Raw genomic sequence first — 115343 nt, 5'->3', positions numbered from 1 at the left:
ATCTTGAGCTGCTCCAGGTCGGGCAGCGCGATCTCCGGTCGCACGTCGACCTCGGCTGTGAAGGTGATCTGGTCACCGTCCTCGAGCTTGGTGACCTCGATGTCGGGCTGACCGAGGGGCTTGAGCTCCGAGCTGGTGACCGCCTCGCTGTAACGACTGGGCAGCGCCTCGTTGACCACCTGCTGCAGCACCGCGGCGCGGCCGAAGCGGGCCTCGATGAGCTTGGCCGGCGCCTTGCCCGGCCGGAAGCCGGGCATCCGCACCTGCTGGGCGAGCTGCTTGTAGGTCCGGTCGAAATCCGGCTGTAACTCGGTGAACGGCACCTCCACGTTGATGCGAACCCGGGTGGGGGTCAGCTGCTCGACGGTGCTCTTCACGGGCGTACTCCTCGATAATCGTTGACGGTCGGTCGTGCCGGTGCGGCGCGCGCTGCTGGTCGGGGTGACAGGATTTGAACCTGCGGCCTTCCGCTCCCAAAGCGGATGCGCTACCAAGCTGCGCTACACCCCGCACTGACCAGGCGATCCTACGGCCCGGCGACTGCGGCAACACAGCCGCCCGTGCCACGTGGCCGCGAGATCAGTGCCAGTTGGATTTGAGGTCGGCCACGCCGGTACAGTCTGCCCTGGATATTGCGGGCGTAGCTCAATGGTAGAGCCCTAGTCTTCCAAACTAGCTACGCGGGTTCGATTCCCGTCGCCCGCTCGAAACGGGGATTTTCCCTGGCAGGAAGGCACGCCAATGGGCGGCACAAAGCACGTCCAGATTCATGGGTCGTGCTCGCCGCGCTTCGAGCGGGTGCGGTACGAGTTCGAGCGCAACTTCACGCTGCGCGAGGAGCTCGGCGCTGCCGTCGCGGCATATGTCGACGGGGAACTCGTCGTCAACCTGTGGGCCGGCTCCGCGGACGTCGAGGGCCTGCGCCCCTGGCAGGAAGACACGCTGAGCACCGTGTTGTCCGGCACCAAGGGTTTGACCAGCACCTGTGTCCACCGACTCGCCGAGGCCGGCGCACTGGATCTGCGCGCCCCGGTGGCCCACTACTGGCCGGAATTCGGCCGGGCCGGTAAGCAGGACATCTCGCTGGCCATGGTGCTCGCGCATCGCTCCGGGGCGATCGGGCCGCGCGAACCGATGCATTGGCGCGATGTCACCGACTGGGATCTGGTCTGCGAGCGGTTGGCCGCCGCCGAACCGTGGTGGCGGCCGGGCGCCGCCCAGGGCTACCACATGACGACCTACGGCTTCATCATCGGCGAGGTCGTTCGGCGGGTGACCGGTGTGACGGTGGGCCAGTATCTGCGCAGTGAGATCGCCGGTCCGCTCGGCGCCGAGGTGCACATCGGCGTACCGGCCGACCAGCAGGCCTACCGCTGCGCCGATCCGGTGGGCAAGCCCACGATCCGGGAGATGCTGGCCTCGGCCGGCGCGCCGAAGCGCCCGACCTCGTTGGACGACCATTCCAAGGCGGGGCTTGCGGTGGCGATGGGCTTCGCCCCCGACGACGAGATCGCCACCAACGACCTGACCCTGTGGCGCCAACTGGAGTTCCCCGGCACCAACGCCCAGGTCTCGGCGCTGGGCATGGCCACCTTCTACAACGGACTGGTGCAGGAGAAGCTGCTCAGCCGTCCCACCATGGATCGGCTCCGGGTTTTGCAGGGCGGCACCGAAACCGATCTGGTGCTCGGGTCCCGGGTCGCCGAGCACGGCTGGGGCCTGGGCTACATGCTCAACGCCCAGGGGGTCAACGGACCCAACCGGCGGATCTTCGGTCACGGCGGCTTGGGCGGCTCGTTCGCGTTCGTCGATCTGGAGCACCGGATCGGCTACGGCTACGTGATGAACCGGTTCGACCACACCCAGGCCAACGCCGATCCGCGCAGTGTGGTGTTGTCCAACGAGATCTACCGGGCCCTGGGGGTACCGATCCGTCCCAGACCGGCCGTCGAGGACTGACAGCCCGGGCACCAGAACACGTTGCGGCCCTCCAGTTCCGCGGTGCGCACCGTTGTCTTGCACAGCCGGCAGGGGTCGCCGGCGCGGCGATAGACGTAGGTGCGTGGTTTGCCGGGTGCGTACGCAGGTGCGCCGTGATCGTCCTCGGGCCGGACCACGACGATGTTGCCGCGCCGCAGCCCGACCTTCATCAGCGCCACCAGATCGGCCCAGATCGCGTCAAATTCCGCTTCGCCGAGCGCGGTGCCGGGCCGGTACGGATCGATCTGGTGCCGGAACAGCACCTCGCTGCGGTAGACGTTGCCGACGCCGGCGAGCACCGACTGGTCCATCAACAACGCGGCGATCGGTCTGCGGGACTTGCTGATTCGCTTGAAGGCCAGCGCCGGATCGGCGTCCCCGCGCAGCGGATCGGGCCCGAGCCGCGCGATCACGTCGGCAACCTGCGCCTCGTCGACCACTTCACAGGCCGCCGGGCCGCGCAGGTCGGTGCCGTACTCGGCGCCGATCATGCGCATCCGGACCTGGCCGACCGGTTCGGGCACCCCGTCTTCGGTTAGGTGGAACTCGGTGAAGTGGCCGTAGATGCCGAGGTGGACACGTACGATCGCGCCGCCGGCGTAATGATGGAACAGATGCTTTCCCCAGGCCTCGGCGCGGGTCAGCTGCCTTCCGTCGACGGCTGCGGCCCCGGACTCGAACCGGCCCTGGGGGCTGGACACCGCCACCGGGGCGCCGGCGAAGCGGCGCTGATGCAACCGTGCCAGCCGGTGCAGGATGTGCCCCTCCGGCATGTCAGGCCAGTCTGTTCGGGGTCAGGCCGGGGCGCCGGGTACCGGCGGTGCCTCGTGGGTGCGTTCGTAAGCCGCCAGGATGTCGATGCGCCGCTGGTGGCGTTCGGCTTTCGACCACGGTGTGCTCAGGAATGCGTCGACGATCGCGATCGCCTCGGCGACGGAGTGCATCCGGCCGCCGACGCCGATCAGCTGGGCGTTGTTGTGTTCGCGGGCCAACTGCGCGGTTTCGGTGCTCCACGCCAGCGCGCATCGTGCCCCGGGCACCTTGTTGGCCGCGATCTGTTCCCCGTTGCCGGATCCGCCGATCACGATTCCCAGGCTGTCCGGGTCGGCCACGGTCCGCGATGCCGCGGCGATGCAGAACGCCGGGTAGTCGTCCTCGGCGTCGTAGGCGTAGGCCCCGCAGTCGACCGGCTCGTGACCGGCCTGCCGCAGGTGCTCGATGATCTGCTCTTTGAGCTCGTAGCCGGCGTGGTCGGAGCCGAGGTAGACGCGCATGGCAGTCATTGTCTCAGACCCCGCCGGCTCCTCCCCCGCGAGCGTGCGGGTTTGCCCACGACACGCCGCGGGACGAGGTACGACTACGAACGTTCGCGGGAACCGTGACCGGCTAGTCGAATTCGGGCGCCTCGGCCCGACTGCGCTTGAGCTCCCAGAAGTGCGGGTAGGACGCGAATGTCACCGACGCGTCCCACAGCTCACCGGCCTGCTCGCCGCGCGGGATGCGGGAAAGCACCGGGCCGAAGAACGCCACCCCGTTGACGTGGATGGTCGGGGTGCCGACATCCTTGCCGACGGCGTCCATCCCGGCGTGGTGGCTCTTGCGCAGTGCCTCGTCATAAGTGTCGGTGGTGGCCGCGTCGGCCAACTCGGCCGGCAGGCCCACCTCAGCCAGCGCACCGGCGATGACGTCGCCGAAGTCCTTGTTGTTCTGATTGTGGATCCGGGTCCCCATCGCGGTGTAGAGCGGGCGCAGGATCTCGTTGCCGCGCTGCTGTTCGGCGGCGATAGCCACCCGCACCGGACCCATCGCATTCTTCAGGCCCTCGCGGTACTCCTCGGAGAGGTCGTCGCGGCCCTCGTTGAGCACGGCAAGACTCATCACATGGAAGGTGACTTCGATATCGCGGACCTTCTCGACCTCCAGAATCCACCGCGAGGTGATCCAGCACCACGGACACAGCGGGTCGAACCAGAACTCGGCGCGTGATTTCACGGGCATGGGGTGTTCCTCTCAGCCGATGGTGGAGACTTCGTTGAGCACAACTCCGGCAGACCGGTCGGTGTTCCCGACCACTACAGGCTCAGCGCCAGCAGCGCGATGGCGAGCGCCGGAAAAATACCCTGGACGACGGCGGCACGGGCCTTGTCGGGTGACGACGCCACCAGCACCACTGCCGCTGCCAACATCGATCCCACCCCGGCGAAGATCAGAGCAAGTCCAACGGCGTTGTTCCCCAAGGAAACTGCGGCGACACCGACCGCCGTGACGATGGCCAGGAACAAGTTGTAGAAACCCTGGTTGAATGCCAGCGCCTTGGTGGTCTCAGCCTCCTCGGCGGTAGTGCCGAACACGGCTCGGGTGCGCGATGACGTCCAACTCATCGACTCCAACAGAAAGATGTACACGTGCAATATCGCAGCGAGCACGGTGAATGTCAGGCCGGCGATGAGCATGGTCCTCATTAAACTCGGTCTGGAGTCCGCCCGCACCGTCCGGCGGCTACTGTAGGCGGGCGTGGCACTTCCTAACCTCACCCGCGACCAGGCCGCCGAACGGGCCGCTCTGGTCACCGTCGACAACTACCGGATCGCGCTGGACCTGACCGACGGCAACGGCAAACCGGGCGAACGCACCTTCCGCTCCATCACAACCGTCACCTTCGACGCCCTGCCCGGCGCCGACACCGCCATCGATATCGCCGCCGCGACTGTCCGCAGCGCCACCCTCAATGGCCGCTCGCTCGATGTCTCGGGCTACGACGAGTCGATCGGCGTCGCACTGGATGGCCTGGCCGAACACAACGTCGTCGAAATCGACGCCGACTGTTACTACTCCAACACCGGCGAGGGCCTGCACCGTTTTGTCGACCCGGTCGATGACGAGGTGTACCTGTACTCCCAGTTCGAAACCGCCGACGCCAAACGGATGTTCGCGTGTTTCGACCAACCCGATCTCAAGGCCACCTTCGACATCACGGTCACCGCGCCGGAGCACTGGCAGGTCGTCTCCAACGGCGCCACGAGCGCAGTGCGCGACGGCCTGCACACCTTTGCCACCACACCGAAGATGAGCACCTATCTGGTGGCGCTGATCGCCGGCCCGTACGCGAAATGGACCGAGGTCTACCGCGACGAGCACGGCGAGATCCCGCTTGGTCTGTTCTGCCGGGCCTCGCTGGCTGAGCACATGGACGCCGAGCGGCTGTTCAACGAGACCAAGCAGGGATTCGGCTTCTACCACCGCAACTTCGGCACGCCGTACGCGTTCGGCAAGTACGACCAGCTGTTCGTGCCGGAGTTCAACGCCGGGGCGATGGAGAACGCCGGAGCCGTGACGTTCTTGGAGGACTATGTCTTTCGCAGCAAGGTGACGCGGGCGTCCTACGAGCGACGCGCCGAGACCGTGCTGCATGAGATGGCGCACATGTGGTTCGGCGACCTGGTCACCATGCGTTGGTGGGACGACCTGTGGCTCAACGAGTCGTTCGCGACGTTCGCCTCCGTGCTGTGCCAAAGCGAGGCGACCGAATACACCAGCGCCTGGACGACATTCGCCAACGCCGAGAAGTCGTGGGCCTATCGGCAGGACCAACTGCCGTCGACGCATCCGATCGCCGCCGACATCCCCGACCTGGCCGCCGTCGAAGTCAACTTCGACGGGATCACCTACGCCAAGGGCGCATCCGTGCTCAAGCAGCTGGTGGCCTACGTCGGACTGGAACACTTCCTGGCCGGCCTGCGTGACTACTTCGCCGCGCACGCCTTCGACAACGCGACCTTCGATGACCTGTTGTCCGCCCTAGAGAAGGCATCCGGCCGCGATCTGTCCGACTGGGGCCGCCAGTGGCTCAAGACCACCGGCCTGAACACCTTGCGCGCGGACTTCGATGTCGACGGTAACGGGCAGTTCACCCGGTTCGCTGTGGCCCAGAATGGTGCCGCCCCGGGCGCCGGGGAGACCCGGGTGCACCGCTTGGCGGTCGGCATCTACGGCGACGACCCGGCCGGCTCCGGCCGGTTGGTGCGGGTGCACCGCGAGGAGCTGGACATCGATGGGCCGAGTACGGAAGTGCCTGGGCTGGTTGGAGTTTCGCGAGGCAAGCTGATTCTGGTCAATGACGACGACCTCACCTACTGTGCCCTACGCCTGGATCCGGAGTCACTGGCGACCGCGCTGGAACGCATCGCCGATATCGCCGAGCCGTTGCCGCGGACCTTGGTGTGGTCGGCGGCCTGGGAGATGACCCGCGAGGCCGAGTTGCGTGCCCGCGATTTCCTCGCGCTGGTACAACGCGGCATCGGTGCCGAGACGGAAGTCGGGGTCGCCCAGCGGCTGCTGCTGCAGGCGCAGACCGCACTGGGGTACTACGCCGAACCGCGCTGGGCGGCCGAGCACGGCTGGCCGGCGTTCGCCGACCGGCTGCTGGAGCTGGCCCGCGGCGCCGAGGGCGGCTCGGATCACCAGCTGGCCTACGTCAACGCGCTGTGCACGTCGGTGCTGGCCGAACAGCACACCGCGGTGCTGGCCGCGCTGCTGGAGGCCGATCCGGCGGATCAGGGTCTGGCGGGGCTGGCGGTCGACACCGATCTGCGCTGGCGGATCGTGGTGGCCCTGGCCCGCGGCGGCGTACTCGACTCCGAGGCGATCGATGCCGAGGTTCGACGCGACCCCACCGCGGCCGGCAAACGCCACGGCGCCCAGGCCTCGGCGGCACGGCCGCAGTCGGCGGTCAAAGAGACGGCCTGGCAGACCGTGATCGAGGACGACACGCTGGCCAACATCACCGGCCGGTCGATCATCGCCGGGATCGTGCAGCCCGGGCAGGGCGACCTGCTGGCACCCTTCACCGCACGCTACTTCGCGGCGATCCCCGGCGTGTGGGAGCGGCGGTCCAGCGAGGTGGCGCAGACCGTGGTGGTGGGCCTCTACCCCGGATGGGACGTCAGCCAGGCCGGTTTGGACGCCGCCGACGCGTTCCTGGCCGATCCCGCCGTAACGCCGGCGCTTCGGCGGTTGGTGCTGGAGGGCCGGGCCGGGGTGGAGCGGTCGCTGCGGGCACGGGCCTTCGACGCCAGTTGAAGAGACGCCGCTTGGACACACACAGCCTGACCCGCGCAGGACTGGGGCCGGCTCACCGGTAACCGCCGTCGGACAACCCGGCGTTCCTCTCAAAGCTGTTGGTGCCGCCGAGGATCCGCACCCTGGCCTCCTCGGCGAGATAGCGCGCCGGCATCTGTATCGGCCCCAGGGCGGCCCACTGCTGGGCGTGGATCTCCTCGTGATGCAGCAGCCTGTCCAGATCGGGGCCGGCGCGTGAGGTCCGTCCGGATTCAACGATGTCTCGCAGCCTGCGCGCCGGATCGGAGCCACGGCTGACGTTGACCATGAACAGGTCACCCCACATTGTGCCGGCTCGGCGGCTGAGCTGGGCGTGGATTCGGTTGCCGCCCAATCCCATCAGCACTCCATTGGGGGTGGTGACCAGGCAACCGCCGGTGCTGCAAATGGACCGGACGGCGTCGTAGCTCCAGCGATTCGCGTTCTGCCGCTCGATGATCCGTCCCATCTCAGCGACGCCGTACGGTGTCTCGGGAAAGTCGTTGCGACTACCGGTCCCGCCGTAGCCGGTGCCGGCGTTGAGAAGGTAGGTCAGCAGAGCGGCGTGACGGGCTTCGTTGCCGCCGGTACCGCGGGGAATCACGAAGAACGTCTTACCGTGCGGGTCGGTGATCTGCTCCATCGCGTCGAGAGCACGGAAGCTGTCGCGGGTCAGGAGCTGCTGTCGGACGATGTCGGCCACCACCTGCGGTGCGACCGCTCGCCGGTCGAGGTTTGCCAGCCAGCTGCGGTGCGCCGGCGAAGCCGATAGGGCGGCAACGCGAGTGCGTCGACCGGGACTCCCCGACCGGCGGGAGCCACCCCCAGCCACGCTCGTGACCGAAAAGGCAGGGGCTAGGCCGGAGTGATGCCGGCGCTGAGCACCCGCACCGCGCTGACCAGGCCGTCGATCAGGTCGCCGTCACGCAGCGCGGCGGCTGCGGCCGCCACACCCTGCGATGCCGCCACCGGGGCTATGCGAGCACCCACGCCGGCGCCGTAGACCACCTCGATGGCCCGCTGGTCCAGTGAGACCGCGACGAGCACCGCTTCGTTGGGGGTGGGCACCTTCGCCAGGATCTCGTGAGCACGCGCGGCGGTGTCGGAGCCCAGATCACCGATGTAGGCGGCGAAACGGGCCTTACACGCCCGTGACTCATAGGTCAGCGCGTCATCGAGGGCCACCAGCTTCTTGACCGGGAACGGATAGTGCAGCGATGCCTCGCCGGGCTCGGTGACCCCGGATACCCGACCGCTGTAAGTGATCGCCGACCCGTACGGCAAGTCCGCCGGATCGATCGTCGAGACCTCACCAGTTGCCACTGGCTCCACCCCCCACACTGAACTCGGACTTACCGTGACCGTGTCCGCCACCGACGACCTCATCGGTCGCCGCCCACAGGATCGGCGGATGCGTCCAGCTGTCGGCCATCTGATAGACGGCCGCGCGCGGCCCCTTTTGTTGCGACCAGATCCGCGCTGCCAGCAGCGAGACCAGCAATGCCGGAATACCGACGAAGTAGCCGAGGAATGACAACACACTCACGCCGTAGACCGTATCCCACCGCTGATCTGAGGGTGCGGGAACCCGGGCCGACGTGAGGAGGCGGTGATCACGGCCGACTATGTTTGACGCATGGTCCTGGCAGCGGCAGTCCAGTTAGAGGCGGTACTCGGCGACATTCCCACCAACCTGGCCGCCTGCGAACGTCTCGCCGACGAAGCGGGACGCGCCGGCGCCGAAATCATCGCCCTGCCGGAATTCTTCACCACCGGGATTGGTTTCGCGCCATCGCTGGCCACCGCGGCGCTGCCTCCCGACGGTGCGGCGACCGAGCTTCTCACCACACTGGCCCGCCGGCATCGGGCGTTGGTCGGCGGGTCATTCCTGTGCCGTGATTCCGACGGCCACGTCCGCAACGCCTACGTGCTGGCCGGCCCCAACGGTGTGGTGGGGCGGCACGACAAGGATCTGCCCACCATGTGGGAGAACTCGTTCTATACCGCTGGCGACGACGACGGTGTGCTCGACGCGGGCGAATATCCGGTCGGGGCGGCGGTGTGCTGGGAGCTGATGCGCACCCAGACCGTGCGGCGGCTGCGCGGCCGGGTGGACCTGGTCATGACGGGATCGGGCTGGTGGTCGATTCCACGGTGGATGCCGCACGCGCTGTTCGACCGCCTCGAACGCAACAACGCAGCCACCTCACGACGGTCGGCGGCGTTGTTCGCCCAGTATGTGGGCGCGCCAGTGGTACACGCCGCTCATGCCGGCACCCTGGACTGCGCCATGCCATGGCTGCCCATGCGGTACCGCGGCCACTTCGAAGGGGCCACCTTGATCGCCAACGCCGACGGCACCATCGTCGCCGAACGGCGCGCGGAGGAAGGCGAAGGTGTCGTACTGGGCGAGATCACCCTGCAACGGCAACCGGCCCGGCTCGATCCGCCCGCCGGCTTCTGGCTGCACCGTCGAGGGATGCTGCCGACCGCAGTGTGGCACTACCAACGCTGGCATGGCCGTCGCTGGTACCGGCGCCACGTGGCCCAGAACGCCTAACCCACCAGCTCAGGCGGCACCTTCGCCGAGGTAGCGCATCCACACCGGATCGAGGTCGTGGATCACCGCCAACAGCCGCCAATGCTGGCCCTTCGGTGACGTCGGCACCAACCTCAGCTTCCAACCGAGTTCGGCCAGCAACCGGTCCGCCTTGCGATGATTGCAGGTCGAGCAGGCTGCCACGCAGTTCTCCCAGGAGTGGTCGCCGCCCCGGCTGCGCGGCACCACGTGATCGACGGTGTCGGCCTTGCCACCGCAGTAGGCGCAGCTGTGCCGGTCACGGTGCATCAGCGCGGCGCGGGTCAAGGGGATCCGAGCCCGGTAAGGCACCCGAACATAGGACCGCAGCCGGATCACCGACGGTACCGCCACCGACCGGGTCGCCGAGTGGATGACCGGGCCGGCCGGGTCGTCGTGCACCACGTCGGCCTTGCCGCAGATCAGCATGACGACGGCGCGCCGCAGCGAAAGTGCCGTCAACGGCTCGAAGGTGGAATTGAGCAGCAACACCCGCCGACGAGTCCAGATCGATGCGGCGTCGGCGGCCGGCGCAGAACCAGACGTGGCGACCGAGTGCAGGCATGGGGCAACGGCAAGCCCAGTCAGGCTCGCCGCGGGGGCACCGGGGTTGCGGTGGCCCCGACGCTTCATATCCGGCTTCGGGGACGGTTCTTGCGCTGCACCATAGATCCTCCGCGGAACAGTTCACCATGATTCGACGCTGGTCGCACGCCTATTTCCTGTGTGTTCATTGGCAGGAATCGGCGATGCCCCACAATGGTGGGCGATGCAGCCGTTAGAAGAGCCCTCGTTTTATGACGCCGTCGGCGGTGCGGAAACCTTCCACGCCATCGTGTCGCGTTTTTATCAACTGGTCGCCCAGGACGCGATCCTGCGTCCGATGTACCCCGCCGACGACATGGACGGCGCCGAGGAGCGGTTGCGGATGTTCCTCGAGCAGTACTGGGGCGGGCCGCGCACCTACACCGAACGCCGCGGCCACCCGCGCCTGCGTATGCGGCACATCCCCTACCGCATCGGCCCACTGCAGCGTGACGCCTGGCTGCGGTGCATGGTGACCGCGGTCGATGAGATCGACACCGAAACCCTCGGCGACGCTCATCGCAGTGAACTGTTGGACTACCTGCATTCAGTAGCCGACTTTCTAGTCAACGCACCCATCTGATGGGCCACGGCAGCAGTCCCGACAAGAACCCATGGTGGGCCGCCGCCGTCTTCTACCAGGCCTATCCCCGCTCGTTCGCCGACAGCAACGGTGACGGGGTCGGCGACCTCGACGGGGTGACCGCGCACCTGGATTACCTGAACGGGCTGGGGATCGACGCGATCTGGCTCAACCCGGTGACGGTGTCGCCGATGGCCGATCACGGCTACGACGTGGCGGATCCCCGCGACATCGATCCGCTCTTCGGGAACCTGGCGGCGCTGGACCGGCTGGTGGCGGCCGCGCATGAACGTGGAATCAAACTGACCATGGATCTGGTGCCCAACCACACCAGTTCGGCGCATCCGTGGTTCGTCGAGGCCCTGGCCTCCGGGCCCGGCGGTTCAGCGAGCCTCGACGAAGGAGAGGCGAAGCTGGGACCGCCGCATAAGCCGGGCAGCCGCGCACGGGCTCGCTACATCTTCCGTGACGGCCGCGGGCCGGACGGGCAGCTACCGCCGAACAACTGGGTGTCGGTGTTCGGCGGTCCGGCCTGGACCCGCGTCACCGAACCCGACGGCCCCGGCCAGTGGTATCTACACCTGTTCGACGTGACTCAGCCCGATCTGAACTGGGACAACCCGGAGGTCATGGCCGATTTCGACCAGACCCTGCGGTTCTGGCTGGACCGCGGCGTAGACGGATTCCGGATCGACGTCTCACACGGCATGGCCAAACCCCCGGGACTGCCCGACATGCCCGTCACCGACGTGGAACTGCTGGCCCACCGCGACGACGACCCGCGGTTCAACCAGCCCGGCGTACATCGGATCCACCGGGCGATTCGCGCGGTCTTCGACGACTATCCGGGCGCGGTGTCCGTCGGCGAAGTCTGGGTGCACGACAACGCACTGTTCGCCGAATACATCCGGCCCGACGAACTGCACCTGGCCTTCAACTTCCGGTTGCTCCAAGCCGACTTCGACGCTGCCGGCATCCGCGACGCGATCGACAACTCGCTGGCCGCGGTCGCCTCGGTGGACGGCACCCCGACCTGGGCGCTGGAGAACCACGACGTCGAGCGATCGGTCACCCGCTACGGTGGCGGCGCTGTCGGGCTGGCCCGGGCGCGGGCGATGGCGCTGATCCTGCTCGCGCTACCGGGGGCGGTGTTCATCTACAACGGTCAGGAATTGGGGCTGCCCGGCGTCGAGCTGCCGGATTCGGCATTGCAGGATCCGGTGTGGGAGCGCTCCGGACACACCAATCGTGGCCGCGACGGCTGCCGGGTGCCGATGCCGTGGTCGGGCACTGCGCCGGCGTTCGGCTTCTCCGACAATCCCGACACCTGGCTGCCGATGCCGCCGGACTGGGCGCAGTTGACCGTCGACAAGCAGCTCGCGGACGACGACTCGACCCTGCACCTGTACCGGCGGGCAAGCGAATTGCGCAGGAGCCGAACCGAATTCACCGGACAGCAGGTCGTTTGGCTGGATTCGCCCGCGGAAACGCTGGTTTTCCGGCGCGGTGGGCTGGTGTGTGTGCTCAACGCCGGTGAGCGCCCGGTGGTTCTGCCCGAAGGCCAGCTGATCCTGTCCAGCGCACCGGCCGTCGACGATGCATTGCCGCCCAACGCCGCGGCCTGGCTGGTTTGACGACCGGACGCCTTAGCGGAGACCCCGGACTCCCGGTCCGCTTGCGGTGCTGGCGAATTCGGCCACCAGATCTGCCAGTCGATCCGGCTGATCGATCATCGAATAGGTACGGGCACCTTCGATGAGTTCGAATCGGGCATCGGGCAGCGTCTCGGCAAGTCGCCTGCCGTCGTCGACGGGAAAGAAGAGGTCATCGGCGGACCAGGCGATGAGCGCGGGCTTGCTGAACTCACGAAGACGCGCTCCGGCGTCCAGGGTGGTCTGCTGGTGCAACGACCTGGTGACGTGGCGAAGGTCCTCAGCGACCGCCTTGTCCCGCAGCGGTGGCTTTACCCACTCGCGCACCAGGTGGTCGATGTCGGCGTGTGACAGCGCTCCGTAGCCGTGGTTGCGGACGGCGCGCATCCGCATCGGCTGTAGCGCGGCGCGGAAGGTGAAGGACGTCCTGGCGGCCAGCATGAACGGTTTGAGGATGGGCGGCGGGAAGTGTTCGAAGGCGTCGCAGCTGGTGAGAACCAGCGCCCCGAGCCGGTCCGGGTGGTTGATCGCGACCAGTTGGCTGATCACACCCCCGGTGTCGTTGCCGACCAACACCACGTCCTCGAGCCCGAGTGCACCCATGAACGCGTCCACCATCGCGGCGATGCCCGGCAGCGTCCGGTCGGCTCCGGGCCGCAGCGCGGACGGGTGCCCGCCCAGCGGCCAGTTCGGGGCGATGCAGCGGAGATTTCGCGCTGCCAGCCGTGCGCTCAGCGGTTCCCACAACGAGGAGCCCATGGCGTAGCCGTGGATGAACAGCACCGGACGGGCGTCCGGTGGCCCGGTGATGTCGTAGTGGATCGTTCCGGCGTCAATGTCAACGGTGGGCATGGGAACCTCCTAATATAGTTACGTGCAACCTGCCGATAACTTACCGACACCCTGTACGGAAATCAAGCGTCGAACGCAGGCGGAACGTTCCGCCGCGACCCGCGCCGCCTTGACCACTGCAGCCCGCAGGCTGTGGGGCGCACGCGGCTTCGCCGCCGTGGGCACCCCCGAGATCGCCGAGGCCGCCGGCGTGACCCGCGGCGCGATGTATCACCAATTCCCGGACAAGGCGGCGCTGTTCCTGGCAGTCGCGGAGGCCGTGGAAGCCGACGTCATGGCTAAACTCGCCGAAGCCGTCGCGGCCTCCGGGGCAACCACCCCCGCCGCCGCATTGCGGTCGGCCGCGGAAAGCTGGCTGATGGTGGCCGACGATCCCGAGGTGCGTCAACTCATCCTGCTCGATGCGCCGAATGTCCTCGGCTGGGACGGCTTTCGCGACGTGGCGCAGCGCTACAGCCTGGGCATGACCGAGCAACTGCTGAGCGAAGCGATAAAGGCGGGGCAGCTACCCGATCAACCGGTCCGAGCCCTCGCCCACGTTCTGATCGGCGCGCTCGACGAGGCCGCGATGCTGATCGCAACAGCAGACGACCCCGCCCAGACGCGCACCGAGGTGAGCAAGGTGGTGCGCCGACTGCTCGACGCCATGCTGACCGGGGGCTGACCCGCCGGCTCAGCGCGTCCAGCGCTGCAGGTACTCCCGGTGCTGCGGCGAAAGCCGCACCAGCTTCTGCTCGTCGATGCTGAACGCGGCCAATTGGGTTTCAGCGATCACCGCCGGCTTCGAATCGGGCGCGGCGCTCACCGAACGCACCTCATAGCCGATGGTGAAGTCCACCGCCCGCAGCCGCGGCACCCACATCGTCACCTGCAGCGGCGAGTCCGTCAGCCGCAGCTGCCCCTTGTAGGCGATCCGGACCTCGGCGATCAGCAGGCCGACGGCGGTGATGTCGACCGCGAAGGCCGGCGACAGAAACGGCACCCGTGCCTCCTCGAGGAGGGTGACCATGGTCGCGTGGTTGACGTGTTGGTACATGTCGATGTCAGACCAGCGGACCGGAACCGATGCGACGAAGCCGGGGCTCATGACGCCGAGCCCCGGCCGCTGGCGCGGGTCATACTGCGGATCTGCCGCGCCGCGACCGACAACGTGGCCAGATCCCGCTGGTCGGATTCGTAGATCTGGGTCAAGGTGCGCCGCGCACGTTCCACTCGCGACCCGTTGGTCGATTCCCACTCGGTGATTTTCTGCATCCCATCTTCGTCCGGTTCGCCGACCGCCAGCACGTCCAGACACAGCGACCGCACCGAATTGTAGATGTCGTCGCGGATCGCCAACCGCGCCAAGGCATGCCAGCGGTCATCACGGGGCAATCGGGCGACCGAGGTCAGCAGTCCGTCGGTGCCGAGCCGGTCCATCAGCGCGAAGTAGGTGTCGGCCACTTCGGCGGGGTCGCGGTCGGTGATGTCGGCGACGTCGATGACGTCGAGCAGGCTGTAGCGGTACAGGCCCCTGGCGATATCGGTGGCGAGGTCCTCAGGCACGTCCTGAGCACGGAACTCACCGATGTGCTTGGCGACGATGTCGGCGTCGTCGCCGCGCAGCCAATCCGACATCCGCGGCGTCAACTGCCTGACCTGCTCGGCGAACCGGTTGATTTCGGCGCCCACCGCCAGCGGTTGCGGACGATAGTTGAGCAGCCAGCGCCCGGCTCGGTCGATGAGCCGGCGCAGGTCCAGCGTCATCCGGTCGCACACCGCCACCGACAGCCCGTCGTGCTCACCGGCCGCGCGGATCCGGCGCCACAGCTCACCCACCCCGAAGATGGCGTCGGTCGCCGCGTAGGCCCGCACCGCGTCGGTCAGGTCGACGCCCGCGTCCTCGGTGATCCGGAAGGCATAGGTGATGCCGGCGGTGTCCACCACGTCGTTGATCAGCATCGTGGTCACGATCTCGCGGCGCAGCTGATGCGCGCGGATCTCAGGTGTGAACCGCTGCTGCAGCGCGAGCGGGAAGTACTGCGGCAACCGGGCTGCGAACACATCCTGATCCGGCAGGTCGGTGGCCAGCACCGCCGCCTTGAGGGTCAGTTTGACGTGCGCCATCAGCGTCGCCAGCTCCGGTGAAGCCAGCCCCAGCCCGGCCTCGGCGCGCCGGGCGATCTCCTTCTCCGACGGCAGTGCCTCCAGCTCGCGGTTCAGGCCGCGGTCGGCGACCAGGTGCCGGATCTGGTCGGCGTGCACCGGCAGCAGGCTGGCGGCGTTGGCCCGGCTGGTGCCCATCAGGTCGTTCTGGGCGGTGTTGTCGGCCAGCACCAGCGCACTGACCTCGTCTGTCATCGACGCCAGCAGCTGCGGCCGGTCGGCGACGTCGAGCTTGCCGAGCGTGACCAGGGCGTCGATCAGGATCTTGATGTTGACCTCGTGGTCGGAGCAGTCGACGCCGGCCGAGTTGTCCAGGGCGTCGGTGTTGATCCGCCCGCCGGCCAGGTCGAACTCGACACGGCCCAGCGGCGTGACGCCGAGGTTTCCGCCTTCGCCGATCACCTTGGCACACACTTGGTTTCCGTTGACTCGCACCTGGTCATTGGCACGGTCGCCGACGTCGCCGTCGGATTCGGACTCGGCTTTGACATAGGTTCCGATACCGCCGTTGAACAGCAGGTCCACCGGCGCGCGCAGAATCGCTCGGATCAGTGCGGGCGGGGTCAGCTCATCGGTGTCCGCGTCGAGACCCAGCACCGCCCGGACTTGCGGGCTGACCGCTATCGACTTCAGCTCGCGGGGGTAGACGCCGCCGCCCGCACTGATCAGCGACTTGTCGTAGTCGTCCCAACTGGACCGCGGCAGGTCGAACATCCGCCGGCGTTCGGCGAAGGACCGGGCCGGATCCGGGTCGGGGTCCAAGAAGATGTGCCGGTGGTCGAAAGCGGCCAGCAGGCGGATGTGTTCGCTGCGCAGCATTCCGTTGCCGAACACGTCGCCGCTCATGTCTCCGACGCCGACGACGGTGAAGTCCTGGGTCTGGGTGTCGAGCCCCATTTCCCGGAAGTGCCGCTTGACCGACTCCCAGGCACCCTTGGCGGTGATGCCCATCTCCTTGTGGTCGTAGCCGACCGATCCCCCGGAGGCGAACGCGTCTCCCAGCCAGTAGCCGTAGGACTTCGCGACGTCGTTGGCGATGTCGGAGAAGCTGGCGGTGCCCTTGTCGGCGGCCACCACCAGGTAAGCGTCGTCGCCATCGCGACGCACCACCTGCGGCGGCGCGCTGACCGCACGGGTGGCGTGGTCGACGTTGTCGGTGACGTCGAGCATGCCCGAGATCAGCAGCTTGTAGCAGGCGATCCCTTCCTCGCGGGTGGCTTCGCGATCGGTGGCGGGGTCACCGGTGGGCGTCGGCGGGCGCTTGACCACGAACCCGCCCTTGGCGCCGACCGGGACGATGACGGCGTTCTTGACCTCTTGGGCCTTGACCAGGCCGAGGATCTCGGTGCGGTAGTCCTCGCGGCGGTCAGACCAGCGCAGCCCGCCGCGCGAGACGAACCCGAACCGCAGGTGCACCCCTTCGACGCGGGGCGAGTAGACGAAGATCTCGAACTTGGGACGCGGCAACGGCAACTCGTCGATCAACCGGGCATCCAGCTTGAACGCCAAGACATTCTGCGCACGAGCCGAATCAGCGCGGGTGACAAAGTAATTGGTGCGCAACGTGGCCTGAATCAGGGAAGCGAACGCACGCAGCGCCCGGTCGGTGTCCAGGCTCACCACCGCGTCGATGCCGGCCGCGACATCAGCGGCCGCCGCCTGCGCATCGCGGCTGCGGGATCGCCGGGACGGGTCGAACAGCGCCTCGAACAATGCCACCAAGGCCCGCGCGGTGTCCGGATACTCGTTGAGCACCGACGCGATGTGGCTCTCGCTGTAGGGAAAACGTGCCTGGCGCAGATATTTGGCGTAGCCGCGCAGCACCACCACCTGCTGCCAGGTCAGTCCGGCCCGCAGCACCAGCTCATTGAACCGGTCGGTCTCGACACGGCCCTCCCAGATCGCGGTGACCCCGTCGGCGAACCGTTGTTGGGCCGTGTCGCGTTCGGCGCCGGTTGCCGGAATCTCGATGCTGGGGTGCGGCGACACCTTGAACTTGTAAATCCACACGGTCAGACCGTCGGGGCGGTCCACGGTGAACGGCCGCTCCTCGAGCACCACCACCCCCATGGACTGCAGCATCGGCAGCAGCTGACTCAGTGAGGCACCGTGTCCGCCGAGGAACCACGTCAGTGGGACCGCCTCGTCCTTGCCGTAGCCCGAGACCACCAGCCGGACCGAGTCGTCGCCCAACTCCTCGATGACCGCAATGTCATCGACGGCCTCATCCGGCGGGACCGCCTGCTTGTAGGTTTCGGCGAACGCCGCCGAGTAGTGCTGCGACTGGCCCTCGGCCGGGGTTCCGCCTGCCGCCTCGACCATCCGGTCCGCCCAGGTGCGGCTGGCCTCGGTCAATCGCGTCTGAATCCGCGCCCGGTTGTCCTCGGAGGTGTCGACGGTGCGCGCCTTCGGATCATCGGGCAGCCGGACCATGAAATGGATCAACGCCCAAGGGGCTTCGCTGACCCGGGCGCTGTACTCCACACCGACACCGCCGAATTCGGCGGCCAGGATGTCCTCCATCTGCAGCCGGACCGGTGTGGTGTAGCGATCCCGCGGTAGGTAGACCAGGCACGACACGAAGCGCCCCGTCCGGTCGCCGCGCAGGAACAGCAGCGCTCCGCGCCGCGAACCCAGATCGGCGACGGCCATTGCCATGTTCAGCAGTTGCTCGGAGCTGATCGCGAAAAGCTCTGAGCGCGGCACGGTTTGAATGATGTCGAGCAGTAGCTGGCCGGGGTGGCCGGGCTCGGTCTCCGACAGCGCCAGTGCGTGACGCACCGTACGGGAGACGACCGGTATCTCGAAGACGTCGGCGTTCATGGCCCCGGGGGTGAACAGTCCGACGAAGCGGTGCGCGACGATGTCCTCGCCGGTGTTCTCCCGGATCACCACGACATAGGTGTGTGAGCCGAACCGCATGTAGCTGGGCACCGTGGCCTGCGCCAAGGTCAGCAGGTTGTCGCCGGTGAGCATGGGCCGCACCGATTTACGCGTCTGAAGTACGCCCAGCCGGTCGGCGTCGTCGACCAGCACCTGCCCGTCGCGCACCGCCCCACGCTGGTAGCCGAGCAGTACGAAGTGCCCATCGGCCAGCCAGCGCAGCAGCGCGGCGACATCGTGGCGGTCCGGCGCGGCGTAGTGCCCTTGCGCGTCGGATTCGACGTCACCGGCCAGCGAGTTGAGCGCATCGTGCATCGCCGCCGAGTCGGTGGCGACCTGACGGACGTCGGCCATCACGTGTGGCAGCAGACGCTCCGCCTCGGCCAGCGCCTCGCGGCTGACCGAGGGCGAGAGCTGGACGTGAATCCAGGTCTCCGCGCCGGCCGAGCCGTCCACCGGTTCCTGATCGCCTTCGGAGTATTTCGGTTCGATGCTCTGCAATTCGCCGCCCGCATCCCGGTGCACGGTGAACACCGGCGTCATGATGCCGATGTAGGCCACCCCCAGGCGGTGCAGCAGGACCGCGACGGAATCCACCAACATGCCGGCGTGCCCGGTGACCGCTTGCAGTGCGGGACCGAACCCGGCAGCGTCGTCGGCGGCGTAGATGCCGACCCGGGTTTCGCCGGCCGGCCGGTAGTGCGCCAGCCGGGCGTGGGCCGCCAACAACGCCGGGGTCACTGCAGCCGTGGCCGCAGTCCGGCCGGCTGAATCAGCGCCGGCTCGACCGTCGCCGCCCAGTGCATCGCTGTGTGGGCCACGGTAGGTGGCGATATAGGCACCCGCGACCCAGTCGGGGATGTCCTGGGGCTGAGCGGGATCGGGAAACGTCGTCCATGCGGCTACTCGCCGCTCGGTGGAACCCGTCATCCCCACCCCTCCTGACCACACGTCAGTTCCGGCAGCGCCGCTACCGGCCTCACATTAGTCGCGGGTGAGTCTGCGGTGGGTCACTCGATGCGGACGCGCCGCATCGGCCCCCAGCCGTTCCACCTTGTTCTCCTCGTAGGCGCCGAAGTTGCCCTCGAACCAGAACCACTTGGCCTCTTCGTCGGCGTCACCCTCCCAGGCCAGGATGTGGGTGCAGGTGCGGTCGAGGAACCAGCGGTCGTGGGAGATCACCACCGCGCAGCCCGGGAAATTCACCAACGCGTTCTCCAGCGAACCGAGGGTTTCGACGTCCAGGTCGTTGGTCGGCTCGTCGAGCAGGATCAGGTTCCCACCCTCTTTGAGGGTCAGCGCCAGGTTCAGCCGGTTGCGTTCCCCGCCGGAGAGCACCCCGGCCGGCTTCTGCTGGTCGGGGCCCTTGAAGCCGAACGCCGACACGTAGGCGCGCGACGGCACCTCGGTCTGGCCGACCTGGATGTAGTCCAGCCCGTCGGAGACCACCTGCCACACATTTTTCTTGGGGTCGATACCCGCGCGGGACTGGTCGACGTAGCTGAGCTTGACCGTCTCGCCGACCTTGACCGTGCCGCTGTCGGGTTCCTCCAGGCCCACGATGGTCTTGAACAACGTGGTCTTGCCGACGCCGTTGGGGCCGATCACGCCGACGATGCCGTTGCGGGGCAACGTGAACGACAGATCCTTGATCAGCATCCGCCCACCGAAACCCTTGTCGAGGTGCTCGACCTCGACGACCAGGTTGCCCAGCCGTGGTCCGACCGGGATCTGAATCTCCTCGAAGTCCAGTTTGCGGGTCTTCTCGGCCTCGGTGGCCATCTCCTCGTAGCGCTGCAGCCGGGCCTTGTTCTTGGCCTGCCGGGCTTTGGCGCCCGAACGCACCCAGGCCAGCTCCTCTTGGAGCCGCTTCTGCAGCTTGGCGTCTTTACGGCCCTGCACCGACAGCCGCTCGGCCTTCTTCTCCAGATAGGTCGAGTAGTTGCCTTCGTAGGGGTAGGCCCGGCCACGGTCGAGCTCGAGAATCCACTGCGCCACGTTGTCGAGGAAGTAGCGGTCGTGGGTGACCGCCAGGATCGCACCCGGGTAGCTGGCCAGATGCGCTTCCAGCCACTGCACACTCTCGGCGTCGAGATGGTTGGTGGGCTCGTCGAGCAGCAGCAGGTCGGGCTTGGACAGCAGCAGTTTGCACAGCGCGACGCGGCGCCGTTCGCCACCGGAGAGGTTGGTGACCGGCTCGTCGGGCGGCGGGCAGCGCAGCGCATCCATGGCCTGCTCCAGCTGGGAGTCGACGTCCCACGCGTTGGCGTGGTCGAGTTCCTCCTGCAGCCGGCCCATCTCCTCCATCAGCTCGTCGGTGTAGTCGGTGGCCATCAGTTCGGCAACTTCGTTGAACCGGTCCAGCTTCACCTTGATGTCGCCGAGGCCCTCCTCGACGTTGCCGCGGACGGTCTTCTCCTCGTTCAGCTCCGGCTCCTGCTGCAGGATGCCGACGCTGGCCCCGGGGGCCAGGAACGCGTCACCGTTGTTGGCGTTGTCCAGCCCCGCCATGATCCGCAAGACGCTCGACTTGCCGGCCCCGTTAGGGCCGACCACACCGATCTTGGCTCCCGGCAGGAAACTCAACGTGACGTCGTCGAGAATGACCTTGTCGCCGTGCGCCTTGCGGACCTTCCTCATCGTGTAGATGAACTCAGCCATACCGCGGTGTCGCCTCCTGGTCTCGCGAATTTGCTCGTCGCCCATCCTAGGGGGTGCGTTCACCGGGCCGTCGGCTGCTGTCAGGCCGTCAGTGCCAACCCGTCGTCGGAATCGGCGTCATCCCCAGCGGAGTCCGAGCTGCCGGCCTCCTCGGTGGGGGCCGCAACAGGCGGATAGTCCGGTCCGGCGGCAATGATCTTCTCCACCCGGGCCGCGCACCGCGCCAGATCAGGACCCACCGCCGTCGCACGCAGTTCCACCGATGACCGGCGAACGCCGTCCTTGTCCTCGTACTCGCTGGTGAAGACATGCCCGACCACGATCACCGGCAACCCCTTGCCCAACGACGCACCTACCCCGGTGACCAGCTTGTCCCAGCAATTGACCGTGATGAACAGCGAGTTACCCGTCTCCCAGTTGCCGTCGGCGGTGCGCCGGCGCGAGTTGCTCGCGACCCGGAACTTGATCAGCTCGTGCTCCCCCACCCGGCGACGGATCGGGTCGGTGACGATGTTGCCGACCACGGTCAGCGTTGTTTCGAACATTGCACACTTCCTTCCTGGTTGCGGCGGACCTGACGAGCCCGCCGGTGCTGCACCCATTGGGCCCGGCGCACCCGACAACCAGGCCGGGCCGACCGGCCCGCGCACAGGCAGCTGTGGAAGAAGTACGAACTGGGGACAACCGGTTAGTCACGCGCCGTTAGTTGCGCGGCGTGCGCGGCTTTCCGACGCTCACCGGCGCGTTCCAATTCGAGAAGGTGATCACGACGGTCTCGTCGGCACCGGACGCCAGCTTGAGCGCAACCAGGTGATGATCACCGGTCTCCTGGATCCAGACCGTGCACGACGTCCGTTTGGTGGCCTGCAACTGCGGCATGATCTTCTTCGCCGCGCGGGCCGACACCTGGCCGCTGATCCGGACGGTGTGCACTTCGTCAGTGCCGAGATCGATCGTCTCGCGGCCCTCGACCTCCGGGTCGATGAACTCGGTCAACATGCCGGCGAGTCCGGTATCCGGGCTCAGGATCGACGCCACGTCGTAGAAGTCCGCGGCGGGCCCGTAGTCGACCCACGAACGGCCACCATCTTGCGACACGTAGAGGTCGCCACCGAACACGATGAACTTGACGAACTCCCGCGCCCCCCGATACGCGATCTTGGCGTAGCCCTTCGCCGCCTCGGCAGGCTGCCGGGTCACGTCGCCGTCGAGCGCGGTGATCGCCATGTTCTCGATGCTGCTGCTCGCTGACAGACTCAGGTGCGCGCTGTCGAGTGCTGCGGTGGTGGCGCTGGACTCTTTGAGAATCGCCGAACCATCCGGCAGCGGTTCGCTGGCCTTCTTCGACGACGTAGGCGACGGTGAGGACGCCGACTCTGTGGGCGACGACGCTGTGGGCGACGACGAATCGGTGACCGACGGGTTGGCCGACGTCGGCGACGTAATCGGCGCGGTGGTCGACCCGATTGTCGAAGTCGCCGAGGCCGACGTCGTCGACGAAGAGGGGGTGGATGAGCAACCGGCGACCAGGGCAGCGACGGCGCTCACAACGGTCAGGACGGTTGGGAGCCTGCGCATGCCCGCCATCGTAGTGGGCACCTCCGGCGCCGGGCAGGCCCGCCTGTGTCACCGAGAACTGGGCGCGCAGTTGGTATACGTTGCTTGCGGTGGGTATCAAGGGCCAGTCCAGCAGCGGTCAAAACGTAGGCCGCACAACATGGACACGCGACGACATCCGGGTTTCGGATCCGAAGGCGATGCATCGATCGATCGCGGGTACCGCTGTCGGCAACTTCATGGAGTGGTACGACTTCGGCATCTACGGCTTCCTGGCCACCACGATCGCGCAGGTGTTCTACCCCAGTGACAGTTCCAGTGCGGTGGGCCTGATCGCCACGTTCGGCACTCTGGCGGCGGCCTTCGCCGTACGGCCGTTCGGCGGGATCGTCTTCGGCGCGCTCGGTGACCGCATCGGCCGCAAGCGCGTCTTGGTCATGACCGTCACGCTGATGGCGATCGGCACCACAGTGACCGGCCTACTGCCGTCGTACGAGAAAATCGGGGTCTGGGCTCCGATCCTGCTGATCCTCACCAAGATCATGCAGGGCTTCTCCACCGGCGGCGAGTACGTCGGCGCGATGACCTACGTCAGCGAACACGCTCCAGACCGCAGCCGCGGCGCGCTGACCGGATTTCTGCCGCTCGGCACATTGGGCGGCTACATCACCGGTGCCGCGGTAGTGACCTTGATCAAATCTCAACTGCCGGTCTCCGACATGTTGAGTTGGGGTTGGCGAGTCCCCTTCCTGCTGGGCATTCCGCTGGCCGGGATCACGCTGTACATGCGGTTGCGCATCGACGAATCACCGGCGTTTGAAGAGCTAGGACAGGCCAGTGAGAACTCGGGGGCTGGCGAGACCGGGTGGCAGCAATTCCAGCAGGTCGTCGTGGGACAGCGCAACGGACTGTTGATCTGTATGGGCCTGGTGTTGGCGGAGAACGTCACCAACTACATGCTCACCGGATACATGCCGACGTACTTCAAGCAGGTCGGTGGCATCAGCGGCAGCCGCGGGCTGACGATGATCGTGGTGGCGCTGCTACTGATGCTGGTAGCGGTGATGCCGTTGGCCAGGTTGTCAGACCGCATCGGCCGCAAACCGCTGTTGTGGACCGGCAGCCTGCTGCTGATCTTCGGGTCGTTTCCGGCCTTCCTGCTGATCCGACACGGCGGAAGCTATCCGATGCGACTGCTCGGTGTGCTGCTCGTCGGGGCGGCGCTGCTGTGCTTCAACAGCACCACACCGTCAACGCTGCCCGCCCTGTTCCCCACCAAGGTGCGCTTTTTCGCGGTGGCGATCGGATTCAACATTTCGGTCTCGGTATTCGGCGGCACCACTCCGCTGGTCGCCGAGACACTGGTGTCGGGAACCGGCAACGTGATGTTGCCGGCCTATATCTTGATGTGCGCGGGCGTCGTGGGCGCGATCACGCTGTGGTTCACCCCGGAGACCGCCGGGAAGAGACTGCCGGGCTCGGGGCCTTCGGTGGCAACCGAACAGGAGGCGGACGCGATCGTCGAAACGGGGCTACGCGAATAACAGCGTCAGTGCCGGCCGAGTGCGTCGCGGCGGGCCACCTCGGCCAGCATCGCGTTGTAGGCGGTCAGCTCGGCGTCGTCGTCCCGGTCGGCAAACCGGTCCAACCGCTTCGCGGCCCGGAGATCACTGCGATGCCACTGCACCAAGAGCGCGACCATCACCACCAGGAGCGGCAATTCACCTGCCGCCCAAGTGATGCCACCACCCAGATGCTGGTCTCCGGCCAGGTCGGTGTGCCAAGGTAACCGCAGAGCGCCGTAGAACCACTCGCCCAGCACCTCGTGCATACCCATCAGCAACACCCCGAAGAAGCCGTGCAGCGGCAATGAGGCGAACACCACCGCCAGTTTGGCCAGCGGGGAAACCGGACGCGGGGTGGGATCCACGCCGATCACCACCCAGTAGAAGAGGTACCCACTGAGCAGGAAGTGCACGTTCATCGCGACGTGTCCCGCGTGGCTGCCGACGATCGAGTCGAAGATGCTGCTGAAGTACAGCCCGTAGAAGCCGACGACGAAGATCACCGCCGCGATGATCGGGTTGGTGAGGAACCGCGAGACCCGGCTGTGCAACGCCGCCAACAACCATTCCCGCATCCCGGGCGCCTCGCCGCGGCCGGCGGTCGGCAGCGCCCGCAGCGCCAGCGTGGTCGGCCCGCCCAGCACCAGCAGGATCGGCACCAGCATCGACAGCAGCATGTGCACGATCATGTGCATGCTGAACATCGCCGGCATGTAGCGTCCGGTTCCCGACGAGGTGGCGACCAGCAGCGTCGCACAGCCCAACAGCCACGCCGTCGTGCGGCCCGCCGGCCAGGCGTCGCCGCGGCGACGCAGTCGCAACACTCCGGCCAGGTAGACCGCGGCCAGCACCACCGCGGCGGTGCCGAAGATCACGTCGAACCGCCAGTCGAACAGGATCCGCGCCGCGGTGGGCGGGCCGGCGAAGTCGTAGCCGATCTTCACCATCGGGACCGACGGGTTCAGTACCGGCGGCGGGGGCGGCGGGGTGCGACCCAATCCGACCGCGATGCCGAACGTGACCGCGAAAATGCCGGCCTCGATCAGTGCGAGCCGGATCAGCACGGCGCTGCGGTTCGGGTCCGCGGCCAGCGCCGCCACCCCGCGCCGGCGCTGGCCCCAGCCGAGGGCACCGAGCAGGCACAGTGCGATGAACTTGGCCAGCACCAGTCGGCCGTACTCGCTGGTCAGCAGTTCGGAAGGGGCGAGGCGCACCAGTGCGTTGAGCACCCCGGACAAGCCCATGGCCACAAAGCACCACAGTGCGATGGTGGAGAACCGCCGCGCCGCCAGATCGGCGTGTTCACCGCCGCGCAGCGCGTGCACCAGCAGGACGAGCAGGCCGCCGGCCCACAGACCCGCGGCGATCAGGTGGATCAGCAGGCTGTTGGTGGCCAGGTCGTGTGACCCGCCGGTGGCCGAATGCCCGGTCAACCCCAGCGGGATGAGGGTCAGCAGCGAACCCGCCAACAGCACCGGCGTCCAGGTCCAGCGCAGCACGGGCATGCTCACCAGGGTCACTACCGCGGCCAGCAGTGCGGTCCACCGCCAGGCCGACGCGGTGTCGATCAACCCGACCAGTGACCAGGTGGTCGCCGGGTTCAGGAACTCCGACAGCCGGTGGCCGGAGACATCGGAAATCGTCAGCGGAACCAGCAGCGCCGCGCATACCGCCCAGGCTCCCGACGCCGCGGTGCCCAACCGCAGCGCCCGGTAGCCGGCGACGTCGAGTACTCCGCTCTGCTGTGGCGGCACCAGGAACGCGGCGAGCAGAAACGAACCCACGGCCAGCACCGCGGCGATCTCGCCGGCCGCCCGCACGAACGGCAGTCCCAGTGTGGTCACCGGCCCCGGATCGGGCAGACCGGTCGCAGTCAGCGCCTCGGCCAACGACAGCGCCGCGATCCCGGCGGCGGTACCCCCGGCCAGGATCGCCACCCCGGCCAGCACCGGCACGAACCATGCCGAGCGGGCCCGGGTCGCCGGATCAGATGTCATGGCCCCCAGCGTATGGTGCGCGCGTAAAACGCCGCGTATCGAGGCGCCGCGCGAAACCGCTCGTCCTACTACCCCCCCGGGGCCCGCCGAACTCGCCGCGCCGCGGCATCCCGGGCGAAGAACTCCTTACGGGCGAGCCGGCCGATGTGCTCGGAGTCCTTCAGGATGCGTCGCAGTTCGCCGCGGAAGGCGACTCGGCGTCCCGCCAGATCCGGTGTGTTCTCCAGCAATCCCTGATCGGCAACCACCTGGCGTGCTGTGGCGAACAGCAGGGTGGACACCGACTCACTGCTGCGGATGCGCCCCTGCGCCACGTATTGGCGGCCGACCCCCAACGCCAACTGGGTCAGCTCCTGCTCCCCGATGTCGGCCGGCGCATCACAGAGCACGTCGGCGACGATCTCGTAGGACTCGAAGAACACCCGCAACATGACATCCGACATCACCGGCGTCTTCTCCGACAACATCCCGTCGATCTCAGCACCGCCGGCGGCGACGCGGGACTCCCAATCGGTGAACCACGACATCTCCTCGGCGATGTTCTCGCGGAACGTAGCCGAGTCGGCGAAATAGAAGTCGAACTTCAGCAGGTCCCGCAGCCGCAACGCCTGGGTCCAGAACGCGTCGAGCCGGTCGCCTTCGCCGCGGCCGGCGTGGGCCAAGGCCAGCTCGACGATCGAGGTCTCCAGGAAGGCGTGGATCACCGAGTTGCGGTAGAACGACGCGGCGTGCTCGTCCTCGGGGGCGATCCGCCACACCGATTCCCGCCCGCCGTCGACGCGGGTGACTGGATGGCCGTTGGACAACGTGTCCACCGCCGCGCGCACCCCGTCCCGGCTGCGCAGCCGCAGCGCACTGGTGGATACCGGGGTTTGCTTGCGCTCCAGGTAGTCCAGCCCGTCCTGCAGCGAATGGTGGATCTGATCGAGCGTCAACGCCAGGCCGTGCGTGGTCAGCAGGAGTGCTGACACCAGCCCGGTCGCGCTGATCGGGGTTACGCGCTGAATCCGCCAGGCCACCTCGATGGCCATCTTCTGCATGGCCAGGCGCTTGGCATCGGGGTCGGCTGCCGCGGGACCGTCGGGAGAGCCGAGGTACTGGCGCATCGACACCGCCTCGGGGAAACGCACATAGATCTTGCCGTAGTTACGTTCACCCTGGGCCTTGATGAACCGGTACAGCCAGCCGAGTCCCTCCGGCGTCTTCTCCCCGCCGCGGGCGTAGGCGGCGTATTCTGCCGTCTCGTGCAGTTGGTCAAAGCTGATCGAAACACCCTGCAGGAGAACATCTTCAGTGCGATCGTCCAGGTAGGCGTCGGCGACATAGGTCATCAGACCGAGCTTGGGAGGCAGCATCTTTCCGGTGCGCGACCGGGTTCCCTCGATGGACCAGCTCAGGTTGAACCGCTTCTCCATCACATAGCCGACATACTCCTTGAGCACGTACTTGTAGAGCGGGTTGTTGCCGATGCTGCGCCGGATGAAGATGACGCCGGAGCGGCGCAACAACGGTCCCATCAAGCCGAAGGACAGGTTGATTCCCGCGAACACGTGCACCGGCGGCAGCCGGTTCTCCTGCATGGCCACCGGCATGACCGCGCCGTCGATGTAGGACCGGTGGGAGAACAGCAGCACTGCGGGATGGCTTTCCAGCGCAGTGCGCAGCGCGGCGACCTGATACTCGTCGTAGTCGATCTCGGGGTCGAACCCGCGGCTGAGCATTCTGGTCAGTACGCCGACCAGGTCCACCGAGACCCGACTCCAGCCGGTGGACAGCTCGTCGAGCATCTCGCCGGCCTCGTCGAGGGTGGCTCCCGGAATGGCCTTCAGTCCGTCGCGAAACCGGGTAGACGCCAAGATCTCCGGCTTCACCAGCCGCGGCGACTTGTACTGCGGACCCAGAATCCGATACTCGGCGCGCTCCAGCGCCAGCACCGCCCGGCGGGTGACGAAGTGAGCGAAGTCCCGCGGATTCTCGCCGACGGTGTTCTGACTCCACTGCTCGCGCAGCTCGGCGACGCTGGCCGGCTCACCGGCCACCACGCGGGCCAGTGCCGGCTCGGTGCGCACGATATTCCGCTGCTGACGCTCATTGGGCCGGTAGGGATTCCGGCCCGGCAGCAAGGCGCCCACCCGGGACAGCGCCGAGGCTCCGGCACGCGGCATCCAGAACACCCGCACCGGCAGGATCGACCGCTGTTCGTCGCGTTCGAGCTGTCCCACCAGCCGAGCCATTACCGCCGGCGTCCGGTTCGCCCGGTCGAGTTGCAACAGTTCGGTGCGGACGTCCGGTCGCGCGTCGCGGTACCGGTCGAGCCACTCCTGGATGAGATCGGCCTCCACCGGTGACGACACGAAAGTCAGCACCAGCGTGCCGCCGGTGCCGGCGGACCCGGCGGGATCAGAGGGGTCGGTTGCCGGTGACGTCGTCACTGTCCCCCTTTCGGGCGGGAGGGCCGCCGCGCGGCAGGCGCCGCCTTGGGTGCGGCCTTCTTCGCGGTCTGAGCCGGCGGCTTCTCGGCCGTGTTCTTGGCCGTCTTCTTGGCGGGAACCTTCTTGGCGGGAGCCTTCTTGGCCGGCTGAGGCGACCACTCCGGCAACTCGTCGACCGGCCAGTCGGCCAGGGTGTCCAGGTAGAGCTGACGAATCTCCGCGATCCGGTCAGCCAGGTTGTCGACCGTCCAGTCGTCGACCGAGATCGCCGGGAACACCGCGACATCGACGGTGCCGGGGTTGGCGCTCATCGAGTCCCGGGCGGCGACCACCTCGGCGTTGCGAATCACGATCGGCACGATCGGGATACCGGCCGCCATCGCGATCCGGAAGGGCCCCTTTTTGAAGGGACCCACCCCGGTGGTGTCCACCCGGGTGCCTTCCGGGGCGATCACCACCGACAGTCCCCGCTTCGCGCGTTCTTCGACCTGGTGCAGTGATTCCACCGCGGACGCCGCGTCGTCGCGGTCGATGAACACCATCTCGGTCAGCTTTCCCAGCGGGCCGGCGATCGGGTCGCGCTCCAGCTCCCGTTTGCCGACGCTGACCCAGTTGTCGCGCACCAGCGACGCGGTGATGACCGGGTCGACCTGGTTGCGGTGATTGAAGATGAACACCGCGGGACGGGTGGCGGTGAGGTTCTCCCTGCCGATCACATTGAGACGCACGCCGTTGAGACTCAACAGCAGATGCGGGAAGAACGCCGTGAAGAAGTTGACGCCGCGGCGCCGGCTGCCGCTCAACAGGCCGAGCCCGATCGCCCCCGCCCCGACCGGGACCATCGACCCCAGACCGGCCAGGTTCCGCAGCTGACCGACGAGACCACTGCCGCGGCTGCTGAATTGCAGGATCGGCCAGCCCCGCTTGCGAGCGACCGAGGCCATCTTGCCCTCGGGGTTGGTCGGTCGCGGGTTGCCGACCAGATGCATCAACGCGACGTCCTCGTCGCCGTCGGCGTAGAAGTAGCTGTCCTGCAGGTCGATACCGTGTTCGGCGGCGAACTTCTGCACCGCGGCGGCCTTGCCCGGCCCCCACAGGATCGGTTGCACCACCTCCCCGGTGAGCACACCGTCCTGGTCGGTGACGAAGGCGTTGGTGAGGGTGTTGGCGATGCCCAGGAAACGGGCCACCGGCTCGACCTGAATGGTCAGCGCCGAAGAACTCAGCACCACGGTGTGGCCGCGCGCCTGGTGGGCCCGCACCACTTCACGCATCTCCGGGTAGATACGCCCGGCGATCTTCTGGACGAACAGCCGCTCACCGATCTCGTCGAGGTCACTGATCGAGCGGCCCCGCAACGCCGACGACGCCTTGGTGATGAGCTGTTCGAACTCGATGCGGCCGAGTTGGTGGTTGAGCCCGGCCTGAATCATCCCGAACAGCTCCCCCAGCCCCATGTCGCGGCTGCGGACTCGCTCCCGGGTGAGGATGACGGCGGTGAAGCCCGCCACCAGGGTGCCGTCCAGGTCGAAGAACGCGCCGACTTTGGCACCGGGCGGGCTGGCGGCGATCTCGGCCACCGACCCGGGCAAGCGCATGTCACGCGGCGGCGGCGATTTCCGGTCGTCGGTCATGATCCGGCACCCGGATCGAAGGAGGCCGCCACGCAGCGCGGCGCCGGGTCACCCGCGAGCGCCAGCACCTCGTCGAATCCCTGAACCAGGCATGCCCCGAACAGTTTCTCGTCGCGGACCGCGGCCCGATCATAGCGGACCGTGATGGTGCACTCACCGCCCCTCGAGATCAGCACCACCATCATCGCCACACCGGGAAGCGGCCCGATTCCGTAGTGCCGCAGCACTTTCGCCCCGGCGATGTAGGTGTCGCCGGGGTAGAACGCCACATTGCTGGCCTGCACATCGGCGGCGACCACCGACTCGGTCATCTTCTCCAGTACCGGGGCCGGAAAGACGCTCAGCAGCGGCGCCATGGAGCCGATCACGTCCATCGCGGGCTCGTCACGGCGCTGGGTCATCTGGGCCCGGATCCGCTTGATCCGCTCGATCGGGTCGGCGACCCCGACCGGGGCGGCCAGGTTCACCCCGGTGAACCGGTTGCCCCCCGCGGGATCGGAATCGGCACGCAGGTTCACCGGGATCGCCATCGGCAAGGTGGCGATCGGTACACCCAACGCCCGGTGGTAGCGCCCCAGCGCCCCGGACAGCGCAGAAAGGTAGGCGTCGTTGATCGATCCGCCACCGGCCTTGGCGGCCCGGTGCAGATCCGACAATCTGACGTCGAGCGCCTGGGTGCGACTGGACAGGCTGCGTCGCCGCAGCAGCGGCGACGGTTCTGCCGCCTGGCTCATCACCCGCGCCCCCGAACGGGCGTAGCCGAGGGCACCTGCGACTGCCGACAACGGGTCGCGCACCGTGCGGGTCGCCATCGACAGCACCCCCAACAACGCGTCGCGGGTGCCACCGAGCACCGCGGCCGGCAGGTGGTTGATGCCGTCGCGCATCAGGTCGTTGGAAGACAGGTCCTGCGGCACCGGTTGCGGGGGCATCGTTCGGGCCGGCGGATCACGTTCCAGGTCGTAGATCCGGCCGAACATGGCGGCACCCCCGACACCGTCGGTGACCGCGTGACTCAGGTGCATCAAGGTGGCGGCCCGACCCCCGGCCAGCCCTTCCACGAGCGTCGCCGACCACAGCGGGCGCTGAATGTCCATCGGTGACTGCAGGGCCACCTCGGCCAGGTCGAGCACTTCGCGCAAGCCCCCCGGCTCGGGCACCCGGAGCCGCCGGACGTGAAAATCGAGGTTGAAGTCCGGGTCCACCACCCAGCGCGGCGCGGCCGTCGGCAGCGTGGGCACCACCACCTTCTGGCGCAGCCGCAGCACTTTCCGGGATACGTTCTCGAACAGGCTCCGGAAGCGATGCCAGTCCGGAGTGGTGTCGAGCAACTCCAAGCCCATGATCCCCGAACGGGTGCGCGGATTGGCCTCGCCACGGTGCAGCAGATAGTCGACGGCGCCGAGTTCGGTGGGCAGGCCAGCGGCATCGACCAGGTCACCCACGCGCAACTCCCGACAGCGGTTTGCAGCCAGGGCCTGCCCGATGCGCCGATGCTGCGTCCACCGCGCGCCCCTCCTGATTCACACGATTCACGAGCACCATTCAACGCTAGTTCCTGGCCTCGGGCGACGGGTGTCGATTGTCCAGATCGGGCCCGCGGCCGGCAAAACGAAATACTCTGCTGGCCGGTTGAATTGGAAACCGCAGATCGACGGATCGAACCGGCATGGCTCGGTCGCCGCCGATCCGCCGTCATCAGCCGATAAACTGGATCGCATTGCCCCCGTAGCTCAGGTGGATAGAGCACATGACTTCTAATCTTGTGGTCGCAGGTTCGAGTCCTGCCGGGGGCACAGCAACCGAGGCGAAACGCGCGGACGCTTTGTCGGGTGACGTCACGTGACTTTGCGACGAAGAACGGCAAAGATACCGGTTAAACCGGGAAAGGCGGGCCAATGAGCCACGAACGCACGATCATCATTTACACCATCGGCATGGTTGTCCTGGTGGCGCTGTCCGCACTGATCGTCGCGTGGGTCGCCTGACCGGTTCGAGATACCGTCATCGTCGATGACACATTCCAGCCTTGTCTTGTACAGCGTCACCGACCGTGTGGCGTTGATAACCGTCAATGATCCCGACCGCCGCAACGCGGTCACCGCGGCGATGTCGGCACAGCTGCGGGCCGCCGTACAGCGAGCCGAGGCCGACGCCGGCGTGCACGCGGTGATCGTCACCGGCGCGGGCCGAGCGTTCTGCGCCGGCGCCGACCTGTCCGCGCTGGGAGCGGCCACCGAGGACGGGCTGTTGGCGCTCTACGACGGCTTCATGGCGGTCGCGCAGTGCACGCTGCCCACCATCGCCGCCGTCAACGGTGCCGCCGTGGGCGCCGGGCTGAACCTGGCGTTGGCCGCCGACGTGCGGATTGCGGGGCCGGCAGCGCTGTTCGACGCCCGGTTCCAGCAGTTGGGTCTGCACCCCGGAGGCGGTGCCACCTGGATGCTGCATCGAGCGTTGGGACCCCAGGTCGCCCGGGCGGCGCTGTTGTTCGGGATGCGTTTCGACGCCGAGGCCGCCCTGCACCACGGGCTGGCGCTGCAGGTCGCCGAAGACCCGGTCGCTGCGGCGACCACCCTGGCCGCCGGGCCGGCGTCGGCACCACGGGACGTCGTGTTGGCGACCAAGGCGACGATGCGGACCACCGCGAGTCCGGGCGCGGTCGAGGACGAGCAGCACGAGTTCGCCAAGCGCACCGAACTGGGCCCGCAGGCCGCGACCGTGGAGTCACCGGAGTTCGCGTCCCGGTTGGCCGCAGCACAGCGCCGCTAGCCCGCCGGGCTACAGGTCCAACAGTGCGATATCAGGATGTTCGATCAGATCGCGTAGCGTGCAAAGGAATTCGGCGACCTGTGCACCGTCGGCGACCCGGTGGTCGAACGCACACGTCAGTGTCATCTGCGGCCGGATGACGACGGCGTCGTCGACGGCCACCGGCCGCGGTTTGAGCGAACCCATTCCCAAGATCGCCGCCTCCGGGTAGTTGATCACCGGCACCCCGTCGTCGATGCCCAGGGCGCCGAAGTTGGAGACGGTGAACGTCGAACCCGCCAGTTCGACGGGTTTGAGACTGCCGGCCCGGGCGTCGGCGATGAGCCGCGCCACGCAGTCGGCGAGCTCGCGGGTGGTCTTGCGGTGCACATCGAACACCACCGGCACCAACAGGCCACGAGGTGCGGCCACCCCGAAACCGAGGTGTACGGCGTGATGGGTGCGGACCTGGGGGCCCTCCGGTGCATCGACCCAGGTCGCGTTGAGCACCGGATGTCGGGTCAAGGCGATGATCAGCAGCCGCAGGGTCAGCGTGAACGTCGTGATCGCCGCACCGCGGGCGTCGGCGGCAAGCCGATCCCGCAGCTGCAACAGGCTGGCGCAGTCCACCTGCACAGTGGCGTGTGCGTCCGGAATCCGGCTGCGGGACATGGTCATCCGTTGCGCCATCGCAGCTTGGACCGGAGTCAGCGGATGCAACTCATCCTCGGACCGGTCACCGGCCGCTGCGGCCAGCACACCGTCGGTGGTGATCACACCGCTCGGGCCCGGCGGTACTCCTCCCAGGTCGACGCCCAGCTCGGCGGCGAGCTTGCGGGCGCCCGGCTTGGCTTTGGGCCGCCCGGTGGTGGCGCAGGTGCGGCGGCTGGTGTCGAAGGTGTCGTCGGCGCCGTAGCCGACCAGCACCGGCGTGCGTACCGGCGGGGTCGCTTCAAACGGCCCGGTCGTGGGCTCGGCTGCCGAATCGGTATCGATTCGCACCAGCGGCGCCCCGACCGCAAGGACGTCGCCCACGGCGCCACCGAGCTCGACGACCCGTCCGGCGTATGGGCTCGGAATCTCCACTTCGGCTTTGGCCGTCTCCACCGTGCACAGCGTCTGGTTGAGTTCCACCTGATCGCCGACCGCGACATTCCAGCTGGTCACTGTCACTTCTTCGAGCCCCTCACCGAGATCGGGGACCGCGAACGTCTTTGTCTCGGCGCTCATGGCAACTCCAGGACGCGCTGGACGCAGTCCAGCAGCCGGTCGGGGCCGGGAAGCCAGAGCCGCTCGAGCCGGGCCGGCGGATACGGGGTGTCGAATCCGGTGGCGCGCAACACCGGTGCCTCCAGCTCGTAGAACAGTTCCTCGGAGACGCGCGCGGCCAGCTCAGCGCCGTAGCCGAGGTTGCGCGGACCCTCGTGCAGAACCACGCACCGCCCGGTGCGCCGGACCGAGGCCGCGACGGTGTCGAAGTCCAGTGGGACCAGGGAGCGCAAGTCGACCACTTCCAGGCTCCACCGGTGCTGTTCGGCACCGATTTCAGCCGCGGACAAGGCGGTCGCCACCCCTCCGCCGTAGGTCAGCACCGTGACGTCGGTACCGGACCGGCGCACCGCGGCATGGCCGATGCCCGGCTGCGGACGGGTGGTATCGACAGCTCCGCGGGCCCAGTACCGCCGTTTCGGCTCCAGGAATATCACCGGGTCGGGCGCGGCGATCGCGTGCCGCAGCAGCCAGTAGGCGTCCGACGGGTTGGCGGGAACCACCACCTTCAGCCCGGCGGTGTGTGCCCAGTACGTCTCGGTGGACTCCGAATGATGTTCGGCTGCACCGATTCCACCGAACGACGGGATCCGTACGGTGACCGGCATCGGAATCTCCCCGCGGGTCCGGGTCCGGTACTTTGCCAAATGACTGACCATCTGGTCCAGTGCCGGGTAGCTGAAGCCGTCGAACTGGATCTCCGGGACAGGAACAAAGCCGCGCACTGCCAGTCCGATGGCGATGCCGATCACCGCCGACTCGGCCAGCGGTGTGTCGAAACAGCGTTGCTCACCGAAGGTTTCGGCCAGTCCTTCGGTCACCCGGAACACCCCGCCCTGCACACCGACGTCGGTGCCGAACACCAGCACCTTCTCGTCGGCGCCCATCGCGTCGCGCAGTGCATAGTTGAGTGCCTGCACCATGGTCAGCTGTTCTGTGCTACTGCCCGGCCCGGTAGCCGGGGTCGGCGTCGCCGAGCGAATGGGTGGTTCGAGGATCTGAGTCATCAGCGCTCCCTGGCCAACTCGGCGCGCAACATACGGCGCTGCCGCTGCAGTTCCGGGGTGATATCGGCGTATACGGAGGTGAACACCTCGTCGACGTCGAAATCGGCCGCACCGACCGTCGCGTTCCGCAACTCGGTGCGCAACCGCTGGGCCCGGGCCGCGACGCGGTCCTCGAGACGCTGCGACCACACGCCCGCGTTGCGCAGGTAGGTGCGGTAACGCGGGATCGGGTCAAGCGCACTCCAATGCTCGAGTTCGGCGCTGCTGCGGTAGCGCGTCGGATCGTCGGAGGTGGTGTGCGGGCCGAGCCGATAGGTGACGGCTTCGATCAGGCTCGGACCGCCGCCGGCCCGGGCCCGCCCGGCCGCCTCGGCCATCACCGCGTAGCAGGCCAACGGATCGTTGCCGTCCACCCGGATCCCGGGCATGCCGTAACCGATCGCCTTGTGCGCCAGCGAGGGTGCGGCGGTCTGCCGGTGCAGCGGCACCGAGATAGCCCATTGGTTGTTCTGCACATAGAACACACACGGTGCGGCGAACACCGCGGCGAAGTTCAGCGCTTCGTGGACGTCGCCCTCGCTGGTGGCGCCGTCACCGACGAACGCGACGGTGACGGAGTCCTCGCCCAGGCGTTGCGCGCCCATCGCCGCGCCCACCGCGTGCAGGGCCTGCGTCCCGATCGGAACCGAGATCGGCGCACAGCATTTCGCGGTGAACTCCAGCCCGCCGTTCCACGTTCCACGCCAGGCGGCCGCGAGGTTCCACGCCGGGATTCCCCGGGCGATGAACACCCCCAGCTCGCGGTACTGCGGGAACAGCCAGTCGGTTTTGCGCAGGCACGCCGCGGCGCCGATCTGGGCCGCCTCCTGGCCGCGGCAGGAGGCGTACAGCGCCAGCTCCCCCTGGCGCTGCAGATTGACCAGTTCGGTGTCCAGCCCGCGGGTGAGCACCATCAACTCGTAGAGCCAGCACAGGGTTTCTTCGGGCAGGTCCCGGCTGTAGCGATCCTCGGCGGTCGGTGCGCCATCGGGCCCGATCAGCTGTACAGGTTCGAGGGCGACCTGGGGACCGGTAATGCCTGGCAGCTGGCCCATGCGAGCCTCCTTGTGACGCTGATCTCATTATGCCAGCGAACACCGAATGCCCTGGTTCATCGCACGTCCCGGCGAGGACGTGTCGGCTCGTCACACGCTCCCGTATCCGGCTCCGCCCACCGAATCGGCGATGACATCGGCCAGCGGCTCGATCTCGGCGGCGGTCAGGTCAGAGATGGTGACGCGGATTCCCGGCGCGCTACCAACACGGAACCGGCTGCCCGGGGCCGCGGCCCAGCCCGCGGCGAACAACCGCGTGATCGCCGCCGACTCGTCGGGTACCGGGATCCAGACGTTGAGCCCCGAGCGGCCGTGGGAAACCAGGCCGCGATCCGCCAGCGCCGCGCACAGCCGGGTGCGCCGGTCGGTGTAGACGGCTTCGGCGTCGGCCACCAGCCGTGTCGCTGCTTTGTTGCGCCACATGCCGAGAGCGGCGTCCTGCAGCAGGTGGCTGACCCAACCCGGCCCGAGCTGCTGCCGGCCGTGCACCCGCTCGATCGTGCGACGGTCCCCGGCCAGGAGTGCCAGCCGCAGGTCCGGGCCATAGGCCTTGGCCGCAGACCGCACGAACGCCCAGTCCCGCACGACCCCGGCCAGCGGGTGCAGCGTCACCCCCGCCATGCCCGCGCAGTGATCATCTTCGATGAGCAGGACATCGTTGCCGATTTCAGCCAGCACCGTGCGTAACGCATCGGCCCGCACCGCCGACACCGCACCGCCGGTCGGGTTTTGGGCGCGGCTGGTCACCACCACCGCCCGTACTCGGCGGCGCAACGCCCGCGCAAAGTCCGTGACCAGTGGTCCGTCGTCGTCGACACCCATCGGCTCCGGTGTCAGCCCCAGCGCCCCGAGCAGGTCCAGCAGGTTGGCCCAACCGGGGTCTTCGACGGCCACCCGATCGCCGGGACGCAGATGAGCGGCCAGTACCCGCTCGATCGCGTCCAGGGCTCCAGACGTCACCGCGAGGTGTTCGGCTGTCACCCCGTCGGCGACCAGGGTGGTCCGGGCGTAGTCGGCCAACTCCGGTGAGATGGGTGGCTGCCCGTACAACACCGGTGTCGCGGGTGCCGACAGCCGTGCAGTGGCGATCGGGAGCAGCGCGGGGTTCGGATTGCCGGTTGAGAGGTCACGGACGCCGGCGGGGATTGTGAGCCCGCGCAGCGACCGTGGTGTCGTCGCCGGCCGATCTCGTACCCGCGTCCCGCGCCGTCCAGCGGTCTCGACGGCCCCGCGGTCGCGCAACAGTCGGTAGGCGGCGGCGACGGTGTTCGGGTTCACTGCGAGCTGGGCGGCCAGTTCGCGGATCGGCGGGAGTCCGGACCCCGGTGCGAAGACGCCGTCGGAGATGCCCGCTTCGATGCTCGCTGCTATCGACTCGGCGCCCCCACCGGCAATAAGATATTGTACCGACACAACTTTTAGTATGTACTATTACATTATTGAAAGGCAACCGTGATGGCTCGGTCTTATGCACCCACGGCCCGCACCACGCCAACCAGATACCGGGAACGGGCGCGCTATGACAGCGAAACCGTCCATCGCATCCTCGATGAGGCACTGATCTGTCACCTCGGTTACCTCAACGAGGGCTCCCCCGTGGTGCTGCCCACCACCCACGCTCGGCACGGCGAGGTCCTCTACCTGCACGGATCCACCGGAAGCGGCCCGATGCTGGCAGCCGCGAAAGCGCCGGGCGGCCTGCCGGTCTGCGTCACCGTGACCCTGATCGACGGCTTGGTGCTGGCCCGCTCGGCACTGCACCACTCACTGGCCTATCGCTCGGTAGTCATCCGGGGCACCGCGCGGCTGGTCGCTGACAGCGGCGAGAAGCGCGAAGCGCTGGCCGCCCTGGTCGACCATGCCGCGTCTGGCCGCGCCTCCGACAGCAGACCCCCGAACGACCGCGAGCTGGCCATGACCGCCGTGCTGGCACTCGACATGGTCGAAGTCTCCGCGAAGGTGCGCACCGGCGGTCCGGTCGACGACCCCGAAGACCTCACCCTGCCGTACTGGGCGGGAGTCGTGCCGTTGGCCATGACCGCCGGACATCCCGAACCGGCCGACGACCTCGACCCGGCCATCGCACTGCCTGCCTACCTGAGGCAATACCGCAGACCGTGCTGACCAGATCGCTAGCCGGAGACGTCGAAGATGCCGTGCGCGCCGTTCTCGGCGTGCCGCATGTCGTGATCCATGAACGGGTAGTGGCCCGGTTCGGGGAAGGTCAGCTCGACGAAACCGCCCTGGGCGGGCGCCAGGTCGAGGGCCTGAGAGCCGCCGGAACCGCCGGGCTCGTGCAGCAGCCAGGCACCCTCTTTGTAGACGGTGTCGAACTGCGTCCCGACCACGTGGAAGGCGATCGAGTCACCAGGTCCGGCGTTGACCACCCACACCCGCACCCGCTCGCCGGTGTGCGCCGGCAGTGGGGCGTGCATGTACTGGGCCGCGGTGCCGTTGAACATCCAGCCGTCGGGCTGCCCGGCGCGGATCGCGGTGGTCTTGGCGTCGGCATCCGGTGGGCCCGCGTAGAGCTGCGCGCCGACCAGGGCGTACTCCCGGTCCACGGCCGGCAAACCGGGCGGATCGATGATCACCGCGCCATACATGCCGTTGGCGATGTGCAGCGTCATCGGCGGCGTGCTGCAGTGATACAGCCAGGCACCGGCCCGTCGCGCGGTGAACCGGTAGACCAGGCTCTCCCCCGGCTCCAGCGTGCGCATCGGTTGGTCCGGTGCGAGCGCTCCGGCGTGAAAGTCGATGCCGTGGCCCATGGTCGCGTCGTTGATCAGGGTGATCTCGAAGGTGTCCCCGACCCGGCCGTGCAACGTGGGGGCCGGCTCGACACCGCCGAAGGTCCAGCGGATCTCGCGGCGTCCGGGTGCGATCTCCAGTTCCCGGTCCACGGCGCGCAGTTCCACCCGATGCAGGCCCGGCGTGGCCGGGGCCAGCACCGCGTCGTGCGGCGTCCAGCCCGGCGACGGGTCGGCGGCCAGGTTCAGGGTGGCCGGTGCGGGCAGGCCCCCGCCGTGGTCGCCCCCGGTGTGCTGATGGCGCGGGACACCGCCGACGGCGTGGATCGTCATCGTCATTCCCGCCGCCCGGTGGCCGGGTACGTCGCACCACACTTCCCGGTCCTGCCGGACCACCCCGAGATCCAGCACCGCGGTCTGGCCGCGGCTCAGCCGCGGGGTGTGCTCGCCGGTGTCGACGTGCAGGTCGTGTGGCAGTCCGTCGATGTTGGTGACCCGCAGCACCAGTCGCGTTCCGGCCGGCACGTCGAGCACGTCCGGCGAGAACCGCATGTTGTTCGTGGTGACGTCGACGATGTGTGCTTCGCCGGCGATTCCGGCAGCTTGCGAGGGCGCCGGGGCGCCCATCCCCAGCGCCAGAGCCGACGCGACCCCAACCGCCGTGGCCAAGGCAACCGCCCCGGTCACCGCACCCGAATGCGGCTTGATCGCATCGATGTCGATCGGGCCGCGCAGCGCCACCGGTAACGCGAGCCGCAGCGCCATCACCAGGAAACTGCCGACCGCGACAGCAGCCAACACCCAGCCGATCACCGGCAGCGGTCCACGCCACGGCCCGGCCACCAGTGGCACGGCGACGTTGATCGCACCCACCCGCGCCTGCCAGCCCTGGTCCAGATACGCGATGACGGCTTTGCGGACCGGGGGGCCATTGGCCACCAGGATCGGCAGCAGTTGGCTCAGCGCACCGAGCAGGATCTGAGCCACGAAGCCCACCGCCAGCAGCGGCAGCAGGGTGTGCTCCACGAACGCCGGCAACACATCGACGGAGCGGCCCGCAATCAGGGCGACCACCTCGATCACGACGGCCACCCCGAGCCAGCCGGTCGCACCGACCAGCATCCAGGCCGCGGGCCCGGTGAAGCTTCGTCCCGGCCACAGTCCGACGATCGCCAGAGCGACTCCAACCGCGTAGCCGGCCAGGCCTGCCGCGGCCAGCCACCAGCTGCCGGCGAGCAGACCCACGGTGGCGACGGCCAAACCGACGGTCAGGGTCGGCAGCGCACGACGGGCCATCGCGAAGCTGCGCGGGGTGATCTTCTCCCGGATCGTGGTGGGCCACAAGGTGAAAAGAGTGCCGACCACGGTCAGCCCGATCCAGCCGTAGAACATCACATGCACGTGGGTCGTCCACAACCGCGCATACCAGCGCGCCACGCCGAAGGCCATGGTGGCACCGGTCGCCGATCCGGCCAGCAGAGCGACGATCGCGGCCAGGTAAAAACCGACGAGGTAGTCGAAGCGCGCCGAGAGCGCGGACTTCTTCATCGCGATCAACTCGGCGCCGTGAGCAACACCGACCACGGCCACGACGGCGCCGCCGATACCGGTCAGCACCTCGACGTTCCAGGCGACACCGGCCAGGGCCGCGATCACACCGACATTGAGTACGGCGAGCTTGGCCACCAGATGCCAGTGCGGCGGGTCGGGAACCCGGCACAGCGTCGTGGTGAAGTGTCCCGACCAGATCACGATCGCGTTGGTGGCCGCACCGAGCAGCAATGCGTGCACCGGCAGCCAGATCGGATGCGAAATGGCGTTGTGGCCGAGCAGCAACGCCACCGAGACGGTCAGCCAGCACAGTACGACGATGTTGGCGCCCAGGAACACCGGCCCGCGCGGGCCACCCCGGCGGCGGGGCTTGACGACCGGGGCCGGGGGTGGCGGCGACCCCAACTGAATCATGATCGCCAGGCTACGGTGGCCGCGTCACCAGTCGAAAGTGACCTTAGGCATCGATCGCCGTCGGTGTGGCGCCGATCAGTCGGCGACGAACCGGTTCCGGTAATCGCGTAGGCGTTCGGCAACCTGGTCGGGGTCCAGCCCCAAGTCGGCCGGCCGGTAGTCCACCGCGCCGTAGCGCCCGCGTGGGTGGTCGACGCAGAACTGGGTCATCGCCTGCCGCGCCCGGGTATCGAGCGGTTGGCCGGCGAGTTCGTAGATGCCGGCGACGGTGCCGTCCTCATCGGCCATGAAGTCCTCGAAGCGCACGTCGACGGACTGCGCGGCCGGTAGCACGTCGCGGTCGGCCAGGCACCCGCTGAGCAGGTCGTCGGCCCGATCGAGCCAGTACGCCGAGATCTTGACCGGATCGGGATGGTCGCAGGCCATCCGGGCCGCGTAGCTGATCATGGTCGCCATCGACTGCGTCACCTCGATCGGATCCCGATGGGTGACAACGAAGGTGGCGTCGGGGAAGGTGGCATACAGCGCCGGGAACTGTTCCAGATGCTGTGGCGATTTGAGCACCCAGCGCGTCCCGCCCCGCAACCATTGCAGCGCCTGCAGGGTGCGTTTCATATAGGCGTATGACGCCGTCTGGTCGTGTGTTTTGTAGTGCTCGGCGAAAGTCGGTAGGTAGTAGCTGCATTCGAAGAGCATCCCCGAGATGTCGTTGGCCAGCAGCTGGATCTCCTCGTGCGCGTGATCGACGGTCATGTCGTGCATGCGCTTGAACTCGGGCATCGAGGTGTTGATCAGATCCAGGCCGACGGCGCAGCGGTCGCGCCTGGCCTGCGGATCGGGTTCGCCCGGAGTGGCGATCGGCTCCATGCTCTCCCAGTACGGCAGGTAGCGCAGCGCCGGGTCGGCGGCGATCAGGTTGTGCAGATGCGTGGTCCCGGTGCGCGGCAGCCCGCAGATGATGATCGGACGCTCGATCTCGACATCCTCGATGTCGGGATTCGTCGCGATCAGGTCTTCCAGCCGCAGCCGGTTGACCAGGTGGCCGGCCACCTGCTCGAACGCCATCATCCGTCCGACGCCCGACAGGTCGGCTTCGTTCACCAGCGACTCGCACAGCACCTCGAGGCGCTCACGGAATGCGTTGTCCCCCCAGTTGTTCAAGCCGGTTCGTTCGGTTGCAGTCTCAAGCAACGTCTGCGGGGTCAGTTGCAGCGAGGCGCCGTAGCCGGCCATACCCTCGCGCATCGGGATGGTGGCTGGCGGAAAGATCGGATTGGCGAGATCGTCGAGACGGACCCGCGCCGGGACGCTCACGATGCCAGCTCTGCGACGTCGACGACCCGGCAATGCAGCGGGTCCGGAGTGGCTTCCGGCAGGAACCAGCGCAGCCAGATCAGGCCCTTCGACCGGCCCGCGGTGGACACCCAGTTCGGATGCCCGGGATCGGTTTCGCTGATCACGATCTGCCAGGACCCGTCGGGGGCGTAACTGACGTGCGCGCCGTTGATCGTGACGCGTTCGCGGGTGTAGTCGTAGGTGTGCAGGAACGGATTCCACAGGCACAGATTCCAGAACACACACTGCGGTGAGGTTCCCTCGACGACCAGGGCCTGGCCGGGTTGCAGCTCGTAGGCGCCCATGGCGTAGGCGGCATCACCGGCGGCCCAGCCGACAGTGCGACTCGGCACCGGATACGGGTCCTGCATCACGTTGGCCGGTAGCCGTACGGGTGCCATGGCGGCCTGCTCTCGGATCCAGGTCCGTGCCGCGCGCATCCGCCGGCTCAGCTCAGCCCGGCTGTCAGGGCGCCGCGGGGTGTCGTCGAGCGCCTCGATCTGCCACTGCACCCGCCGATGGGTGCCGGGTTCGGTGAGGTAGTCGCGGGTCAGGATGAAGACGGCGTCCGGTTCCAGCTTGAGCCAATTGCCCTGTTGCTCTTGGGCACTGATGACGAACTCGAAGTTGCCGTCGGCGTCGCAGCCCAGGTCGCGGTCGTTGATCGTGTCGATGATGCGGTCGCTGTACCGGCCGTCGTCGGGGCCACCGTAGACGGTCATGGACAGATAGACCGAGTCGCCGCGGTTGCCGGTGACCCGGTAGCTGCGACTCGGGTCGATCGGCGCCAGCTGGTAGAAGGCGTCCGAATTGTCACCGCCCCACTTCAGGTACGGGCCGATCACGTCGACCAGGATGGGCTTGTCGGAATCGCCCCAGATATAGGCCTCGGCGGCGACCCGCAGCAGGCTCAGCGCCCACCGGTAGCCGTCGAGCACATCGGCTTCGTCCAGCGGCGGATCGGCGCCCAGCAGGCGCTGCTCGACGGCACGGACCTCGTCGAGCAGGTCCCCGAAAGCTGCAGATAGCTCGTCGGTCATTGTTGTCCCTTCCGTTGGGTTCCCCGTAACAACAGGGAGCACAGCCTGTCGGCGACACCGTCGACGGCGTCGGGTACCAAAACCTGGGCGATGTAGAAGCTGGCCCCCAGCACTGCGTCATAGGCGATCTCGACGTCGACGTCGGCGTCGAGTACGCCTTGGTCGATGCCGGCGCGGACCAACTCCCCGAACGCGGTGCGGGTCTTCTCGTCGAGCAGCGCTTGGGTGCGAATGAACAACTCGGGGTCGCGGTGGCGATCGGCGAGGATGCCCAGTGCCGCGGCGGCCACCTCCGGTGAGCGCCAGAAGTCGAACACCCCGGCGACGAATCGGCGCAGGTCGGCTTCGAAGTCGCCCGAACTGGTCAGCACATCGCCGACTTCGGCGGCACCGAAGACCGCGTCGAACACCAGGTGGGTCTTCGATGGCCAGCGCCGGTACACGGTGGGGCGGCTGACGTCGGCTTCGCGTGCGATCGCCTCGATGGAGACCTGGTCGTAGCCGTCGCGGGCGAGAAGTCGACGGGCGGCATCGGTGATGGCCTGCTCGGTGCGTGGATCGCGCGGACGGCCACGACCGGCCGAGGCGGGGTCTGCCATCACCGGCCCAGGATTCGCTGTCGACTCACAATCTAAATATTTACATTACGTAACGTAATTAGTCAATGGAATGCGTACCGGTGATACTGCGACATGTTCGCCAACGCCGGCACAGTCGACATGACCTTGCCCAACAGCTGGTAACGGCGGGGAAGCCGTCCGAAAGTCGCCGACTCGAACCAGCGCACCCATTGCAGTAGCCGGGTGCCCGGCACCGCCGCCAGGATGTCGTCGGGCTTGTTGATCCCCCAGTGCAGCTTCGCGCCGGAGCGGCGCACCACCGCGTTGGACCACTGCGACTTGATGCCCAGCCAGTTGAAGGCGTCGAACTGCAACTCGCCGCGTCCGCAATGCTCGACGACCCGGCGCAGCAAGGCGATGCCGTCCGCTTCGGTCAGGTACATGGTCAGGCCCTCGCCGAGCATCAATGTCGGCCGTCCGGTGGGGATCTCGGCGAACCATCCCGGGTCGGTGACCGACGCCGCCACCACATGGTTGTGGTCGGCCTGCGGCAACAGTTGCCGACGCAGGTCGGCGACATCCGGATAGTCGATGTCGTACCAGTCGACTCCGGGGCCCGGCTCCAGCCGGAAGTACCGCGCGTCAAGCCCACAGCCCAAATGCAGCACCACAGCGTCGGGGTTGGCTGCCAGGAACTGGTCGGCCCAGATGTCGAAGTGCGCCGAGCGGGTGGTCACCGACGGCGAGCGCGCCGCGGGATGGAGGTTGCGCTCCAGTCGTAGTCGATGCGTTCGACCACCTCTTTGGCGACGCGATCCCCCAGAATCGGTTCGGGCAGATCGGCATCCAGCGCCTTGGCGTACAACGTTGCGAGCATGGTCTGCGGGGCCCCGTGCAGATCCACCCGCGCCCTGTCGTTGGTCATGACATCTGAGGCTAGTGCCGCCGCAGACCAGGCGCGTGAAACTGAACACACCCGGCGTGGTGTTCAGCGTTGCACTGTCATCCACTGCCGTTCAACGGCTTTGACCAGCGCTGTCAGCGTCGCATTGACCGGGGCCTGCTCCCCGGCCTGCGCGGCCCGGCGCACCACCGCGCCATTGATCACGTCGATCTCGCTGACCCGGCGGGCCAGGTGATCCAGCAACGCAGACGGTTTGGCATCCGGCATCTGCGCACCGAAGGCCCGGATGTGCGCGACCGGGTCCGGCACGGCGATGTCGATCCCGGCGGCGCGGGCAACCGTCCAGGCTTCGGTTGCGGCGGCGCGGCTGACCGGTCCCATGGCTGTGTCGTCGTCCATGACCTGTCCCACCGTCATGCCGGTCAGCGCGCACGGCGCGCTGTAGGCGACGTTGCAGATCAGCTTCTCCCACTGCATCGCGGCGATATCGGCGACCGCGGCCGCGTCGAATCCGGCGTCCGACCACGCCTGCGCGATCTCCTCGACGTCCGAAAATGACAGCGCCGCATAGGCTCCCAGCCGCACTGCCCGCATCGCGTTGTGGTGGACGTGCCCGGGCGCAGGCCGAGACGCGCCGAAACCACTGGCGATGCCCACCGCCACCCGCTGCGCTCCGACGACGCCCGCGACGATCTCGGCCGATCCCAACCCGTTCTGGATGGTCAGCACCGGTGTGCGCTCGCCGAGCAGCGGCAGTGCCTGGGCGGCCCCGGCGGCGACGTCGGCGGCTTTGACCGCCAGCACCACCAGGTCCATCAGCTCGGCCGGTGCCACAGTGGCCGCCCGCATGGCCACCACCTGGTCGCTCTGCGGGCCGGTGATCCGCAGACCGTGCCCGTTGATCGCTTCGACGTGCTCCGCTGAGCGGTCCAGGGCCAGGACATCGTTGCCGGCCGCTGCCAGCCTGCCGGCGTAAATCGATCCCATGGCACCGCATCCGATGACCGCGATCTTCATCTGCTCATCCCACCAAATCGGCGATCACCGTGGCCAGCTCGGGCTTTTCCTCCAGCCCGAATCCCGGCGCGTCGGTGGGTGCGATGGTGCCGCCGGCCAGCACGCACCCGGGTGCGTAGCCGCCGAAGGGTGCGAACACCCCGGGATAGGACTCACAACCGCCCAAGCCCAGTCCCACCGCGATGTGCAGGTTGATCAGGTGGCCACCGTGCGGGAAGGCGCAGCCGCGGTCGAAGCCGCCGGTCTCGAGCACCTCGAGCATGCGGACGTATTCGGTCAGCCCGTAACTCAAGCCGGCGTCCATCTGGAAGATGTCGCGGCCCGGGCGCATGCCGCCGTAGCGCACCAGGTTGGTCACGTCGCGCACCGAGAAGAGGTTCTCGCCGGTGGCGACCGCGCCGGGATAGCCGGCGATCACCTCGGCGTTCAACGCGAAGTCCAGCGGATCTCCGGGTTCCTCGTACCAGCGCAGGCCGTAGCGGCCCAGCGCCTGCGCCCAGTCGCGGGCCGCCGCGCTGTCGAACCGGCCGTTGGCGTCGACGGCCACCCGCGCTCCAGCGCCCACCACCTCGATGACCGCCTCGATGCGGTCCAGATCCTCGCGCATCGACGCCCCGCCGATCTTCATCTTGACCGCGTCGTAGCCCAGGTCGAGATAGCCGCGCATCTCGGTCCGGAGCCGATCCAGTCCGTCTCCGGGGTAGTAGTACCCGCCTGCGGCGTACACCGGAACCGCTGCGACCGCCGTGTCCCGACCGAAGTGTCGCGCGATGGTGCGGTAGGCGGGTTCGTCGGCGAGTTTGGCGGCCAGATCCCAGCACGCAAGTTCCAGCGCCGCCGCCGCACCGGCCCGATCGCCGTGGCCACCGGGCTTCTCGTCGGCGAGCGCCCGGCCCAGCACCCGCGCGGGATCGATGTGCCCGGTGTCGTCGAGCAGCGACTGCGGGTCGGCGCCCATAACGCGCGGAATCATCCGGTCGGCCAGTATGCCGCCTTGGGCGAATCGGCCGATCGAGTTGAAGGCGATGCCGGTCACCGGCTTACCGTGCCGCATCCGGTCGGTGACGACGGCGACCAACGACACCGTATGCCAGGAGAAATCCACCAGAGCGTTGGCGATCTCACCGTGCAGCGGTACCGATGTCTCGACGATCCGCGTGATGCGCATGCGCCGTCACTCCTGTCGGTTGGCGTTAGTGCGCTCGCCGCAGGATAGCCTCAGCGTGCCGCAGCACCGGGGAGTCGACCATTTGTCCTTCGAATGCGAACACGCCGCGCTCGCTCTGTGCTGCGGCGAGCACCCTTCGCGCCCAGTCGATCTTGTCCTCGGCCGGACGGTAGGAGTCGCGCACCACCGGAACCTGGGTGGGGTGGATACACACGGTGGCGGCAAATCCGACGGCTGCACCGTCGAGCGCTTCGGCTCTCAACCCCTCGAGGTCGCCGATATTGAGATAGACGGAGTCCAACGCCGCCCGCCCGAAGGTCGATGCCGCCAGCAGCACCGTTGAGCGCACGTGGCGGGCCACATCCCGATACCGGCCGTCCGCGTGACGGCTGGAGCCACCGCCCATGGCGGCGACCAGATCTTCGGCACCCCACATCATCGCGACGCATGCCTGCGCCGCGGCGATCTCGGTGGCGAACACCGCGCCCCGCGGGGTCTCGATCAGGGCGATCACCTGGCGGGGCGCCAGCGCGTCGACCTGGGCGGCCGACTCGGTCTTGGCCAGCATCACCGTCGTGTAGGCGGTGCCTGCCAGCGCTTCCAAGTCGCGGGCCTGGTCCTCGGTGCCGGCCGGGTTCACCCGCACCACGGTCCGCTCCGGGTCGAGTGGGTTGCCGCGCAACGCCTCCCGGGCGGCGGGCCGGTCGGCTGCGGCCACCCCGTCCTCCAGGTCGAGGATCACCACGTCGGCCGCGGCGGCGGCTTTGCCGAACCGTTCCGGACGATCCGCCGGACAGAACAGCCAGGCCGGACCTGTGCTCATTGGCGCCGCTCCTCTACATCGCTCATGCTTGGCTCTGCATCGTCGCCGGCGCAGTTCATCGTGGGTCCTGGGGCTGTTTACGCACCAGCGTGGTGCGTATCGCGCGGGCCACCACGTCGCCATGCTGGTTGCGCCCGATGTGCTCCAGGGTCACGATCCCTTCGCCGGGGCGGCTCTTGGATTCGCGCTTGTCGGTGCAGACCGTCTCGGCATAGAGGGTGTCACCGTGAAACACCGGCTTGGGAAACGACACCTCCGAAAATCCCAGGTTGGCCACGATCGTTCCCAGCGTCAGTTGCGCCACCGACAAGCCGACGAGCGTGGACAGGGTGAACATCGAGTTCACCAGGCGCTCACCGCGAAAGCCGGGTTGCTCTGCGGCCCAGGCCGCGTCCAGGTGCAGCGATTGGGTGTTCATGGTCAACGTAGTGAATAGGACGTTGTCGGCCTCGGTGACGGTGCGCCCGGGCCGATGGGCGTAGGTGGTGCCGATCTCGTACTCCTCGAACCACAGCCCGCGCTGCTCGATCGTCTTCGACTCGTTCTCGTCAGCCATGGTCATAACCCCAACGATCGTGCGATGAGCATCAGCTGCACCTCGGTGGTCCCCTCACCGATCTCCAGGATCTTGCTGTCGCGGTAGTGCCGGGCCACCGGGTATTCGTTGATGAAGCCGTAGCCGCCGTGAATCTGGGTGGCGTCGCGGGCGTTGTCCATCGCCGCCTCCGAGGAGATCATCTTGGCGATCGCCGCCTCTTTCTTGAACGACTTGCCCACCAACATCTTCGCGGCAGCGTCGTAGTAGGCGGTGCGTGCGACGTGAGCGCGAGCCTCCATCCGGGCGATCTTGAAGCTGATCGCCTGATGGGAGCCGATCGTCTGCCCGAAAGCCTCCCGCTCGCCGGCGTACTTGACGCTTTCGTCCACGCAGCCCTGGGCCACCCCGGTGGCCACCGCGGCGATCGCGATGCGGCCCTCGTCGAGGATCGACAGGAAGTTCGCGTAGCCCCGCCCTTCTTCGCCGAGCAGGTTGCCCTGGGGAACGCGGGCGTCGGCGAAGGTGAGCGGGTGGGTGTCCGAGGCGTTCCAGCCGACCTTGTTGTACGCCGGCTCGACGGTGAAACCCGCTGTGCCGGAAGGCACGATGATCGTGGAGATGTCCTTCTTGCCGTCGGGCCGGGTCCCGGTGACGGCAGTGACGGTGACCATCGAGGTGATATCGGTGCCCGAGTTGGTGATGAACTGCTTGGTGCCGTTGATGACCCACTCGTCGCCGTCCAGCCGGGCGGTGGTCCGGGTGCCGCCGGCATCCGAGCCCGCACCCGGTTCGGTGAGGCCGAAGCCGGCGAGTGTGCGGCCGGTGACCAGATCCGGCAGCCAGGTCCGCTTCTGTTCTTCGTTGCCGAATCGGTAGATCGGCATCGCCCCCAGGCCCACTCCGGCTTCCAGGGTCATCGCGACGGACTGATCGACCTTGCCGAGTTCCTCCAGTGCCAGCGCCAACGCGAAGTAGTCGCCGCCCATGCCGCCGTACTCCTCGGGGAACGGCAGGCCGAACAGCCCCATCTCCCCCATCTTGGCGACAACTTCGTAGGGGAAACTGTGCTCTTCGTCGTGTTTGGCGGACACCGGGGCGACGACGGTGCGAGCGAACTCGGCGACCGTGTCCCGCAGGTCCTGGTATTCCTTCGGCAGCGATCCTGCCGTGATCGTCGTCATTGTTCTTGGTCCTCACTTAACTCGGGAATGAGCCGGGCCAGCACCTGGTCCACCGTGACCTGATCGCCCACCGACACCAATATCTCCACTCGTCCGCTGATCGGTGCGGTCAGCGTGTGTTCCATCTTCATCGCCTCGACCACCACGACCGGATCGCCTTCCTCGACAGCCGAATCGGATGCGACGTTGACGGCGATCACGCTGCCCGGCATCGGGCTAATGATCTCGGCGCTGCGCGGGCCGCCGCCGCGATGCACCCGCACCACCTCGGCTTCGCGTAGGTGCCAGGTGCCGCGCTCATCGGAGATCCACAGCTGACCGCCGTCCTCGGCGAAGGCGTAACACCGTCGCCGTCCGGCCAAGGTCACCGTCAGCCGATCATCGTCGACTTCAACACTGCCGCCATGGATCTCGCCGTCGCCGATCTGCACCCGCGCGTCGGCCGGGAGCCCCCACACCGATACCGTCTCCGACCGCAGCGGGGTGCGCATCTCGGTGCGCACCGGCGCCGGCGCGCCGATACGCCATCCGCTCGGGTTGCCCCACAGCGATTTCCGTCCGGACAGCGCCCACTGCCGGTAGAGGCCGCCCGCGGCCAGCACGTCGTCGGGAGCTGGCGCCGGAGCGAAATCGGCCGACCGGGCGTCCAGCAGTTCGGTGTCCAGGTCGCCGGCGACCACCCGCGCGTCGGCCAGCAGGAATCGCAGGAATTCGACGTTGGTCTGCACCCCCAACACCGCCGTGCCGGCCAGTGCCGCATCGAGTCGTGCCAGTGCCTGCGCCCGGTCCACGCCGTGCGCGATCACCTTGGAGAGCATCGGGTCGTAGTCGCTGCCGACCACGGTTCCGTCCTGCAGCGACGAGTCCACCCGCACCCCGGGACCGGGTCCATACGGCGGTCCCAGCTTCGTCTCTCCTCCGTCGAGCCTCGCTGAACCGCCGCCTGCCTCGTGCACCGCCAACACTCGTCCGCCGGTCGGCAGGAAACCGCGGGCCGGGTCTTCGGCATACACCCGCGCTTCGATCGCGTGCCCGGTCAAGGTGATCTCGTCCTGCGCGAACGGCAACTTCTCTCCGGCCGCGACCCGCAGCTGCCACTCGACGAGGTCGAGCCCGGTGACTGCTTCGGTGACCGGATGTTCGACCTGCAGCCGGGTGTTCATCTCCATGAAGAAGAATTCATCCGGGCTGTCGGCGGAGACGATGAACTCCACAGTGCCGGCGCCGACGTAATCGACGCTGCGGGCGGTGTTGCAGGCGGCCGCCCCGATCCGGGCCCGGGTCGCGGCGTCCAGCAGCGGCGAGGGAGCCTCCTCGATCACCTTCTGATGACGTCGCTGCAGGCTGCATTCCCGTTCGCCGAGGTGCACCACATTGCCCTGGCTGTCGGCGAGCACCTGAACCTCGATATGGCGGGGCCGCAACACGAACCGCTCCAAGAACAGGGTGTCGTCACCGAAAGACGACGCCGCTTCACGCCGCGCGGTGACCAGCGCCGCCCGCAGCTGCCCGGCTGCCTCGACCAGGTGCATCCCTTTGCCGCCGCCGCCCGCCGACGGCTTGATCAGTACCGGGTAGCCGATCTCGCCTGCGGCGGCCACAAGTTCGTCATCGGACAGACCCGGCTTCGCCAGCCCCGGAACCACCGGCACCTCGAAGGCCGTGACGGTGTTCTTCGCCGAGATCTTGTCGCCCATCACCTCGATAGCCCGCGCCGGCGGCCCGATGAAAACCACCCCGGCCTGCTCACAGGACGCAGCGAAGCCGGCGTTCTCGGAGAGGAATCCGTAACCGGGATGAATCGCCTGCGCGCCGGTGGCCGCGGCAGCCTCGAGCACCTTGGGGACCGACAAATAGCTCTCCAGCACCGGAGCAGGCCCGAGCCGCACCGCGGTGTCGGCTTCGCGCACATGCCGTGCCCCGGCATCGGCGTCGCTGTAGACGGCTACCGAACGAATGCCCATCCGGCGCAGGGTGCGAATCACCCGGACCGCGATCTCACCGCGATTGGCTACCAAAACCGTATTGAACATGGCTGAACTCATCTGGGTCACATCCGGAAAACGCCATAGGAGACCGGGTCCAGCGGCGCGTTCGCGCACACCGAAAGCGCCAGTCCCAGCACTGTTCTGGTGTCGGCGGGGTCGATGATCCCGTCGTCCCACAACCGCGCGGTCGAATAGTACGGGTTGCCCTGCGCCTCGTATTGGTCCCGGATCGGAGCCTTGAACGCCTCCTCGTCGTCTGGAGACCAGGGCTTGCCGGCGGCGTCGAGCTGTTCACCGCGCACGGTGGCCAGCACCGATGCAGCCTGCTCGCCGCCCATCACCGAGATCCTGGCATTGGGCCACATCCACAGGAATCGCGGCGAATACGCCCGGCCGCACATGGAGTAGTTACCCGCCCCGTAGGACCCGCCGATCACCACCGTCAGTTTGGGCACCCGAGCACAGGCCACCGCGGTGACCATCTTGGCGCCGTGCTTGGCGATGCCACCGGCCTCGTAGTCGCGACCGACCATGAAGCCGGCGATGTTCTGCAGGAACACCAACGGTATCGAGCGCTTGTCGCACAGTTCGATGAAATGCGCACCCTTGAGCGCCGACTCGCCGAACAGCACCCCGTTATTGGCGATGATTCCCACCGGGTGGCCGTGGATGCGCGCGAACGCGGTCACCAGTGTCTTGCCGTACTCGGCCTTGAACTCACTGAACTCACTGCCGTCGACCAGCCGGGCGATCACCTGCCGCACGTCGTAGGGCACCCGGGGGTCCGGTGGGACCACGTCGTAGAGTTCCGCGGCGTCATGTCGAGGCTCGACGGAATGCGCTATTTTCCAGGGGCTTTCGGATCGCGGCCCGAAGGTCTCGGCGATCTGCCGAACAATGCGGAGCGCATGTTCGTCGTCGTCGGCCAGGTAGTCGGTGACTCCGGAGACCTTGGAGTGCAGATCCCCGCCACCGAGCTCTTCGGCCGTGACCACCTCGCCGGTGGCGGCCTTGACCAGGGGCGGGCCCCCCAAGAAGATCGTGCCCTGCTCACGCACGATGACGGCCTCGTCGCTCATCGCGGGCACGTAGGCGCCACCGGCGGTGCACGAGCCGAGCACCGCGGCGATCTGCGGGATACCCGCCGCACTCATGGTCGCCTGGTTGTAGAAGATGCGGCCGAAGTGCTCGCGATCGGGGAACACCTCGTCCTGGCGGGGCAGGAACGCGCCACCGGAGTCCACCAGATAAATGCAGGGCAGCTTGTTGCCCAGCGCCACTTCCTGGGCGCGCAGGTGCTTTTTGACGGTGACCGGGTAGTAGGTGCCGCCCTTGACGGTGGCGTCGTTGGCGACGATCACGCATTCGCGCCCGGAAACCCGCCCGATCCCGGTGATGATCCCGGCCCCGGGGCACTCGTCGTCGTACATGCCGTCGGCGGCCAGCGGAGCCAGTTCCAGAAACGGGCTGCCCGGGTCCAGCAGCCGGTCGACCCGGTCACGCGGCAACAGTTTGCCACGTGCCACGTGCCGCTGCCGGGAGCGCTCGCTGCCGCCGAGGGCCGCGGCCGCCAGTTTGGTGTTGAGTTCGGCGACCAGGCGCCGGTGCTCATCGGCGAATGTCGGCGCTGTCATGACACCTTCGAAAGATTCATCGGCGCACCGGTTTTTGCAATGACTTCATCGACGGAGACGCCCGGCGCAGTCTCGACCAACTGCAGGCCCGCCTCGGTGACATCGATGACGGCCATGTCGGTGATGATGCGGTCGACGCAGCGGGCACCGGTGAGCGGCAGCGTGCAGTGTTCGACGATCTTGGCGCTGCCGTCTTTGGCGGCGTGTTCCATCATCACGATGACCCGGCGCGCGCCGTGCACCAGGTCCATCGCCCCGCCCATACCCTTGATCATCTTGCCGGGGATCATCCAGTTGGCCAGGTCACCGGCGGCCGAAACCTGCATGGCGCCAAGGACCGCCACATCGAGGTGGCCGCCGCGGATCACCCCGAATGACGCCGACGACGAGAAGAACGACGCCCCGGGCAGGACCGTCACCGTTTCTTTGCCCGCATTGATCAAGTCGGCGTCGAGGTCCTCGCGGCGCGGGTACGGGCCGACACCGAGGATCCCGTTCTCCGAATGCAGCACGACGCTGACACCGTCGGGGATGTGGTTGGGAATCAGGGTGGGCAATCCGATACCGAGATTGACGTACTGGCCGTCACGCAACTCGGCGGCCACCCGCGCGGCCAGTTCATCTCTGCTGAGGGTCATGCCTGGCGCACCGTCTCTCGCTCGATCCGTTTCTCCGGATTCGGTACGTGCACCACCCGGTGCACATGGATCCCCAGGGTGTGCACGGTGGCCGGATCGATCTCTCCGGGTTCGACCAGTTGCTCGACTTGGGCGATCGTGATCCGGCCCGCCGCAGCGCAGTCCGGGTTGAAGTTGGCGGCGGCCTGCCGGTAGACGAGGTTTCCGTGCCGATCGCCCTTCCACGCGTGCACCAGCGCGAAATCGGTGCGGATCGCCCGCTCGAGCACATAGGTGCGTCCGTCGAAGTCCCGGGTCTCCTTCGGTGGTGAGGCCACCGCCACCCCGCCGGCCCCGTCGTAGCGCCATGGCAGGCCGCCGTCGGCCACCTGGGTGCCCACGCCCGTCGGTGTGTAGAACGCTGGAATCCCGGCGCCGCCCGCGCGCAGCCGCTCGGCGAGGGTGCCCTGCGGAGTCAGCTCCACCTCGAGCTCGCCGGATAAGAACTGCCGCGCGAACTCCTTGTTCTCCCCCACGTAGGAGCTCACCGTGCGCCGGATCCGCTTGTGCTCCAACAGCACTCCCAACCCGATCCCGTCGACGCCGCAGTTGTTCGAAACAGTCTCCAGATCGGTGACACCGAGCTCCAGCACGGCGTTGATCAATGCCTCCGGTATGCCACAGAGGCCGAACCCGCCCACCGCCAGCGACGCGCCGTCGGTCACGTCGGCCACGGCTTCTGCCGCTGTCGCCACGACCTTGTCCATCGCCACCAGCGCCTCCTTATTTTCAGTTAATATTGATTAACTGATGTCAGAGAATACCATTCTCGCGCGGCCCTGTCAGCCGCCGCCCAAATGCTCGATCGCCTGCCGGCGCATCTCATCCTTGCGGACCTTGCCGGTGACCGTCATCGGAAACTCGTCGACGATCCGCAGATACCGCGGCACTTTGAAGTGCGCCAAGCGGCCGGTGCAGAACTCCCGCAGTCGCTCGACGGTCAGCGCCGGCGTCCCGGCTCGCAGCATCACCACCGCCATCAGCTCCTCACCGTAGGTTTCGTCGGGGACACCGATGACCTGAGCGTCGAGGACGTCGGGATGGGTGTGCAGAAATTCCTCGATCTCACGCGGGTAGATGTTCTCCCCGCCACGGATCACCATGTCCTTGATCCGCCCGGTGATCCGAACGTATCCACCGTCGTCCATAACGGCCAGATCGCCGCTGTGCATCCAGCCGTCGGCGTCGATGGCGGTCTCGGTCTTGGCCGCGTCGTTCCAGTAACCGGTCATGACCGAATAACCGCGCGTGCAGAATTCGCCGACCCGCCCTCGCGGCACCGTCGCACCGGTGGCCGGGTCGGTCATCTTGATCTCCAGGTGCGGGCACACCCGCCCGACCGTCTCGACCCGCTGCGCCAGCGAGTCCTCGGCGCGGGTCTGCGTCGACACCGGGGAGGTCTCGGTCATGCCGTAGCAGATCGCGACCTCGGCCATGTGCATGTCGTCGATCACCCGTCGCATCACCTCGGCCGGGCACGGTGAGCCCGACATGATTCCGGTGCGCAGGCTGGTGAGGTCGTACTCGTCGAAATCGGACAGCCCGAGTTCGGCGATGAACATGGTGGGCACCCCGTAGAGACTGGTGCACTGCTCGTCCTGCACGGCGCGCAGCGTGGCCGCCGGATCGAAGCCGGGAGCCGGAATGACGACAGCTGCGCCGTGGCTGGTGGCCGCCAGGTTCCCCAGCACCATCCCGAAGCAGTGATAAAACGGGACCGGCAAGCAGACCCGGTCTTTCTCCGTGTAGCCCAGCAGCTCACCCACCAGGTAGCCGTTGTTGAGGATGTTGTGGTGGCTCAGGGTCGCGCCCTTCGGGTAACCCGTTGTGCCCGACGTGTATTGGATATTGATCGGGTCCTGTGGGCGCAATGTTGCGGCCGCCCGCGCCAGCGCCGCCAAGTCGACCGGCGTGCCGGCCAGGTCGTGCCACCGCGCGCTGTCGATGAACACCACATCGCGCAGTTCCGGGCAGCCGGGGGCCACCTCCCGCAGCAGGGCGACGTAGTCGGAGGTCTTGAAACTCGGTGCCGAGATGACCATCGCGACACCGGACTGCTTGAGCGCGTAAGCCAGTTCGTGGGAGCGGTAGGCGGGGTTGATGTTGACCAGCACCGCACCGATCTCGGCGGTGGCGTACTGAGTCAGCACCCACTCAGCGCAGTTGGGCGCCCAGATACCCACCCGATCCCCGGCCCTGACGCCCGCTTGCAGCAGTCCGGTCGCCAGCCGGCGCACATCGTGCCACAGCTCGGCATAGTTCCATCGCCGCCGGGCCGGAAGGTCAACCAGCGCATCGCGATCGGGGTGGGCGCGCACCGTGGCGGCGAGGTCGGCGCCGATCGTCGTCTCCAGCAGGGCGGGCTGGGTCTCGCCGCGGGCGTAGGACAAATCACCACGTTCCGTGGGTGCCGCAGTTGCCATCAGGCCTCCACCGGTGCCGCCCGAAGCCGGGTCAGCCCCGAGGCGATGGGTGCTACGTTAGTGACCATTAACTCAGCTGTCCATGATGAGCGGAGGCGTGATGGCGGCATCCGCCCCGGCCGGCTCGGCGGGAAGCGACGGACCGGCCAACCGGCGCAGCCGGCTGAAGTCCGACCGGCGCACCCAGTTGCTCGCCGCCGCCGAACGCCTCTTCGCCCAGCGCGGCTTTCTGGCGGTGCGACTGGAGGACATCGGTGCCGCCGCAGGCGTCAGCGGTCCGGCGATCTATCGGCACTTCGCAGGCAAGGAAGCGTTGCTGGTCGAGTTGCTGGTCGGTATCAGCACCCGACTGCTCGCCGGAGCGCACGCCGTCGAATCGGACGGGCGGAGCCCAGAAGAGATACTGGACGGCCTGGTCGAGTTTCATCTGGATTTCGCGCTCGGCGAACCGGACCTGATCCGGATCCAGGACCGCGATCTGGCCCATCTGCCGGCCGGGGCGCAGCGTCAGGTGCGCAGCGCCCAGCGGCAGTATGTCGAGGTCTGGGTCGGTGTGCTGTGCGCGCGGTATGCCGCGTTGGCCGAGGCTGACGCCCGCTTGATGGCCCACGCGGTGTTCGGTCTGTTGAACTCGACCCCCTACAGCGTGAAGTCCACGGGCGCCAAGTCGGCCACCGCGGAGGGCTCCCGAGCGGTGTTGCGGGCGATGACGATCAGCGCGCTAGGCGCCGCCGGCGCGGAAAGCGACTGATCGACGTCGCGGTCGGATACGGTCGCCGCAGGTACCCTGCAATCCATGAGGTGGGTATGACCGATCCGTATCGACCGGAGGGTTCCGATAAGCCCTGGCAGCGCAGCGGTGCGTCCGAGCCGTCGACCTTCGGCTCTCCGCCACACGTCGATCCGGCCTACGCCGGGCAGCTTCCGTCGTACCCGGCCGGTTATCCACCGCAGGATCCCAATCCGACTACCCAACTGCCGCGGCAACACTGGGACGCGTCTCAGCCCCCGCCCGGTGGGCCGTCGGGCGGCGGCGGCGAGGGTGGTCCGCCGGAACCGCCGCGATTCCCGAATTGGCTGTGGCTGGTGGCCGGTGCCGCGGTACTGCTGGTGGTCGGCATGGTGATCGCACTGGTCATCGCCAACGGCTCGGACCGGAATTCGGCTACCGTCACGCCGGTTTCGCCGCTGCCGACGGCCCCGAGCACACCGATTCCCAAGCGCACCCCGACCACCACGCCGCCGCGGTCATCGACCCCCAGCACCACACCGACCACGCCGCCACCGACGACGTCGACCACCTCCGGGGCTGCCGAGACCATCGTCTACAGCGTCAGCGGCACCGGCCGGGCGCTCAGCATCGCCTATATCGACACCGGCGGGGTGCTGCAGACCGAGTTCAACGTGGTGCTGCCGTGGACCAAGCAGGTCACGCTGACGCCGCCGGCAACGACCGCGGCAGCGGTCACAGTGGTCAACTTCGGCGAACAGATCACCTGCTCGGTGTCGGTGGACGGCGCCCAGGTACGCCAGCGCACCGGGTCGATCCTCACGGTGTGCGCGGCAGCGGGCTAAGCGCAGCGAAGCCACGGGAGTCCGCTCCTACACCGCCCGCCGCGGCACGCGCACGCCCAGCATCGCCAGCAAACCGAGCACCAGCACCGTGCACAGCCCGCCCATGCCGGCTCGATCGGAGTGGAAGACATCGACGAAGACCGAGAACAGCCACGGCGCCAGGAATGACACGGCGCGACCGGTCATCGTGTAGAGGCCGAAGGCCACCCCCTCCATCCCTTCGGCGGCCATCCGCAGCAACAGGGTGCGCGCCGAGGACTGGGTGGGCCCGATGAACAAACAGAGCAGCAGCCCGCAGGCCCAGAACGCGATCGGACCGGACAACGCCATCAGCGTGGTGCCGGCGGCGACCATCGCGATCAGCGAGCCGACGATCACCGTCTTGGATCCGATCCGGTCGTCGAGCAGGCCACCGGCGATCGCGCCGAGCGCAGCCACCACGCTGGCGGCCACCCCGAAGATCAACACGTCGCCGGTCGAGATGCCGTAGACGTTGACGCCGAGCACCGCTCCGAACGCGAACACCCCGGCCAGCCCGTCCCGGAAGATTGCGCTGGCGATCAGATAGAACACCAGGTTGCGGTCGCGGTGCCATTCCGCGGTGACGTCGCGCCACAACTGGCGGTAGCCGCCGAACAGGCCCGGCCGCGGTGCCGGTGGTTCGTCGGGTTCGGCCAGCCGGTGCGCGGTGAACAGCAGCGGCAACGCGAACACCGCCAGCCACGCCGCCGTGAGCCACATCGCCGCCCGGATGTTCTGCCCTCCTTCGACGGGCAGGCCCAGCAGTCCGCGGGTCGGGCCGGTGCCGGAGATGAACCCCAGGTAGACCACCAGCAGCAGCACCACGCTGCCGACATAACCTGCCGCCCAGCCGAATCCGGAGATCCGACCGGAGTTCTGCGGCGTCGACAGCTGCCGCAGCATGGCGTTGTAGGGGACGCTGGCCAGGTCGCCGCAGGCGGCGGTCAGCGCCAGCAGCAGCAGCCCCGGAGCCAGGTAGGCGGGCGCGTCGCGGATCGTGCTCATCGATGCGATCAGCACCGCCGCGGCGCCGGTCAGGACCGCCAATGTCACCCGGCGCCGGTGCGGGGTGGCCACCCACACCCCGATCAGCGGCGCTATCGCGGCCACGGTCAGACCGGAGAGGGCCAGCGTGCGGCCCAGCCAGCTGGCCGGCGACACCGCGCCGGGCAGCTCCCGGCCGACACTGCTGGTCAGATAAACCGAGAACACGAACGTCACCACGATCGCGCTCACGGCCGCAGCACCGGTGTCCCACAATGCCCAGGCCACGATTCGGGATCGTCCGGATTTGACCACCCCCGGGACACCCATGTCTGGCACTCTACGATTGCCCCATGCCAGTGCCTGCTCCCAGCCCGGATGCCCGCGCCGTCGTCACCGGAGCGTCCCAGGGCATCGGCGAGGCACTGGCCACCGAGTTGGCCGCCCGCGGCCACGGGCTGATCATCACCGCGCGCCGAGAAGACGTGCTCAACGACGTGGCGGCGCGACTGCGCGACAAGTACCGGGTCGTCGTGGAAGTGCGAGCGGTCGATCTGGCTGATCCGCCGGCTCGCGACCAGTTCTGCGCCGAACTGGCCGAGCGGGAGATCTCGGTGCTGTGCGCCAACGCCGGTACCGCGACGTTCGGGCCGATCTCGGGTCTGGATCCAGCAGCCGAGAAGGCCCAGGTGCAGCTGAACGCGATTGCGGTGCACGACCTGGCGTTGGCGGTGCTGCCGGGAATGCTGGAGCGTCACGCCGGCGGAATCCTGATCTCGGGTTCGGCGGCCGGCAACTCACCGATCCCCAACAACGCCACCTACGCCGCGACCAAGGCCTTCGCCAACACCTTCAGCGAGTCGCTGCGCGGTGAACTGCTGAAGTCCGGGGTGCACGTGACCCTGCTGGCGCCGGGGCCGGTGCGCGCCGAGATGCCCGACGCAGGCGAGGCATCATTGGTCGACAAGCTGATTCCGGACTTCCTGTGGATCTCCACCCAGCACACCGCCAAGCTGTCTCTGGATGCGTTGGCGCGCAACAAGATGCGTGTTGTGCCGGGCGTCACGTCCAAGGCCATGTCGATGGCCAGCGGGTATGCCCCGCGCGCGATCGTCACGCCGATCGTGGGCTTCGTCTACAAAAAGCTCGGCGGCGGCTAGCCGTCCGATTAACGCCTACGGCGTCCGGTGCCCATCGCACCGCGGGAGATTTGGCCGACTACAACGGTGGTAACCGCAGTCACCACTCTCTTACCCTCCCGGGTGGTGAGGAAGTGGGTGAGCCAACGTCCGAAACGCTGCCACCAGTGCAGCCGCTCCGGTGCCGGCGGCACGCCGCCTTCGCCCTCCGGGGGCCGGCTACCCTGCCCGGCTGCCAGTTTCGCGGACAGCGTTTCGTAGGCCGATTCCCGATCGATGGTCTGCCCGTATTCGCCATGCAGCGAACTGGCTTTGGCGGCCGTAGCGATGGCGTCAGCACCGATGGCTCCCATCAGCGACCGCGGCGCTCGCAACCGGGTCCACGCGACCGGGGTCGGGGCGCCTCGTTCGGACAGAACCGTGACGACGGCCTCGCCGATGCCCAGCGAAGTCAACGCCGATTCCAGGTCGTAGACATCAGTTTTCGGGTAAGTGCGCACCGTCTTGGTGAGCGCCTTCTGGTCGTCGGGGGTGAAGGCCCGTAATGCATGTTGGATGCGCGCGCCCAATTGCGACAACACCGCGTTGGGCACGTCGGTGGGTAGCTGCGTGCAGAAGAACACCCCGACGCCCTTGGAGCGGATCAGTTTGACGGTCTGCTCGACCTGGTCGAGGAACGCCTTGGAGGCGTCGGAGAACAGCAGGTGCGCCTCGTCGAAGAAGAACACCAGCTTGGGTTTGTCGATGTCGCCGACCTCGGGCAGGAAGGTGAACAGGTCGGCCAGTACCCACATCAGGAAGGTGGAGAACAGCACCGGGCGCGTCGCCTGGTCGCCGAGTTCCAGCAGCGAGATGACGCCACGGCCCTGGTCATCGAGGCGGATCAGGTCCTTGGGGTCCAGTTCAGGCTCCCCGAAGAAGGTGTCAGCGCCTTCGGCTTCCAGGTTGACCAGCGCCCGCAGGATCACCCCGGCGGTGGCCCGGGATACCCCACCCAGCGTCTTGAGCTCCGGCTTACCCTCGTCGCTGGTGAGGTAGGTGATCACCGAGCGCAGATCCTTCAAGTCCAGCAGCAGGTAGCCGTTCTGGTCGGCCCAGTGGAAGATCAGGCCGAGCGTCGATTCCTGGGTATTGTTGAGCCCCAGCACTTTCGACAGCAACACGGGGCCGAAGCTGGAGATGGTAGCCCGGACCGGGACGCCGATACCGCCGGTGCCCAGTGACAGGAATTCGGTCGGAAAAGCGGTCGCCGTCCAGTCGTCGCCGGTCTCGGTGGCGCGCTGGGTGATCTTGTCGCCTGACTCCCCGGGCCGCGACAGCCCGGACAGGTCGCCCTTGACGTCGGCCATCAGCACCGGGACGCCGGCCGCGGACAGCTGCTCGGCGATGACCTGCAAGGTCTTGGTCTTGCCGGTGCCGGTGGCTCCGGCCACCAGCCCATGGCGGTTGATCGTGGCCAGAGGGATGCGGACCTGCGCCAATGGGTCGGCGCTGCCGTCGACGACCACCGTGCCCAGTTCCAGAGCCTGGCCCTCAGCGGCGTAGCCGGCGGCGATCTGCTGTGCGGCGTTCGCCGCCGAATCGGGACTCACAGGCCACGACATTACTTGGCCGGTCGGTACCGCTATGCGACTACGGGGGAGGCGAACGGCTAACGTGGTCTGACTGTGGGCGCTGCACGAGACGAACTGGTCTGGATCGACTGCGAGATGACCGGCCTGGATCTGGGCTCGGACAAGCTGATCGAGATCGCCGCGTTGGTCACCGACGGTGAGCTGAACATCCTCGGCGACGGTATTGACGTGGTGATCCACACCGACGACGCCGACCTGGACGCGATGAGCGACGTGGTGACCGCGATGCACACCCGGTCCGGGCTGATCGACGAGGTCAGAGCCTCCACCATCGACCTCGCCACCGCCGAGAAGATGGTCCTCGACTACATCCGCACTCACGTCAAGCAGGCCAAAACGGCACCGTTGGCGGGCAACTCGATCGGCACCGACCGCGGCTTTTTGGCCCGCGACATGACCTCGCTCGACGGCTATCTGCACTACCGGATGATCGACGTCAGCTCGATCAAGGAATTGTGCCGGCGCTGGTACCCGCGGATCTACTTCGGCCAGCCGGAGAAGGGGCTGGCGCACCGTGCGCTCGCCGACATCCACGAGTCCATCCGGGAGCTGAAGTTCTACCGCCGCACCGCGTTCGTCGCCCCGCCCGGACCGTCTACCAGCGACATCGCCACGGTGGCTGGGGAACTGGGGCCGCCGTCGGACACAGCCGAGGTAATCGATTCGGCCGCTGAGCGCCCGAGCGGCTAGTATCGACGGCGCTGCTTGCTTGGCTTGCCGGGCCGGTAGCGATGGTGGCTGTAGTTCAGTTGGTAGAGCACCAGGTTGTGATCCTGGATGTCGCGGGTTCGAGCCCCGTCAGCCACCCCGCGGGTCGGAGGGTGTTTACACCCTCCGACCTTTTACTTGGCCGGACACCGAGATCCATCGGGTTTGCGTGTGCGAGGCAACCCGACGTCGTCGTGGTCGACCCGCTTCGGGATGAGTCGCCTTTGCTGACCGCAGCCCCGCCGGGTGGTCGCCCCCCAATTCGGCCCGGTCGGCCGCAGGACGATGGACACCCACCGTCGAATCCACTCTGGATTCAAGGTCGGGGATGCACCCCGTTGGCTTCTGATTCCGATCTGATTCCGAGCACGGCGGCATAACTGGCCGGCAGCCACCGACTACCCCAATCGATGCTGGTCAGACCCACCCAAGTGCGGTCGTCGACACGCGTTGGAGCCCGGTGAGGCCCACCCGAACACGTGCCACTTCAGTGGCTCTTTGTAACGGTGCCCGGCGCGCCGGGTTTGGTGTCGAAGTTACATTTTGGTTACGGTTCCCTGCGTGCTCACGCAAGGACTCATTGATCTGCGCATGAAATCGTCGGTTCTGGCGGCGACGGCTATGTTGCCGGCCGCCGTTTTCTTGGCCGGCGGCGTCGGTGCCGAGCCGGGAAACAACGACGAACCTCCGCCTGCGGCCGCTGCCGACGCGCCGCCGCCCCCGCCGGAGGACGCGCCGCCGCCCCCGCCGGAGGACCCGCCGCTTCCGCCCCCTGAGGATGGGCCTGCCCCGCCGCCGGAAGACGCGCCACCTCCACCCCCCGAAGACGCACCACCGCCCCCGGAGATGGCGCCTCCCCCGCCACCCGAAGACGTTCCACCCCCTCCGCCGGAGGACTTCCCGCCGCCGCCTGAGGACCTACCGCCGCCGCCTGACGTCTTTGCGGTAGGCGCCTGGTCCATGCCGGCGCCGCACGCGCTACCGCCCGGCATCGCCAGCGAGCGCGGCATGCAGGTCAAGACGATCCTCGTCTCGCGCAGCATCAGCGAGGCGTTCCCACAGGTGCACGACATGATCGGGGTGCGTCCGGACGGGCAGCGCTGGCATCCGTCCGGTCTCGCGATCGACATCATGATCCCCAATTCCGGCAGCCCGGAGGGCGTTGCGCTCGGGGACCAGATCGTGGCGTACGCCCTGCAGAACGCCGGTCGGTTCGCCCTGCAGGATGCGATCTGGCGTGGCACCTACTTCACGCCGGCCGGGCCAAGCGGCCGCGGCAACGGTCACTACGACCACGTGCACATCACGACGTTCGGCGGGGGCTACCCCAACGGCGGCGAGGAGTACCTGCGCGAGGACGGCGAGCCGCCCCCCGCTTGACGTCCCTCTGACGACGTCAGCGCACCGGATCCTGGGCGTTGCCCGCGTCCCATTGCGACCAGGGGACGTTCCAGTCGCCGAGGCCCTCGGTGCCGGGCAGCAGCGACCCGGTCGTGTTGTTGATCTGCACCACGTCGCCGCGCTTGACGTGGTCGTAGAACCACAGCGCGTTGTTGGGGCTGACGTTGATGCAACCGTGGCTGGTGTTGGCGTAACCCTGGGCACCCACCGACCACGGCGCGGAGTGCACGAAGATCCCGCTGTAGGAGATCTGAGTGGCCCAGTCCACGTCGGTGCGATATCCGTTGGGTGAGTTGACCGGCACCCCGTAGGTCGACGAATCCATCACGATGTGCGGGAAACGTTCGCCGACGATGTAGGTGCCGTTGTTGGTCGGGGTGCTGTCCTTGCCCATCGACACCGGCATGGTCTTGACCACTTCGCCGTTGACCCGCACGACCATCGACTTGGTGTCATCGTCGACGGTCGCGATGACCTCGTCGCCGATGACGAAGTGGCTGGTCGCGTCGTCCTGGCCGTAGACGCCGTTGCCCAGGTCCACGCCGTAGGTGTCGACCGCCACCTCGATACCGGTCCCGGGTTTCCAGAAAGATTGTGGGCGCCAACGCACTTCGCGGCTGTTCAGCCAGTAGAACGCACCCGTCACCGGCGGGTCGGTGGTGATCTTGATCGCCTTTTCGGCCGCCGCGCGGTCGGCGATGTTCTCGTCGAACCGGATCGCCACCGGTTGGCCGACACCGACCACCTCGCCGTCGCGGGGCATGACGTAGGGCATGGTCAGGTTCTGCGGCGAATGGGTCTGGAACGTCATCTGCCGGCTGGTCACACCGCCCAATCCAAGCGACTTCGCGTTCATCGTGTAGCGCTTGTTGTAGCCGAGCGGCTCGGTCGTCGACCAGGTCAGCCCGTCGGAGCTGAGCTTGCCGTCGACCACCGCACCGTATTCGTTGACCATGGTGACCGAGTCGAGTACGCCGTCCTCGGCGCTCACCGTCACCGGAGCGTCCACCGCCACACCGACCGCCTTGTCGGTGACCGACGCGGTGACCTTGGGCACCAGCAGGTCGGCGAACGGGGTGCCCTTGTCGGTGATGATCTTCGTCGCCTCCGCGTCGGCATTGCCGCCGCAGGCGCTCAGCCCCAACACCGCGACCGGCACCATCAGCAATGCCGCCAGCCGGGACCGATACCCCCGGCAGCGATGCGTCGAACCAAACTGCCCCATGCTCTTTTCCCACCTTGACCCTGCTCAAACAGCTCGCAGGCAGTCTAGTGGGTAATCGGGTGTGCTGCTCAGCGCTGCGATTCGGGCCCCGATACCAGGTGATTTCTCGCCACAGCGCAGCGCCTGTTATTGTCTCTCTCGCGGTCTTGACCGCCCAGCGCCGTTAGCTCAGTTGGTAGAGCAGCTGACTCTTAATCAGCGGGTCCGGGGTTCGAAACCCTGACGGCGCACAGCTCAGAAGGCATTCCGGAGTTCTGCTGTACCCACAGATGTACACGTTCAGGCCAAAAGTGACGAGCCGCGTTATCCACGCGGCACTCCGGGCGGGCCATTGGCCGGCGCCCCGATTCATATGTCGCCGTGGATGACCGATCAGATCGCCCTCTCCTGACTCTGCCCAAGAAGCCCTCCGCGAACACGGGACGGGAGACAGACCCCGCATCGTCAGGCCACCTGAGAAAAACTCTCGTCGCAGCGGGATGTTCAGATCCCGGACAAGGCGTTGCCTGAGAGCAACAGTCGTCCAACAACATCACGCCCGCTCCTAGGGTTCCTGCTTCTAGCCTTACACTCACCTCAGACGTGGTATCACAACCTGAGCGGTGAGTGTGTTCGCTGGCTTTCCTCATTCAGTTCTGCGCGGGCCGCGAATGCGCGGTCCCCAGACGGCAGGTAGCTGGTTCTTGAACTGTCGACGTGATTCGGGTGCGGGGCATGGTGGGCGTCGCAACGAGGTTTGCTACGACGCAACTGAGCTTGCCTAAATACTAGCGTGTGCTGAGTTCGCACCTCGGGCATACCGAATGTTCACCCAACTTTCTCTAGTTAGGTTAGGTTTCCCTATCAAACATGGCTAGTCTCGTATTCGCAGGATTCTGTGCCCTAACTCTCGGGTGCAGTACAGCAAATCGACAAGGAGCTAGCTGTGGAGTTCGTCTTACATCCCGATACGACCAGGCGCCGTACCGGCCACGCGACCCGGATCGCGGCCGCCGGGATCGCCTTGGCAGGAGCGGGCCTGATCGCCGTCCATCCTGTTGCGCCGATCGCGCAAGACAGCCTCCGGCAGCAGGCTGTGCAGTTGACCTCGGGCTGGGATTCGCTGTTCGAGCGGACCAATGAGAATCTCGCCACCCTGTTAGAGAACTCCAACGTCGACACGCTGCTGAGCCAGATCGGCAGCAACTCAAGCGACTACGGCCAGCTGATCACGGGCATGGAGAACGTCCCGCTGGACATGCGGCCCCAGGACCTCCCAGATGGGCGGACCGTTACGTCGGGCTTCGCCGGTGTCAACGAGGCGATCAACAACATGATCTTCGGGAGCGACGGCGAGACCTCCGCCGGAGACCTCAAGTACCCCGGCCTGGAATTGCTGCTGGAACGGATGTCCGAGTCGATCTCAAACGGTAACCCCTTCAACGCATTCAACGAGCTCAATATCTGGTTCCTCTACGGCATCGAGGACTTGGGCAAGTCCATGGCCCCGGTGCTGGCCATCCCCGCCCGGGAGATGATGAACATGTCGAGTCTGATGAACGAGTTCATCGGTCCCCTCGATGCTTGGGCCTTCATCAAGCAGACCAGCGACGCAATGATGTCGCCGATGATCGGTGCCATATACCAGCTGACCGAAAGCAGCACCGCTGTCCTCGGCGGCGACCTGGAGGCGCTGTTCAACATGCCCGCTGACATGATGAACACCATCCTCAACGGGTACGTCGTGCCCGAGACCGAGGACGTCTTCACCGGCCTGCTCACCGAAGGAGGTCTCTTCGACCTGCTGCTGAACGAGTGGCCGGCCCGGGCGGCCGAGGCGCTCACGGTGGGCACCGCCGATCTGCCGGTCAACGCCGTAGACGTCCCTGACCTCGCGGTGGCTGGATCCGATCTGTTCGATGTGGACCACCTGTCGAGCCTGTTCGACGGCGGTTTCGCCTTCTAGGCAACGGCATATGGCGACCGGGAAGGACCCTGGAAAAAACTAGGTCCTTCCCGGTCGTTGTGCGTCAGCGCCATGCCGCACGGTTGGCGGGGTACCACCGCCCTGCGGCACGCGCTCAGCGGTTGCGGATCCGGCGGATCGCCAGGACGACGAGCAGGCCGCCGACACCGGCCAAGGTGGCCATCACCGCGGGTTTGGTGACGATCTCGACCGCCCGGGTTTTGGCGCGTTCAGCCAAGTGGCGGGGGTTGGCCCGGTCCGCGAGAATGTCGACCGTCGACGCCAACTGCTCGCGCGCCTGATCGATGTCCTTCTTGATCCTGTCGGGATCGCGCTCCGCCACTGTCGTCCTCCCTCACCGCCCGATGCTGGCCCTGCCGAACTACCCTAGAGCAGCCGGGGCGGGTCTCACGCTCCGGCGAGCAGAAAGGGGCAGTTCTTGACCGACACCGCACGCCTGGCGCCCGGCGACCAAGCGCCCGCGTTCAGCCTTCCCGACGCCGACGGCAACACCGTGTCGCTGGCCGACTACCGGGGACGACGGGTCGTCGTCTACTTCTACCCGGCGGCCTCGACACCCGGTTGCACCAAGCAGGCCTGCGACTTCCGCGACAACCTGCGTGATTTCGCCGACGCCGGGCTCGACGTCGTCGGCATCTCACCCGACAAGCCGGCCAAGCTGGCCAAGTTCCGCGACACCGAAGGGCTGACGTTCCCGCTGCTGTCCGATCCCGACCGCACCGTGCTGGCGGCCTGGGGCGCTTTCGGCGAGAAGAAGATGTACGGCAAGACCGTGCAGGGGGTCATCCGCTCGACGTTCGTCGTCGACGAGAACGGCAAGATCGTCGTAGCCCAGTACAACGTGCGCGCCACCGGCCATGTGGCCAAACTTCGGCGCGATCTGGACGTCTAGCCGCCGACCGTTAAGGAGCAGCACATGCCGGTGACCCGGACGAGTTTGTGGTTCGACACCCAGGCGTTGGAAGCCGCCGAATACTACGTGTCGATCTTTCCCAATTCGAAGGTCACCGCCGTCTCGTACTGGGGCGCAGAGAACCCGGAGCGCGACGGCACCCCGTTGGAGGTGTTGTTCGATCTGGACGGCGGGCAGTTCTCCGCAATCAATGGCGGCCCGGACTTCACCTTCGACCATGCCATCTCGATCCAGATCTACTGCGTCGACCAGGCCGAGATCGACCACTATTGGGACGCGCTGAGCGACGGGGGCAGGGAAGTCCAGTGCGGCTGGCTCACCGATCGCTACGGCCTGTCCTGGCAGGTGATTCCGCAGCGGTTGTCGGAGTTGATGACCGACCCGGATCCCGACCGGGTTCATCGGGTGAAGCAGGCCATGTACACGATGGTCAAACTCGACATCGCCGCGCTGGAGGCCGCAGCCGCCGGGCGTTGAGCGCACCTACGCGAGCGGTGCGCCCAGCTTCTGCAGCAGCAGCGCCTCGGCGATGGCAGCACGCTCCAGCACAGCCAGGTGCAGGCTCTCGTTGATGCTGTGCGCCTGGGTCCCGGGATCTTCCACCCCGGTGACCAGGATGGTGGCCTGCGGGTAGGCGGCGGCGAACTCCGCGATGAACGGGATCGAACCGCCCATGCCCATGTCGATCGGTTCGACACCCCACGCCTGCGCGAACGCGGCCCTGGCCGCCTCGTACACCGGGCCGGTGGCGTCGATGGCATAGGGCTGGCCGATGTCACCGGGCGTGACGCTGACCTGCGCTCCCCACGGGGCATGCTGCTGCAGGTGTGCGCTCAGCGCGTCGAGGTGGGCGGCGGCGTCACCACCGGGGGCCACTCGCATGCTGATCTTGGCGCGCGCCCGCGGGATCAGCGTGTTCGACGACGCGGCAACGCTGGTGGTATCGATGCCGATGACGGTGATCGCCGGTTTGGCCCACATTCTTTGCGGCACCGAACCGGTACCGATCTCGCTCACCCCGTCCAACATGCCGGTGTCTGCGCGCACCCGCTCCGGCGGGTAATCAACTGGGGCAGCGATACTTTCATGAAGCCCGGCCACCGCGACGTTGCCGTCGTCATCGTGCAAGCCGGCCAGCAACCGCACCAGCACACTCAGCGCGTCGGGCACCACCCCACCCCACAGCCCGGAGTGCAGGCCGTGGTCCAGCGTGGCGACCTCCACCACACAGTCGGCGAGCCCGCGCAGTGACACCGTCAGCGCCGGAACATCGGTGCTCCAGTTGTCGGAGTCGGCGATGATGATCACGTCGGCGCTCAACGCTTGCCGGTGCGCGGCCAGCAGCGCCCCCAGCGACGGCGAACCGGACTCCTCTTCGCCTTCGACGAAGACCGTCACCCCGACCGGCGGACGGCCGCCGTGCGCCCGGAATGCCGCCAAATGTGTTGCGATGCCCGCCTTGTCGTCGGCGCTGCCACGTCCGTAGAGTCGCCCGTCGCGTTCGGTCGGCTCGAACGGCGGCGATGCCCACTGGTCGGCGTCACCTTCGGGCTGCACGTCGTGATGGGCGTAGAGCAGCACGGTCGGCGCTCCCGGTGGCGCCGGATAGTGGGCGATGACGGCCGGTGCGCCGCCCTCGGCGACAATCTGCACGTCCGGAAAACCGGCCTGGCTCAGCAGGTCTGCGGTCAGTTGCGCACTGCGCTGCACCTCGGGTCGCCGCGCCGGATCGGCCCACACCGACTCGATGCGCACCAGGTCCTCCAAGTCGGCCCGCACCGACGGCAGCACGTCGCGGACTCGCTGCACCAGATCGCTCATGGCGTCACCCCTTCGCGTGAGCGTGCGCAAAAACGGGAATCAGCGCGGCGCGTTGGCCGGGGACACGCACGCTCGCGGCAAGGTTAACCGACCTCGAGGATGGCCACCGCGGCGGCGGTGTCGGCCTCGTGGGTGAGCGACACATGGATCGTCACGTCCGCCAAGTGCCGGGCGATCTCACCGGAGAGCCGCACCTTCGGGCGCCCCCACATGTCGGTGACCACCTCGATATCGCGGTGTATCGCCTCCGGCAGCACCGGTTTCTGCGCGAACCGCGACCCCGACCACGCCTTGATCACCGCCTCCTTGGCCGCCCACCGGGCCGCCAGATGCCGAGCCGCCGACGAACTCTTGTCGGAGGCGTCGCGGCGCTCACCGGGGGTGAACGTCTCGGCGAACACCGTCCCCGGCTGGTCGACCTGCTCGGCGAAGTCGGTTATCGACACCAGATCGATCCCCACCCCAACGATGCTCATAACCGGGGAGATTATCCGATGTAGACGTCGCCGTCGCCGAGCCGTGCCGCCGGGTTGAGCAGCATTGCCGACTCCTGACGCTTCTCCGACGTGTCGTGGTCGAACCGCCGGTCGGCGGGCCGCTCGTACATCGGGCGGCCGCCGGCGATCGCCGAGGCGAGTCGGTGCTGGCCGGCCAGCACCCGGCCGGACGCCTGCTCCAGATACGCCTCGCGCTGGCTGGGGTCCAGTGCGGCCAGGAACGCCTGCGGGTGCACCAACGCGACCAGACCGGAGACGTGACCGAACCCGAGGCTGGTGACCAGCCCGGCCTTGAGCGGGAACTTCTCCCCCAGCTCCAGCGTCTCGCGCACCCACACCAGGTGCCCGGCGGTGGCCAGCTCGTCGTCGACGCAGTCCAGGCTGCGGTTGGGCGGGATTACCCCGTCGCGCAGCACCTGGCACAGGCCCATCATCTGGAAGACCGCCGCGCCGCCCTTGGCGTGCCCGGTGAGGCTCTTCTGGCTGATCACGAACAGCGGCGCACCATCCGAGCGGCCCAGCGAGTCGGCCAGCCGCTCATGCAGCTCGGTCTCGTTGGGGTCGTTGGCCAGCGTCGAGGTGTCGTGCTTGGAAACCACCGCGATGTCGTCGGCGCCCACGCCCAGCTTGGCCAGCGAACGGGCCAGCATCGAGTCCTTGCCGCCCCGACCCGCGCCCAGGGCACCCAGGCCCGGAGCCGGAATCGAGGTGTGTACGCCGTCGGCGAAGCTCTGCGCGTAGGCCACCACCGCCAGGACCGGCAGACCCATCTTGGCCGCCAGGTCGCCGCGGGCCAGCAGGATGGTCCCACCGCCCTGGGCCTCGACGAAGCCCAGCCGGCGCCGGTCGTTGGCACGGGAGAACTTCGAGTCGCTGATCCCCTTGGCGCGCATCATCTCGGTGTCGGCGGTGGCCGCCATGTCACCGAAGCCGATGATGGCTTCCAGAGTCAGGTCGTCGTAACCGCCGGTGACCACCAGCTCGGCCTTGCCCAACCGGATCTTGTCGACACCCTCCTCGACCGACACGGCCGCGGTGGCACATGCGGCAACCGGGTGGATCATCGCGCCGTAGGACCCGACGTAGCTCTGAACCACGTGTGCGGCAACGACGTTCGGCAGAACCTCCTGCAGGATGTCGTTGGGCTTGGACCGCCCCAGCAGGTTTCCGTGGTACATGGTCTGCATCGAGGTCATACCGCCCATGCCGGTGCCCTGGGTGCTGGCCACCAGCGACGGGTGCACCCAGCGCATCAGCTCGGTCGGGGTGAAGCCCGCCGACAAGAACGCGTCCACGGTCGCGACGATGTTCCACAGCGCCACCCGGTCGATGGAGGTGGCCATGTCCTGGCTGATCCCCCACACCGTCGGGTCGAACCCGGTCGGGATCTGAGCGCCCACGGTCCGCGACAGCTTGCTCTTGCGCGGCACCCGGATCTCGGTGCCCGCCTTGCGGATCACCTGCCAGTCGGACGAGTCCGGCACCGGGCGCACCAGGGTGTGCTCGGGGTCGAACTCGACGAAGGCCCGCGCGTCGGCCTCGCTGGAGACCACGAATGAGAAGTCCTTGTCCAGGAAGACACTGACCAGCAACGGCGACGCGTGGTCGGGGTCGATCGCACCGTCGTCGACGAATTCGCGGACACCGACCCGCTCCACCACGGTGTCGTGGTAGCGATCGACCAGTTCCGCCTCGTCGACCAGGTCCCCGGTCTCGGTGTCGTACCAGCCCGGAGTCGGGTCGTCTTCCCACTTGATCAGTCCAGTGGTCCAGGCCAGCTCCAGCACCCCGGCGGCCGACAGTTCGCCGGCGACCTCCATCTCGAAACGGGTGCGCGACGAGCCGAGCGGGCCCAGTTCGGCACCGCCGACGATGACCACCAGATCGGCCGGGTCGACGTCGAGGTCGGCCCAGACCGGCGGAGGCGCCGGCAGGTAGCCGCGCGGCGGACTCGGCAGCGCCGCAATGATGTTGGCGGCGTCCTCGAGTTCCGCGTCGGCTGCCTCGGCTGTCATCTCCTCGCGGGCCTTGGCGGCCAGCTCGGCCATGTCCAGATTCGCCTCGCCCAGCCCACCGGTCAGGTCGGCCTCGATCGGCGCGTTGGCCGCGGCCACCTTGGACTCGACGTCGCACAGGCCCAACAACATGGCCGCCATCTGTTCGGTCGAGTAGGTGGTGACGCCGGCTTCTTCGACCGCGTCGACGATGACGTCGTTGTGGCCCATCAGCCCGGTGCCGCGCGTCCAGCCGATCAGGGCGTGGGCCAGGCTGACCCGAGAAGCCCAGGATGACTCGGCCTTCCAGCGCGAAACCACCGCGTCCAGCGCGGCTTTGGCCTCGCCGTAGGCGCCGTCACCGCCGAACATGCCGCGGTTGGGCGAGCCGGGCAGCACCACGTGCAGCCGGGAGGCGATGTCGCGTTCGGCACCGATCTTCGACAGGCCACCGATCAGCCGCTGCACCGCCCACAGCAGCACCTTCATCTCCATCTCGGCACGCGAACCGGCCTCCGAGAGATCACCGGACACGCGCGGCGCCGCGAACGGGAACAGCAACGTCGGGGTCTGCGCGTCCTTGAGGTGGATCGACTGCGGCCCAAGGTTTTCCGACTGCTCGGCGCCCACCCATTCGACCAGCGCGTCGATGTCGGAGTAAGAAGCCATGTTGGCCGGCACCACCCACAGCGCCGCGCCGAAACGGGCGTGGTCGCGGTAGAGGTTGCGGTAGAAGACCAGGCGGTCGTCGTCGAGCTTGGACGTGGTCACGATGACGGTTGCGCCGCCGTCGAGCAGCTGGCCGGCCACCGACGCGGCGATCGAGCCCTTCGACGCGCCGGTCACCACCGCCACCTCGTCGCAGTAGCGGCCCCGGCCCGGGTTCTCCGCGCCGGCGGCGATCCGGGCGAACAGCGACGCGTGAATCTGCCGGCCCGCGGCCAGTGCGCGGCCCTGCCACCAGGTCGCCTGGGTGGCGACGACGTGGCCGGCGCCCTCGAAGCGCTCGGCGAGCCGAGGCCAGTCGGCGTCGATCTCGCCCTCGCCGGTCAGCCACAACTTGACCAGATCCTCACGGGCACTGGCCCAGCGGTCGTCGAACAGCACCGCCTTGCGCCCGTCGAACGCCGGCGCCACCAGCCGCGGCCAGTCCGAACCCAGTTCGGCGCTGACCAGGTCGATCAGCTCGCCGTCGGTGGTGCTGCCCGGGACCACGGCCATATCGTCGCTGAGGCCGAGCTGACCCAGCACCAGGCGGGCCGCCGAGGCGAGCACGCCGTCGCGGCCGGTGATCTGCTCGGTGAACTCCCCCAGCGCGGCGGCGTCCACCGTCGCACCGCCACCTCCGCCGGCCGACGGCAGGCTCACCGCCACACCCCGGCGGGCGGCCACCACGGCCACCGCGGCGTCGATGACGTTGTCGACCGAGGCGGCATCGGCCAGCGCGCCCTCGTGCAGGCCGCCCAGGGCGCCGCCCCGGACACTGGTGCCTTCGCGGGTGCCCAGCGCCACCTCGACGGTGACGTGCTTGGCCCAGCCATCGCCGAGCTCCCAGGTCTTCTTGACCCGTTCGGCGATCGCGGCGGGCCGCTTGCCGGACGGCCCGAGGACCGTGCGGAGTTGGTCGTTGATGGCATCGCTCAGCACCGGGCCGTACGGCTTGTAGGTGCGCGCCAGCTTGGTCACCTGTGACTTCAGCCCCGACAGGTCGGCCTCGGCGGCCCCGTCGATGGCGCCCAGGTTCAGCTCCGAGCCCAGGTCCACCAGCAACTGGTTGCGCCGCGACGACGCGCCGTCGGTGATGGACTCGATGGAGTCCAGCGCCTCGATCTGGTCGATGCGCATCTTGGCGCTCAATGCGATCAGCCCAAGGGTGGCATCGGCGGCGTCGAACGCGATGTCGTCGGGGCGCGGAGCACCCGACGGAGCCGTAGGCGCCGCGGGCGCCGGGGCCCCCACGGCAGGAGCGGCCTCCGCGGAAGCTTCAACTGATGCTTCCTCCTCCTCCGGCTCCGGCTCGGGGTCGGTGTCGGTGGCGAACAGCACCGCGGCGTCCCGCTCGGCGTTGAGTACTTCCACCGTGCTGTGGGCGTACTCGGGCAACTTGAGCGTGTTGGTGGCCAGCCCGGCGACCGTCGGAGCGGACTTCACCCCGATCTCGACGAACCGCTCCACGCCCAGGCCGCCGGCGGCGTCCTCGATGAACAGCAGGTCCTGGGTCTCGATCCAGCGCACCGGGCTGGCGAACTGCCATGCCAGCAACTCGATGACGACCTTGCGGCACAGCTCGCTCGGCTTCTCGTTGCGCCAGGTGTCGTAGTCGGCCAGGATCTCGTCGAGGGGCTCGGCCGGCACCAGGTCGCGAATCTCTTGGATGAACTCTCGGTCCAGGGTGAACGGCTTGGGCACCAGGTTGGGGATGTAGCGTCCGACGATCAGCTCGGGGTCGGTGTCCCGTGGCATGACGCGCTCCAGCGACCGCCGGAAGTCATCGACGCCGATGCGGAGCACCTCGGAGTGGAACGGCACGTCGATCCCGGGCACCAGGATGAACGACCGCTTGCCGCCGGAGATCTCACGGCGCCGCTCGACCTCGGCCTCCAGCGCCTCCAGGCCGGCCACCGTGCCGGCGATCGCATACTGCGAGCCGCGCAGGTTGAAGTTGACGATCTGCAGAAATTCCCCGGTGCGCTCGGCGATCTCGGCGACGAACGCAGTGACGTCGGCGTCGTCGAGGTCGATCTGCGACGGCCGGATGGCGGCCAGCCGGTAGTTCGACCGCCCCATGGCGTCACGCGGCACGATGTCGTGCATCTTCGAGCCACGGTGGAACACCACCTCCAGCAACGCCTCCAACTCGTAGACGTCACTGACACAAGCCAGTGCGGTGTACTCGCCGACGGAGTGACCGCAGGCGATCGCACCCTCGACGAATGCGCCCTGCTCGCGCATCTCGGCGACCTGCGCGGCGGCCACCGTGGCCATCGCCACCTGGGTGAACTGCGTCAGGTACAGCACACCCTCGGGGTGCTGGTAGTGCACACCGGAGGCGATCAGGCTGGTCGGGTTGTCGCGCACCACGTGCAGCACTGAGAAGCCCAAGGTGTCGCGGGTGAAGGTGTCCGCGGAGTCCCAGACCTTGCGGGCGGCCTTGGACCGGGCCCGGACGTCCATACCCATGCCCTTGTGCTGGATGCCCTGACCGGGGAACGCGTAGACGGTCTTGGGGGCGGTCAGCCGTGCCGTCGCCGACATCACCAGGTCCGAGCCGATCCGTGCGCTGACTTCCAGAACCTCTGCGCCCAGGTCGATTCCGACCCGGTCCACGCGGAAGTCGACGTCATCGCCGGGCTTGACCATGCCGAGGAAGCGCGCAGTCCAGCCGACCAGCCGCGCCGGTGGGCGAGCCTGGCCGTCTGTGGCGGTCGCCACGTGCTGCGCCGCGGCCGAGAGCCACATGCCGTGCACGATGGGCGATTCCAGGCCGGCCAGCAGCGCGGCGGCCCGGTCGGTGTGGATCGGGTTGTGGTCCCCGGAGACCATCGCGAACGGCCGCATGTCGACGGGCGCGGACACCGTGACGTCACGACGGCGACGACGCGGCGTGTCAGTGGCGTTGTCGGAGACTGCGCCGCCCGCCCGGACCGGGTCGGTGAGTTCCGCGGCGCCGGTGCGCCCGCGGATCGCGAACCGCTCCTCCAAGGTGGCCAGCACCGTTCCATCAGCTGCCGAGACGGTGACCGAGATCGGGACGACACGCCCGACTTCGGTGTCGGTGGCCGCCGAAGCCGTTGCAGTGACAGTCAATTCGGCCGGTTCCCCCGGCAGTGCGGCGAGCAGCTGAGCCGCGTGGTCCAGGTGCACCAGCGACAGCAGACCCTCGACGACGGGGAATCCGGCGTCGGTGGTGGCTGCCCCGACGGCAGCGAACACCGCGGGCCAGCAACGGCCGACCAGCGCGTCGGGCACGGTGGACAGTCCGGGGGCCAGCGGCGCACCGAACGTGGCGGTCACCCCGGCGTGGTCGGCGACCTGCTCGGGGTTCCACTCCACCGTCACCGTGGCCGAGCCGTCGACCACCGGTGGCAGCGCGCTCGGGCCGTCGACACCGGCCGCAATGGCCAGCACCGCGCGCATGGCGGTCGCGGCGTCCTCGGTGGAGACCAGCGGGGTGGCGCCGTCGACGACGGCATCCGGCACCGTGAAGCGAATGTCGATCCAGACGCCGGACAGCGGCACGCTGAGGACGACGTTGCGATCCGAGACGACCTCGAGACGTGCTCCAGTCGAGGGGTGGTTGGCCGTGCGATTCTCGTTCACCTGCCACTCGTCGGAGGCACCGATGCGGTGCACCGGGTTGGTGGCGGTGCGACCCGCCCACAGCACGTCGGGAGCGTCGAGCAGCACGGCCAGCGGGCCGGTCACATCGGTACGGCCCTGACGGCGTGCCGTGACGGGTCGCGGCTGCCCTCCTTCTTTCTGGAGGGCCGCCAGCACCTGGTCGATCGCCGCCTGCTCGAAGCGGTCCAGCAGCTCCCCGACCGGCTCGTCCACCCGGGTGATGCCGGCCACCGCGGTGATGCCCGGGATGATGCACACCTGCTCCGCGGTGTAGCGGGCGTCATGCGCCTGCCACAGGGAGTCGCTGCGCCACCACCGGCGCACGTCCTTGTCGATCACCGGCACGAAGTTGACCGGCTTGCCCGGCGTCTTGCACAGCTGGGTGAAGAACGGCGCGTCGGCCGGGTGCAGCCGGACGGACTCGGCCTCGGGGTAGCGGGCCAACAGCGCGGCGATTGCGTCGGCCGGACGCTCCAGGATCGCCGCGTCGGAATCGGTGAACAGGGTCTCGATCGGGCCGGATTCGACCTCGTTGAGCCGGGCTTCGGCGCGCTGCAGCATCGAGCCGAACCGCTCCCGCCAGGTGTCGGCCAGCCAAGGGCTGTCCGGCGAGGCGGTGTCGGCGGTCGAGTCGCCCGCGCCGATCGCCAGCTCCACGTATCGGCGCAGCCACTGCGCGTAGGTCATCTCGGGGACGTCACCGAAGTACGGCTTGGCGGTGTCGGCCAGCGCGGCGATGATCTCGTCGCGGCGCGCTGTGACCGCGTCGCCGTCGCCGGCGACCTCGTCGAGCAGCCGGCCGCACCGGGAGGCGGTGTTGTCGATCTCGTGGATGTCGGCACCGAGCTGACTGCGCGACGAAGCCATGCCGCCCTGGGCTTTTCCTGCGCCGATCCAGTGATCGGTGCCGGTGGTGTCGACCAGCATCTGCTTCACCGCCGGCGAAGTGGTGGCCTCCTTGGCGGCCATCGCCGCGGTGCCGACGAGGATGCCGTCAACGGGCATCGACGGGAAGCCATACTCCAGCGACCACTGCCCCGACAGGTATTCGGCGGCCCGCTCGGGGGTGCCGATGCCGCCACCGACGCAGAGGGTGATGTTGGGCTGCGAACGCAGCTCGGAGTAGGTGGCCAGCAGCAGGTCGTCGAGGTCCTCCCAGGAGTGGTGACCACCGGCACGGCCGCCCTCGACGTGCGCGATCACCGGGGTGGTGGGCACCTCGGCGGCGATGCGGATCACCGACCGGATCTGCTCGACGGTGCCGGGCTTGAACACCACGTGGCTGATGCCCGCCTCGTTGAGCTCGCCGATCAGCTCGACGGCTTCCTCGAGCTCCGGGATGCCGGCGCTGATCACCAGGCCGTCGAACGGGGCGCCGGACGCACGGGCCTTCTGCACCAGGCGCTTTCCGCCGACCTGCAGCTTCCACAGGTAGGGGTCCAGGAACAACGAGTTGAACTGGACCGTGCGGCCCGGCTCCAGCAACGTGGTCAGCTCCGCGACCCGGTCGTTGAAGATCTCCTCGGTGACCTGCCCGCCGCCGGCCAGCTCGGACCAGTGCCCGGCATTGGCGGCCGCGGCGACGATCTTGGCGTCGACGGTGGTCGGCGTCATACCGGCCAGCAGGATCGGCGACCGGCCGGTCAGCCGGGTGAACTTGGTGTCGAGCTTGACCCTGCCGTCGGGAAGCTGAACCACTGACGGGGCGTAACTCGTCCAGGGCCGCGCCACCTCCGGGACGGCGCCGATGGTGAACAGGTTGCGCTGCCCGCCGCGAGTCGCCACCGGCACGATCCCGATGCCCAGGCCGCGGATCACGGGTGCGGTCAGCCGGGTCAGGATGTCGCCGGGCCCCAGGTCCAGAATCCAGCGGGCGCCCGCGCCGTGCAGGGCGGTGATCTCGTCCACCCAGTCGACCTGGCCGACCAGGATCGACTCGGCCAGCTGGCGGGCAAGCGCCACGTCGAGGCCCACCTTGGCGGCCCATTGACCGACGATCTCGACGCCGTCGGACAACCGCGGCGAGTGGAAACCGACCTCGACCTGCACCGGCTCGAAGACCGGAGCGAAGACCGCGCCGCCGCGCAGCTTGTTCTTGCGCTCGGCGGCTTCCTTCTCGGCGATCTGCTCGCAGTACAGCTCGAAGCGCGACAGCTGCTCGGGGGTGCCGGTGATGACGACCGAACGCCGGCCGTTGCGGATCGAGAGCACCGGCGGAAGCACCGTACGCACATCGGTGGCGAACTCCTCCAGCAGTTGCTGGATGCGCTCCGGGTCGGCGTTGCCGACCGACACCATGGGCGGGCGGTCACCCAGGATCGTGATACCGCGACGACGGGCCACCAGGGTTCCCGCGGCCCCTACCAGCTGGGCGATCGCCAGCAGCTGCACGTCTGCCGCGCCGCCGGCTTTCAGCGACTCGACGGCCAGGATGCCCTGCGAGTGCCCAGCAGTGGCGACCGGCGGGGTGGCCGCCAGGTCCAGCCCCTGGCGCTCCAGCGCCCGCATCGCGGCGATCTGGGTGAGTAAGACACCCGGGACCGACACGGCAGCCGAGGTCAGTTGTTTAGCCGACGGGATCGGGTCTTCGGCTGCCAGCGCCCGCACCCACTGCAGCGGTTCGAAGCCGATCGGACGGACCACGACGAGTTCCTTGGCGACCGGCTCCAGCAGCAGGTCGGCCTCACCGGCCAGCGTGGCCAGCTCGGTCTCGATCCCGGCGGAGGAGACCAGCTCCTCGAGCGACTCCAGCCAGGCGCTGCCCTGGCCGCCGAAGGCGACCGCGTACGGTTCGCCGGCTGTCAGACGATCCACCAGGGCGGACGAGGCGTTGGGACGCGGCCCTGAGCCGGCGCCGTCGGCGGACACCCGGTCATGTTCGTGGATCGTCACGTTATATATCTCCCCTGCTCTGGAACATCGCGTCTTTGCCGTCGCCTGCCGGCGTGACCGGCTGGGCCCTTGTCGGGCAGCGGGCTCTCGCGTCGTCGCGGCCGCGCTACAGCAGTAAGAGTGTCATAAGAACCTGTGCCGTTTCTGCAGCTAATTGGTTACTGGTGAGTTCTACGCTCGGGTAACCCACCTGCGAATATCACGCGCTTCGACGGTGCCCTGGGCCAAGAAGAACAAACGTCCTGCATGCGCGGGGTTACGGTCCAGTAGCCACAACGGCGCTGATCAAGGCTGCATTGTTATCTAATCGTTATGTTCGAATCCGACCGACCGAAGTCGTCGTCGACAGCCGCGGTCACGGTGTCAACCAGGCGTGGTGATCCGCGCCACCCGACGGGCGGCGCAGCGCTACTCGGGACGGCAGCCGAAGCGCCCCGCGCGGGTCAGGCCCACTGACCGAACTCGGGTGCGAGGATCTCGTTGATATCGACTCCGACGTTGCCGACCTTGCGCTTGTCGACCTCGACCTGATGCAGATTGGCCGCCTGGTGGGCGATGCCGCCCGGCGAACCCCAGTTGTGCTGCCAGAAGTAGGAACCCAGGCCGTCCTGCACCGCCCACTCGATGGTCTTGGAGTTGGCGTAGACACCAGTGCGCTCCGGCCCGATCACCGATTCCCAACCGCGCAGGTAGGGGGCCACCTGCTGCTGGTATTGGTCATATGACGGGTCATCGTCGATCGACGCGTAGATCGGCGCATTGTCCGGCCCGCCCGCCGCGCTGTGCAGTTGCACGCCGCGCTGGGCGTGCTCGACGCCGGCGCCCTGGCCGCCCAGCCAGTCCGCCGTCGCCTGCTTGCCGTACTGATAGCAGGAGACGATCTTGAGGCCGTTCTGATTCAGATCGTGCGCCTCGGCCGGCTGAATCGGCTTGCCGAGCATCCAGTCAGCGCCGGGCCGGCGGTCCGAGACGTAGCGGATGGCTCCGGCGGCACCGGCCGCTGCGATCTCTTCGGCGGTCAAGACACCGGCCGCATAGTCCAGCAGGATGCCCAACGGAGCCGCTTGGGCCGTCGCCGCCAGCAGTGCCGACGCCGCGGCGCCGAGACCGATCGCAGCCGGGGCGGTCGCAGCGAATTTGAGCACGTCGCGCCGGGAAATCAACACGCGCCAAACGATACGGCAGACCCCCGCCGATCACGGGTGTCTCACCGCCACAGGGCAGGATGGCCGGGTGACACAGGCGCGGGAGGCAGGTCGCTCATGGCGTCCCTGGATCGTGTGGGGCACCGGGCTGCTGTCCTACGTGGTGGCGGTGCTGGACCGCACCACGTTCGGGGTGTCGGGTCTGGACGCCGCCGAGCGGTTCAGCGCCGGCCCGAGCGCCTTGTCGTCGTTCGTGATCCTGCAGCTCATCGTTTACGCATCGATGCAGATTCCAGCCGGAGTGCTGCTGGACCGATTCGGCCCCAAGGCGATGATCGCCACCGGCGTCGGGGTGCTCTCCGCCGCTCAGTTGACGCTCTCGCTGACCCATTCGCTGCCCATCGCACTCGGCGCATACGCCGTCGTCGGGCTGGGCGACGCGTTCGTGTTCATCTCCGTCATCCGATTGCTGCCGAATTGGTTTGCACCCGAACGCGTCCCGCTACTGACCCAGCTGACCGGGATCTGCGGTCAGTTCGGGCAGCTTCTCTCAGCGGTGCCGTTCCTGGCGATTCTGCTGCACCACGGCTGGACGGCGGCCTACCTGTCGGCAGCCGCCCTGGGTGTGCTGGCCGTCGCGCTGACCCTCGGCGTGTGCCGCGATGCTCCGGCGGGAACGCCCATTACCGTGCAGCCGCGGACGTTTCGGGCGGTCTTCAGTGACGTCAAGACGGTCTGGTCACGGCCGGGAACCAAGCTGGGCTTCTTCACCCACATGGGCACGCCGTTCTCGGCGAACGTCTTTGCGCTGATGTGGGGCGTGCCGTACCTGACAACCGCACAGGGGCTTTCACGCAGCGTGGCCGGTGCGTTGCTGACGCTGTCGGTAGCGACCTTCGTCGTGGTCGGGCTACTGACCGGGACCCTGTCCGCGCGCCGGCCCGAGCACCGAGCGGGGCTGGTGCTGGCGATGATCGCCCTGACCGCCTGCACCTGGGCCGTACTGCTGGCGCTGCCCTCCCCCGCGCCGCACTGGCTGCTGGCGTTGCTGATCGTGGTGATCTCGGCGGGCCAGCCGGTGTCGATCCTGGCGTTCGACTTCGCCCGCACCCACAACCCGCCGGCCGCGTTGGGCACCGCGCAGGGCATGGTCAACACCGGCGGTTTCATCGCCACGCTGGTGGTCATGCAGGCGATGGGAATCGTCATCGCGATGGCCGGCGGTTATTCGTTCTCGGCGTTCCGGCTGGCCTGGACCGTCCAGTACGTCATCTGGGCGCTGGCCGCCCTGGGCGTGGTGATCAACGCGCGCAGAGCCCGCGACTCGGAGTCCCTCGGTGAAACGCACACACGAGTGACCGCGAACGAGCCGTGACGGTTCAGGCAGATCTCGAATACGGGTCCGGCGACTGCGGGCAGTAGGCCAGCCGGGCCGCGCTGATGATGGCGTGCGCCTGGTCGGGCGATACCTCCAGGTTCGCGATCACCGAGACCGGCACCAGCCTCGGCGAGCGGCTCAGCGCCGAACACACCTCGTGGCCCTCTTGCACCAGCAGATCGCGCATCGATGCGCACTTCATGGTGCCGCAGACCTGCTTGTCGTAGTCGGGGTGCAGTCCCTCGTGCTGAAGCTCGTCGAAGAACGCCTGGTCCTCACTGCTGGGATCGTCGGCAAATGCCGCGGGAGGAGGGGCTGTTAGGACACCGGCCAGCACCGCGCTGAACGCCATTGCGATGAGTTGCTTCTTCATCACACACAACCAATCCGGTAAGGACTACGCGCTCCATTCTGTCACCGATGAGCCCCCGACGACATGGCGTTATCGGTGAAAAATTTGTGCGGGCGGAGGGACTCGAACCCTCACGCTCTTTCGAGCACGGGCACCTAAAGCCCGGGTGTCTGCCAATTCCACCACGCCCGCGCGGCGTAGCGATGGTACCGCCGGCGTGGGGAGGCACGGCAAGGTGGCGCGGTACGGTCAAGGGGTGTCCACTACACGGCGTCGGAGACCAGCACTTGTCGTGCTGGTGATCGTCGCCGCCGGTGCGTGCCTGGCGCTGGGATGGTGGCAATGGACCCGATTCCAGGAACTCAACGGCACTTTCCAGAACCTGGGCTACGCCCTGCAGTGGCCGCTGTTCGCATGGTTCTGCGTCTACGCCTACCGCAAATTCGTCCGCTACGAAGAAGCGCCGCCGGAGCCACACCGACCCGATACGGTGACCGAGATACCGGCCGGACTGCTGCCGGAACCACCCCCGCCCGCCGCTACCCCCGACGATGACCCCGAACTGCGGGACTACAACGCCTACCTGGCCGAGCTCACCGACAACGACCGAGAGAACAGGAACACCGCATGACCGAGACACCCGCGCAGGCGGCCCCCGCCGAGAAGGTCCGCAGCGCACTCCTGCCCTACCGGGTCATGGCGTGGGCGACAGGTGTCTGGCTGATCGCACTGTGCTACGAGCTGGTCATGCACTACGTGGTCAAGGTGGACAATCCGCCGACGTGGATCGGCGTGGTGCACGGCTGGGTGTACTTCGCCTACCTGCTGTCAACTTTCAATCTGGCGGTCAAGGTCCGCTGGCCACTCGGCAAGACCATCGGGGTGCTGCTGGCCGGCACCGTTCCGCTGCTCGGCATCATCGTCGAGCACTTCCAGAGCCGAAACATCAAGGCGCAGTTCAACCTCTGACGGCGGCGCTCAGGTTCGGCGAGGACTCACACGAGCGTCCGCAGCGTCGGCATCAGCAGCGCCAGCGCCCGGCCGCGATGCGATGCGGCGTCTTTCTCCGCCGCCGACAGCTGTGCCGCGGTACGCGCCTCGCCATCCGGGACGAACACCGGGTCGTAACCGAATCCCCCATCGCCGCGGGGTTCCCGGGCGATGCTGCCCGGCCACTCGCCGCGCACCACCACCTCGTCATCGGCTCCGGTACCCCAGACCAGCGCGCAGACCGACACGAATGCCGCACCGCGCCGATCGTCGGGAACATCACGCAGCTGTGCCAGCAGCAGGGCGGTATTGGCGCCGTCCTGGCCATGCTCGCCCGACCAGCGCGCCGACAGCACCCCCGGCATGCCGTTGAGCGCGGCGACGGTCAACCCGGAATCGTCTGCGACACAAGGCAATCCGGTCGCAGAATAACCGTCGCGCGCCTTGGCCAGGGCATTCTCCTCGAAGGTCGCTCCGGTTTCGGGCGCTTCGGGATACGGTGCCACCTCATCCAGTGAGACCGGCCGCAGGCCCGAGACACCGGCGTGTTCGAGCACCCGGTTGAGCTCGGCCAGCTTCTTGCGGTTACGGCTGGCCACCAGCAGGTCGATCAGCTGCCGAACGCTTTCTTCGGCGCGGGCCCCTCCGGCAGCACACCGGGATAGGGCAGTTCCAACGCTTCGCGCTGCACCACGAACAACGTTTCACAGGCGCCCAGTGCCGCGTCGAGCATCTTGTCCAGCGTCGAGCGCGGGAACGTCGCCCCCTCGCCGGTGCCCTGGATCTCCACGAGGGTTCCGGTGTCGGTGGCGACGACGTTCATGTCGACCTCGGCGCGCGAGTCCTCTTCGTACGGCAGGTCGACGCGGACCCGCCCGTCGACGACACCGACACTGACGGCCGAGATCGCGCACGACAGCGGGCGCGGATCCGACAACCTGCCGGCGGCCGACAGGTAGGTGACCGCGTCGGCGAGCGCCACATAGGCCCCGGTGATCGCCGCGGTTCGGGTCCCGCCGTCGGCCTGCAGCACATCGCAGTCGATCGCAATGGTGTTCTCCCCCAGCGCCGCCAGGTCGATACAGGCGCGCAGCGACCGACCGACCAGACGGCTGATCTCCTGGGTGCGCCCTCCGACTTTGCCCCGCACCGACTCACGGTCGGAGCGGGTGTGAGTGGCGGCGGGCAGCATGGCGTACTCGGCGGTCAGCCAACCACTCCCGGAACCCTTCCGCCACCGCGGAACGCCCTCGGTGACGCTGGCCGTGCACATGACCCGGGTGTTGCCGAATTCGACCAGCACCGACCCGGCCGGGTTCGCAGTGAATCCGCGGGTGATGACGACCGGGCGCAGCTCGTCGTCGAGGCGACCGTCTTCTCGTTTGGACACGCGACCAACCCTAACGGCGGGCGCAGCGGTCAGGACCGCCGGATGTCGAAACTCTCGTCGCACACCACCGCGTGCACCGGCCCGTCGAACTCGGCTTTGGCCTCGCGGATCACGTCTTCGCGTGATGTCCACGGCGGGATATGGGTCAGCAGCAGTTGGCCGACACCGGCGGCAGCGGCGATGCGCCCCGCATCGGCGCCCGACAAGTGCAGGTTCGGCGGGCGGTTGGCCTCGTGGGTCCAGGAAGCCTCGCACAGGAACGCATCGGCGCCGCGGGCCAGTTCGATCACCCCGTCGCAGTAGCCGGTGTCGCCGCTGTAGACCAGCGTGGCGCCGGAAGCATCGGTGATCCGCATCCCGAACGACTCGGTCGGGTGGCATACCAGCTTGGGCTGCACCGTCAGGGATCCCAACGACACCGGCTGGCCGTCCATCCAGGTGTGCACATCGAAGATGTCGGTGATGTCGTCGATCTCGCCGCCGTACGGAGAGGAAGCCGCCCCCATCCGTGACCAGGTGTCACTGGGACCGTAGATGAAGCCCTTGGCGAACGGCGCGGTCGCCACCGATGGGTGGTAGCGGCGCCAGACGAACAACCCCGGCAGATCCAGGCAATGGTCGGCGTGAAGGTGCGATAACAGCACGCATACCGAACCCGGGTCGACGTGACGCTGTAGCGCGCCCAGCACCCCGCCCCCGAAGTCGATGACCAGCGGTGGTGTGTCCGGAGCCTGCAGGAGGTAGCCCGATGCCGGCGAGTCCGGACCCACCACACTCCCGGAGCAGCCGAGTACGGTCAGTCGCACGTTTCCTACTGTGCCATGTTCGTCGTGAGGATGACCAAGACACGTGCGCTTTGCCCGCTATTCGTCATCGAAATCACGGTCATGGCTAACTCAGGGGAGCATGACGCCGGACCGCCCCGACACCGGTGATCGCCGGGCCCAGAAAGCGGGTGGCCAATTCGGCGAATGCCTCCGGATCACCGGTCGCCTCGAACACCCGGGTGGCCGGGCCGGTCTCGTGCGGGCTCAGCAGATCACGTTCGGTGAGCACCCGCAGCAGCTCCTTGGCGGTCTCCTCCGCGCTGGACACCAGCGTCACCGGCTCGCCCATCGCCAGCTGAATCAACCCGGACAGCAGCGGATAGTGGGTGCAGCCCAGCACCAGGGTGTCTACCCCGGCGCGCTGTAGCGGTTCCAGGTATCCCTCGGCCAGCCCCAGCACTTGCCGGCCACTGGTGATACCGCGCTCGACGAAGTCGACGAAGCGCGGGCAGGCCACCGCGGTGATCTCGGTGTCGCGAGCGGCGGCGAACGCGTCCTGGTAGGCGTGGCTGGTGATGGTCGCCTGCGTTCCGATCACCCCGATCCGGCCGTTGCGGGTGGTGGCGACCGCCCGGCGCACCGCCGGCAGGATCACCTCGATGACCGGCACGTCGTAACGTTCCCGGGCATCGCGCAGGCACGCCGCCGACGCGGTGTTGCAGGCGATCACCAGTGCTTTGACGCCGCGCTCGACCAGGTCGTCGCCGATGGCCAAGGCGTGCGCACGGACCTGCGGGATGGGCAGCGGCCCGTAGGGTCCGTTGCCGGTGTCGCCGACGTAGATGATGTCCTCGTCGGGCAGCTGGTCGATGATCGAGCGTGCGACGGTCAGTCCGCCGACGCCGGAGTCGAAGATCCCGATCACGCCGTCACCGCCCGACGACGTTCGCGGGCTTTACGCTCGGGGCCCGACAGCAGGTAGGCGGCCAGCACCCCCGCGATCGCCCCGCACAAGTGACCCTGCCAGGAGACTCCCCCGCACACGTTCAGCACCGGTACCGCCCCCCACAGGATGCCGCCGTAGAGCACCAGCACCACGAACCCGACCACGATCTGCCAGATGCTGCGGGTGAACAGCCCGAACACCACCAAAAAGGCCATCCAGCCGAAGATCAGTCCGGAGGCGCCGATGTGATCGGTGGGCCCGCATGCCGACCCGACATTGCCGATCAGCCAGGTGCCCAGTCCGCCCACCACCCACACGATGGCGGTGGCGAGTAGGAACCGCGACAGCCCGGCCAATGTCACCAGGAAGCCCAAGACCAGTGCGGGACCGGTGTTGGCCAGCAGATGCGCCCAGTTCGCGTGTAGCAGCGGCGCGAACAGCACCCCCCACAGGCCGTCGGTCTCCAGTGGCCGGATGCCGTTGTCGTCCAGCCGGTGCCCGCCGAGCTGATCAACGGCCTCGACGAGGTAGAGCAGGGCGACGAAACCCACCACGGTGACCCCGCCGGTGCGCCAGGCGGGCCTTTCCCCGGGCCGTGGCGCAGGCGAGCCGCCGGCCCGGGGGGTCATGCCCACAGCTGTCCTTCCAGAGCGTCCTCGGCGTCGTCGAGGGTGCCGGAGTAAGCGCCGGTGGACAGATACTTCCAGCCGGCATCGGCCACCACGAACGCGATGTCGGCGCGGGCACCGGCCTGCAACGCCTTGGCCCCGACCCCGAGCGCGGCATGCAGCACCGCACCGGTGGAGATGCCGGCGAAGATGCCCTCGGCGTCGATCAGCTCCCGGGTGCGGCGCACCGCGTCGGCTGACCCGACCGAGAACCGGGTGGTCAACACCGCCGGATCGTAGAGTTCGGGCACGAATCCCTCGTCGATATTGCGCAGTGCGTAGACACCCTCGCCGTAGCGGGGCTCGGCGGCGACGATCTGCACGTCAGGCACATTCTCGCGCAGGTACTTCCCGGTGCCCATCAGGGTTCCGGTGGTGCCCAGCCCGGCGACGAAGTGGGTGATCTCGGGCAGATCTGCCAGCAGCTCCGGGCCGGTGCCCTGGTAATGCGCATCGGTGTTGGCCGGGTTCCCGTACTGGTAGAGCATCACCCAGTCCGGGTTGTCGGCCGCGAGCTGCTTGGCGGTGGCCACCGCGGTGTTGGACCCGCCCTCGGCCGGCGAGGAGATGATCTGGGCGCCGTACAACTCCAGGATCTGGCGCCGTTCGATCGAGGTGTTCTCCGGCATCACGCAGATCATCCGGTAGCCCTTGAGCCGCGCGGCCATCGCCAGCGAGATGCCGGTGTTGCCGCTGGTGGGTTCCAGGATGGTCGCCCCCGGCGCCAGCAACCCGTCGGCCTCGGCCTGCTCGATCATCCGCAGGGCCGGGCGATCCTTGATCGACCCGGTCGGGTTGCGATCCTCGAGCTTCGCCCACAACCGCACGTGGGCGCCGTCTGCGGCGTCGTCCCAGCGCGGTGAGAGCCGCGGCAACCCAACCAGCGGGGTGTTGCCCAGCGCTGCCAGCAGCGAGGCATATCGAGTCATGCGGGCGGCCTATCCCCCAGCCACCGCGGGCAGGATGGTCACCGAGTCGCCGTCGCTGATCGCGGTGTCCAGTCCGCCGGAGAACCGCACGTCCTCGTCGTTGACGTAGATGTTGACGAAGCGGTGCAGCTTGCCGTCATCGAGCAGACGCGCCGAGATCCCGGGGTGATTGGACTCCAGGTCGCTGATCACCGCCGCCAGGGTCGCCCCATCGGCTTGGACGCGCTTCTCGCCGGCGGTGTGCGGCCGCAGGATGGTGGGGACAGAGACAGTGACAGTCACGGCGACTCCTCGGTTTTGTAGCTCTCAACGATTGTGACGGGCTCTTCGGTGACGACGCCGTCAACGATGCGATAGCTGCGCAGTTCGTGCCGGTCCGGGTCGCGGGTGGACACCAATACATAGTGTGCGTCGGGTTCGCCGGCCAGTGCGATGTCGGTGCGGCTCGGGTAGGCCTCGGTCGCGGTGTGGGAGTGATAGATCACCACCGGCGCCTCGTCGGCATCCTCCATGGCACGCCACACCTGCAGCTGCTCGGCCGAGTCGAACCGGTAGAAGGTGGGCGAGCGTTCGGCGTTGACCATCGCGATGTGGCGTTCGGGCCGGTCGGAACCCTCCGGTCCGGCCAGCACCCCGCACGCCTCGTCGGGATGATCGGCCCGAGCGTGGGCGACCATCGCCTCGACCAGGTCGGCACGAATAGTCAGCACATCACGACCTTCCCGTCGCGCCGGTCGGCTTGTTGGCGAACGCCCCCGGCAACGTGCCGGAGTAGGTCGGTATTCCGGCCACCGGCTCGGCGGCCAGAATTCCCACCAGCACCGCGCGGGCCAAACAGTCCGCCGCGGCGGCGCCCACCGCCGTGACCAGCCCGGTCTCCGGAGACATCGCGGCCGGAGTTCCCGGCAGCGCAGGGACCTCGACGGCCCCGGTCGCCAACGCGAAGACCGTATCGCCGTCCACCGGGGTGTGGGAGGGCCGGATGGTGCGCGACAGCCCGTCCTGGGCGGCGATCGCCATCCGCCGGCAGCCGGCCGGGCTGAGCGCGGCGTCGGTGGCCACCACCGCGATGGTGGTGTTGAGCGCGCCGGCTTTGGGCTCCAGCCCGGCGAGCACCGCCAGTTGCTCCGACGGCGGCGCGGTCAGACCGAATTCCTCGACGAGGTAGGCCGACCAGGGCAGCCCGGTGGTGTCATCGATCACCTCGCCGGTGGGGTTCACCACCACCAGCGCCCCCACCGTGACGGTGTGCTCCCCGAGTTCCAGCGTGACCGAGGCGGTGCCCACCCCGCCCTTGAACACCCCGGCCCGAGCCCCCACTCCGGCGCCGACGCAGCCGGTCGCCGGGTTTTCACCATCGGGACCGGCGGCGGCCGCCGCGGCGGCATAGCCGAACTCCGCGGTGGGCCGCCGGTCCCAGCCGCCGACCGGCAGGTCGAAGACGACCGCCGCGGGCACGATCGGCACCACGCCGCCGTCCAGCGCCACCCCGCGGCCCTGCTCCTCCAGCCAGGTCATCACGCCGTCGGCGGTCGCCAGCCCGTAGGCGCTCCCGCCGGAGAGCACCACCGCGTCCACCCAGCGCACGCTGTTGGCCGGGTCCAGCAGATCGGTCTCCCGGCTTCCCGGCGCGCCCCCACGGCTGTCGACGGCACCGACCGTCGCGGGCGGCGTCAACACGACGGTGACCCCACTCGCCCAGCCCGACCCCAGCGTCGCATCCGGATCGAGCCGGTGGTGATGGCCCACCCGGATGCCGGCGACCTCGGTGATCGAACCCATATCCATCATCGTCTGGGCCTTCCCATCAGTGCGACCACCAGGTATTCCTGCAGCACGGTGAGCCACTGATAGACGTTGAGCTGACCGGCCATCGGATCACCCGGCGGCAGCTGATCAGGGCCGTCGGGACCGATCTGCAACATCGTGCCCAGCGCCAGGCGGATGTCGTTGACCGCCACGATCCAGGCGTCCGCCTGTTCCTCAGTCAGCTCGAAACGACCGCCCCGCTCCGGGAGCGTGTCCAACACCTGTTGTGCCGCACCGCGTTTCGCATCGATGATCTCCGGCTCATGCAGGCTGCGCAGCGCCGCGTTCAGCCCATCTGCGTCCACCGTGGAGTCGTCGACCGGCGCGACTGCGCCGTCGCCATCGGGACGGTAGAAGTCCGGCAGCAGCCGTCGCGTGGTGGCGTCCTCCGGCGGCCTGGCATTGCCCGTCTTCATCCCGGTCATCTGTTCGAGTTCGTCCGGCGGAGAGGCGGATTCACGCGCCTCGAGCATGCCGACGATCGAGCCGACCAGGCTCCGGAGCAGCGCAGCCTCGTGCAGTGCCAGCGCGGACCGAAAGCGGGGGCCGTCGTCGGTTTCAACCCGCTTCCACTTGTGCACGGTGAGGTCCGGTTCCCTTCGGTTGACGTCTCAGCTGTCCTGCTGCATGGTCGCCCACAACCCGGCGGCATGCAGTTTGGACACGTCGACCTCCATCGACTCCCGGCTTCCCGCGGACACCACGGCCTTGCCCTCCTGGTGAACCTGCAGCATCAGCTTGGTCGCGTGCGGCTCGCTGTAACCGAACAGCTTCTGAAAGATGTAGGTCACATAGGTCATCAGGTTGACCGGGTCGTCCCAGACGAGGGTCACCCATGGGGAGGCGGTCTCCTCGACCGGGTCGGTGTGCCGCTGGCCGGTGCCCTGCGGTTTCACCGGGGTGGACGTCGTTCCTGACGTGGCCATACCGCTCAGGATACCGAGCCGAGGTGGGGTCAAGTCCAGCCGATACGAATGGCGATACGGTTGCCGGGTGAACACCTCGGCCCCCGGCGGCGGGCTGCTCACCGACAAGTACGAGCTGACCATGCTGGCTGCCGCGCTGCGCGATGGCACGGCCGGTCGCCGGACCAGCTTCGAATGTTTCGCCCGCCGACTCCCCGAGGGCCGCCGCTACGGGGTGGTGGCCGGCACCGACCGGTTCCTGGCGGCGCTGACCGCGTTCGGCTTCGACGACGCCGCGCTGAGTCTGCTCGCCGAGTTCCTGGATCCGGAGACGGTGGCCTACCTGGGTGATTTCCGTTTTCGCGGCGACGTCGACGGCTACCCCGAGGGCGAGTTGTACTTCGCCGGTTCGCCGGTGCTCAGCGTGCACGGCAGCTTCGCCGAGTGCATCGTGCTGGAGACGCTGCTGTTGTCGATCTTCAACCACGACACCGCGATCGCCTCGGCGGCCGCTCGGATGGTCAGCGCGGCCGACGGCCGGCCGCTGATCGAGATGGGCTCCCGCCGCACCCACGAGCGGGCCGCCGTCGCAGCGGCCCGGGCCGCCTACCTGGCGGGGTTCGCCGGGACGTCCAATCTGGAGGCACACCGCAGTCACGGTGTGCCGGTGCTCGGCACCAGCGCGCACGCCTTCACCCTGTTGCACGCCGGCGCAGACGCTGCCGGCGAATTGGCGGCGTTCCGCGCCCAGGTCGCCGCGCAGGGTGTCGACACCACGCTGCTGGTGGACACCTTCGACGTCACCACCGGAGTGGCCAATGCCGTCGAGGCGGCCGGTCCGGGGCTCGGCGCGGTCCGTATCGACTCCGGTGAACTGGCGGTGTTGGCTCACCAGGTCCGCGACCAGTTGGACCGGCTGGGTGCCGCCGCCACCAAGATCGTGGTCTCCGGCGATCTCGACGAGTTCGCCATCGCGGCGCTGCGAGCCGCGCCGGTGGACAGTTACGGCGTCGGCACCGCGCTGGTGACCGGCTCGGGTGCGCCGGCGGCCGGCTTCGTCTACAAGCTGGTCGAGGTGGACGGTGTGCCGGTGCACAAGCGCAGCGTCGACAAGACATCGGCTGGTGGGCGCAAGCGGGCGCTGCGAATGTTCCGCCCGAGCGGCACCATCGTCGAGGAAGTGGTGTATCCGGATGGCCGACCACCTGTGGACTCGGGCCGAATGTTGACCGTTCCGCTGGTCCGCGGCGGCGACGTGGTCACCGACACCGGGGCGACGGCGCTGGCCGCGGCGCGGGACCGCGTCGCTTCCGGCCTGCACAGCCTGCCGTGGGAGGGCCTGAAGCTGGCGCACGGCGAGCCGGCGATCCCGACCCGGCTGATCCTGCAGTGACGCGAAGTCCTCGGGCTAACGACCGTTTCGTTCGCGGTGCTTGCACCCGGGCCAGCAACAGGGACGCCGCTTGCCTTCCTCCAATTCCTCACGGGTCCGGCGGATTCGGCGTTCGCGGGTGACCTGCTGCTTGGCGTCTTCGACCCAGCAGATGAACTCGTTACGCGCCAGTGGCGTAATGCTCTGCCAGGCGGCCAACGCCGTGGCGCTGACGGTCAGTCCATCGCGCAGATCGTCGGGAAGTTCGTGCACCGCCCCGCCGGGCAACCGCTGACTGGTCATCGTTTCAGGGTAATGGGACAGAACGAAAATGGGTGGGGCCGCATGCGGTGGTGTCGCTACAGTGCCCGGAATGGAGCTCGACGCGACGATGTTCAGCCGCCAGTGGGCGCAGGCGTGGAACGCCCACGACGTGGAGGCGGTTCTGACTCACTTCCACGATGATGTCCTGTTCACGTCCCCGGTGGCCGCCGAGATGTTTCCCGAGACGGCCGGGGTGATCCGCGGCAAGCCCGCGCTGCGCCACTATTGGACCGGGGCCGTGCAACGGATGACCGACCTGCATTTCGTCATCGAAGCCGTCTACCGGGGCATCGATACCGTCGTCATCGCCTACCGCAACCAGAACGGCGGCCTCGTCAGCGAGGTCTTGCGGTTCGACGATGCCGGCCTGGTCATCGAGGGACACGGAACTTATCTCGTCACCGGATCGGCTGAGCCGGCCTGACGAATGCCGACGCCCATCGGACGCGGGCTACCGTGTGCACACCATGGCTGACCGCTCTGTTCCCGAATTGCTCGCCGCCGCGGTAGCCGCACTGGGCGGCAGCGAACGCGACGGCCAGGTGCAGATGGCCGAGGCGGTGGCGACCGCCTTCGGCAGCGGCGAGCACCTGGCGGTGCAGGCGGGCACCGGAACCGGCAAATCGCTGGCATATCTGGTTCCGGCGATCGCCCGGGCGGTGGCCGACGACAAACCGGTGGTGGTGTCGACCGCGACCATCGCGCTACAGCGCCAGCTGGTCGACCGCGACCTGCCGCGCCTGGCCGACGCCCTGGAAAGTGTGCTCCCCCGGCGACCCACCTTCGCACTGCTCAAAGGCCGACGGAATTACCTGTGCCTGAACAAGATCCACAGCGGGTCAACCGAGGATTCCGACGATGCACCGCAGGAGGAACTATTCGAGCCGTTCGCGGCCAGCGCCCTGGGCCGGGACGTTCAGCGGCTCACCGCCTGGGCGGAGACCACCGACTCCGGTGACCGTGATGACCTCAAACCCGGTGTGCCGGAAAGGTCCTGGTCTCAAGTCAGCGTGTCGGCGCGGGAATGTCTGGGCGCCGCCCGCTGTCAGTTCGGCATCGACTGCTTCGCCGAGCGAGCCCGCGCCGTCGCCGGAGAGGCCGATATCGTCGTCACCAACCATGCGCTGCTGGCGATCGACGCGATCTCGGAGACCAATGTGTTGCCCGAGCACGAACTGCTGGTGGTCGACGAGGCACATGAGCTGGTGGACCGGGTGACGTCGGTGGCCACCGGCGAGCTGACCGCGGCCGCACTGAGTGTCGCGGTGCGCCGCATCACCCGGCTGGTTTCTCCCGAACTGGTCCAGCGCCTCGATACCGCGACGCTGACGTTCGGCTCGGCGATTCACGATGGCACGCCCGGCCGGATGGATTACCTCGACGACGAGTTGGCGACGTATCTGGCCGCGCTGCGCGATGCCGCCGGTACCGTCCGTTCGGCCATCGACACCGCACCCAGCGACCCCAAGGCTGCGTCCGCACGCAAGGAGGCCGTCGCCGCGCTGTCCGAGATCGCCGATACCGCCGCGCGGATCCTGACCTCATTCGAACCGGCCATCCCCGAGCGCGCCGACGTGGTGTGGCTCAGCCACGAAGACCTCCGGGGCTCGGTACGGCCGGTGTTGCGGGTGGCGCCGCTGTCGGTGGCCGGCCTGCTGCATGATCGGCTGTTCGCCCGGGCGACGACCGTGCTGACCTCGGCGACGTTGACCGTCGGCGGCACCTTCGACGCGATGGCCGCCGCCTGGGGCCTGACCGGCGGCTCGGAGTCCGGCGGTTCAGCAAGGCTCGACGGAGGAGAGGCGAAGCTGGGACCGCCGCATGAACCCGGCGGTTCCGCAAGGCTCGACGGACGAGAGGCGAACCCGGGACCGCCGCATGAACCCGACAACGGCTGGCGCGGGCTGGATGTCGGCTCACCTTTCCAGCACGCCAAAGCCGGCATCCTCTACGTGGCCGCGCACCTGCCGCCGCCCGGGCGCGACGGCACCGGCACCGACGCACAGCTGAACGAGATCGTCGAGCTGATCACCGCGGCCGGTGGGCGCACCCTCGGGCTGTTCTCGTCGATGCGGGCAGCGCGTGCCGCCGCCGAGGCGATGCGGAAGCGGTTGGACACGCCGGTGCTGTGTCAGGGCGACGACACCACCGGCGCGCTGGTCGAGCAGTTCGCCGCCGACGCCGACACTTCGCTGTTCGGCACGTTATCGCTGTGGCAGGGCGTCGACGTACCGGGACCGTCACTGTCGCTGGTGCTCATCGACCGCATCCCGTTCCCGCGGCCCGACGATCCACTGCTGACCGCCCGGCAGCGCGCGGTGAGCGCCCGCGGCGGCAACGGCTTCATGGCGGTAGCCGCCAACCACGCCGCGCTGCTGCTGGCCCAGGGCGCGGGCCGGTTGCTGCGCGGCGTCGACGACCGCGGTGTGGTGGCGGTACTCGACTCGCGAATGGCGACCGCCCGCTACGCCGGTTATCTGCGAGCCTCCCTGCCGCCGTTCTGGGCGACGACCGACGCCGACAAGGTTCGCCTGGCGCTGCAGCGGCTGCGTGGCGGTTGAGCGCACTATCGTGTTACCCCATGCGACCTGCTGGCCGAAGGCACCGTGTTTATGCCGCCGCCTGCACGCTGGTGCTGCTGTTGAGCGGTTGTGCCCGGATGCTGGACGGTCATGCGGTGTCGATCTTCGCCGACCCGTTCCGGGTGGGCGGCCTGCAGGCGGTCGACGGGCCCACCGGGCTGCGGCCCGACGCCCCGCCACCGAGCCGGGAGGTGGAGGGCACCGACGGCGGGCGGATCGACCAGATCGCCGCCCAGTCGGTCAGCGACCTCGAGGCGTTCTGGACGACCAGCTATCCCAACACCTTCGACGGCGACTTCGAGCCGGTGAAATCACTGCTGTCCTGGGATCCCGGGCAACTGCGCGGAACATTCTGCAAGAGTAGGACTTTCCTGCTGATCAACGCCGCCTACTGCTATCTGGACGACACCATCGGGTGGGATCGCCGGCTGCTGTTGCCGGCATTGCGCAGCGCCTACGGCGACATGGCGATCACCATGGTGCTCGCCCACGAGTACGGCCACGCGATCGCCCGGGCGGCCGGCATCACCAAACGGCGCCAGACGCCGACGCTGGTGGCCGAACAGCAGGCCGACTGTCTGGCGGGGGTCTACCTGCGCTGGGTGGCCCACGGCGACTCGCCGCGCTTCAGCCTCAGTACCGGTGACGGGTTGAACGGTGTGTTGGCCGCGATGCTGGCGCTGCGCGATCCGCTGCTGAATCCAGGCGAGACCGTCGGCGACAACGAGCACGGTTCGGCGTTCGAACGGATCTCGGCGTTCCAGTTCGGGTTCACCGACGGCGCCGGATCATGCAAGGCCATCGACGCCAAGGAGATCGAGCAGCGGCGCGGCGACCTCCCGGTGCAGTTGCAACAGAACGAGACCGGCGAGGTGCCGGTCAGCGAGGATTCGGTGCGGGTCATCGTCGACGCGATGAACATCGCGTTCACCCCGGCCCGGCCGCCGCAACTCACGTTCGACGCCGCCACCGGGTCGTCGTGCGCCGATGCCCGACCCAGCCCGCCCGCCTCGTTCTGCCCCGCGACCAACACCATCGCCGTCGACCTGCCGGCCCTGCAGACCATGGGCACCCCCAGCAAGGACCAGAAGTTGGCGACGCTGTCCGGTGACAACACCGCCTATTCGGTGCTGGTGTCGCGGTACCTGCAGGCGGTGCAGATCGAGCACGGCGGGCTGGTGCTCGACAACGCCGCCGCCTCACTGCGCACCGCGTGCCTGACCGGGGTTGCCACCACCAGGCTCTCCCAGGGGGTCACCACATCCAATGGCAGCATCATCACGTTGACCGCCGGCGACCTGGACGAAGCCGTCGCCGGGCTGCTCACCAACGGTCTGGCCGCCGGCGACGTCAACGGAGAATCGGTGCCGGCCGGCTTCTCCCGCATCGACGCCTATCGCACCGGGGTGCTCGGCGACTTCGACCGATGCCTCCAGCGCTTCCCCTGAACAGTCCCGTTTCTGCGCGAGAACCTCACCCCGCCAGGGTGACCAGTCCCAGCTCGGCATCGCCGGACAGCAACGGATGGCTCGGTAGCACCCGCACGGTGTAGCCCACCGTGCCGGCAACCGGTAACGGGGTGGTTGTCGAGAACACTTCGGTTCCATCGGCACCGGTGCGCTCATGCGTCATCACCACGGTGGACGGATCCAGCAGGCTGTCACCGGAGTTCAGCCGGCCCAGCACCGCCTGCACCGTCACCTCGTCGGGCGCCAGACCGGCCAACCGGACCGTGGCGGTCAGCGTCAACTCCGCACCCAGCAGCGGGGTGTCGGGCAGGCCGGTGCTGTCGACGTCGGTGATCTCGATCTGCGGCCAGGCGCGCTCCACCCGGTTGCGGTAGTCGGCCAGCCCTCGTGCCGCGCCGTAGGGCACACCGTCGACCGGTTCCCGGGTACGCCGCAGCAGCTGCGCCGCCGGGGCGTAACACTGCTCGACGTAATCGCGCACCATCCGCGATGCCAGTACCTTCGGCCCCAGCGTCTCCAGTGTGTGGTGCACCATCTCTATCCAGCGCGGCGGCACCCCGCCGCCGTCGCGCTCGTAGAACTTCGGCACCACCGACTGCGCCAGCAGGTCATACAGCGCCGCAGCCTCCAGGTCGTCGCGGCGGTTCTCATCGATCACCCCATCGGCGGTCGGTATCGCCCAGCCGTTCTCCCCGTCGAACCACTCGTCCCACCAGCCGTCGCGGATGGACAGGTTCAGCCCGCCGTTGAGCGCGCTTTTCATCCCCGATGTGCCACACGCCTCCAGCGGGCGCAACGGATTGTTCAGCCACACATCGCATCCGGCGTAGAGCCGCCGCGCCATCGACATGTCGTAGTCGGGCAGGAACGCGATGCGATGACGTACCTCCGGGCGGTCTGCGAATCGCACCACCTGCTGGATCAGCGCCTTACCACCGTCGTCGGCCGGATGCGACTTGCCGGCGACGATCAACTGGACGGGCCGCTGTTCGTCGAGCAGCAATTGCTCCAGCCGCTCCTGGTCTCGCAGCATCAACGTCAACCGCTTATAGGTCGGCACCCGGCGGGCGAAACCGATGGTCAGCACGTCGGGGTCGAACGCCGTTGCAATCCAACCCAACTCGGCCTCTGAAGAACCACGGTCCAGCCCGGACTGCAGCAGCCGCAACCGGACCTCGTCGACGAGCAGCGACCGCAGCTGCGAGCGGATCGCCCACAGCGCAACGGGATCGACCTGCTGGAGGCGATGCCAGGCCGCGGGCTCGCTGAACGAATCCGCCGTGGCCAGGTCGCGGCCCAGCTGCAACCACGGCCCCGCGGCCCAGCTGGGTGCGTGCACACCGTTGGTGATCGAACCGATCGGCACCTCGTCACTGTCGAAGCCGGGCCACAAACCGTTGAACATGGCCCGGCTGACCCTGCCATGTAGTCGCGAGACCCCGTTGGCCCGCTGGGCCAGCCGCAGACCCATGTGGGCCATGTTGAATGTGTCCGGGTCCTCTTCGGCGCCCAGCTCCAGGATCCGCTCGACGGGCACCCCGGGGGCCAGCGCGCCGCCGTCGAAGTAGCGGCGCACCATGTCGATTCCGAAGCGGTCGATGCCGGCCGGAACCGGGGTGTGGGTGGTGAACACCGTGGCCGATCGCACCACCGCCAGGGCGGTGTCGAAATCGAGGTCTTGCTCGGCGATCAGCTCACGGATGCGTTCGATCCCGAGGAAGCCGGCGTGGCCCTCGTTCATGTGGAACACCTCAGGGGCGGGCATCCCGTTGAGCTCGGTGAACGCCCGGATCGCCCGCACCCCGCCGATCCCGGCCAGAATTTCCTGACGGATCCGGTGCTCCTGGTCGCCGCCGTACAACCGGTCGGTGACCCCGCGCAGCTGGTGCTCGTTCTCACCGATGTCGGAGTCCAACAGCAGCAGCGGCACCCGTCCGACCTGTGCGACCCAGATTCGCGCCCGCAACCGGCCGACGCCCGGCAGCGCCACCTCGATCAGCACCGGGGTGCCGGCCGGGTCTGTCGGGTCGGCCAGCAGACGCAACGGCAGTCCCTGCGGGTCCAGCGACGGATAGGTCTCCCGTTGCCAGCCGTCGGCGGTCAGCGATTGACGGAAATATCCCGACCGGTAGTAGAGCCCGACCGCGATCAACGGCACGCCCAGGTCCGACGCCGACTTCAGGTGGTCCCCGGCCAGGATCCCCAGCCCTCCGGAGTAGTTGGGCAGGGCCTCAGCGACGCCGAACTCCATCGAGAAGTACGCGACGGCGGACGGTAGCGCCGCACCGCCATCCTGCTGGTGCTGGTACCACCTGGGCTGGGTCAGATACTCGGCGAGATCTGCCGACAGGGCGTCGAGCCGGCCGGTGAACGCCTCGTCGGCGGCCAATTCGTCAAGCCGGGTCGGGCTCACCGCACCCAGCAGCGCCACCGGATCCCGCCCGCATCCGGCCCACAGCTCAGGATCGATGGCGGCGAACAGCTCCTGTGTCGGCTGCTCCCACGACCAGCGCAGGTTCATCGACAGTTGCTGCAGTGCTCGCAGCCGGTCGGGAAGGTGCGCGCGAACGGTGAACCGGCGGAGTGCTTTCACACGTCACCACCTTACCGGCGGAGGCGAAGCGAAGCTGGGACCGCCGAATAGACCTGACGATTCGGTTGCGAACCTGCCGCTTCGTGCCGGTCGGTATCGACAGCCCATTACCGTGGGCCAAGACAGCCCCATGACGAACGGAGTGTGAGTGCCTGGCCGTGTCGAGGTCGACGACGTCCAACCGGTCATCTCGTGCGGCCGCTACCCGGCCAAGGCCGTGGTCGGCGAGACGGTACCGGTCAAGGCCACGGTGTGGCGAGAAGGCCATGACGCGGTCGCCGCGACCCTGGTGGTGCGCTACCTCGGATGCCGCTATCCGCATCCCGGGGAACCGCCGGCCGAGCCATCGGCTGACCAACCCTCGCCGCTGCACACCCCCATGCAGACCGGGTTCGACGCCTACGTGTTCCACGGCAGCTTCACCCCCGACACCGTCGGGCTGTGGAGCTTCCGCGTCGAGGGCTGGGGCGACCCGCTGCAGAGCTGGAGAAGCGCCGTCACCGCCAAACTCGACGCCGGCCAGAGCGAGTCGGAGCTGTCGAACGACCTGTTGATCGGCGCGGAGTTGTTCGACCGCGCCGCAGCGGGGATTCCGCCCCCCCAGCGCCGGCCCCTACAGGCGGCGGCCGCCGCGCTGCGCGCCGCCGGCGATCCGGTGCCCCGGGCCGCCCCGGCACTCTCGACCGAGGTCGACGAACTGCTGGCCCGCCATCCGCTGCGGGAACTGGTCACCCACGGCGCGGACCACCAGGTGTGGGTGGATCGGCCGCTGGCGCGTCGCGGCGCCTGGTACGAGATGTTCCCGCGCTCGACCGGTGGCTGGGACGCCGACGGCCGCCCGGTGCACGGAACGTTCGCCACCGCGGCGGCGGCGCTCCCGCGGATCGCCGCGATGGGTTTCGACGTGGTGTATCTGCCGCCGGTCCATCCCATCGGCCGGGTGCACCGCAAGGGTCGTAACAACTCCGCGACAGCGGAGCCCGGTGACGTCGGCTCGCCCTGGGCCATCGGCAGCGCCGAAGGCGGCCACGACGCGGTCCACCCGGGACTCGGCACCATCGACGACTTCGACGACTTCGTGGCGGCGGCCCGTCTGCTGGAGCTGGAGGTCGCGCTGGACCTGGCGTTGCAATGCGCGCCGGATCACCCCTGGGCGGATCAGCATCGAGAATGGTTCACCGAGCTGCCCGACGGCACCATCGCCTATGCCGAGAACCCACCGAAGAAGTATCAGGACATCTACCCGCTGAACTTCGACAATGATCCGGCCGGGTTGTACGCCGAGGTGTTGCGGGTGGTCCGATTCTGGATGGACCACGGGGTGAAGGTCTTTCGCGTCGACAATCCCCACACCAAACCGCCGGACTTCTGGATCTGGCTGATCGCCGCCGTCAAGAACATCGACCCCGACGTACTCTTCCTGTCCGAAGCGTTCACCCCGCCGGCGCGTCAGTACGGACTGGCCAAACTTGGATTCACCCAGTCCTATACGTACTTCACCTGGCGGACAACGAAATCCGAGCTCACCGAGTTCGGGCAGCAGATCACCGAACTCGCCGACTACCGCCGGCCGAATCTCTTCGTCAACACCCCCGACATCCTGCATGCCAGCCTGCAGTCAGGCGGTCCGGGTATGTTCGCCATCCGCGCGGTGCTGGCGGCGACGCTGGGCCCGACGTGGGGTGTGTACTCCGGCTTCGAATTGTTCGAAGACCGCGCGCTGCATGAGGGCAGCGAGGAGTACCTCGACTCGGAGAAGTACGAACTGCGTCCTCGCGATTTCGCCGCCGCCGTCGCCGAGGGCAGGTCCCTGGAGCCGTTCATCGCCCGACTCAACGAGATCCGCCGGCTGCATCCGGCGTTGAGTCAGCTTCGCACCGTGCACTTCCACTCGATCGACAACGATGCGTTGCTGGCGTACAGCAAGTTCGATCCGGAGACCGGTGACACCGTGCTGGTGGTGGTCAACCTGAACCCGTTCACTCCCGAGCACGCGACGCTGCGACTGGACATGTGGGCGCTGGGAATGGAGGACTACCAACGGTTCTGGGTGCGTGACCAGATCAGCGGCGAGGACTTTCACTGGGGGCAGGAGAATTGGGTGCGCCTCGACCCGGCACGGGCGGTCGCCCACATCGTCAACATGCCCCCGATCAACGCGCAGGCCCGCACCGAATTGCTGCGGCGCAGATGAGCGCGTTGACCCGACACCTGGCACCCGCACCGGCGGACCTGACGCGGCTACTCGCTGGGGAGCATCACGATCCGCACGCGATCCTGGGTGCCCACGAGTACGGCGAGGTCACGGTAATCCGGACACTGCGGCCACGCGCACGCCGCGTCGTGGCACTGGCCGGTGCCGACCGGTTCGTCATGCGAAATCTCGGCTCGGGGCTGTTCGCGGTCGCGTTGCCGTTGACCGGCCTGACCGATTACCGACTCGAGGTGCACTACCCCGACACGGCGAGATTCGCCCAGCCGACGGGAATTCTCACGGTCGCCGACGGGTATCGCTTCGCGCCGACGCTGGGCGAGATCGACCGACACCTGTTCGCCGAGGGCCGCCACGAACGCCTCTGGGAAGTGATGGGCGCCCATCACCGCACGTTTGCCACGACCGACGGCGATGTGTCCGGCGTGTCGTTCGCGGTGTGGGCGCCCAATGCCACCGGGGTCGGCCTGATCGGTGACTTCAACGGCTGGGACAGCAACGACGCACCGCTGCGGGCGTTGGGCTCCTCCGGGGTCTGGGAACTGTTCTGGCCCGACTTTCCCGCCGATGGTCTGTACAAGTTTCGCATCCACGGCGCCGACGGCTCCGTCAGCGACCGAGCCGACCCGTTCGCCTTCGCCACCGAGGTGCCGCCGCGAACCGCGTCGCGGGTGACCCAGAGCGAGTACAGCTGGGATGACGCGGCCTGGATGGCGCAGCGCTCCCGGCGGAACCCGGTGGCCGAGCCGATGAGCACCTACGAGGTGCACCTGGGCTCGTGGCGGCCCGGCCTCAGCTATCGCCAACTCGCATCAGCGTTGACGGAATACGTTGTGCAGCACGGCTTCACCCACGTCGAGCTGCTGCCGGTCGCCGAGCACCCGTTCGGCGGGTCGTGGGGCTACCAGGTGACGTCGTACTACGCTCCGACGGCACGCTTCGGCACACCCGACGATTTCCGGGCGTTGGTAGATGCGCTGCACCGGGCCGGCGTCGGGGTGATCGTGGACTGGGTGCCGGCGCATTTCCCCAAAGACGACTGGGCGCTCGGCCGCTTCGACGGCACCCCCCTCTACGAGCACTCCGATCCGCGACGTGGCGAGCAACTCGACTGGGGCACTTACGTCTTCGACTTCGGCCGGCCGGAGGTGCGCAACTTCCTGGTGTCCAACGCCCTGTACTGGCTGACCGAGTTCCACGTCGACGGGCTGCGGGTGGACGCGGTGGCATCGATGCTCTACTTGGATTATTCGCGGCCCGACGGCGGATGGACCCCCAACATCCATGGCGGCCGGGAGAACCTGGAGGCGGTGCAGTTCCTGCAGGAGTTGAACGCGACCGCGCACCGGGTCACGCCGGGCATCGTGACCATCGCCGAGGAATCCACCTCCTGGCCGGGCGTCACCCGCGACACCGCCCTTGGCGGTCTGGGCTTTTCGATGAAGTGGAACATGGGCTGGATGCACGACACCCTGGCCTATCTGGGTCAAGACCCGGTGCATCGCAGCTATCACCACCACAACATGACGTTTTCGATGCTGTACGCCTACAGCGAGAACTATGTGCTGCCGGTCAGCCACGACGAAGTGGTGCACGGCAAGGGCACGCTGTGGACACGCATGCCCGGTGACGACTACCGCAAGGCCGCGGGCCTGCGCACCCTACTGGCCTACCAGTGGGCGCATCCCGGCAAGCAACTGCTGTTCATGGGTCAGGAATTCGGCCAACGCGGCGAATGGTGCAACGAGCGCGGCGTCGACTGGTTTCAGCTCGACCCCCAAGTCGAGCCCGACGGCTACTCTGCCGGCATCCTGCGCCTGGTCGGCGACATCAACGCCCGCTACCTTGCACTGCCCGCCTTGTGGAGTCGGGATGCCGACCCGCAGGGCTACTCCTGGATCGACGCCAACGACTCCGCCAACAACGTGTTGAGCTTTCTGCGCTACGGCGCCGACGGTTCGATACTGGCCTGCGTCTTCAACTTCGCCGGCGTCGAACACGCCGACTACCATCTGGGCCTACCCCGCGCCGGGCGGTGGCGTGAGGTGCTCAACACCGATGCGATCACCTACCGCGGGTCCGGGGCGGGCAACCTGGGCGGGGTCGAAGCCACCGACGAACCGTGGCACGGCCGGCCGGCCTCGGCGGTGCTGGTGCTACCGGCCCTGTCCGCGCTGTGGCTGGAGCCGTCTTAAAACAGCGCGTTGGCCAGGTTGCGCCGACCGGCGACCACTTCCGGATCTGCCGGGTCGAACAGCTCGAACAGCTCCACCAGCCGACTGCGCACCGTGCTGCGCTCATCACCGGAGGTCCGTCGCACCAGTGCGATCAGCCGGTCGAACGCCGCGGTGACGTCCTGGTTGAGAATCTGCACATCGGCCGCGGCGAAGGCGGCTTCAACGTCGTCCGGGGCGGCGTCGGCCAGCGCCGGCGCATCGGGACCCCGGCCGGTCGCCCGCTCCAGGAAGGTGAGCTGGCGCAGCGCCGCCCTGGCTTCAACGTGATTCGGGTCGGTTTCCAACAACGACTGGTAGGAGTCGCGGGCCGCGTCGAAGTCACCGGCGTCGAGTTGGTCACGGGCTTGGGCCAGCACCGGGTCCACCTGCTCCGGTTGCTCGGAGTCGCCGCCGCCGGAGAGCTTGCCCGCGGTGGCCGACAGCAGCGAATCCACCCAGCGGCGCAGCTGGTCGGGCGGCTGCCCGCCCTGAAAGCTGGTGACCGGTTGGCCGCCGGCCAGCGCCACCACGGTGGGCACCGCTTCCACCCCGAACACCTGCGCCACCCGCGGCGCCACATCGACGTTGACAGTCGCCAGCGACCACTTGCCTGAATCACTGGTGGCCAGTGCGGCGAGCGTGTCGGCCAGCTGGATGCAGGCTTCGCTGCGCGGCGACCACAGCAGCACCACCACCGGCACCTGGTTGGACCGGACCAGCACCTCGTCTTCGAAATTGGCCTCGGTGATCTCGGTGGCACCCGGCGGGGCGGAACTGTCACCGCCGATGCTGCCGGTCTGGGCCGGCTGCTTGAGACCGGATAAATCCACGGCTCCGGCCAATGCCGGGCCTATCGGGGGTCGCGGACGCGTCACGCCGTCAAGTCTGTCACGCCGCCACGGCGCCGGCGCCGACGGCTGATTTGATGCCGACAAGACCCGCTATGACCAAAATCACACCCCGAGTTCGGTGCCGCGAAACCGGCGGCTCCAGCAACCTACGCAACCGTAGGGAGACGGTTATCCGGCTCGCAGAATCAACGCGGAACCCTGGCCGCCGGCACCGCACAAGGCGGCCACCGCGTAGCCCGAACCGCGCTGCTTGAGCTCGAGGGCGGCGTGCAGCGTGATGCGCGCCCCGGACATCCCGATCGGGTGCCCGACGGCGATCGCCCCGCCGTGCACGTTGACGACGTCCGGGTTCACCCCGAGTTCGCGGGTCGAGGCCAGCGACACCGCCGCGAACGCCTCGTTGATCTCCACCACGTCGAGTTGGTCGACCGAGATGCCCTCGCGGGCGATGGCCTTCTTGATGGCGTTGGCCGGCTGCGATTGCAGGGTCGAGTCGGGCCCGGCGACGTTGCCGTGCGCGCCGATCTCGCACAGCCAGTCCAGTCCCAGTTCCTGCGCCTTGGCCTTGCTCATCACCACCACGGCGGCCGCACCGTCGGAGATCTGCGACGACGAGCCTGCGGTGATGGTGCCGTCCTTGCGGAACGCCGGCTTGAGCCCGCCCAGCGATTCGGCGGTGGTGTTGGCCCGGATGCCCTCGTCCTCGGTGAACTCCAGCGGGTCCCCTTTGCGCTGCGGGATCTTCACCGGCACCACCTCGTCAGCGAACACACCGTCCTTCCACGCCGAGGCGGCCTTGCGGTGCGATTCGGCCGCGAACACGTCCTGCTCGGCGCGGGTGAACTTGTCGGCGTCGTTGCGCTGCTCGGTGAGCGCACCCATCGGCTGGTCGGTGAACACGTCGTGCAGGCCGTCGTAGGCGAGGTGGTCGCGCACCGTCACATCGCCGTACTTGTAGCCCGATCGGCTGTCGGTCAGCAGGTGCGGCGCCTTGGTCATGGACTCCTGGCCGCCGGCCACCACCACGTCGAACTCGCCGGCCCGAATCAGCTGGTCAGCCAGCGCAATGGCGTCGATCCCGGACAGACACATCTTGTTGATGGTCAACGCCGGAACGTCCCAGCCGATCCCTGCGCCCACCGCTGCCTGCCGTGCCGGCATCTGGCCCGCGCCCGCGGTCAGCACCTGGCCCATGATCACGTACTCCACCAGCGACGCCGGGGCTTCGATGTTCGGGAAGGCCTTCTCCAACGCCCCGGCAATGGCGATCGCACCCAGGTCGCTACCCGAGAAATCCTTCAGCGAACCCATCAGCTTGCCGATCGGGGTCCGAGCCCCAGCAACGATCACCGATGTCGTCATGACTACCTCCTGGGCGGGTGTGAGTGGCCGATCTAGGTGGATCGGCGCAGCGCGATGTTTCCGCTCAGGTTACCGTTACGTTATGACCACCGAATCCGTCGCTGGCCCGTTCGAGGTCCGGCCCGCTCTGGCTTCCGCTCTGGTGACGGCGATCGACCATGTCGGCATCGCGGTCCCGGATCTGGAAGCGGCCAAGAAGTGGTACCACGACCAACTCGGCATGATCGTGTTGCACGAAGAGGTCAACGAGGAACAGGGCATCGTGGAAGCGATGCTGGCTGTCCGCGGCGCCCCGGTCGGCAGTGCCCAGATTCAGCTGATGGCCCCGATCGACGAGTCGTCGACGATCGCGAAGTTCCTGGACAAGCGCGGCCCCGGCCTGCAGCAGCTCGCCTATCGGACCAGTGACATCGACGCGCTCTCCGAGCGGCTGCTCGAGCAGGGCGTGCGACTGCTCTACGAAGCGCCCCGGCGCGGCACCTCGAACTCGCGGATCAACTTCATCCACCCCAAGGACGCCGGCGGCGTGCTGATCGAGCTGGTCGAACCGGCCCCGAAAACGCAAGCGCACTGAGGCCGTCGGGGCGCCCTGAGGTCGCGATCAAGACCACTTGCGGGTCGGGCTTCGGTTGTGCCGATTAGCCCAGCACGGCGTGTGCCAATGCCGCCGATCGTCGCCTTCGCCGGAGTCTTTCGGCGGTCCCAGCTTCGCCTCTCCTCCGTCGAGCCACGCTGAACCGCCGGATTGATGCGCCGGTCCCAGCTTCGCCTCTCCTCCGTCGAGCCACGCTGAACCGCCGGAGTCGGCACGCCACACCACCACATGGGCGATACCGGCGCGAATCTCCTGATCACATCCGGGACAACGGTAAACCTTGACGGCCCGTGAGCCGGCGATCGCCGCCACGACGTATTCGTACCCGTCGGTCCCGGTTTCGACCCGCTGCGAGAGCGGCAGCGGCCGTAACGGCTGCTGCCGGCGCGAGGGGCTGCGGCGACGAGCCATGCCGGCCAGCCTAATCGTCATGCCAGCGCGGCCAGCGCAACCTCTGCGTCGTAACCGCCGAACCCGTCCAGCTCGCCCCGGCGCAGACGATTCACCCAGGTCGGGTCGGCCAGCAGTGCGCGTCCGATCGCCACGACATCGAACTCCCCGGATTCGAACTGCTCGACCAGGCGGTCGACGGGTGCGGCCTGGATCACCTCACCCCGCTTTTCGCTGCGGAACTGCGTTTCCAGCCCGACCGAACCCACCGCGATGACCGGTGCCCCGCTGACCTTCTTGGTCCACCCGGCCAGGCTCAGATCCGGGTCGTGGTCGGGGAACGCCGGCACGTAGTGCCTGCGCGTTGAGGGGTGCAGCACATCGACGCCGGCTTCGACCAGGGGCGTCAGCAGTTCCTGCAGCTGGGTCGGGTCGTCGGCGATCGAGGCGGTGTAGTCGAGGCCCTTCCACTGCGAGAAGCGGAAAATGATCGGATAGTCCGCTCCCACTGCGGCACGTACCGCGGTGACCACTTCAGCGGGGAAGCGGGTCCGCGCGGCCAGCGATCCGCCATAGCCGTCGGTGCGCCGATTTGTCCGTTCCCACAAGAACTCGTCCAGCAGGTAGCCGTGGGCGCCGTGGATCTCGACCGCATCGAAGCCGATGTCTCGCGCGGTGGCGGCACTGTGCGCGTACAGCTCCGCGGTCACCGGGAGTTCCTCGGTATGCAGCGCCCGACCCCGCGGGTTGCCGCGTCCGTCGATACCCGACGGGCCGACCGGAACCACGCCATCGGCATCATCGCGCTGCACACCCTGGTGCCACAGCTGGGCGGCGATCGTCGCGCCCTCGGCGTGCACCGCGTCGACAACCCGCTTCCACCCCGCGAGCACTTCGCCGCCCGCGATGGTCGGCACGGTGAACGGATAACCTGCGGCCGGGTCGGGCAGCCGGATACCTTCGGTGATGATCAGGCCGACACCGCCGGCGGCGCGCCGTCGGTAGTACTCGGCCACGTCGGTGCCCGGGATCCCTTCGGGCGACGCCTGACGGGTCATCGGCGCCATCGCGAAGCGATTCGGCACGGTCAGCGAGCGGACCGTCAGCGGCTGGAAGAGACCCTGGAGGACATCCTTGACTGCCATGGACCGCTCCAACGCACTGCCGTTGCCGTCTATTCCGCTCAGCACTCAGAACAAGCGGTACTCGTCGCTGTTCATACCACGCATCGCGTCGTAATCCAGTGTCAGACAACGAATGCCACGATCGGTCGCCAGCGTTCGGGCCTGCGGTTTGATCTGCTGAGCGGCGAACACGCCGCTCACCGGCGCGAGCAGGGTGTCACGGTTGAGCAGTTCCAGGTAGCGGGTGAGCTGTTCCACACCGTCGATCTCGCCGCGTCGCTTGATCTCCACGGCGACCGACCGTCCCTGCTCGTCACGGCAGAGCAGGTCCACCGGGCCGATCGCGGTCATGTACTCCCGGCGCACCAGCGAGTACCCCTCACCGAGCAACTCGACATGCTCGGCAAGCAGCACCTGCAACTGAGCCTCCACGCCGTCTTTCACCAGGCCCGGGTCGATACCGAGTTCGTGGCTGGAGTCGTGCTCGATCTCCTCGATGGTGATCCGCAACTGGTCGCCTGTCTTGTTCGCCACCACCCACACCGGGAACTCGCCGCCGGCTTCCTCGGCGAGCCGGCACGGCGGACTCATCCAGTTCAGCGGCTTATAGGCACGGTCATCGGCATGCACACTGACCGACCCGTCGGCCTTCAGTAGCAGCAGTCTCCGGGCCGACGGCAGGTGCGCGGTGAGCCGGCCGACGTAGTCGACGGTGCATCGGGCGATCACGAGTCGCATCCGAACCACCTTAGAGCCAGCGTCGAGCAATTATTCTTACGCCACGATGAAGCCGTCAAAGACGACCGCGCAACGACTGGGCCGAATTCTCGAGCTGCTGACCCGCCAGAGCGGCCGGCTGCCCGAAACCCCTGAATACGGCTCGTGGTTGCTCGGCCGGGTTTCAGAAAGCCAGTACCTGCGGCGGATTCGCATCCAGTTCATCATGACCGTCGTCATCGTGGGCACGAACCTGCTCGGCGTCAGCGTGGTGGTGGTGCTTGTGACGGTGGCCTTTCCGAATCCCAGTGTGTTCTCCGACGCCCCAGGTTGGCTGACGTTCGGCGTCGTTCCCGCCTACGTGGTGATCGCGCTCATCCTGGGGACCTACTGGGTCACCCGGCGCACCATCAAGAAGTTGCGCTGGGCGATCGTCGAGCGCCAGCCGACGCGGGTTGATGAGCGCAACGCCTTCCTGGCGCCGTGGCGGGTGGCGCAGGGCGTGCTCGCGTTCTGGGTTGTGGCAGTGGTGTTGTTCACACTGCTGTACGGCTTGGCCGACAGCTACTTCATTCCGATCATCGCGTTCACCATGGGCGTCTGCGGTATCCAGGTGGCCACCGGCTGCTATCTGTGCACCGAATTCGCGCTGCGGCCGGTGGCCGCCCAGGCACTGGCCGCCGGTCCGCCGCCGCGCCGTATCCTCTCGGGCATCATGGGCCGAACCATGCTGGTCTGGCTGCTCACCTCCGGGGTTCCGGTTCTGGGCATCGCCCTGACGGCGATGTTCGCCCTGGTGCTGAAGAACCTGACCATGACCCAGTTCGGCATCGCCGTGCTGATCGTGGCGCTTGCCACCGCGATCTTCGGATTCCTGCTGATGTTGATCCTGTCCTGGCTCACCGCGACGCCGGTGCGGGTGGTGCGTGCAGCGCTCAAGCGCGTCGAGCAAGGCAACCTGGACGGTGATCTGGTGGTGTTCGACGGCACCGAACTCGGTGAGCTGCAGAGCGGCTTCAACGCGATGGTGCACGGGCTGCGGGAGCGCGAACGGGTGCGCGACTTGTTCGGTCGTCACGTCGGGCGCGAGGTCGCCGCCGCGGCCGAACGCGACCGGATCCAACTCGGCGGTGAAGAACGCCATGTCGCAGTCCTTTTCGTCGATATCGTCGGCTCGACGCAGATAGTCACCAACCAGCCCGCAACCGAAGTCGTCGCTTTGCTCAACCGGTTCTTCGCGGTGGTCGTCGATGAGGTCGATCGCCATCGGGGGCTGATCAACAAATTCGAGGGCGATGCGACGCTGGCGATCTTCGGCGCCCCGAACCACCTCGACCAGCCCGAAGATGAAGCGCTGGCCGCCGCCCGCGGCATCCTGTACCGGCTGGCCGATGAGGTACCGGAGATCCGAGCCGGCATCGGCGTGGCGGCCGGTCAGGTCGTCGCCGGAAATGTCGGCGCCAAAGAACGTTTCGAGTACACCGTGATCGGCGAACCGGTCAACGAGGCGGCCCGATTATGTGAGCTGGCCAAGTCGCGGGAGCTTCAGCTGTTGACCACGGCGCAGACGGTGCTCGCCGCCGGGATCAGCGAACAAGCCCACTGGGTCCTCGGCGATTCGATGGTGCTGCGCGGCTACGACCAGCCCACCGTGCTGGCCGGCCCGCTGTAGCCGGCGCTAGCCCGCCCACTTCTCCGTCGCTGCCAAAGCATCCTCGACGGTGGCGAACACCAACGCGTCGTAGGCCGCCGGGTCTGGCGTCACCGCGCCACCAGGATCGACGAGGACGCCCTGCTTGCCCAGACTTTGCAGAGCGTCGGCCAGTCCGGCGAGCAAGGCGCGCGCCGGATCGCTGATGGTGTGCAGCCGCGACACGTCGAGGATCGCGGTGTCGAATTCGCCGCAGTCTCGGGTGGCGGTCCGGGCCACCTGTTCGGCGCCCGCGAAGAGCAGATCGCCGTGCACCTCATAGACCCGAACGCCGGGGCGGGGCATGTACACCCCGCGAATGGCCGCGTGGGCTTCGCTGCTCACGGTCAGAAAGTGCAGGCCGAGCTGCTGGGAAAGGCTGCGGCACACCAGCACCCCGCGCACACTGTTGCCCTTGGCGTCGATCCGTGGCGAATAGACACCGATGCCGAGTTGGCCGGGCAGCACCGCGACGATGCCACCACCCACGCCGCTCTTGGCCGGCATCCCGACCGCGCTGACCCACTCGCCGGCGGCGTCGTACATACCGCAGGTCACCATGACCGACAGCGTGCGCCGTACCACCGCCGCGTCTGTCACCTGCCGCCCGGTCAGCGGGTTGTAACCGCCGCGCGCGAGCGTCGCCGCCATCCGGGCCAGATCGGTGCTGGTGACCTTCAGCGAGCACTGCCGGATGTAGACGTCGAGAGCGTCATCGGGGTCAGCACCGAGAGCGCCGAAACTGTCCAGCAGATAGGCGATTCCACGATTGCGACTGCCGCTGGCCTTCTCCGATCGGTAAACCTCGTCATCGAAGTCCAGGCTGCGTCCCGCGCAGGCACTGAAGAACTCACGGATAAGGTCGAATCGATCGTCGGCTGTCTTGCCCGGGATCAATGAGCACGCCACAATCGCGCCGGCGTTGATCATCGGGTTCTTCGGGACCTGGGTGACCTGGTCGACGCTGATCCTGTTGAACCCCTCACCAGAGGGTTCCACCCCGACCCTTGCGTCGACGTCCGCGGGCCCCAACTGATCGAGTGCCAGCGCGTAGGTGAACGGTTTGGAGATCGACTGCATGGTGAATTCCACGCCCGCGTCGCCGGATTCGTAGACATAACCGTCCGACGAGGACAGCGAGAGACCGAATCCCGTCGGATCGACCCGCGACAACTCGGGAATGTAGCTCGCCAGGGCGCCCACGTTCACGTCGGCATGCTCGGTGAGTATCCCGTCCAAGTACCGCTGTACCAGTGCTGCCACGCCCAGATGGTAGCGCCCGACGGGCGGCGCCGGCCCGGCACTATCGTGTCGCATTTCCGCTAGTGTCCTCAGCCGGCGCGTGCCATGGTTAGAACGTGCACGACGACTTCGACCGCTGCTACCGTGCCGTGCAGTCCAGCGACGCACGCTTCGACGGCTGGTTCTACACCGCCGTGCTGACTACCCGGATCTACTGCCGGCCCAGTTGCCCGGTGCGACCGCCCCTCGCGCGGAACGTCCGGTTCTACCCCACCGCCGCCGCCGCTCAGCGGGCCGGCTTCCGGGCCTGCAAACGTTGCCGACCGGACGCCGCACCGGGATCGCCGGAATGGAATATCCGCGGAGACGTCGTCGGCCGAGCGATGCGCTTGATCGCAGACGGTACGGTCGATCGCGAGGGGGTGACCGGCCTGGCCGGCCACCTCGGCTACTCCGCCCGTCAGTTGCAGCGCCTGCTACAGGACGAGGTCGGCGCCGGCCCGCTGGCGCTGGCCCGCGCCCAGCGGGCGCAGACAGCCAGGGTCTTGATCGAGACCACAGATCTGCCGTTGGGCGACATCGCGTTCGCGGCCGGGTTCGCCAGCATCCGGCAGTTCAACGACACCATCCGTGCCGTGTGCGCCACCACCCCGACAGCGTTGCGGCACCAAGCGGCGACCCGGTCGAAGACCCAGTCCGACCAGCCCGCCCCCGGCCCAGGAGGTCTCTCACTACGCCTGCCGGTACGCACCCCGTTCGCGTTCGAGGGGGTCTTCGGACATCTGGCGGCGTGCGCGGTTCCCGGCTGCGAGGAGGTGCGCGACGGCGCGTACCGACGCACCCTGCGCCTGCCGCACGGCAACGGCATCGTCAGCTTGACGCCGGCCCCCGATCACGTCCGATGCGGACTGGTGCTCGACGATTTCCGGGACCTGACCGCCGCGATCACCCGCTGTCGGCGACTGCTGGACCTCGACGCCGATCCGGAAGCCGTCGTCGAAGTCCTCACGGCCGACCCAGAATTGGCGCCAGTCGTGGCCAAGGCTCCGGGGCAGCGCATTCCGCGCACCGTCGACGAAGCCGAACTCGCGGTACGGGTGGTGTTGAGTCAACAGGTGTCGATCAAAGCGGCCCGCACCCACGCGCACCGACTGCTGCTTGCGCACGGCGAGCAGATCGGCGATCCGGACGGCGGGTTGACCCACGTTTTCCCGTCGGTGGAGCGTCTCGCCCACATCGATCCCGAGCGGCTTGCCCTTCCCCAAGCACGCCGGCGAACGTTACTCACCCTGGTGGCAGGCCTGGCCGACGGCACCATCGGCCTGGGGGCAGGCTGCGATTGGGACCAGGCCCGGCATCAACTCATGGAGCTGCCCGGGATCGGGGCCTGGACCGCGGAGGTCATCGCCATGCGCGGCTTGGGCGACCCTGATGCGTTCCCGGTAACCGACCTGGGGGTGCAGGTGGCCGCCCGCCGGCTGGGCTTACCTGACAACGCGCGGACGCTGAGTCAGCGTGCCGCCCGCTGGCGGCCGTGGCGGGCCTACGCCACCCAGCATTTGTGGACCGCGCTCGATCACGCCGTGAACGACTGGCCCTCGACTTCCAAGGAGATCGCATGACCTGCTATCGCACCATCGACAGCCCGATCGGACCGCTCACCTTGGCCGGCGAGGACGGCAAACTCAGCCATCTGCTGATGCTCGATCACTCCCACGCCCCCTCCCAAACCGGCTGGCGGCGCGACGACACCGCGTTTCCCGACGTCGTCGAGCAACTCGCGGCCTATTTCACCGGGGACCTCACCGAATTCGACCTGAGTTATCAGATGACCGGCACCGACTTTCAGCGTCGCGTGTGGACCGCCTTGCTGACGATCCCCTACGGCCAGACCCGCTCGTACGGGCAACTGGCCAGCCAGATCGGGGCACCGAAAGCATCTCGCGCCGTCGGGCTGGCCAACGGTCGCAACCCGATCTCGATCATCGTCCCGTGCCACCGTGTGATCGGCGGCAACGGCAGCCTGACCGGTTACGGCGGCGGCATCGACCGCAAGCGGGCACTGCTCGATCTGGAGCGACAGCGCAGCCACGCCACGCTGTTCGATTGAAGGTCGAGTACGGTCAGCCCTCGGTCGGAGCAATGACGAACTCGACGCCATTGGCATCTCGACACGAAACCGCGCCGGGCCAAATCGCTAGCGGCAGCCCGGATTAACCCAATAGGTCGACCGGGTCGGGCATGGGGTACCCGGTTTGGTCGGTGAATGCCGCCAGGAAGTTGGACAAACCCGTGAGCGCTTCGTCCAGCGACGGGTGCGGCGAGTCAAGGTAGCCGGCGAGGTATCCCTCGTTGATGATTCCAGCCAACGACGGCTGGTCCTCGAGGGAGTAGAACGTGTAGGTGTCCGGGTCGAACAAGCTGTTGACGGCATTGGTGATCCCCTGTTGCACACCGTTGCCCAGCGCGGTGAGGAAGTCACCGAAATCGATGTTGGTCGGGAAGAATCCGGCTGCAGCCGGCACATCAACGTCCCCAGGCGGCCAGCCGTAGTCGAGGTTGCCGTAGCCCAGGTTCACCAGGATCCGGGTGACGGGCTCCAGAAGCTCGTAGAGCGGTTGCCCGAAAATAGGGACCAGCTGTAGCGGTGCCAACAGCGGCAGGATCTCCGAAGGGAGCATGTGGAAGGTGGTCAGCGAGTCCGGGTCCGAGGTCGGCAGCTCGATGGCGTTCGCGAGCTGCTCGGGCGTCGCACTCAGATACACCGAATGTCCGTAGATGAAGCCCAGTGCGGAGTTGAGGTCCGCCAGCGGGTTGAAGTACGTCGGCTTGAAGGCGACCGGATCGTATTCGTAGCTGTAGACGTCGGTGTGATACAGGTCGGTGGGGACGTCGCTGGCGCCCGTCGGACCGATCAGCACAAACCGCACGAGATCGTTGGACACGTCATTCTCTTGAAGCCAATCCATCAATCTGACGGACATCCCAGCGCTCTGCGAGTAACCGAACACGACGATTGGGTTGTCGGCGGCGACGTCGCCGGTGTTGAGCCGCTCAGCGATCGCGTTCTCGAGAGTCTGCAGGCCAACAGCACTCGAGGTGGCACTGACGTTCTCCGGCGTCCACAGGGAAACCAGGTCACCGGTGAAGCCATGCGGCTTCAGGAACAAATCATCGACGGCGTCAAGGTAGGTCTGAGGCGGGTCCGGGATACCAGTACCACCCATGATCAACGCGACCCCGTCGCCGAGCGACGTACCGTTGCCCGTGAGTGAGACCGCCGCCGCCTGGGCACCGGCCACCGGCGACGTCATCGGTGCCCCAGCGAGGACGCTGGCAGCAGCGAGGCTGGCGACAACCGGAAGGCAATGGTAGGTACGCACCCGATATCCTCCTGTTAAATTCCTTAACTGAGGCTTAACGATATAGTCCCGGGGCGAATCGGGCAACAGCAACCGGCCTCGGGAATGCTCGGCGGTGCTCCGGCCCCCAAAACGTCGCGACTAATCCGGTTGCACCAGACGTACCATCCTCATGGGCAAATTGCCGTGGGCGGACACGTGAAAATGCCTGTGGCCCCCGATTTCTCGGGGGCCACAGGGCTTTATGTTGTGTTCGGCGGTGTCCTACTTTTCCACCCGTGTGGGCAGTATCATCGGCGCTGACAGGCTTAGCTTCCGGGTTCGGGATGGGACCGGGCGTTTCCCTGTCGCTATTTCCGCCGTAACTCTATTTTTTTGTTTGGTGCGGGTGGCCGGCCCACCGGGGTGGGTTGGCCTTGTGTTTCCCTGCCACCGGGTGTGTTTGGTGGCGGGGTGTGGTATGTGGTGTGGTTGCGGGCAACACAGTGTTGTGTGTGTGTTGGTAAGTTTTCGGCCGGTTAGTGCCA

General features: G+C 67.8%; 96 protein-coding genes, 6 tRNA genes, 1 rRNA gene and 1 pseudogene (1 of these 104 running past the window's edge). 34 read left to right on the top strand and 70 right to left on the bottom strand.

The window, feature by feature from the left end; translation table 11 throughout:
* A protein-coding gene (gene tig, locus ACZYY4_RS03490; RefSeq protein WP_463808063.1) for a trigger factor crosses the window boundary here: on the bottom strand, positions 1-377 show its 5' end (the start). It extends 1051 nt beyond the left edge of the window; 377 of the gene's 1428 nt are visible here — the first part of the coding sequence; its start codon is at positions 375-377; its stop codon lies off the left edge, out of view.
* A gap of 56 nt (positions 378-433) precedes the next feature.
* Positions 434-510: transfer RNA gene (locus ACZYY4_RS03485), tRNA-Pro, on the bottom strand.
* A gap of 124 nt (positions 511-634) precedes the next feature.
* Here ACZYY4_RS03485 and ACZYY4_RS03480 point away from each other — a divergent pair.
* Positions 635-705 (top strand) — tRNA-Gly (locus ACZYY4_RS03480).
* Between the two features lie 36 nt (positions 706-741).
* A complete protein-coding gene (locus ACZYY4_RS03475) occupies positions 742-1959 on the top strand; it encodes a serine hydrolase domain-containing protein (RefSeq protein WP_463808062.1) in 1218 nt (405 codons plus the stop codon).
* Here ACZYY4_RS03475 and ACZYY4_RS03470 read toward each other — a convergent pair.
* The 4 genes from ACZYY4_RS03470 to ACZYY4_RS03455 form a co-directional block, all read right to left on the bottom strand.
* Positions 1908-2753: an Fpg/Nei family DNA glycosylase gene (locus ACZYY4_RS03470; protein ID WP_463808060.1), complete on the bottom strand. Its 846-nt coding sequence runs from the start codon at positions 2751-2753 to the stop codon at positions 1908-1910. The genes ACZYY4_RS03475 and ACZYY4_RS03470 overlap by 52 nt on opposite strands.
* A gap of 21 nt (positions 2754-2774) precedes the next feature.
* Entirely contained in the window at positions 2775-3254 is a 480-nt protein-coding gene (locus ACZYY4_RS03465) for a ribose-5-phosphate isomerase (RefSeq protein ID WP_463808059.1), read from the bottom strand.
* Positions 3255-3366: 112 nt separating this feature from the next.
* Positions 3367-3978, bottom strand: a complete 612-nt coding sequence (locus ACZYY4_RS03460; RefSeq protein WP_463808058.1) for a mycothiol-dependent nitroreductase Rv2466c family protein — start codon at positions 3976-3978, stop codon at positions 3367-3369.
* Between the two features lie 74 nt (positions 3979-4052).
* On the bottom strand, positions 4053-4433 hold the full coding sequence (locus ACZYY4_RS03455; RefSeq protein WP_463808409.1) for a DUF1304 domain-containing protein: 381 nt from the start codon (positions 4431-4433) through the stop codon (positions 4053-4055).
* A 61-nt stretch (positions 4434-4494) separates the two neighbouring features.
* Between ACZYY4_RS03455 and pepN the strand changes: the two genes are divergently transcribed.
* Positions 4495-7059 (top strand): aminopeptidase N, encoded by a 2565-nt coding sequence (gene pepN / locus ACZYY4_RS03450; protein ID WP_463808057.1) that lies wholly within the window; start codon positions 4495-4497, stop codon positions 7057-7059.
* A 52-nt stretch (positions 7060-7111) separates the two neighbouring features.
* On the opposite strand, the gene ACZYY4_RS03445 is transcribed toward pepN, so the two are convergent.
* The 3 genes from ACZYY4_RS03445 to ctaJ all read right to left on the bottom strand — a co-directional run bounded on the left by ACZYY4_RS03445 (position 7112) and on the right by ctaJ (position 8623).
* A complete protein-coding gene (locus tag ACZYY4_RS03445) occupies positions 7112-7780 on the bottom strand; it encodes a hypothetical protein (protein ID WP_463808056.1) in 669 nt (222 codons plus the stop codon).
* A 152-nt stretch (positions 7781-7932) separates the two neighbouring features.
* Positions 7933-8400: a DUF5130 family protein gene (locus ACZYY4_RS03440; RefSeq protein ID WP_463808055.1), complete on the bottom strand. Its 468-nt coding sequence runs from the start codon at positions 8398-8400 to the stop codon at positions 7933-7935.
* A complete protein-coding gene (gene ctaJ, locus ACZYY4_RS03435) occupies positions 8387-8623 on the bottom strand; it encodes an aa3-type cytochrome oxidase subunit CtaJ (protein WP_463808054.1) in 237 nt (78 codons plus the stop codon). The genes ACZYY4_RS03440 and ctaJ overlap by 14 nt, the downstream gene beginning before the upstream one ends.
* Before the next feature lie 90 nt (positions 8624-8713).
* Between ctaJ and ACZYY4_RS03430 the strand changes: the two genes are divergently transcribed.
* Entirely contained in the window at positions 8714-9637 is a 924-nt protein-coding gene (locus tag ACZYY4_RS03430; protein WP_463808053.1) for a carbon-nitrogen hydrolase family protein, read from the top strand.
* A 9-nt stretch (positions 9638-9646) separates the two neighbouring features.
* Here the strand turns inward: ACZYY4_RS03430 and ACZYY4_RS03425 are convergent, their stop codons facing one another.
* Positions 9647-10288, bottom strand: coding sequence for an HNH endonuclease (locus tag ACZYY4_RS03425; protein WP_463808052.1), 642 nt, complete (start codon positions 10286-10288; stop codon positions 9647-9649).
* 136 nt (positions 10289-10424) lie between these two features.
* On the opposite strand from ACZYY4_RS03425, the gene ACZYY4_RS03420 reads away from it, so the two are divergent.
* On the top strand, positions 10425-10823 hold the full coding sequence (locus ACZYY4_RS03420; RefSeq protein WP_463808051.1) for a globin: 399 nt from the start codon (positions 10425-10427) through the stop codon (positions 10821-10823).
* Positions 10823-12457, top strand: coding sequence for a glycoside hydrolase family 13 protein (locus ACZYY4_RS03415; RefSeq protein ID WP_463808050.1), 1635 nt, complete (start codon positions 10823-10825; stop codon positions 12455-12457). The genes ACZYY4_RS03420 and ACZYY4_RS03415 overlap by 1 nt, the downstream gene beginning before the upstream one ends.
* A gap of 12 nt (positions 12458-12469) precedes the next feature.
* On the opposite strand, the gene ACZYY4_RS03410 is transcribed toward ACZYY4_RS03415, so the two are convergent.
* Positions 12470-13327 carry an alpha/beta fold hydrolase gene (locus tag ACZYY4_RS03410; protein ID WP_463808049.1) on the bottom strand — a complete coding sequence of 286 codons (858 nt, stop codon included), beginning with the start codon at positions 13325-13327 and terminating at the stop codon, positions 12470-12472.
* A gap of 22 nt (positions 13328-13349) precedes the next feature.
* On the opposite strand from ACZYY4_RS03410, the gene ACZYY4_RS03405 reads away from it, so the two are divergent.
* Positions 13350-13991 carry a TetR/AcrR family transcriptional regulator gene (locus ACZYY4_RS03405; RefSeq protein ID WP_463808048.1) on the top strand — a complete coding sequence of 214 codons (642 nt, stop codon included), beginning with the start codon at positions 13350-13352 and terminating at the stop codon, positions 13989-13991.
* 9 nt (positions 13992-14000) lie between these two features.
* On the opposite strand, the gene ACZYY4_RS03400 is transcribed toward ACZYY4_RS03405, so the two are convergent.
* The 5 genes from ACZYY4_RS03400 to ACZYY4_RS03380 all read right to left on the bottom strand — a co-directional run bounded on the left by ACZYY4_RS03400 (position 14001) and on the right by ACZYY4_RS03380 (position 22594).
* Entirely contained in the window at positions 14001-14414 is a 414-nt protein-coding gene (locus ACZYY4_RS03400; protein ID WP_463808047.1) for an acyl-CoA thioesterase, read from the bottom strand.
* Positions 14411-19285, bottom strand: a complete 4875-nt coding sequence (locus ACZYY4_RS03395) for an NAD-glutamate dehydrogenase (protein WP_463808046.1) — start codon at positions 19283-19285, stop codon at positions 14411-14413. Before ACZYY4_RS03395 ends, ACZYY4_RS03400 begins: the two co-directional genes overlap by 4 nt.
* A 54-nt stretch (positions 19286-19339) precedes the next feature.
* Positions 19340-21016, bottom strand: coding sequence for an energy-dependent translational throttle protein EttA (ettA, locus tag ACZYY4_RS03390; RefSeq protein WP_463808045.1), 1677 nt, complete (start codon positions 21014-21016; stop codon positions 19340-19342).
* A gap of 80 nt (positions 21017-21096) precedes the next feature.
* A complete protein-coding gene (locus tag ACZYY4_RS03385; RefSeq protein WP_463808044.1) occupies positions 21097-21561 on the bottom strand; it encodes a single-stranded DNA-binding protein in 465 nt (154 codons plus the stop codon).
* 157 nt (positions 21562-21718) lie between these two features.
* On the bottom strand, positions 21719-22594 hold the full coding sequence (locus ACZYY4_RS03380) for an LppX_LprAFG lipoprotein (protein WP_463808043.1): 876 nt from the start codon (positions 22592-22594) through the stop codon (positions 21719-21721).
* Between the two features lie 179 nt (positions 22595-22773).
* Between ACZYY4_RS03380 and ACZYY4_RS03375 the strand changes: the two genes are divergently transcribed.
* Entirely contained in the window at positions 22774-24117 is a 1344-nt protein-coding gene (locus ACZYY4_RS03375; protein WP_463808042.1) for an MFS transporter, read from the top strand.
* Between the two features lie 5 nt (positions 24118-24122).
* Here the strand turns inward: ACZYY4_RS03375 and ACZYY4_RS03370 are convergent, their stop codons facing one another.
* The 4 genes from ACZYY4_RS03370 to ACZYY4_RS03355 all read right to left on the bottom strand — a co-directional run bounded on the left by ACZYY4_RS03370 (position 24123) and on the right by ACZYY4_RS03355 (position 31646).
* The gene (locus ACZYY4_RS03370) at positions 24123-26135 is read right to left on the bottom strand and encodes a bifunctional copper resistance protein CopD/cytochrome c oxidase assembly protein (RefSeq protein ID WP_463808041.1); all 2013 of its coding nucleotides are present in this window, start codon (positions 26133-26135) and stop codon (positions 24123-24125) included.
* A 68-nt stretch (positions 26136-26203) separates the two neighbouring features.
* The gene (locus ACZYY4_RS03365; protein WP_463808040.1) at positions 26204-28567 is read right to left on the bottom strand and encodes a glycerol-3-phosphate 1-O-acyltransferase; all 2364 of its coding nucleotides are present in this window, start codon (positions 28565-28567) and stop codon (positions 26204-26206) included.
* Positions 28564-30201 carry an HAD-IB family hydrolase gene (locus ACZYY4_RS03360; RefSeq protein ID WP_463808039.1) on the bottom strand — a complete coding sequence of 546 codons (1638 nt, stop codon included), beginning with the start codon at positions 30199-30201 and terminating at the stop codon, positions 28564-28566. The genes ACZYY4_RS03365 and ACZYY4_RS03360 overlap by 4 nt, the downstream gene beginning before the upstream one ends.
* Positions 30198-31646, bottom strand: a complete 1449-nt coding sequence (locus ACZYY4_RS03355) for a wax ester/triacylglycerol synthase family O-acyltransferase (protein ID WP_463808038.1) — start codon at positions 31644-31646, stop codon at positions 30198-30200. Before ACZYY4_RS03355 ends, ACZYY4_RS03360 begins: the two co-directional genes overlap by 4 nt.
* A 277-nt stretch (positions 31647-31923) precedes the next feature.
* Between ACZYY4_RS03355 and ACZYY4_RS03350 the strand changes: the two genes are divergently transcribed.
* Both ACZYY4_RS03350 and ACZYY4_RS03345 read left to right on the top strand, forming a co-directional pair.
* Positions 31924-31997 (top strand) — tRNA-Arg (locus ACZYY4_RS03350).
* A gap of 217 nt (positions 31998-32214) precedes the next feature.
* The gene (locus ACZYY4_RS03345) at positions 32215-32973 is read left to right on the top strand and encodes an enoyl-CoA hydratase (RefSeq protein ID WP_463808037.1); all 759 of its coding nucleotides are present in this window, start codon (positions 32215-32217) and stop codon (positions 32971-32973) included.
* A gap of 9 nt (positions 32974-32982) precedes the next feature.
* Here ACZYY4_RS03345 and ACZYY4_RS03340 read toward each other — a convergent pair whose 3' ends face one another.
* The 4 genes from ACZYY4_RS03340 to ACZYY4_RS03325 form a co-directional block, all read right to left on the bottom strand.
* Positions 32983-34182: a dihydrolipoamide acetyltransferase family protein gene (locus tag ACZYY4_RS03340; protein ID WP_463808036.1), complete on the bottom strand. Its 1200-nt coding sequence runs from the start codon at positions 34180-34182 to the stop codon at positions 32983-32985.
* Positions 34179-35228, bottom strand: coding sequence for an alpha-ketoacid dehydrogenase subunit beta (locus ACZYY4_RS03335; RefSeq protein ID WP_463808035.1), 1050 nt, complete (start codon positions 35226-35228; stop codon positions 34179-34181). Before ACZYY4_RS03335 ends, ACZYY4_RS03340 begins: the two co-directional genes overlap by 4 nt.
* Positions 35228-36322, bottom strand: a complete 1095-nt coding sequence (gene pdhA / locus ACZYY4_RS03330) for a pyruvate dehydrogenase (acetyl-transferring) E1 component subunit alpha (protein WP_463808034.1) — start codon at positions 36320-36322, stop codon at positions 35228-35230. The genes ACZYY4_RS03335 and pdhA overlap by 1 nt, the downstream gene beginning before the upstream one ends.
* Positions 36323-36412: 90 nt before the next feature.
* Positions 36413-37735, bottom strand: a complete 1323-nt coding sequence (locus ACZYY4_RS03325; RefSeq protein WP_463808033.1) for an aminotransferase class I/II-fold pyridoxal phosphate-dependent enzyme — start codon at positions 37733-37735, stop codon at positions 36413-36415.
* 42 nt (positions 37736-37777) lie between these two features.
* Between ACZYY4_RS03325 and ACZYY4_RS03320 the strand changes: the two genes are divergently transcribed.
* A complete protein-coding gene (locus tag ACZYY4_RS03320) occupies positions 37778-38446 on the top strand; it encodes a pyridoxamine 5'-phosphate oxidase family protein (protein ID WP_463808032.1) in 669 nt (222 codons plus the stop codon).
* Positions 38447-38454: 8 nt separating this feature from the next.
* On the opposite strand, the gene ACZYY4_RS03315 is transcribed toward ACZYY4_RS03320, so the two are convergent.
* From ACZYY4_RS03315 to ACZYY4_RS03245, 15 genes and pseudogenes are all read right to left on the bottom strand, one after another.
* Positions 38455-41037 carry a multicopper oxidase domain-containing protein gene (locus ACZYY4_RS03315; RefSeq protein ID WP_463808031.1) on the bottom strand — a complete coding sequence of 861 codons (2583 nt, stop codon included), beginning with the start codon at positions 41035-41037 and terminating at the stop codon, positions 38455-38457.
* A gap of 75 nt (positions 41038-41112) precedes the next feature.
* The gene (locus ACZYY4_RS03310; RefSeq protein WP_463808030.1) at positions 41113-42351 is read right to left on the bottom strand and encodes a sulfotransferase family protein; all 1239 of its coding nucleotides are present in this window, start codon (positions 42349-42351) and stop codon (positions 41113-41115) included.
* Entirely contained in the window at positions 42348-43412 is a 1065-nt protein-coding gene (locus tag ACZYY4_RS03305) for a DUF1214 domain-containing protein (protein WP_463808029.1), read from the bottom strand. The genes ACZYY4_RS03310 and ACZYY4_RS03305 overlap by 4 nt, the downstream gene beginning before the upstream one ends.
* The gene (locus ACZYY4_RS03300; protein WP_463808028.1) at positions 43409-44011 is read right to left on the bottom strand and encodes a TetR/AcrR family transcriptional regulator; all 603 of its coding nucleotides are present in this window, start codon (positions 44009-44011) and stop codon (positions 43409-43411) included. The genes ACZYY4_RS03305 and ACZYY4_RS03300 overlap by 4 nt, the downstream gene beginning before the upstream one ends.
* Positions 44012-44073: 62 nt before the next feature.
* Positions 44074-44897, bottom strand: a pseudogene (locus ACZYY4_RS03295) (class I SAM-dependent methyltransferase).
* A 63-nt stretch (positions 44898-44960) separates the two neighbouring features.
* Positions 44961-45893: a ketopantoate reductase family protein gene (locus ACZYY4_RS03290; RefSeq protein ID WP_463808027.1), complete on the bottom strand. Its 933-nt coding sequence runs from the start codon at positions 45891-45893 to the stop codon at positions 44961-44963.
* Positions 45894-45897: 4 nt separating this feature from the next.
* The gene (locus tag ACZYY4_RS03285) at positions 45898-47061 is read right to left on the bottom strand and encodes an enolase C-terminal domain-like protein (RefSeq protein ID WP_463808026.1); all 1164 of its coding nucleotides are present in this window, start codon (positions 47059-47061) and stop codon (positions 45898-45900) included.
* Positions 47062-47086: 25 nt separating this feature from the next.
* Positions 47087-47884: an HpcH/HpaI aldolase/citrate lyase family protein gene (locus ACZYY4_RS03280; RefSeq protein ID WP_463808024.1), complete on the bottom strand. Its 798-nt coding sequence runs from the start codon at positions 47882-47884 to the stop codon at positions 47087-47089.
* 55 nt (positions 47885-47939) lie between these two features.
* Positions 47940-48440, bottom strand: coding sequence for a MaoC family dehydratase (locus ACZYY4_RS03275; protein ID WP_463808407.1), 501 nt, complete (start codon positions 48438-48440; stop codon positions 47940-47942).
* A gap of 2 nt (positions 48441-48442) precedes the next feature.
* Positions 48443-49603, bottom strand: coding sequence for an acyl-CoA dehydrogenase family protein (locus ACZYY4_RS03270; protein ID WP_463808023.1), 1161 nt, complete (start codon positions 49601-49603; stop codon positions 48443-48445).
* Positions 49600-51636: an acetyl/propionyl/methylcrotonyl-CoA carboxylase subunit alpha gene (locus ACZYY4_RS03265; RefSeq protein ID WP_463808404.1), complete on the bottom strand. Its 2037-nt coding sequence runs from the start codon at positions 51634-51636 to the stop codon at positions 49600-49602. The genes ACZYY4_RS03270 and ACZYY4_RS03265 overlap by 4 nt, the downstream gene beginning before the upstream one ends.
* A 17-nt stretch (positions 51637-51653) precedes the next feature.
* Entirely contained in the window at positions 51654-53225 is a 1572-nt protein-coding gene (locus ACZYY4_RS03260; RefSeq protein ID WP_463808022.1) for a carboxyl transferase domain-containing protein, read from the bottom strand.
* Positions 53222-53863, bottom strand: a complete 642-nt coding sequence (locus ACZYY4_RS03255; RefSeq protein WP_463808021.1) for a 3-oxoacid CoA-transferase subunit B — start codon at positions 53861-53863, stop codon at positions 53222-53224. Before ACZYY4_RS03255 ends, ACZYY4_RS03260 begins: the two co-directional genes overlap by 4 nt.
* The gene (locus ACZYY4_RS03250) at positions 53860-54609 is read right to left on the bottom strand and encodes a CoA transferase subunit A (RefSeq protein ID WP_463808402.1); all 750 of its coding nucleotides are present in this window, start codon (positions 54607-54609) and stop codon (positions 53860-53862) included. The genes ACZYY4_RS03255 and ACZYY4_RS03250 overlap by 4 nt, the downstream gene beginning before the upstream one ends.
* Positions 54610-54684: 75 nt before the next feature.
* Complete coding sequence (locus tag ACZYY4_RS03245) at positions 54685-56325, bottom strand: AMP-binding protein (RefSeq protein ID WP_463808020.1); 1641 nt, start codon at positions 56323-56325, stop codon at positions 54685-54687.
* A gap of 100 nt (positions 56326-56425) precedes the next feature.
* Between ACZYY4_RS03245 and ACZYY4_RS03240 the strand changes: the two genes are divergently transcribed.
* The gene (locus ACZYY4_RS03240) at positions 56426-57076 is read left to right on the top strand and encodes an SACE_7040 family transcriptional regulator (RefSeq protein WP_463808019.1); all 651 of its coding nucleotides are present in this window, start codon (positions 56426-56428) and stop codon (positions 57074-57076) included.
* Between the two features lie 56 nt (positions 57077-57132).
* Entirely contained in the window at positions 57133-57900 is a 768-nt protein-coding gene (locus tag ACZYY4_RS03235) for an MmpS family transport accessory protein (RefSeq protein ID WP_463808018.1), read from the top strand.
* A gap of 27 nt (positions 57901-57927) precedes the next feature.
* Here ACZYY4_RS03235 and ACZYY4_RS03230 read toward each other — a convergent pair whose 3' ends face one another.
* Complete coding sequence (locus ACZYY4_RS03230; RefSeq protein ID WP_463808017.1) at positions 57928-59235, bottom strand: MFS transporter; 1308 nt, start codon at positions 59233-59235, stop codon at positions 57928-57930.
* 23 nt (positions 59236-59258) lie between these two features.
* On the opposite strand from ACZYY4_RS03230, the gene cmrA reads away from it, so the two are divergent.
* Positions 59259-60065, top strand: a complete 807-nt coding sequence (gene cmrA, locus ACZYY4_RS03225; RefSeq protein ID WP_463808016.1) for a mycolate reductase — start codon at positions 59259-59261, stop codon at positions 60063-60065.
* 8 nt (positions 60066-60073) lie between these two features.
* On the opposite strand, the gene ACZYY4_RS03220 is transcribed toward cmrA, so the two are convergent.
* Positions 60074-61648: a helicase HerA-like domain-containing protein gene (locus tag ACZYY4_RS03220; protein WP_463808015.1), complete on the bottom strand. Its 1575-nt coding sequence runs from the start codon at positions 61646-61648 to the stop codon at positions 60074-60076.
* Positions 61649-61711: 63 nt separating this feature from the next.
* On the opposite strand from ACZYY4_RS03220, the gene orn reads away from it, so the two are divergent.
* From orn to ACZYY4_RS03205, 3 genes are all read left to right on the top strand, one after another.
* The gene (orn, locus tag ACZYY4_RS03215; protein ID WP_463808014.1) at positions 61712-62368 is read left to right on the top strand and encodes an oligoribonuclease; all 657 of its coding nucleotides are present in this window, start codon (positions 61712-61714) and stop codon (positions 62366-62368) included.
* A 44-nt stretch (positions 62369-62412) separates the two neighbouring features.
* Positions 62413-62485, top strand: a tRNA-His gene (locus ACZYY4_RS03210).
* A 492-nt stretch (positions 62486-62977) separates the two neighbouring features.
* Positions 62978-63766, top strand: coding sequence for a hypothetical protein (locus ACZYY4_RS03205; RefSeq protein WP_463808013.1), 789 nt, complete (start codon positions 62978-62980; stop codon positions 63764-63766).
* A 16-nt stretch (positions 63767-63782) separates the two neighbouring features.
* On the opposite strand, the gene ACZYY4_RS03200 is transcribed toward ACZYY4_RS03205, so the two are convergent.
* The gene (locus tag ACZYY4_RS03200; protein ID WP_463808012.1) at positions 63783-65012 is read right to left on the bottom strand and encodes a L,D-transpeptidase; all 1230 of its coding nucleotides are present in this window, start codon (positions 65010-65012) and stop codon (positions 63783-63785) included.
* 157 nt (positions 65013-65169) lie between these two features.
* Between ACZYY4_RS03200 and ACZYY4_RS03195 the strand changes: the two genes are divergently transcribed.
* Together ACZYY4_RS03195 and ACZYY4_RS03190 are read left to right on the top strand one after the other, a co-directional pair.
* A tRNA-Lys gene (locus ACZYY4_RS03195) sits at positions 65170-65242 on the top strand.
* Between the two features lie 695 nt (positions 65243-65937).
* Positions 65938-66957, top strand: a complete 1020-nt coding sequence (locus ACZYY4_RS03190; RefSeq protein WP_463808011.1) for a hypothetical protein — start codon at positions 65938-65940, stop codon at positions 66955-66957.
* A 115-nt stretch (positions 66958-67072) separates the two neighbouring features.
* Here the strand turns inward: ACZYY4_RS03190 and ACZYY4_RS03185 are convergent, their stop codons facing one another.
* Positions 67073-67300: a DUF3618 domain-containing protein gene (locus tag ACZYY4_RS03185; RefSeq protein ID WP_463808010.1), complete on the bottom strand. Its 228-nt coding sequence runs from the start codon at positions 67298-67300 to the stop codon at positions 67073-67075.
* A 96-nt stretch (positions 67301-67396) separates the two neighbouring features.
* Between ACZYY4_RS03185 and bcp the strand changes: the two genes are divergently transcribed.
* Positions 67397-67870, top strand: coding sequence for a thioredoxin-dependent thiol peroxidase (gene bcp / locus ACZYY4_RS03180; protein WP_463808009.1), 474 nt, complete (start codon positions 67397-67399; stop codon positions 67868-67870).
* 24 nt (positions 67871-67894) lie between these two features.
* The gene (locus tag ACZYY4_RS03175) at positions 67895-68368 is read left to right on the top strand and encodes a VOC family protein (RefSeq protein WP_463808008.1); all 474 of its coding nucleotides are present in this window, start codon (positions 67895-67897) and stop codon (positions 68366-68368) included.
* A gap of 6 nt (positions 68369-68374) precedes the next feature.
* Here the strand turns inward: ACZYY4_RS03175 and ACZYY4_RS03170 are convergent, their stop codons facing one another.
* From ACZYY4_RS03170 to ACZYY4_RS03155, 4 genes are all read right to left on the bottom strand, one after another.
* Positions 68375-69712: a M20/M25/M40 family metallo-hydrolase gene (locus ACZYY4_RS03170; RefSeq protein ID WP_463808007.1), complete on the bottom strand. Its 1338-nt coding sequence runs from the start codon at positions 69710-69712 to the stop codon at positions 68375-68377.
* 83 nt (positions 69713-69795) lie between these two features.
* Entirely contained in the window at positions 69796-70188 is a 393-nt protein-coding gene (acpS, locus tag ACZYY4_RS03165) for a holo-ACP synthase AcpS (protein WP_463808006.1), read from the bottom strand.
* Positions 70189-70199: 11 nt separating this feature from the next.
* Positions 70200-79436 (bottom strand): fatty acid synthase subunit beta domain-containing protein, encoded by a 9237-nt coding sequence (locus ACZYY4_RS03160; protein ID WP_463808005.1) that lies wholly within the window; start codon positions 79434-79436, stop codon positions 70200-70202.
* Between the two features lie 443 nt (positions 79437-79879).
* Positions 79880-80602: a DUF1906 domain-containing protein gene (locus tag ACZYY4_RS03155; RefSeq protein ID WP_463808004.1), complete on the bottom strand. Its 723-nt coding sequence runs from the start codon at positions 80600-80602 to the stop codon at positions 79880-79882.
* Positions 80603-80714: 112 nt separating this feature from the next.
* Between ACZYY4_RS03155 and ACZYY4_RS03150 the strand changes: the two genes are divergently transcribed.
* Positions 80715-81956 carry an MFS transporter gene (locus ACZYY4_RS03150; protein WP_463808400.1) on the top strand — a complete coding sequence of 414 codons (1242 nt, stop codon included), beginning with the start codon at positions 80715-80717 and terminating at the stop codon, positions 81954-81956.
* 4 nt (positions 81957-81960) lie between these two features.
* On the opposite strand, the gene ACZYY4_RS03145 is transcribed toward ACZYY4_RS03150, so the two are convergent.
* Both ACZYY4_RS03145 and ACZYY4_RS03140 read right to left on the bottom strand, forming a co-directional pair.
* The gene (locus ACZYY4_RS03145; protein ID WP_463808003.1) at positions 81961-82332 is read right to left on the bottom strand and encodes a DUF732 domain-containing protein; all 372 of its coding nucleotides are present in this window, start codon (positions 82330-82332) and stop codon (positions 81961-81963) included.
* A gap of 87 nt (positions 82333-82419) precedes the next feature.
* Positions 82420-82503, bottom strand: a tRNA-Leu gene (locus ACZYY4_RS03140).
* A 64-nt stretch (positions 82504-82567) separates the two neighbouring features.
* Here ACZYY4_RS03140 and ACZYY4_RS03135 point away from each other — a divergent pair.
* Both ACZYY4_RS03135 and ACZYY4_RS03130 read left to right on the top strand, forming a co-directional pair.
* Positions 82568-82942 (top strand): hypothetical protein, encoded by a 375-nt coding sequence (locus tag ACZYY4_RS03135; RefSeq protein WP_463808002.1) that lies wholly within the window; start codon positions 82568-82570, stop codon positions 82940-82942.
* Complete coding sequence (locus ACZYY4_RS03130) at positions 82939-83280, top strand: DUF3817 domain-containing protein (protein ID WP_463808001.1); 342 nt, start codon at positions 82939-82941, stop codon at positions 83278-83280. Before ACZYY4_RS03135 ends, ACZYY4_RS03130 begins: the two co-directional genes overlap by 4 nt.
* 26 nt (positions 83281-83306) lie before the next feature.
* Here ACZYY4_RS03130 and rdgB read toward each other — a convergent pair whose 3' ends face one another.
* From rdgB to clpS, 11 genes are all read right to left on the bottom strand, one after another.
* Positions 83307-83915 carry an RdgB/HAM1 family non-canonical purine NTP pyrophosphatase gene (rdgB, locus tag ACZYY4_RS03125; protein WP_463808397.1) on the bottom strand — a complete coding sequence of 203 codons (609 nt, stop codon included), beginning with the start codon at positions 83913-83915 and terminating at the stop codon, positions 83307-83309.
* Positions 83912-84691 (bottom strand): ribonuclease PH, encoded by a 780-nt coding sequence (gene rph / locus ACZYY4_RS03120; RefSeq protein ID WP_463808000.1) that lies wholly within the window; start codon positions 84689-84691, stop codon positions 83912-83914. The genes rdgB and rph overlap by 4 nt, the downstream gene beginning before the upstream one ends.
* Before the next feature lie 29 nt (positions 84692-84720).
* On the bottom strand, positions 84721-85497 hold the full coding sequence (locus tag ACZYY4_RS03115; protein WP_463807999.1) for a cyclic nucleotide-degrading phosphodiesterase: 777 nt from the start codon (positions 85495-85497) through the stop codon (positions 84721-84723).
* 85 nt (positions 85498-85582) lie between these two features.
* Positions 85583-86383: a glutamate racemase gene (gene murI, locus ACZYY4_RS03110; protein WP_463807998.1), complete on the bottom strand. Its 801-nt coding sequence runs from the start codon at positions 86381-86383 to the stop codon at positions 85583-85585.
* Entirely contained in the window at positions 86380-87033 is a 654-nt protein-coding gene (locus ACZYY4_RS03105) for a rhomboid family intramembrane serine protease (protein ID WP_463807997.1), read from the bottom strand. The genes murI and ACZYY4_RS03105 overlap by 4 nt, the downstream gene beginning before the upstream one ends.
* A complete protein-coding gene (locus ACZYY4_RS03100; RefSeq protein ID WP_463807996.1) occupies positions 87030-88001 on the bottom strand; it encodes a cysteine synthase in 972 nt (323 codons plus the stop codon). Before ACZYY4_RS03100 ends, ACZYY4_RS03105 begins: the two co-directional genes overlap by 4 nt.
* A 9-nt stretch (positions 88002-88010) precedes the next feature.
* Complete coding sequence (locus tag ACZYY4_RS03095; RefSeq protein WP_463807995.1) at positions 88011-88283, bottom strand: MoaD/ThiS family protein; 273 nt, start codon at positions 88281-88283, stop codon at positions 88011-88013.
* Positions 88280-88711, bottom strand: coding sequence for a M67 family metallopeptidase (locus tag ACZYY4_RS03090; protein ID WP_463807994.1), 432 nt, complete (start codon positions 88709-88711; stop codon positions 88280-88282). The genes ACZYY4_RS03095 and ACZYY4_RS03090 overlap by 4 nt, the downstream gene beginning before the upstream one ends.
* Before the next feature lies 1 nt (position 88712).
* On the bottom strand, positions 88713-89783 hold the full coding sequence (locus ACZYY4_RS03085) for a P1 family peptidase (RefSeq protein WP_463807993.1): 1071 nt from the start codon (positions 89781-89783) through the stop codon (positions 88713-88715).
* Positions 89784-89788: 5 nt separating this feature from the next.
* Complete coding sequence (aosR, locus tag ACZYY4_RS03080; RefSeq protein ID WP_463807992.1) at positions 89789-90391, bottom strand: oxidative stress transcriptional regulator AosR; 603 nt, start codon at positions 90389-90391, stop codon at positions 89789-89791.
* Between the two features lie 30 nt (positions 90392-90421).
* The gene (clpS, locus tag ACZYY4_RS03075; protein WP_463807991.1) at positions 90422-90736 is read right to left on the bottom strand and encodes an ATP-dependent Clp protease adapter ClpS; all 315 of its coding nucleotides are present in this window, start codon (positions 90734-90736) and stop codon (positions 90422-90424) included.
* Positions 90737-90803: 67 nt separating this feature from the next.
* Between clpS and ACZYY4_RS03070 the strand changes: the two genes are divergently transcribed.
* Entirely contained in the window at positions 90804-92108 is a 1305-nt protein-coding gene (locus tag ACZYY4_RS03070) for a nicotinate phosphoribosyltransferase (RefSeq protein ID WP_463807990.1), read from the top strand.
* 15 nt (positions 92109-92123) lie between these two features.
* Here the strand turns inward: ACZYY4_RS03070 and ACZYY4_RS03065 are convergent, their stop codons facing one another.
* The gene (locus tag ACZYY4_RS03065) at positions 92124-92390 is read right to left on the bottom strand and encodes a YdeI/OmpD-associated family protein (RefSeq protein WP_463807989.1); all 267 of its coding nucleotides are present in this window, start codon (positions 92388-92390) and stop codon (positions 92124-92126) included.
* 70 nt (positions 92391-92460) lie between these two features.
* On the opposite strand from ACZYY4_RS03065, the gene ACZYY4_RS03060 reads away from it, so the two are divergent.
* Genes ACZYY4_RS03060 through ACZYY4_RS03050 form a run of 3 tightly spaced genes read left to right on the top strand, consistent with a single transcriptional unit; the run spans position 92461 to position 96441 of the window.
* Complete coding sequence (locus tag ACZYY4_RS03060) at positions 92461-92835, top strand: nuclear transport factor 2 family protein (RefSeq protein WP_463807988.1); 375 nt, start codon at positions 92461-92463, stop codon at positions 92833-92835.
* 43 nt (positions 92836-92878) lie between these two features.
* Complete coding sequence (locus tag ACZYY4_RS03055; protein WP_463807987.1) at positions 92879-94972, top strand: ATP-dependent DNA helicase; 2094 nt, start codon at positions 92879-92881, stop codon at positions 94970-94972.
* A 20-nt stretch (positions 94973-94992) separates the two neighbouring features.
* Positions 94993-96441, top strand: a complete 1449-nt coding sequence (locus ACZYY4_RS03050) for a neutral zinc metallopeptidase (RefSeq protein WP_463807986.1) — start codon at positions 94993-94995, stop codon at positions 96439-96441.
* Positions 96442-96466: 25 nt separating this feature from the next.
* Here the strand turns inward: ACZYY4_RS03050 and glgP are convergent, their stop codons facing one another.
* Positions 96467-99055 (bottom strand): alpha-glucan family phosphorylase, encoded by a 2589-nt coding sequence (gene glgP / locus ACZYY4_RS03045; protein WP_463807985.1) that lies wholly within the window; start codon positions 99053-99055, stop codon positions 96467-96469.
* Positions 99056-99203: 148 nt separating this feature from the next.
* Between glgP and ACZYY4_RS03040 the strand changes: the two genes are divergently transcribed.
* Entirely contained in the window at positions 99204-101249 is a 2046-nt protein-coding gene (locus ACZYY4_RS03040) for a maltotransferase domain-containing protein (RefSeq protein WP_463807984.1), read from the top strand.
* Positions 101246-103462 (top strand): 1,4-alpha-glucan branching protein GlgB, encoded by a 2217-nt coding sequence (glgB, locus tag ACZYY4_RS03035; RefSeq protein WP_463807983.1) that lies wholly within the window; start codon positions 101246-101248, stop codon positions 103460-103462. The genes ACZYY4_RS03040 and glgB overlap by 4 nt, the downstream gene beginning before the upstream one ends.
* On the opposite strand, the gene ACZYY4_RS03030 is transcribed toward glgB, so the two are convergent.
* Both ACZYY4_RS03030 and ACZYY4_RS03025 read right to left on the bottom strand, forming a co-directional pair.
* Complete coding sequence (locus ACZYY4_RS03030; RefSeq protein WP_463807982.1) at positions 103459-104358, bottom strand: tetratricopeptide repeat protein; 900 nt, start codon at positions 104356-104358, stop codon at positions 103459-103461. The two genes, glgB and ACZYY4_RS03030, sit on opposite strands and share 4 nt — an antisense overlap.
* Before the next feature lie 144 nt (positions 104359-104502).
* Entirely contained in the window at positions 104503-105696 is a 1194-nt protein-coding gene (locus ACZYY4_RS03025) for an acetyl-CoA C-acetyltransferase (RefSeq protein ID WP_463807980.1), read from the bottom strand.
* An 82-nt stretch (positions 105697-105778) separates the two neighbouring features.
* Here ACZYY4_RS03025 and mce point away from each other — a divergent pair, with 82 nt between their 5' ends.
* Positions 105779-106270, top strand: a complete 492-nt coding sequence (gene mce, locus ACZYY4_RS03020) for a methylmalonyl-CoA epimerase (RefSeq protein WP_463807979.1) — start codon at positions 105779-105781, stop codon at positions 106268-106270.
* 27 nt (positions 106271-106297) lie between these two features.
* Here mce and ACZYY4_RS03015 read toward each other — a convergent pair whose 3' ends face one another.
* From ACZYY4_RS03015 to nucS, 3 genes are read right to left on the bottom strand one after another with little or no spacing between them, the layout of a single operon-like run.
* Positions 106298-106702: a hypothetical protein gene (locus ACZYY4_RS03015; RefSeq protein ID WP_463807978.1), complete on the bottom strand. Its 405-nt coding sequence runs from the start codon at positions 106700-106702 to the stop codon at positions 106298-106300.
* 17 nt (positions 106703-106719) lie between these two features.
* Positions 106720-107826, bottom strand: coding sequence for an NADH:flavin oxidoreductase (locus tag ACZYY4_RS03010; RefSeq protein WP_463807977.1), 1107 nt, complete (start codon positions 107824-107826; stop codon positions 106720-106722).
* 45 nt (positions 107827-107871) lie between these two features.
* On the bottom strand, positions 107872-108543 hold the full coding sequence (gene nucS / locus ACZYY4_RS03005; RefSeq protein ID WP_463807976.1) for an endonuclease NucS: 672 nt from the start codon (positions 108541-108543) through the stop codon (positions 107872-107874).
* Between the two features lie 46 nt (positions 108544-108589).
* Here nucS and ACZYY4_RS03000 point away from each other — a divergent pair, with 46 nt between their 5' ends.
* On the top strand, positions 108590-110194 hold the full coding sequence (locus ACZYY4_RS03000) for an adenylate/guanylate cyclase domain-containing protein (RefSeq protein WP_463807975.1): 1605 nt from the start codon (positions 108590-108592) through the stop codon (positions 110192-110194).
* A gap of 6 nt (positions 110195-110200) precedes the next feature.
* Here ACZYY4_RS03000 and glsA read toward each other — a convergent pair whose 3' ends face one another.
* A complete protein-coding gene (glsA, locus tag ACZYY4_RS02995; protein WP_463807974.1) occupies positions 110201-111475 on the bottom strand; it encodes a glutaminase A in 1275 nt (424 codons plus the stop codon).
* Positions 111476-111570: 95 nt separating this feature from the next.
* On the opposite strand from glsA, the gene ACZYY4_RS02990 reads away from it, so the two are divergent.
* Positions 111571-113076 carry an AlkA N-terminal domain-containing protein gene (locus ACZYY4_RS02990; RefSeq protein WP_463807973.1) on the top strand — a complete coding sequence of 502 codons (1506 nt, stop codon included), beginning with the start codon at positions 111571-111573 and terminating at the stop codon, positions 113074-113076.
* Entirely contained in the window at positions 113073-113564 is a 492-nt protein-coding gene (locus tag ACZYY4_RS02985) for a methylated-DNA--[protein]-cysteine S-methyltransferase (protein ID WP_463807972.1), read from the top strand. Before ACZYY4_RS02990 ends, ACZYY4_RS02985 begins: the two co-directional genes overlap by 4 nt.
* Positions 113565-113667: 103 nt before the next feature.
* Here ACZYY4_RS02985 and ACZYY4_RS02980 read toward each other — a convergent pair whose 3' ends face one another.
* Together ACZYY4_RS02980 and rrf are read right to left on the bottom strand one after the other, a co-directional pair.
* Positions 113668-114837 carry a PE-PPE domain-containing protein gene (locus tag ACZYY4_RS02980; protein ID WP_463807971.1) on the bottom strand — a complete coding sequence of 390 codons (1170 nt, stop codon included), beginning with the start codon at positions 114835-114837 and terminating at the stop codon, positions 113668-113670.
* 230 nt (positions 114838-115067) lie between these two features.
* Positions 115068-115180 (bottom strand): 5S ribosomal RNA (rrf, locus tag ACZYY4_RS02975).
* Positions 115181-115343 lie beyond the last annotated feature (163 nt).

The organism is Mycobacterium sp. IDUB_21 (genome assembly GCF_055419425.1).
This window is presented reverse-complemented; position numbering and strand designations above follow the sequence as displayed.

Coding starts and splice junctions, on each gene's coding strand:
- ACZYY4_RS03010 (WP_463807977.1), bottom strand. CDS start 107,826: ATGGCAGTCAAGGATGTCCTCCAGGGTCTCTTCCAGCCGCTGACGGTC.
- ACZYY4_RS03145 (WP_463808003.1), bottom strand. CDS start 82,332: ATGAAGAAGCAACTCATCGCAATGGCGTTCAGCGCGGTGCTGGCCGGT.
- ACZYY4_RS03255 (WP_463808021.1), bottom strand. CDS start 53,863: ATGACCCTCAGCAGAGATGAACTGGCCGCGCGGGTGGCCGCCGAGTTG.
- ACZYY4_RS03360 (WP_463808039.1), bottom strand. CDS start 30,201: ATGACCGACGACCGGAAATCGCCGCCGCCGCGTGACATGCGCTTGCCC.
- ACZYY4_RS03240 (WP_463808019.1), top strand. CDS start 56,426: ATGGCGGCATCCGCCCCGGCCGGCTCGGCGGGAAGCGACGGACCGGCC.
- ACZYY4_RS03015 (WP_463807978.1), bottom strand. CDS start 106,702: ATGGCTCGTCGCCGCAGCCCCTCGCGCCGGCAGCAGCCGTTACGGCCG.
- ACZYY4_RS03400 (WP_463808047.1), bottom strand. CDS start 14,414: ATGAGCCCCGGCTTCGTCGCATCGGTTCCGGTCCGCTGGTCTGACATC.
- ACZYY4_RS03420 (WP_463808051.1), top strand. CDS start 10,425: ATGCAGCCGTTAGAAGAGCCCTCGTTTTATGACGCCGTCGGCGGTGCG.
- ACZYY4_RS03415 (WP_463808050.1), top strand. CDS start 10,823: ATGGGCCACGGCAGCAGTCCCGACAAGAACCCATGGTGGGCCGCCGCC.
- ACZYY4_RS03380 (WP_463808043.1), bottom strand. CDS start 22,594: ATGCGCAGGCTCCCAACCGTCCTGACCGTTGTGAGCGCCGTCGCTGCC.
- ACZYY4_RS03000 (WP_463807975.1), top strand. CDS start 108,590: ATGAAGCCGTCAAAGACGACCGCGCAACGACTGGGCCGAATTCTCGAG.
- ACZYY4_RS03370 (WP_463808041.1), bottom strand. CDS start 26,135: ATGACATCTGATCCGGCGACCCGGGCCCGCTCGGCATGGTTCGTGCCG.
- cmrA (WP_463808016.1), top strand. CDS start 59,259: ATGCCAGTGCCTGCTCCCAGCCCGGATGCCCGCGCCGTCGTCACCGGA.
- ACZYY4_RS03470 (WP_463808060.1), bottom strand. CDS start 2,753: ATGCCGGAGGGGCACATCCTGCACCGGCTGGCACGGTTGCATCAGCGC.
- ACZYY4_RS03205 (WP_463808013.1), top strand. CDS start 62,978: ATGAAATCGTCGGTTCTGGCGGCGACGGCTATGTTGCCGGCCGCCGTT.
- ACZYY4_RS03220 (WP_463808015.1), bottom strand. CDS start 61,648: ATGTCGTGGCCTGTGAGTCCCGATTCGGCGGCGAACGCCGCACAGCAG.
- ACZYY4_RS03050 (WP_463807986.1), top strand. CDS start 94,993: ATGCGACCTGCTGGCCGAAGGCACCGTGTTTATGCCGCCGCCTGCACG.
- ACZYY4_RS03260 (WP_463808022.1), bottom strand. CDS start 53,225: ATGACAGCGCCGACATTCGCCGATGAGCACCGGCGCCTGGTCGCCGAA.
- ACZYY4_RS03410 (WP_463808049.1), bottom strand. CDS start 13,327: ATGCCCACCGTTGACATTGACGCCGGAACGATCCACTACGACATCACC.
- mce (WP_463807979.1), top strand. CDS start 105,779: ATGACCACCGAATCCGTCGCTGGCCCGTTCGAGGTCCGGCCCGCTCTG.
- ACZYY4_RS03280 (WP_463808024.1), bottom strand. CDS start 47,884: ATGAGCACAGGTCCGGCCTGGCTGTTCTGTCCGGCGGATCGTCCGGAA.
- ACZYY4_RS03465 (WP_463808059.1), bottom strand. CDS start 3,254: ATGCGCGTCTACCTCGGCTCCGACCACGCCGGCTACGAGCTCAAAGAG.
- ACZYY4_RS03475 (WP_463808062.1), top strand. CDS start 742: ATGGGCGGCACAAAGCACGTCCAGATTCATGGGTCGTGCTCGCCGCGC.
- ACZYY4_RS03060 (WP_463807988.1), top strand. CDS start 92,461: ATGGAGCTCGACGCGACGATGTTCAGCCGCCAGTGGGCGCAGGCGTGG.
- ACZYY4_RS03175 (WP_463808008.1), top strand. CDS start 67,895: ATGCCGGTGACCCGGACGAGTTTGTGGTTCGACACCCAGGCGTTGGAA.
- ACZYY4_RS03320 (WP_463808032.1), top strand. CDS start 37,778: ATGGCTCGGTCTTATGCACCCACGGCCCGCACCACGCCAACCAGATAC.
- ACZYY4_RS03300 (WP_463808028.1), bottom strand. CDS start 44,011: ATGGCAGACCCCGCCTCGGCCGGTCGTGGCCGTCCGCGCGATCCACGC.
- ACZYY4_RS03245 (WP_463808020.1), bottom strand. CDS start 56,325: ATGGCAACTGCGGCACCCACGGAACGTGGTGATTTGTCCTACGCCCGC.
- ACZYY4_RS03235 (WP_463808018.1), top strand. CDS start 57,133: ATGACCGATCCGTATCGACCGGAGGGTTCCGATAAGCCCTGGCAGCGC.
- ACZYY4_RS03100 (WP_463807996.1), bottom strand. CDS start 88,001: ATGACTCGATATGCCTCGCTGCTGGCAGCGCTGGGCAACACCCCGCTG.
- ACZYY4_RS02985 (WP_463807972.1), top strand. CDS start 113,073: ATGACCTGCTATCGCACCATCGACAGCCCGATCGGACCGCTCACCTTG.
- ACZYY4_RS03170 (WP_463808007.1), bottom strand. CDS start 69,712: ATGAGCGATCTGGTGCAGCGAGTCCGCGACGTGCTGCCGTCGGTGCGG.
- ACZYY4_RS03105 (WP_463807997.1), bottom strand. CDS start 87,033: ATGACCCCCCGGGCCGGCGGCTCGCCTGCGCCACGGCCCGGGGAAAGG.
- ACZYY4_RS03130 (WP_463808001.1), top strand. CDS start 82,939: ATGACCGAGACACCCGCGCAGGCGGCCCCCGCCGAGAAGGTCCGCAGC.
- ACZYY4_RS03430 (WP_463808053.1), top strand. CDS start 8,714: ATGGTCCTGGCAGCGGCAGTCCAGTTAGAGGCGGTACTCGGCGACATT.
- ACZYY4_RS03335 (WP_463808035.1), bottom strand. CDS start 35,228: ATGACTCAGATCCTCGAACCACCCATTCGCTCGGCGACGCCGACCCCG.
- ACZYY4_RS03065 (WP_463807989.1), bottom strand. CDS start 92,390: ATGACCAGTCAGCGGTTGCCCGGCGGGGCGGTGCACGAACTTCCCGAC.
- ACZYY4_RS03305 (WP_463808029.1), bottom strand. CDS start 43,412: ATGACCGACGAGCTATCTGCAGCTTTCGGGGACCTGCTCGACGAGGTC.
- nucS (WP_463807976.1), bottom strand. CDS start 108,543: ATGCGACTCGTGATCGCCCGATGCACCGTCGACTACGTCGGCCGGCTC.
- ACZYY4_RS03265 (WP_463808404.1), bottom strand. CDS start 51,636: ATGTTCAATACGGTTTTGGTAGCCAATCGCGGTGAGATCGCGGTCCGG.
- ACZYY4_RS03385 (WP_463808044.1), bottom strand. CDS start 21,561: ATGTTCGAAACAACGCTGACCGTGGTCGGCAACATCGTCACCGACCCG.
- ACZYY4_RS03085 (WP_463807993.1), bottom strand. CDS start 89,783: ATGGGTTCGATCACCGAGGTCGCCGGCATCCGGGTGGGCCATCACCAC.
- ACZYY4_RS03345 (WP_463808037.1), top strand. CDS start 32,215: ATGACACATTCCAGCCTTGTCTTGTACAGCGTCACCGACCGTGTGGCG.
- ettA (WP_463808045.1), bottom strand. CDS start 21,016: ATGGCTGAGTTCATCTACACGATGAGGAAGGTCCGCAAGGCGCACGGC.
- ACZYY4_RS03425 (WP_463808052.1), bottom strand. CDS start 10,288: ATGAAGCGTCGGGGCCACCGCAACCCCGGTGCCCCCGCGGCGAGCCTG.
- glgB (WP_463807983.1), top strand. CDS start 101,246: ATGAGCGCGTTGACCCGACACCTGGCACCCGCACCGGCGGACCTGACG.
- ACZYY4_RS03200 (WP_463808012.1), bottom strand. CDS start 65,012: ATGGGGCAGTTTGGTTCGACGCATCGCTGCCGGGGGTATCGGTCCCGG.
- ACZYY4_RS03395 (WP_463808046.1), bottom strand. CDS start 19,285: ATGACGGGTTCCACCGAGCGGCGAGTAGCCGCATGGACGACGTTTCCC.
- ACZYY4_RS03230 (WP_463808017.1), bottom strand. CDS start 59,235: ATGGGTGTCCCGGGGGTGGTCAAATCCGGACGATCCCGAATCGTGGCC.
- clpS (WP_463807991.1), bottom strand. CDS start 90,736: ATGGCCACGTCAGGAACGACGTCCACCCCGGTGAAACCGCAGGGCACC.
- ACZYY4_RS03275 (WP_463808407.1), bottom strand. CDS start 48,440: ATGGCTGACGAGAACGAGTCGAAGACGATCGAGCAGCGCGGGCTGTGG.
- ACZYY4_RS03340 (WP_463808036.1), bottom strand. CDS start 34,182: ATGAGCGCCGAGACAAAGACGTTCGCGGTCCCCGATCTCGGTGAGGGG.
- ACZYY4_RS03285 (WP_463808026.1), bottom strand. CDS start 47,061: ATGCGCATCACGCGGATCGTCGAGACATCGGTACCGCTGCACGGTGAG.
- ACZYY4_RS03055 (WP_463807987.1), top strand. CDS start 92,879: ATGGCTGACCGCTCTGTTCCCGAATTGCTCGCCGCCGCGGTAGCCGCA.
- ACZYY4_RS03250 (WP_463808402.1), bottom strand. CDS start 54,609: ATGGACAAGGTCGTGGCGACAGCGGCAGAAGCCGTGGCCGACGTGACC.
- ACZYY4_RS03290 (WP_463808027.1), bottom strand. CDS start 45,893: ATGAAGATCGCGGTCATCGGATGCGGTGCCATGGGATCGATTTACGCC.
- ACZYY4_RS03455 (WP_463808409.1), bottom strand. CDS start 4,433: ATGCTCATCGCCGGCCTGACATTCACCGTGCTCGCTGCGATATTGCAC.
- ACZYY4_RS03375 (WP_463808042.1), top strand. CDS start 22,774: ATGCATCGATCGATCGCGGGTACCGCTGTCGGCAACTTCATGGAGTGG.
- pdhA (WP_463808034.1), bottom strand. CDS start 36,322: ATGGGCCAGCTGCCAGGCATTACCGGTCCCCAGGTCGCCCTCGAACCT.
- acpS (WP_463808006.1), bottom strand. CDS start 70,188: ATGAGCATCGTTGGGGTGGGGATCGATCTGGTGTCGATAACCGACTTC.
- ACZYY4_RS03270 (WP_463808023.1), bottom strand. CDS start 49,603: ATGACGACGATCACGGCAGGATCGCTGCCGAAGGAATACCAGGACCTG.
- ACZYY4_RS03025 (WP_463807980.1), bottom strand. CDS start 105,696: ATGACGACATCGGTGATCGTTGCTGGGGCTCGGACCCCGATCGGCAAG.
- ACZYY4_RS03460 (WP_463808058.1), bottom strand. CDS start 3,978: ATGCCCGTGAAATCACGCGCCGAGTTCTGGTTCGACCCGCTGTGTCCG.
- ACZYY4_RS03315 (WP_463808031.1), bottom strand. CDS start 41,037: ATGATTCAGTTGGGGTCGCCGCCACCCCCGGCCCCGGTCGTCAAGCCC.